Source organism: Streptomyces sp. CB02058 (assembly GCF_001905505.1).
GTDB lineage: Bacteria > Actinomycetota > Actinomycetes > Streptomycetales > Streptomycetaceae > Streptomyces.
In genome coordinates this window covers 860,740-971,624 of record NZ_LIPG01000002.1, presented here as the reverse complement: position 1 = coordinate 971,624, position 110,885 = coordinate 860,740, and the positions used below count along the sequence as shown (strand labels likewise).

Below are 110,885 nucleotides of genomic sequence, written 5' to 3'. Positions count from 1 at the left end.
CTCCCGCGAGGTCGTCGTCATGACGATGGCGACCCGCAACGACTGCCACGTGTGCGTGGAGACGCATACCGCGAAACTCGTCTCGCTCGGCGCCGCACCGGAGCTCGTCACGGCGTTGCGAACCCCTGGGGAGCAGCCCCTGCCGGACGAACGGCTCGAAGGAGTACGCCGGTTCACGCTCGCGGCCCTGGAGACCTCGGGCGCGGTCGGGCACGACGCGCTCCGGGCCTTCCTGGCTCTGGGCCACACCGAGCGCAACGCCCTCGAGGTCGTGCTCGGCATCGGCGCCTACACCCTCTCGACCCTGGCCAACCGGATGACGGGAGCACCGATGGAGACCGTGCCGGCGTAGTCCGTGTCCAGGAATTCCGCGGCGGTCTGAACGGGTGGGGCCTCCGGTCCGTATGGGACGTCACGCTTCCGATTCGGAGCACTCGAAGCGGACTCGAAGCGGAGGAGTTCCATGGGACGCACATCGCGCAAGAAACGTTCGACTCTGGCCAACCGGGCGATCGTCGCCTCGGCCGCGCTGATCCTGGGGGGAGGTGGGCTGGTCGCCGTCAATGTGTACGCGAGTGCCGGAGAGGGCACGTCCGGCCCGCCTCGCGGGGAGTTCCAGGCCGCGGGCCGCCAGATGTCCACCATCGACTGCCCCGACGCGGGGATCGCCCTGCCCGGGATACCGGAAGGGGCGCGGCCGGAGGTCGACCGTGAGCTGGCCGCCATGGACACGCAGATCACCGAGGCCTACCGGCAGTTCGCGGACCGCAGGGAGCGGATCGCCCGGGACCCGGCCCTCGCGACGAACGCCGTCCTGGGCCCGCTGAGGAACAAGCGGGCCGCCAGCCTCGACCGGATCGGGATCGCGGTCGAACGGGTCTCGGGCGAGCGGCCTCAGGGCCTGGACGGGCTCGCGGGCTGCAGCCTGCGGGCGGACGACGAGGCGGCCCCGCCGGAAGACGGTCAGGCGGGAGACGGTCAGGCCGAGGAGGGCCAGGGGAACGGCCAGGGAGACGGTCAGGGCGAGGAGCCCGGCCAGGCCGCCGACCAGGGGCAGGGCGGGGACCAGGGCGAGGGCGACGACCAGGGCGGGCAGGGCAACGGTCCCGAGGCCTCCGACTTCGTCGACATCGAGTCCGTCCAGCCGAACGCCGACCGCCCCCGCAATCGCCGCGGCGCCTCCCGGGGCACCTTCCGCACCGACTGCGGCCGCAACGAGAACGGCAAGTTCAACCCGGACAACGTCATCGCCGCCCCCGGCGTGAGCAACGGCGCGCACCACATGCACGACTACATCGGCAACCAGGCGACCGACGCCTTCTCCGGCGACGACGAGCTGGCCGCGGGAGCGACCACATGCCGGAACCAGGGCGACAGGTCCACGTACTACTGGCCGGTGCTGCGCCTGCAGAACGGCCAGGACGAGAACGACGTGGACGCGGACGGCGGCGGGAAGGACCAGAACACCGGGGAGATCCAGACGCCTTCCCAGGTCACCCTGAAGTTCGTCGGCTCCCCCACCGGGAAGGTCACGGCGATGCCCCGCTTCCTGCGGATCATCACCGGGGACGCCAAGGCGTTCACCAACGGCGACGCCAACGCCAACGCGTCCTGGAGCTGCACCGGATTCGAGAACAGGCAGCTGAAGGACAAGTACCCGATCTGCCCCGAGGGCAGCCAGGTGGTGCGCACCTTCGCCTTCCAGAGCTGCTGGGACGGGCGGAACACCGACAGCGCGAACCACCGCACCCATGTGGCCTTCGCCCAGGACGACGGGCGGTGCCCGCAGGGCTTCAGGGCCATTCCGCAGCTGGTGCAGCGCATCGTGTACGACGTCCCGCCGGGCCCCGGTTTCGCCGTCGACTCCTTCCCGGAGCAGCTGCACAAGCCCGGCACGGATCACGGTGACTTCATCAACGTCTTCGACGACCGGCTGATGAGAAAAATGGTGAGCTGCATCAACGGCGGTCGCTCCTGCCGCTGAGCCGGCGGCCCCGGCGGCGGTGTCCGCCTCACGAACCTGCGCGGTCAGCTCCCGTGGTGACCGGAGTGCCCTTCCTCGCTCCCCCCACCCGCACCGTTCCCGGTGTGGTGCGGCGAGGCGGTCTCCACCGTCCCCCCGAGCCGGCCGCGCAGCGCCGCGACCACGTCCGCGTCGCCGACGGCGACCCACTTCCGGCCGACCAGATACGAGCCGCCGTAGTCGTTGGCCTCGTTGAGCCACTCCCGCTGGCCCCGGTCGGTCGCGAAGGTGGCGAGCACATAACGCCCGTCCTTCGTCGTGCAGTTGGCCTGCCTGAGCTCCTCGGCGTCGGTCTGCACATTCGGCTCGCAGTCCGCCTTCGACGCGAGCTGCTCCAGGGTCCCGCTCGCGGTCGTCGGCACGGCGGGCCTGTCGTCGCCGTCCGCTCCTCCGCCGCACCCGGTGAGCAGGGCAAGCCCCGCCAGTACGGCCGCGGACGCCCGGCGGGCCCGTGCTCCTCGCCACTCCAGCTGCTCCACCATCCGGCCATGGTGCCCCCGTCCGCCCTCGGCGCGCGGGCGAATACGGGAACCTCCTCGGCGCGCGGGCGGACGCGAGAACGTCTCGCCCCGCCCCGGGGCGCGCACGCCGGAGTGACCATCGCACCATTCGCTCGTTCTGCTGAACATGCCCCCACTGCGAGCAGTACCGCCTCCCGCCGGCCGCCCGTTCGCGGAGCAGCTCGCCGGGGAGCGGGCCGAGAGCGAGCCCGCCGAGCACTACGCGCGGCTGGTCCGGATCGCGTATCTCGTGCTGGCGCCCTCCCGGGGCCGCAACCGCCGGGTGCTGTCCGCCCACTGGCTGGCCCAGCGGGCGCTGGCCGGGGGCCAGGGGCCCGAGCCGGGGCGGGCGTACGCCCATGTGCGGCTCCAGGTGGTGCGTTCCGCGCTGGAGGCGGGGCTGCCGCTGTTCCGGCTCGCCCGGCCCCGGCGGGCGCAGTTCCCGCCGCTGGTGCCGCAGGTGTGGGGGCTGCGGCTGTTCCCGCACTCCTGCGGTGCGGACGAACTGGCCCTGGAGCAGGCGCTGGCCGGGGTGTCGGGGGCCTGCCGGGCCGCCCATGTGCTGCGGGGGCTCGAAGGGCTCGACGACGCCGAGGTGTGCCGGGTGCTCGACGCGGCGGGTGTCGCCGATCCCCGGGCGGCGCTGCTGGAGGCGGACGTGCTCACGGCGCCCCACGCGCTGCTGGCCTCGCCGGAGTTCGACCCGTGCTCCTTGCAGGTCCGGCCGGCCGACCCGGTCCGGCGCCGGCGGTGCGGGCGCACCCTGCTGGCCGCGTCCGCCGCGCTGCTGGTCTGCGGGACGCTGCTGCTGATGCCCGGGGACGGCCTCGGAGGGCCCGACGCGGTGTCCGGGCCGCCCTACTCCCGCCACCGCAGTGCCGAACAGGCACTGGATCCGGGCGAGTTGCGCCGGGTACCGGAGAACCTGTGGCGGGGCTCGGCCCGGATGGACTTCACGGTCTGGCCCACGCGCGGCGACCGGACGGCGGACTCCGGGCTGCTGCGCCGCGCTCTCGCCGCCTGGGCGCGGCCCGGGCAGGCGGTGGTCTCGTCGGCGACGCCCGGGACGCCCGACGGCCCGCCGATGGGCCCGCCGCAGCTGCTGTACGCGGGCGAGGTCGGCCCGGCTGCCGTGGTGCTCTTCCACGACGGGCTGCGCGTCGTGCGCTACGCCGAGGCGCGCAACGCCGATCCGTCCCGGGGCGCGGTGCTGGACTTCGCCCGGGTGGACGGCGCGGACGCGGTCACGGCGAGCGCGCTGGTGGTGCAGCGCCGCGAGGGGCGGGTCCGCTATCTGACGGCGCCCTGGGTGCGGGAGGTCGCCGTACGGGATCTGCTGGCACCGCGCGGGGCGGCGCTGCCGCTGCGCCGGGACGGTGCCGGGGTGACGGACCCGCTGGCCGGGCCGGTGCCGGCCCAGGGCGGTAGGGACGACGGTGCGCGGGACTGCCGTTCCTGGCCGGCGCTGGAGGTGCGGGACGGCTCGGCGGCCCGGCTGATGACGGATCTGGGCGAGCTCACTCCCGTACGCCTGACCTCGGGCGCGCCGTCCGCCCCGCACGACGTGGCGGGCGCCGCGGAGCGGGAGAGCTGGGCGCGCACCGCCTGCCTGCTCCCGGCGGTGCGGTCCAACGGCGTGCGTACGGTGAACTCCTGGCCGTACGCGAAGCAGCGGCTGCCCGAGGGCGAGGGGGACGCCCGGTGGTTCTGCACCAGGGCGGACACCTGGCGGGGCACGGGGAGCAGGGTGCTGGCGCAGTTCCAGGCGCCCCCAGAGGTGTCGGGCGGTGACGGGGCGCCGGGTGCGGTCGCGGCCCGCGCCGAGGACTCCCCGGACTGCGGGATACGCAGGCCCCGGGTGCTGGCGGGCGTGCTGTGGAAGTCGGACGGCGGCCGGTGGTACGTACTGGCGGCGGGCTCACGGCAGTTCGCGTCCCTGACGGCGACGGGCGGGGTGCGGGGCCGGGCCGACGGGCGGCTGCTGGCGCTGCCCGCCGGGGAGGGTGACCGGGCGCGGCTCGACGGGCTGCTGGAGGACGGCAGCCGGGTGGGCGCGCTGCACTGAACGCCTGGGGCCTTTCGTTCGGATCAGGGCGGAGCCCGCCAGGATCCGGACGAGAGGCCCTTGGCGCAAGCGGGGAACTGCCTGGTGGGAGTGCGCCTGACGGCCTCGGTCCCACCCCGGTTAGGCTGTCCGGCATGACGACCGGTGTGCGGCGCAGGATGGGCGTCGAAGAGCGCAGAGCACAGTTGATCGGCGTCGCGCTGGAGTTGTTCAGTCACCGTTCGCCCGACGATGTGTCGATCGACGAGATCGCGGCGGCGGCGGGCATCTCGCGTCCGCTCGTCTATCACTACTTCCCGGGGAAGCGCAGCCTGTACGAGGCCGCGCTGAAGCGGGCCGCCGACGAGCTGGCCGCCCGCTTCCTGGAGGCGCACGAAGGGCCCCTGGGGGCCCGGCTGATCCGCGTGATGCGCAGGTTCTTCGACTTCGTCGAGGAGCACGGGCCGGGCTTCGCCGCGCTGATGCGGGGCGGCCCGTCGGGCGGTTCCTCCACGGCGAACGCCCTGGTCGACGGGGTGCGGCAGGCGGCGTACACGCAGATCATCGCGCACCTGGGTGTCCCGCACCCGCCCGCGCGGCTGGAGCTCGTGGTGCGGTCCTGGGTGTCGCTGGCGGAGTCGACGGCCCTGCTGTGGCTGGACGGCAGGCGCATCCCGCGCGCCGAGCTGGAGTTGCAGCTCGTGCACGACTTCGCGGCGCTGGCGTCGGTGAGCGCGGCGTACGACCAGGAGATGGCCGGGATCATGCTGCGGGTCTTCGCCCAGGAGCCGGCGGACGGGCCGTTCGACGAGTTGCTGACGCGGCTCGCCGTGCTGGCGCCCGCCGCGCCGGGTGTCCCGGCGCAGCGCCGGCCCGCTCAGCCCTTGCGGTAGGAGGCGTCCAGGTCCCGGATCTCCGCCGAGGCGTGCACGCTGAGGCCGTCGACGGGCTTGAGGTGCCCAGCGAGCAGCTCGATGACGGCCTCCGTGAGCTGCGCCTTGATCTCGGGGGTGCGTCCGGGCAGCATCGCGATCGCGACGTTCACGACGGCGTCGCCCGCCGCCGCGTCACCGGCGACGAAGTCCTCGGCGCGGCGGAACCGGGTCTTGCAGGCGGCGATCTTCGTGGACACGGTCTCGGCGACGAGCGGGTGGAGGGCCAGGGCGAAGCCACGGCGGTCGAAGCTGTCGTCGAGCTCGGCCGAGTAGTCGACGGTGATCTGTGGCATCGAGCGCTCCTGATGGCGAATGCGGTACGGGTACGTATACGTGTACGGCGTGCATGCACGTGTACGGCTTCAGCTTCGCGTGATCGCGCCGTCCGCACAAGGGAGCCCCGCCGCGGGGAGCACGCACGGGGAGCCCCGCCGCGCGGCCCGTCCGGCGGAACGGGGCCGGCCCCGGCCCGCCCCCTCTCGGGGTGCGGGGCCGGGGCCGGCCGGGGTGCGGGGTCTCAGCGCAGGCTGTAGACGGCGACCGTGCGGCCCGGGACGGTGAAGCTGCCCGAACCGGTCTCGTACGACGCCTTCTTGACCGTCGCGTCGGAGCCCGATGCCTGGACCGGGTGCAGGGCGTACGCCTTGCCGGCCAGCTCGGGGACCTTCTGGCTCTGCGTCGCCGGGGTGGCGTTCATGACGACGACCAGGGAACCCAGCCGCATCGTGATCACCCCGGGGGTCTCCTCCTTGCCGGACAGCGGGAAGGACAGGGCGTCCTGCACCTGTGCGGTGGTGGAGAGGCCGAAGTCCTTCTCCGTGGTGCGGATCGTGAGCAGGTCCTGGTACGCGGCGGACGCGCCCGTGATCTGCGCGCACCCGGGGGTGAGCGCGGCGGAGGTCAGCAGCGGCTTGCCGTAGGACCACTTGTCCTTGTTGTCGGCGGACGGGGGCAGTCCCCGTCCGAAGCCGTTGCCCTTGCGGCAGTCCCAGTGCAGGGCGTTGAACCAGTCGCCGCTGTCGTAGGAGTTGCGGTCCAGCGACTTGGAGCGCAGCAGGTCGGTGCCCGCCTGGGAGAGCGAGGGCCCCTGGGAGAGCGCGGCCGTGGCCATCGCCAGCACCTGCATGCGGGCCCGTTCGGCGGCCGTGGTGTCCACCGGGAGCTTGAAGGCGAGGGCGTCGTAGAGGGTCTCGTTGTCGTGGGCGTCCGCGTAGGCGAGGGCGTCGCCGGGTGCGGCCGCGTATCCGGCGGGCGCCCCGTTGTAGTCGACGGCCGAGCCCTTGACCGTGCGGCCCTGGGTGTCGGTGAAGGTGTAGTCGGCGAGGTTGCCGGTGAGGCCGACCTTGATCAGGTCCTGGTAGTGGAGCAGCCGGGCCTTCTGTTCGGCCTCGGTGCCGTTGGCCGCCGAGGTGTTGGGGTCGGTGTAGAGGCCGGAGGCGAAGCCCTGGACGCGCGGGTCCTCGTCGAAGGGGCCGCCGCCGCGCACGGCGTCGCGGGCCCGGTCGGAGAAGGTCGCGATGCCGGTGCCGGCCATGTTCTTCTGGGTGGCCTGCACGAAGCGGGCGTCGTCGGCGATCTCGCCGAAGTTCCAGCCCTCGCCGTAGAGGATGATCTTCTTGCCGTCGACGCCGTCCTTGGCGACGGTGAGCTCGTCGAGGGCCTTGCGGACCGCGAGGATGTTGGCCTTGGGGTGGTGTCCCATCAGGTCGAAGCGGAAGCCGTCGACCTTGTACTCCTTGGCCCAGGTGACGATCGAGTCCACGACGAGCTTGCCCATCATGGTGTTCTCGGGCGCGGTGTTGGCGCAGCAGGTCGAGGTGGCGACGGTGCCGTCCTCCAGGAGCCGCTGGTAGTAGCCGGGCACGATCCTGTCGAGGACCGACTTGTCGTCCTGGCCGGAGGCCACGGTGTGGTTGTAGACGACGTCCATGACGGTCCGCAGTCCGGCCTTGTTGAGCCCCTGGACCATCTGACGGAACTCGGTGGTGCGCTTCGTGCCGTCGGGGTCGGAGGCGTAGGAGCCCTCGGGGACGGTGTAGTGCAGCGGGTCGTAGCCCCAGTTGAAGGCGTCCTTGGCGGCGGCCTTCGTCACGCAGGCCTGCTGCTCCTCGGAGTCGGGGGCGTAGACGGAGAGGTCGCAGGCGGGCTTCTGCTGGTCCGACTTCTTCTCGGGGATCGTCCCGATGTCGAAGGCGGGCAGCAGGTGCACGTAGCTGGTGCCGGAGTCCGCGAGCTCCTTGAGGTGCTTCATCCCGTCGGAGCCGGTGTCGGTGAAGGCGAGGTACTCACCGGGGTGCTTCGAGGTCGTGTCGGTGACCGAGAAGTCACGGACGTGCAGTTCCTGGATCTGCGCGTCCCGCAGCGGGACGGCCGCGGGCTTCTTCAGCGCGGACCAGCCGCTCGGCGCGAGCTTCGGGTCCTCCAGGTCGACGACGAGGCTGCGGGCCGAGTCGGCGGTGAGCGCGGTGGAGTAGGGGTCGGTGACCTTGTTGGTGACGGTCCTCTGGACGCTCGGCGCCCAGACGTCCACGGCGTAGCGGTAGGGCTTGCCGGTCCAGCTCTTCGGGCCGGTGGCCGACCAGACGCCGGTGCGGTCGTCGCGGCGCATCGGGACGGTCTTCCCGTCGAGTTCGAGGGAGACGGTCCGGGCGGTGGGCGCCCAGACGGAGAGCGTGGGGCTGCCCTTGCGGAAGACCGGGCCGAGGGAGGCGCCGCTCGCGGCCTTCCCGTACAGCTCGTCCAGCACACCCGCCGTCTGTACGCCGGTGGCGGCGAGCAGGGCGCCGTTGGCGGCGCGCTGGGTGGCGATCAGCTGGCCGCGGAGGGATTCACGGACGCGGTCCCGGTCCCGGGTGTCGACGGTGAAGGCCGGATAGTCCTTGAGGTGCGGGTACTTGGCCTTCTGCGCGTCGGTGAGCGCGGTGGCGCCGAGCCGCAGCCACTGCCCCTCGTCGGAGAGGGCGCCGTCGATGACGGAGATCCCGCCGTTCTTCGCGTAGACGAGCTGCTGGCTGGTGGCGTCGGTCGCCTTGACCTTCCAGACGACGGTGTTCGCGTCGATCCACTGGGCCTCGGCCTTGGTCAGGTCGGGCGTGGGCACGCCGCCGGCCTGGGGCAGGAGGTAGCCGGGCTTTCCTCCGAGCATCCAGACCTCGTGGCCGTACGAGGCGATGTCCAGGGACTGGTCGCTCGGGAGGTCCTTCTCGTCGCCCTTGTGGAGGATGTAGCTGAGCGAGGTGGCGCCGTCGGTGAGCGGAACCTCGAAGGTCACCCCGTACGCGTCGGTCTTCACGGGCTGCAGGGGCTTGGCCCAGTCCGTGGGCGAGGCCGCGCCGGTCCAGGTGTGCAGTCCCCAGCCGTCGTAGTTCCCGTCGGCGCGGTGGTAGTGCAGGACGGCCTTGGTGGTGTCCTGCGGCTCGGTCGCGGGAGCCTCGGTCGCCTGTCCGTCCTTGCCCTGCTCGACCCAGACCTGCCCGGTCCTCGCGAGGTCGACGGTGCGCTCGGGCCCGTCGGCGGTGCCGTCCTTCTCGACGGTGTACGGGACGGAGGAGGCGCCCTCGTCGAGGTCGATCCAGGCGAAGGCTCCGTAGGCGTCGCGGCCGATGAAGTCGGCGCTCTTGCCACCGGACTTCAGCTGCCAGCCCTCGTAGTCGCCGTCGGCCCGCTTGTAGTGGACGACGGCCTGGTCGCGGTCGACGGCGACGGGCTTCTGCGCGGGCGGGGCCTGGCCCGCGGTCGTGGAGGCGAGGGCGCTCGCGGTGCGTCCGGCGCGGTCGACGACGACGGCCTTGTAGCGCAGCGGGGTCCCGGCCTTCACCGAGTTGTCGATGTGCTGGGTGACCTTGTACGGGGCGTGGTCGGCGGAGCCGAGGGTGGTCCACTTCCCGTCGCCGGTCTGCGCGGCGAACACGACGCGGTTCAGGTCGCCGCCGTCCACACCGGCGCTGATCTCGACGGTGCCGGTGGCTCCGGCGGCCGGTGCCTTCAGCGTGACCGACGGCTTGGTGGCGGGGCTGCCGAGCTGCTTGTCGGCGCGGAGCACGACGCTGGACAGGGCGGGCACGGTGACCTTGACGGTCTTGTCCGCACCGCTGCGAACGGTGCCGGAACCGCCGTACAGGGTGCGGAAGTTCATGCCGGCGGACTCGGTGGTGAGCTCGACGGTCCTCGTCTCGGTGCCGTTGTTGGTGGCGACGAGGTATTCGTACGGGCGCTTGGTGTCCGTGCGCGAGAAGGCGTAGACCGAGTCCTTGGCGTAGCGCTCGGTCTGGGTGCCGTCGCGCAGGGCCGGGTGCTCACGGGTGAGCTTCGACAGGGCCGCTATGGAGCGGTAGAGCGGGTGCGTGGTGTCGTACGCGTCGGAGGCGTGCGTACGGTCGGTGCCGATCTGGTCGTCGTCGAGGTAGTCGGCGGTCTTCGAGGCGAAGAGTGTCTGGCGGGCGTCCTTGTCGCCGCCCGCTCCGGTGTAGCCCTGCTCGTCGCCGTAGTAGATCACCGGGTTGCCCCGGCCGAGGAACATCAGCTCGTTGGCGAGGCGGGCCCGGTCCAGGAGCTCGGCGTCGCCGGCCTTCGGGTTGTCCTGCTTCAGGAAGGTGCCGATCCGGCCCATGTCGTGGTTGCCGAGGAAGGTCACCTGCTCGTAGGCGTTGGCCTTGTCGGTGGTGTAGCGGTAGTCGTCACCGTAGACCGCGGCGAGCTTCGAGGCCGGGGCGCCCTGGGAGGCGTACTGGCGGGCGGCCTCCTGGAAGGGGAAGTCGAGCGTCGCGTCGAGCCTGCCCCGGGTCACGTAGGGCGAGGTGATCGCGGTGTCGGCGGAGTAGACCTCGCCGAACATGAAGAAGTCGTCCCGGCCGTGCTTCGCGGCGTAGCCGTCGAGCGCGGTGGCCCACTGGGTCCAGAAGTCGAGGTCGACGTGCTTGACGGTGTCGATGCGGAAGCCGTCGATGTCGAAGTCGCGGACCCACTTCTCGTAGATCTTCTCCATGCCGGAGACGACCTCGGGACGCTCGGTCCACAGGTCGTCGAGGCCGGAGAAGTCTCCGTACTCGGTGGACTCGCCGGCGTAGGTCGAGTCGCCCCTGTTGTGGTACATCGTGGTGTCGTTGAGCCAGGCCGGGACCTTCTTGCCCGTGTTCTCCGGGGTGTACGGGAAGGAGTCCTCGTCCACCTCCTCGACGCCCTGGGTGTCGTCGAAGGGCCTGCCCTCCTCGTCGAGGTACGGGAAGGCGCCCTTGGGCTTGTAGCCGTACTTCTTCTCGGCGTAGTCGACGGTGTCGGCGGTGTGGTTGGTGATGACGTCGAAGAAGACCTTCATGCCCTTGCCATGGGCCTTGTCGATCAGCTTCGTGAGGTCGGCGTTGGTCCCGAAGTGCGGGTCGACCTGGGTGAAGTCGGTGATCCAGTAGCCGTGGTAGCCGGCCGAGGCGTTGTCACCCGTTCCCTGCACGGGGCGGTTCTTGAAGATCGGGGCGAGCCAGATCGCCGTGGTGCCGAGGCCCTTGATGTAGTCGAGCCGCTGGGTGAGGCCCTTGAGGTCCCCGCCCTGGTAGAACCCCTTGTCCGTGGGGTCGAAGCCGGTCTCCAGCCGCGAGCCGGTCAGACCGCCCCGGTCGTTGGAGGTGTCGCCGTTGGCGAAACGATCCGGCAGCACGAAGTAGAACTGCTCACGGGTCAGGTCGTGCCTGGCCGGTTCCTTCGCGAGCTTCGCGTCCGACGGCGGGGCGGGGGGTCTGGGCGCGGCGGACGCGGTGGCCGCCGGGACGACGGGCAGCAGCGCAGCGCACAGTGCGGCTACGGCCCCCCGCCGGAGGGTGGTTCGGGACACGGGAGGGTTCTCCTCGGCTTTCGGGGATCGGGCGGTGGAGCGGTGCGGGCCGGGGACGCTCACCCTCGCGTCCCCGGCCCTGGTGGTGTGTGCGGTCAGCTGCGCCAGACGTCGGCGGTCAGCGTGACCTTGCCGGAGGCCGGCACGGTGGCGGTGCGGTTGGCGCCGCTCTCCCAGGTGACGTTTCCGCTCGCGTCCTTGCGGATGTACTTGTACTCGAAGGACGTGCCCGCGGGCAGGGCGACATCGAGCTTCCAGACGGGGTACGTCGCCGGGTCGAGCTTCAGCGCGCTTCCGGGGGCCCAGTTGCCGAGCGCGGCCTGGTTGCCGGTCACGTAGATGTTCTGGCCGAGCTGGGTGGTGGCGTTGACACCGAAGGAGGCGCCGGACTGACCGGTGCCGGGGTCCGGGTCGGGGGTGGTGCCGCCTCCGGTGCAGGTGCGGGCGTTCACGTGCAGCGCGACGGCGGTGTTGGAACCGAGCGTGGCGGTGAACTGGCCGGAGCCGTTGACGGTGACGCCCTTGCCGGACTGCACGTCGCAGTAGTCACCGGCGGGCAGCGACGTCTGGAAGGTGCGGGTCAGCGAGGAGCCCTCGTGGTTGATGGCGACGTACGCCTTGGAGCCACGGCCGAAGGCGATCTGGTCGCCGCCGTTGTCCCACCAGTTCGAGAGGGCCTGGCCTCGGGCGGCGTTGCGGAAGCCGACCATGGAGGAGATCTCGCGCCAGGCGTGCTGGCACTTCCAGCCGTCGCTGTAGCAGGCGTTCACCTGGCCGCCGTTGGGCGGGCCGGCGTCCTTGTCCGACCACTCGTAGCCGGAGTGGACGTCCGGGGAGCCGTAGGGGTAGGCCAGCATGAAGACGCTCGCGAGGGTGTAGTTCGCGCCGTCCTTGTAGTTCAGGGTGTCGCCGCCGCGCTCGGTGTCGTGGTTGTCGACGAAGACGGCGGACTTGCCGGATTCCATGAAGCCCCAGCCCTCGCCGAAGTTCTTCAGGTTGGCGAGGTTCTCGTTGTTGAAGACCTGCTTGAGGCTGCGGCCGTAGCGGAACTCCTGGACGTCGCCGCTGCCGAGGTACTCGGAGGGCGAGACGGCCTCCCCGGCTCCGTATATCGCCTCGTGCTTCCAGTACACACCGGTGTTGCTCAGCCTCGACTTGATGTTGGCGAGGTCGGCGGCCGGCATGTGCTTGGCGGCGTCGATGCGGAAGCCGTCCACGCCCAGGGAGAGAAGGTCGTTGAGGTATCCGGCGATCTTGCCCCGGACGTAGTCCTCGCCCGTGTCCAGGTCGGCGAGACCCACGAGCTCGCAGTTCTGGACGTTGCCCCGGTCGCCGTAGTTGCTGATCTGCGACTGGCAGTCGTTCATGTCGTTGACCGAGTAGAGGCCCGGGTAGTCGTACTTGGTGTACGAGGAACCGCCGGTGCCGGTGCCGGACCCGGCCGACATGTGGTTGATGACCGAGTCCGCGATGACCTTGACGCCCGCGGAGTGGCAGGTGTTCACCATGTTCGCGAAGGCCGTACGGTCGCCGAGGCGCCCGGCGATCTTGTAGCTGACCGGCTGGTAGGAGGTCCACCACTGGCCGCCCTGGATGTGCTCCTGGGGCGGGGAGACCTGGACGAAGCCGTAACCGGCGGGGCCGAGACTGTCCGTGCATGCCTGGGCCACGGAGCTGAACTTCCACTCGAACATCACCGCGGTGACGTCCTTCTCACCGGGCGGCGCGGCCTGTGCCGTTCCGGCGGCGCCGAGCCCGGCGGGGAGGGCGAGGACTGCGGCGCCCATGGTGAGGGCGAGCGCGCCAGACAAGGGTCTGCGTGCCATGACTTTCCTCCTGCGGTGGGGGAAGTGCGGGGATGGCGGAGCAGCCTCACATGGCAACGCGCCGTGCCCTCAAGGCTCATGAAGCTTCTTGCAGCAAGGATGCAAAAGCCCGTGCGCAGCAGACCGTACGAGCCTGGCCTGCCCTGGTCAACCCCCTGGACACGACGCGATTACGTCCCGCTCACATCCTCGAAATACTGGAGATTTCTTCCTGCAAGGACTTACGCAAGATATTGCGGGCCTGTTAAGTTCTTAGCGACTCCGGCCCGGTCGGCCGGGGGTCCGGTCCACCGGATCCCACGCGCCCGGCCGACCGGGCCGGTCACGCCAAGGAGAGGCCCCGACGTCGCTTCCCCGCCGGCCCAATCCTGGGCCGACCGACGGGCCTCTCCTGCGCGTTGCCCGGCTATGCTCACCGTCCCATGAGCACCGGACGCCCCCTGCGCACCCGCGAACGGGTCCTTGTACGCATAGCCGTCGTCTTCGTCCTGCTCGTCGCACTCGGCGGCGGAGCGGGCCTGGCGGCCGAGGGGCTCGAAGGCCGCGCCGCCCTGCGGGACGGCCCTGTCGGCGCCCTGGCTCCCACCGACCGCCAGTGCGGCAAGGAGTCCTGCACCTGGATCGGCACGTTCACCAGCGCCGACGGCAGGGTCACCGAACGGGACGTCGACCTGAGGGACGACGTCGAGGTCAGCCGTGGCGAGGCCATGCCGGGCACGATCGACGGCGTGCGGCTCGCGGAGGACTCGGAGACCGCCTACACCACCGACTACGGCTGGCGCGCCCCGCTCGCGAAGGGCGCCGCGATGGCCGCCGTGGGCCTGGCGATCGCGGCGGGTCTGATCCTGATGCTGCGCAGCCGCGGAAGGGCGGCCGTGTCACCCTGAGGCAGCCTCCAGGCGCCCTTCAGCCTCGGGCCCCGTCAGCCCTGAAGCGGCGCCGGTACTCGGTCGGTGTGGTGTCGAGTCTGCGGCGGAACGCCCTGACGAGGGTGTCGACGGTGCCGAATCCGCATGCGGACGCGACGCGTTCGAGGGTGGCGTCGGTGGTTTCGAGCCGGTTCCGTGCCACCTCGACACGGGCCGATTCGACATAGGCGTGCGGAGTCGTGCCGAGTTCGGTCTTGAAGATCCGGGTGAGCTGCCGGTCGCTGACGTGGGCGTGTCCGGCGAGGTCCGCGACGGTGAGCGGCTCGGCGATGTTGCGCATGATGTGGTGACGGAGGTCCTCGATGCGCCGCGTCATGGAGACCTGTTCCAGGGGAACGCTGAACTGGCTCTGCCCGCTCGGCCGCTTCAGGTACATCACGAGTTGGCGTGCGACGCTCAACGCGACGGCCTCGCCGAGGTCGTCGGCGACGAGGGCGAGCGAGAGATCGAGGCAGGCGCTGATTCCCGCGCCGGTCCACACGTCGCCCTCGCGGATGAAGATCGGATCGGCGTCGACCTCGACGGCCGGATGGTCGTCGGCCAGTTGTTGCGCGGTCGACCAGTGGGTGGTGGCGCGTCTGCCGTCGAGGAGTCCGGCGGCGGCCAGGATGTGCGCTCCGACGCAGACGGAGGTGATCCGCCTGCTGCGCACGGCGAGTTCCTTCACCCGTGCCACCACGCTGGGATCGGTGAGCGGGTGCACGCGACGACGGCTGTCGATCTCGACCGCGCCGGGCACGATCAGGGTGTCGATGCGCTCCGTGGACAGGGCGTCGAAGGTGACGTCCGGGAGAACGCGTACCCCGGCGCCGGTGGTGACCGGGTCCATGGTCTCGGCGGCGAGGACCACGTCGTAGCCCGCCGCCTCGTCCGACTCGCGTCGCGCGAGGGAGAACACCTCCGGGGGTCCTGTGACATCGAGCAGGTCGACGCCGTCGAAGAGGACGATGACGATCAGTCGTCGGACGGTGCTCATGGGACTCCCGGGCCGGTGCAGTCGATGTCGGTTTCTGCAGGTTAGATGACATTGCCGACACACGGTGGTGGCCCTAGCGTCATAGGCGCAGGTCATCGCACCGGTGAGCTGCCCTCCGACACTCGATCCCCAGGTGGTTCCCCATGCCCAGAACGACGCTGCGCCGGCTCAACGGTCTCGACGACACCCCCGCGAAGCTCGCCGCATCGACCCTGGTCCTCGTCGACTACCAGAACACCTACACGACCGGCGTGATGGAACTGGACGGCTGGCAGGCGGCACTGGAGGCCGCGGCCGAGCTGCTGGCACAGGCGCGCCGCGAGGCCGCGAAGGTCATCCATGTCATCAACGACGGCGGCGAGGGCACCCCGTACGACATCCGGGCCGAGATCGGCCGGATCCACGCCGCTGTCGCACCGGCCGACGGTGAGCCGGTGATCGTGAAGAAGGCGCCGGACGCCTTCGTCGGTACGGACCTGGGCCGGCATGTCGACGACGCGGGCAACAGCGATCTGGTCATCGCCGGGTTCATGACGCACATGTGCGTGGCCTTCACCGCCCAGGGCGCCTTCCTGCGCGGCAACCGCCCCACGGTCGTGGCGGACGCCTGCGCCACCCGGGCGCTTCCGGTCCTCGAGGCCGAACTTCCTGCCGATCAGGTTCACTTCGGCGCGCTCGCCACCATCGCCGACCTGTACGGGGTCGTCGTCCCGTCCCTGAAGGAGCTCGCCTGAGGAGTGCCCGCCCCTTGCCCGCCGGACGCCCCTGACGCACGGCGGCCCGGCTCAGTAGGTGTGGCCGGGGCCAGTGCGGGTCCTCCCAGCGTGCGGGGCCGGACAGACCGAGCAGCCGTACGCAGTGGAGCAGTTCCGGCGAAGCGCCCTGGGAGCGGAGGCGCGCGGGTGCGTGGACGGCCAGCCAGGCACTCAGCTCACCTGTCCGCTTCTCGTCGGGCACCGGCCCCCTCGACCGGGCCTGAGAACGGTGAGCCCGGGCCGGGCACCCTAGCGCCAGGGATCGAGCGCGAGCTTGCCCCGGGTGCGGCCCGCTTCGAGTTCCTCCAGCACCGTCGGCCCTTCGGCGAGGGGAAGCACCTGAGGAGTACCGGGCGGGTACACACCAAGGGCGATGAGCGCCTCGATCTCGTCGAGCAACGACCGGTACAAGGACGGGGCCGCGACCGCCAGCGCACCGATGTGCAGGCCCTTGATCTGTACCGGATGGGTGAAGATCAGATCATGGGTGGTCAGCGTGACATCGCCGGAGGCGGCGCCGAACACGACGACTCGCCCGGTGAAGGGTCTGGTGACCGACAGGCTCGCCTCGAACGTGGCCTGTCCCACCGATTCCAGAACGAGATCGACACCGCTGGTGAGGCGGGTGATCTCCTCGGCCAGATCGGGGCTTCGACCGTCCAGGACCTCGTCCGCGCCGAGCGCCCTGACGGTGTCGTGCTTCGCCGGGGACGCCGTGGCGATCACCCGCGCACCGTAGTGGCGGGCGAGACGCACGGCAGCCTGTCCCACTCCTCCCGCCGCAGCGTGGACGAGCACCACCTCACCCGCTTCGATCTCGCCCAGCGGTTTCAGTGCCGCCAGCGCGGTGGCCCAGTTCAGGACCATGCCGAGCGCTTCGGCGTCGCTCCATCCGGTCGGTACGGGAAGGGCCCCTGCGGCCGGGAGCGTCATGTACTGCGCGAAGGCCCCCGGGCCGGCACCGACGACGTGGGTGCCAGGGCGCAGCGGGTCGGCGACATCCGGGCCGGCACCCACGATCTCGCCGGCGGCTTCGAAGCCCGCCACGTAGGGGGCCTCCGGACCTCCTCCGTAACTCCCTCGGGTCTGCATGACATCCGCGAAGTTGACCCCGGCGGCACCGACTCGGATGAGGTACTCGCCGGGACCCGGGACGGGGCGGGGATGATTCGTGGTGAGGGTCAGGTCCCTGGGCCCCCGGTGCGACTGCTGGACGAGTGCTCGTACGGTCCGATCGGCGGTGTGCTGCTCTTCGTCGGTCTCCATACGCCGACCGTAGGCACCTGACACTTGTGTCAAGGTCAAGCGACGGTCAGAGATCCGTACGGCGGGCCTCTCGGAGATAGGCGTCGAGTGCCGCGTGCTGATCACTGAGGACGGCGATGCGAGCGGCGAGCCGGTCGCGATGGCTCCGTACCTCGTCCAGGAACTCCGCGCACACCACGTCGGTTCCGGCATCGGATTCGCCGGTAAGGCCGGGCAGGGCATCCCTGATCAGCCGCACGGGCAGCCCGGACTCCAGCAGCGAGCGGATGACGAGCACCCGGTCGATGGTGGAACGGCAGTAGTCGCGGAACCTGTTGCTGAACCGGCCGGGGACGATCAAGCCTTCGTCCTCGTAGTGCCGTAACGATCGCGCACTGACGCCGCTGGCCCTGGAAGCTTCACCGATCTTCATACCTGTGACCAACGTCCGGGCGCACGGCGCTCTTCCCGCCCTCGCTGCGGTCCTTGCGGGCGCGATCGACGACGTACGGCCGGCGGAGGACGCCGGGACCGCTTACACCGCCGACTACGGCTGGCGCACACCGATCGCGAAGGGCGCCGCCCAGGCCGTCGTGGGCCTGGCGGTTGCGATCTGCCTGTATCTGGTCCTTCGCCCGGCAAGGGCGGCCGGGGTGCCGCGCTGAGGCACGCCCCCGGGCACCTTCACTGCATGGGGCTCCGCCTCGCCACGTACCGGCCGAGGGGCTGCTCACTGAAGATGGCTTCGGCGGTGGTGACACGGGCGGAGCGGAGCAGCCACCGGCGCAGGAGTTCCGGGTCGCGGCAGGCGGTGATCTTCTCCCGGGTGGTGTGGGCGACGTCGAGACCCCGCACTCGTAGAACGATCAGGATGTCTTCGGCGTAGCCCTCGGCGCGACCTTGGGCGCGGCCCTCTTCCCTGATCTCCTCGGAGAGGGGCGAGACGTAGAAGGAGAGATCGGCCACCAGGTTCCTCCACTGTGATGCCGACGGGCCGATGCCGGTACGCCGCGCAAGGCAACCGGCATCGGAGGACGCGACGTTACCGATCGGTGAGGGCTTCCTCGTCGAAGATCTGGTCGGACGTGGTGACGACCGCTGCGTTCGCCAGCCACCGACGGAGGAGCTCCGGGTCATCGCAGGTGGTGACCTTGTCCCGGGTGGTGTCTGTGATCTCGATGCCCCGGACACCCAGGATGAGCAGGATATTCTCGGCGCAATTCTCGACGCGGCCTTCTAGGCGCCCTTCGACGCGGCCCTCGACGCGGCCCTCGACGCGGCCTTCGTCACGGATTTCCTCGGAGAGCGGCGAGGTGTAGAAGGAGAGATCCACGGCCACCAGGTTCCTCCACTGTTGTGCAGCCGGGCGGTTGCCCAGGCCTTGTGCGATGAATTCGACGACGGGTCCAGCGATCGCTTCCGGTGTGTCGCGCAGGGCGACGGACATCGTCTTCAGTATCGCATCGACGTCCGGATTGTCAGCGTGTGTGATAGCAGCGAGTGTGGCGAGAGGCAGGTCCTTGCGGGCTTCGGCCACGTTCGTGATGACGGGCATGTTGTGCGGCCCCGCCACGAGGGGGCGGGCGGTCACGGTCGGGCACTGGGGCAGGCCGATGGTGATGGGCAGGGCCGCCCACGCGGCGGTCGCGTGGTCCTGGCAGATCACGAGGAGCAGGACGGGGAGCCGGTACTTGTTGTGGAGATACGTGACGTAGTACGGCCAACTGGCCTTCTTGCCGGGGTCCTTCTTCCCCTGGGCTTCGACGACGAGGAGGAAGGGACCGTCGCCCTCGGTCTCGATGCGCAGGAGCGTGTCCACGCGCCGTTCGAGCGGTTCGGACTCGGTGAGGTCGACGGTCAGCGGCTCTGCCGACACCAGCGGCGGCAGAGCCAGCCCGAGAACGTCGGAGAGCTGGGAGATGAGGCCGGGGTATTCCTGAAAGATGCGGTGCATCGCTTCGTGCGGTGCGCTGACCATAGGTTTCCGTTCGGGATCAGGCGGCTGTGGGCAGGTCGGTGCGGCAGTCGCGGCAGTGGCCGGGGTGGCGCGAGCGGAAGGCCCGGTCGCAGCGGTCACAGTTCTGGAGCGGGATGACGATCGCTCCGGGGCGTACGGGGGCCAGCTCGTGGGTGCCGGGGAGCGGAGGCGGCAGGAGCGCCGTGATCCGGTGCCGCAGGAGCTTGGCCGGGTGCTTGAGCGGGACCGGCAGGTCGTGGGTCAGGGCGCGGCGGACGGTCTCCGGGTCGGCGTCCCGCTCCAGCCAGGTGGCGACGCCTGGCGCGAGCATCTCGATGTCCCTTTCGGAGAGCACCAGTTGCGGCGCGTGGCGACGCAGGTCGGCGAGAATCGCGGCGGCCGTCCGCTGAAGCTCCGGGGTGAGCGCCTGCGGCTGCGGAAGCGGCGGGAGCGGCACCGTACGGGCCGTCGGGGACGGCACGGGGACGACCTCCGGCTGGTGTTCCGGCGCGGCTGGTGCGCACTGCGTCTGCGGCGCGGGCATGCGGGCGGGAACCGGCTCGGGCGCCGCCGTACTGCGTGCGGCCCGGGGCCGAGGGGCAACGGGGGCAGCAGCGGTCTCCGCGCCCGGCTGGTTGTACGAGACCGTGCGCGTCACGATGCGGCCGTCGGCAAGGCGTACACGGCTGCGATGCAGATAGCCCACCGCCTCCAACTCCCGCAGAGCGGCGGCGATCCGGGTCTCGCTCTCGGGGAACCGCCCGGCCAGATGCTTGATGCCGACCTTCGCTCCGGCGGGGAGCGACTGGATGTGCACGGCCAGGCCGATCGCCACGAGGGAGAGACCCCGGTGCTGTGCCAGGTGGTTGCCGATGACGGCGAAGCCCGCGCTGTGCCGGACGTTGCGGTGGATCACGCCGGACGTGACCGGCTGCGCACACGGGGGCGCGGTAATCTGCTGGGTACCCATCAGGAAGCGCTTCTTCCTCGGTGGTCAGGCCCTCGACCGGGATGCCAGTCCCGTCGGGGGCCGTCGCATGTCTGCGGTGGTCGGGGCGAGCATATGCCCGACAACACCTGCCAAATCCAGCTCAGTTGTCTTATGTCACCCGAGCGAGTGACGAAGCGTGCATGGGGGCGGGTTGGGTGGGGAAGGGTCATTTCCCTGGTTCTTCAAAGGCTTTAGACATCGCGAGGCACCGCGTCACGGCCCACCGGGTCGCGGGCACCCGCGACCCGGTGCCGGTGGTCACGGCGCTAGATCGACTTCCGCCCAGACCGTCTTGCGCGGAGTGGGCCCGACATCGACGCCCCAGCGGTCCGCGAGCGCCCCGACGATCAGCAGGCCCCGCCCCGTCTCCGCGTCACCGGCGGGCACGGCGAGGGCTCCGGGCGCGGGAGGCAGCCGGTCACCCCGGGTATCGGTCACCTCGATACGGAGCAGCGCCTCCCGGCGGACCGCGAGGCTCAGCCGGAAGTCCCGCCCCTGCACACGCCCGTGCACGGCCGCGTTGGCCGCCAGCTCGGCCACGATGTGCGCGGCAGGCTCATCGGGCAGCCCCCAGTCCCCCAGGTGCGCCGCGGCGAGCAGGCGGGCGAGCCTGGCGCCTCGACGCGTGGGAGAGAGCAGCACGGTGAACTGCCGCGTGGGAGCGGAATGTTCGGTTCGGGTGATTTCTTGGGTCACGTCACTCAGCGTGGCCCTTTTTGCTTACCGTGAAGAGGGACAAGCCGGTTACGTACGGTGATTGTCCAGTCCTTGTCCAGCGCTGTCCCGGCTGTCCCGGGTGACTTGCTGGGGACGACGGATGTTGTTCGGGAACGGCAGGGCGCGTCGGAAGTGGGGCACGGATGAGCGTGGATGAGGTCGGTACGCGGCACGAGAACGGCGGCACGGACGAGCCCGGCTGGGACGTCGATCCGGAGGACGAGTCGGGAGCGGCTCTGGTCTCGTTCGTGGGCCGACAGATCAAGGCATGGCGGGAGACGGCGGGCATGCGGGCCGGGGAGTTCGGGGCCGCGATCGGATACGGGGAGGACTTGGTCTTCAAGGTCGAGGGAGGTCGGCGCATTCCCCGACCGGAGTTCCTGGAGAAGGCGGACGAGGTGCTGCGGGCGGGCGGCAAACTCGCGATGTTCGGCAAGGAGATGGCGGAGGTCCGGTACCCGAAGAAGGTGCGGGACCTGGCGCGCATGGAAGCCCGTGCCGTCGAGGTCAGCGTCTACTCCAGTCACGCCGTCCACGGTCTTCTCCAGACGGAGCAACACGCTCGCGTGCTGCTGGAGGCGCGTCAGCCCGCCTACTCACGGGATGAGGTCGAGCGAGGCGTGTCCGCGCGTATCGCACGACGTTCCATCTTCGAACGAGAGCCGACGCCTTCTCTGAGTTTCGTCCAGGAAGAAGCCTCGCTACGGCGCCCCATCGGCGGGAGGATGGCGTTGCGGCTCCAGCTGGAACGCCTGTTGGAACTGGGCTCGTTGCGCAACGTCTCGTTGCAGGTGATGCCGCTGGACTGTGAAACTCATCCAGGCATGGGTGGTGACATCGAGATCCTCAAGTTCGGTGACGGCACAGCCGTCGGACGCTCCGCAGGAGCCTTCAACGGCCGTCCTGTGTCCGACCCGAAGCAGCTCAGAATCCTTGAGCTCCGTTATGGGATGATCCGATCCCAGGCACTCACGCCACGGGAATCGCTCGCCTTCATCGAGCAAGTGCTGGGAGAGACATGATCGACAAGCCCGCCGCCGAAGACTCCCGCGAGTTGGACTGGTTCAAGAGCAGTTACAGCGACAGCAGCAGCGGCAACGACTGCGTCGAGGTGGCGGCCTCGCCTGCCGCCGTGCACGTCCGCGACTCCAAGAACACCCCCGGCCCCCGCCTCGGCTTCACCCCCGCCACCTGGACGGCCTTCCTGACGTACGCCTCCCGACGCTGACCTCTCCGTGGCTGTTCGCGGGGGCTACTTCCAGACGACGGCCACGACTGCTGCGGCGGCCGTGAACGATGCCACGGCGAAGAAGGCCCACGGCCGCTTGTTGCGCATGCCGACCAGCGCGGTGACCGCCACCAGGACGTCCAGGGCCAGTTTCACCCCCATCTTCGCGTTGTCCACCGGCAGGTCCTGGGATATCCGGGTCCAGATGAGCCCCGCACCGGTGACCAGCTGGACGACCGCGCTGCTCACCATGTAGCCGCCGGTCACCGGGTCCTTCCCTCTCAGCTGGTAGAAGACGCCGCCCAGGAGCGCGGCGAACCCGAAGAGGTGGAAGACGAGGAACACATAGCGAAGGATCTCCATGCCAATGATCTCTTTCTGGATTCGGACGAGTTGATGTTTCTCCGGGCCGGCACGAGGTCCACTGCCGCGCCCGATTTCCCGCGCCGCAGATCGACTACGGGTGATTCACCGCAGGGTGAGCGGTGTCTCGGACGCGATGCGGGACAGCTTCTCCGGGTTGCGGACGACGTAGAGGCCGACGATGCGGCCGTCTTCCACGTGGACCGCGAGGATGCTGTCCAGCTCACCGTCCAGGTGGAGCGCGAGCGCCGGGCTGCCGTTGACCATGGTGGGGCCGAAGGTGACCGGGATCGTGTTCCTGCTGAGGCCGCCGGCCAGGAGGCGGGCCACCTTGTCGGCGCCGACGATCGGCCGTAGCGCGGCGTGCTTCACGCCGCCGCCGTCGCCCATGTAGACGACGTCCGGTGCGAGGACGTCGAGCAGTTCCTGAAGGCCCCCGCCCTCCAGTGCCCGTACGAACGACTCCACAGCCGCCCGCGTCTGGCGCTGGGTCACCACTGTGCGTGGGCGCCGGGCGTCCACGTGACGGCGGGCACGGTGCGCGATCTGGCGGACCGCTGCCGGGGTCTTGTCTATCGCCGCCGCGATCTCGTCGTAGCCGACGTCGAAGACCTCGCGCAGCACGAAGACGGCCCGCTCGGTCGGTGACAGCGTCTCCAGGACCAGCATCACCGCCATCGACACGCTCTCGGCGAGTTCGACGTCCTGGGCCACGTCCGGGGTGGTCAGCAGCGGCTCCGGCAGCCAGGGGCCCACGTACGACTCCTTGCGCCGGGACATCGTGCGCAGCCGGTTGAGCGCCTGCCGGGTCGTGATCCGGACCAGGTACGCCCGCTGGTCGCGCACCTGGTCGAGGTCGACCTCGACCCACCGCAGCCAGGTCTCCTGGAGGACGTCTTCGGCGTCGACCGCCGAGCCGAGCATCTCGTACGCGACGGTGAAGAGCAGATTGCGCTGGGCGACGAAGGTCTCGGTCGCCCGGTCGACGACGGGATCAGCACTCATGTGTGGATCATCTCCCCTTCGGCCGGCCCGGACCTAGGAAATCCGTTCGATGGCCGGTGCCTCGGCGCGTACGGCCTCCAGCGCCTCGCGGCGTCCGGCGCCCCCCTTCATGCGGTGCAGGCTGTACCCACCGGGCTTGTGCGCCTCGTCGGCCAGGTGCTTCACGATGCCCTTGCACACGGTCTCCTTCATCTTCGCGCCGAGGCGACCGTCGATGTGGAACCACACCGCGACGTCGGACCTGTTGCCGAACTGGAAGATGCCGGTGCCCCGGCCCAGGCTGATGCACTGGGCTCCGAACGACTGGTTGAGGGTCTCGGGCTGTTCGCCCGCCAGCCGGCTGAGGACCGTGTCTGCGGCCCGTGCGCCCAGCGGCATCGCCGTCTGACAGCTCATCCGCAGCGGCAGGCCCGACGGCGCCGCCGAGTCCCCGGCCGCGACGATGCGGTCGTCGTCCACGCTCCTCAGCGTCTCGTCCGTGAGCAGGCGGCCCAGGGCATCGGTGCTCAGCGCACTGCGGACGGCCAGGTCCGGCACGCCGAAGCCCACGGTCCAGATGGTCACCGCGCTGGGCAGCTCCCGGCCGTCGGCGAGCCGCACCGCGTCAGGCGTCACCGCCGTCACTTTCGTGTCGGCACCCTCCACGACCGTCACCCCGAGCGCCGCCAGCCGCCCGGCCACCGACCGCCGCCCCCGCCGGTGCAGGTACGGGCCGAGCACCCCACCGCAGACCAGGGTCACGACGCGGCCCTGTTCCGCCAGTTCGGCGGCGGTCTCGATGCCTGTCGGACCGGCTCCGACGACCGTCACCGGGGCCGGTGCGGGCGCGGCGTCGAGGACCGGCAGCAGCCGCTGCGCCTCCTCCAGGCCGGCGATCGGGTAGGCGAACTCGGCCGCACCGGGCACCTGCGGGTCGGCGCTGCCGCTGCCCACCGCGTAGACCAGGTAGTCGTAGCCCACCGCACCACCGCTCGCCAGCTCCACTTCGCGCCCGGCCGCGTCGATCCGCGTCACGCTGTCGACCACCAGCCGCACCCCCTGCGCCAGCACGTCCTGGTAGTCGACGACAGCGGTGTCGGTACCGCCCACCATCTGGTGCAGTCGGACCCGGTGGACGAAGGCGGGGCGCGGGTTGACCAGCGTCACGGTGACGTCGTCGCGCTGCGTCAGGCGATTGGCCGCCATGACGCCGGCGTACCCGCCGCCCACCACGACCACGTCGGTGTTCTTCACCATGATGGTGTCTCCCTCGTTTCGAGCGGTTCGAGCTGTTCGAGCTCAAGACACCACCTGCGCGGACCCTGTGACAGCCTGTGACCCAGTTCACTCGGACCGCCTCCCCCGCGCCTCCGGAAGGAACGCGGGTGCGCGAAAGGCCGGGTCCCCCCTCCGGACCCGGCCTCACCCGTTCATGCGCGCCCTCAGGCGCCCCGCACCGCCGCGGTTGATCCCCGTACGACCAACTCCGGCTGGAACACGTACTCCGTACGCTGCACGGGGCTGCCCCCTATCTCCTCCAGCAGGGCGCCCACCGCCGCCGCGGCCATCGCCTGCACCGGCTGGCGCACGGTGGTCAGCGGCGGGTCGGTGAAGGCGATCAGCTGCGAGTCGTCGAAGCCGACGACGGAGACGTCGCGCGGGACGTCGAACCCCCTGCCCCGGGCGGCCCTGACGACGCCGAGCGCCATCAGGTCGCTGCCGCAGACGATGCCGGTGCAGCCCGCGTCGAGCAGCGCGCCCGCGGCGACCTGGCCGCCCTCGACGCTGAACAGCGTGGAGCAGACCAGCAGTTCGGCCTCGTCGCGGTCCATGTCCAGCAGCGAGACCGCCGCGTCCACGAAGCCGTCGCGCTTGCGCCTGGAGGGCACATAGCGCTGCGGCCCGATCGCCAGGCCGATCCGCCGGTGGCCGAGCTCCGCGAGGTGGCTGACGGCCATGCGTACGGCGGCCTGGTCGTCGGGCGAGACGAACGGAGCGCTGATGCGCTCGTTGTAACCGTTGATCAGGACGAACGGCACGCCGCGCTCGGTGAGCGCGGCGTAGCGCGCGGGGTCCGCCGAGGTGTCGGCGTGCAGCCCGGACAGGAAGACGATCCCGCCGACGCCACGCTCGACGAGCTGTTCGACCAGCTCGTCCTCGGTGGCGCCGCCGGGCAGCTGGGTGCAGAGCACGGGCGTGTAGCCGTGCCCTGCGAGCACCTGCTCCACGGACTGCGCGAACGCCGGGAAGATCGGGTTGGTGAGCTCGGGCGTCACCAGTCCGATCAGCCCGGCACTGCGCTGCCGCAGCCGTACGGGGCGTTCGTAGCCGAGGATGTCGAGCGCCGCGAGCACCCGCTGACGCGTGGTGTCCGCGACGCCCGGCTTGCCGTTGAGCACCCGGCTGACGGTGGCCTCGCTGACCGCGGCCTGACCGGCGATGTCGGAGAGCCGCAGCGCCGGTCCGGTCCTGGGTGCGGGGACGGTCACACCGTCCACCACACCGTGGTGTCGGCGGGCAGCTCGACGGTGGCGCCGTCGACGGTCACCGGGGCGCTGGCGAGCAGCAGGGTGCCGGGGACGTCGACGCGTACCGGTGCGCCCGTCGTGTTGACGGTGCAGACGAAGCCGTCGCGGCCCAGGGCGAGCACGCCCTCGGGGGCGTCCAGCCACCGCACGTCCGTGCCGGCGCCGAGGCCCGGGTGCTCGCGCCGGGCGGCGATCGCGGCGCGGTACAGCTCCAGCGTGGAGCCCTCCACACCGGCCTGCGCCTCGACGGAGAGCGCGCCCCAGCTGTCGGGCTGCGGCAGCCAGCTGCCGCCGGCACCGAAGCCGTACGAGCTGCCCTCGCGGGTCCACGGGATCGGCACCCGGCAGCCGTCGCGGAAGCCGTCCTGGCCGTCGGCGCGGAAGTACGACGGGTCCTGGCGGGCCTCGTCGGGCAGGTCGGTGACGTCCGGGAGGCCGAGCTCCTCGCCCTGGTAGACGTAGGCGGAGCCGGGCAGCGCCAGCATCAGCAGGGTCGCCGCGCGGGCCCTGCGCAGACCGAGCTCCGGGTCGCCGGGGGTACGGATCTGGGTGCCCAGGCCCGGCGGGTTGGCGAAGCGGGTGGTGTGCCGGGTGACGTCGTGGTTGGAGAGCACCCAGGTGGTGGGGGCGCCCACCGGGCGCATCGCGTCGAGCGAGGTGTCGATGACGGCGCGCAGCGCGGCGGCGTCCCAGGCGGTCGACAGGTACTGGAAGTTGAACGCCTGGTGCATCTCGTCGGGGCGCACGTAGTTGGCGGTGCGCTCGACGGTGGGGGTCCACGCCTCGGCGACGAGGATCCGCCCGCCCGTCGCCCACCGCCGCCCTTCTGACGAAGGCCCTTCGGGCCCCTTGTTCTCGGGGTACTCGTCGAGGATGGTGCGCCAGCTGCGGTAGATCGCGTGCACACCGTCCTGGTCGAAGAACGGCATGACATCGTTGCCCAGGAGCTTGAGCTGTTCGTGCGAGCCGAGGTCGGGCAGACCCTCCGCCTTGACGAGGCCGTGGGCGACGTCGACGCGGAAGCCGTCGACGCCCATGTCGAGCCAGAAGCGCAGGATCGAGCGGAACTCGTCGGCGACCGCCGGGTGCTCCCAGTTGAAGTCGGGCTGCTCGGGCGCGAAGAGGTGCAGGTACCACTCACCGGGGGTGCCGTCCGGGTCGGTGCTGCGGGTCCACGCGGGCCCGCCGAAGATGGACTCCCAGTCGTTGGGCGGGAGTTCGCCGTCGGTGCCCTTGCCGGGGCGGAAGTGGTAGCGCTCGCGCAGGGCGGAGCCGGGGCCCTCGGCGAGGGCGCGCTTGAACCACTCGTGCTGGTCGGACGAGTGGTTGGGCACCAGGTCGACGATGATGCGCAGGCCCAGCCCGTGGGCCTCGCGGATCAGCCCGTCGGCGTCGAGGAGCGTGCCGAACATCGGGTCGATGGCCCGGTAGTCGGCGACGTCGTACCCCGCGTCGGCCTGCGGCGAGGCGTAGAAGGGGCTGAGCCAGACGGCGTCGACACCGAGGTCCCGGAGGTAGGGGAGCCGCGCGGTGACGCCCGCGAGGTCGCCCATGCCGTCGCCGTTGCCGTCGGCGAAGCTCCGTGGATAGACCTGGTAGATCACCGCGTCCTGCCACCAGCCGGTGCGGTGGCCCGGGGCGTCGTCGGACGTGCCGGTGGAGGGGGCAGCGAGGTGCTGGGTCATGTCGTCCCTGGGGTGTCTGGGTGGGGAGCGGCGCCGGGACCGGGTCGGGGATCCGGCGCCGCCGTGACGTTTGCGTACGGTCGTGCGGGACTGGTGCGTCAGCCCTTGACGGCTCCGGCGGACATGCCGGTGACCAGGTGCTTCTGCGCGAAGAGGAAGACCAGTGCGGCCGGGATGGCGATGAGCACGGACGCCGCGGTCATCGGGCCCCACTGGGCCCCGTACTGGTTGACGAACTTCTGCAGTCCGCCGGCGAGGGTGAGGTTCTCGTCGCCGACCATGAAGGCGGAGGCGTACGCCACTTCGCCCCAGGCGGTGATGAAGGAGTAGAAGGCGGTGACGGCGAGGCCGGGCTTGGCGAGCGGCAGGATGAGCCGCCAGAAGGTGCCGAACGGGGTGAGTCCGTCGACCTGTCCCGACTCGTCGATCTCCTGCGGGATCGTGTCGAAGAAGCCCTTCATCATCCAGGCGCAGAACGGCACCGAGATGGTGAGGTAGGTGATGACGAGGCCGGCCGGCTGATTGAGCAGGCCGATGTTCGACATGATGTTGTAGATCGGCACGATGAGGACGGCGACCGGGAACATCTGGGTGATCAGCAGCGTCCACATCAGGCCGCGCTTGCCGGGGAAGCGGAATCGGCTGACGGCGTAGCCGGTGGTGGCGGAGACGAAGACACCGATGACGGTGGAGAGCCCCGCGATGACCACGGAGTTGCCGAACCAGGTCAGGAACTCGGTGTCCTTGATCAGGTTCGTGTAGTTCTCGAACGTCGTCTCTTTGAAGAAGTCCGTCGTCGTCGCGAACTTGGCGGGCTTCAGCGAGGTCAGCAGGACCCAGAGCACCGGGAAGACCGCGATCACCGAGGCGACGATCAGGGTGAGGTGCAGGGCCACGGACGCGGCCGGCGAGCGGTCGCCGCGGAGCCGGGGCTTGGGGGCGCCGTGCCGGGCGGTGGTTGCGGTGGTCACCAGTTGTCTCCCTGCGTGCGGAGCACTCGCCGGTAGACCACGGCGAAGAGCATCAGGAGTACGAGGATCAGCACGCCCCACGTGGAGGACTGCGCGAAGTCGCGCGGGCTGATCTCGAAGGAGAATTTGTACGCCTGGGTGACCAGGATCTGGGTGGCCTCACCGGGTCCGCCGCGGGTCAGCAGGAAGATCACCGGGAACATGTTGAAGGTCCAGATGGTGGAGAGCAGGATCACCGTGGTGGACACCGGGCGCAGTCCGGGCAGCGTGATGTGGCGGAAGCGCTGCCAGGCGGTGGCGCCGTCCATCTCGGCGGCCTCGTACTGCTCCGAGGGGATCGACTGGAGTCCGCCGAGCAGGGCGACCATCATGAACGGGATGCCGAGCCAGACGTTGACGGCGATGACGGAGAACTTGGCCCAGGTGGGGTCGTTCAGCCACGGTATGCCGTCGATTCCGGCGCCGCCGAGGATCTTGTTGAGCAGCCCGCGGTCCTCGTTGTAGAGGAAGCGCCAGGCGAAGACCGAGACGAAGCCGGGGATGGCCCAGGGAAGGATCAGGGCCATGCGGTAGAAGGAGCGGCCGGCGATGCGCCGGTTGAGGATGTTGGCGAGAGCCATGCCCAGGCAGAACGTGATGCCCACGCAGGCGACCGTCCACACCAGTGTCCAGCCGAGCGTGCCGAGGAACTGACTGCCGGTCAGCGCGTCGACGTAGTTGTCCACGCCCACGAACTCGTAGGTGGCGGGCAGTTCGTTGACGCCGATGGACCGTGCGACGTTGCGCTCGTTGGCGTCGGTCATCGACAGCCAGATACCGCGGACCAGCGGGTAGCCGATGATCACGCCGATCACGATCACGACCGGGGCGACCATGGTCCAGGCGTACCAGTGGACCGACAGGGCGCGCCGGAGCCTGCTCGGTGGTGGGGGGTTACCAGTACCGCGGCTCCGGCCGCGGGCGACGTCGTCGCCCGCGGCCTTCGCCACCGACTGGCTGGTGTGGACAGCCATCAGTCGGCCTGCCTTCCTGAGTTACTTCCAGCCCTTGAGGAGCTTGCGGTAGGAGTCACCGGTCGCCTTGGCGGCCTTCTCCGGAGTGGTCTGGCCGGTGAGGACCTTGGTGTACTCGATGTTCAGCGGGGCGAAGAGGCTGCCGGTCTCGGGGATCCAGGGACGCTCGACGGCGGTCTCGACGACCGGCTTGAAGAACTGGACGATCTCGCTGTCCACGGCCTGGGCCTTGGAGTAGGCCGAGGTGCGGGTCGGCAGCAGGTTCAGGTCACCGGCGGTCTGGGCCTGGGCCTCGACCGAGGTCATGTACTCGACGAACGCGTAGGAGGCGTCGAGGTTCTTGGAGCCCGCGTAGACGCCGAGGTTGTGGCCACCCTGCGGGGCGCCCTGCGCGGCGGAGCCGGCCGGCACCGTGGAGATGCCGAGGTTCGCCTTGTCGGTGAACTCCTTGCCGGTGAGGGTGTCGGCCACGGCCCAGGGACCGTTGATCATCATGGCGACGTCGCCGTTCTTGAACGACTGCATCATGTTCTCCCAGCCGTCCGTGGCGTCGGTCTTCGCCGTACCGGAGTCGACGAGGTCCTTCACGACGTTGAACGCCTTGACGCCTTCGGCGCCGTCCACGGTGACGGTCTTGGAGTCCGCGTCGACCAGGTCACCGCCCTCGCCGTAGAGGAAGGAGAGGAAGTAGTACGAGTCGTCGCCGCGCAGGTAGAGGCCGGTCTTGCCGGTCTTGTCCTTGATCTTCTTGGCGACGGTCTTCAGGTCGGCGATCGTCGCGGGCGGCTCGACGCCGGCGTCCGCGAACATCTTCTTGTTGTAGAAGATGCCCATGGAGTCGATCACCTGCGGGACGGCGTACGTCTTGCCCTTGTACTTGGTCGACGCGGCGGCCTGGTCCAGGAAGTCGTCCTGGTCCTTGAGGGCCGCGGTGCCGTCCAGCGGGGCGAGGTAGCCGAGGTCGGCGAACTCGGGGGTCCAGGCCACCTCGGAGCGGATGACGTCGGGGGCTCCCGCACCGGCCTGCGCCGCGTTCTTGAACTTGTTCTGCGCCTCGCCGAAGGGCACGTTGACGTACTTGACGTCGACCTTCGGGTGCTCCTTCTCGAAGCCCTCGGCGAGCTTCTTGAAGACCTTGTCCTCGGTGCCGACGCTCGAGGTGTCCCACCAGGTCACCGTGCCGGAGAGCTCGCCCGAGCTCTTGCTGCCGCCGGTCTCGTCATCGCTGCCGCAGGCGGTCGCCGCGAGCGCCAGGGCCGCGACCAGGGCGGTGGCCGTTATGCCACGTCGCATCTGAACTCCTTCAACTGCCGTACCGCTCCGTCGCGGCGCCGGGTCGACGTGAACGTAACAAGGATGAAAGGCGACCGAAAGACTTTGCGGAAGATTTCTGCAAGCACCGCTGATCGTTACATTGGCGTGTCCTCAAGGTTGCCGTCAAGACTCTTGACGGAACCCCTTTCTCCCTGCCAATGCCAGGCCAGGCCCCTTCCCGGGCCGGTCGGGCGCCCTGTCGGGGGTATGCGGGCGGCACCCGCAAGGGCTTGCAAGATGTTGCCGCGTACGAGGTGGGGGGCGGCCACGGCGGGAGCGGGGTGCCCGGATTTCGCGCATGGTGGGCAATCCGACACGCGCCCGGTACAGTCCATTGCCATGACCGCACGGCTTGCCGATATCGCAACTCAGGCGGGGGTCAGCGAAGCTACGGTCAGCCGCGTACTGAACGGCAAGCCCGGTGTTGCAGCGGCCACCCGTGAATCCGTCCTCGCGGCGCTCGACGTCCTCGGCTACGAGCGTCCCGTGCGGCTGCGCAGGCGCAGCGCCGGCCTCGTCGGCCTGATCACGCCCGAGCTGGAGAACCCGATCTTCCCGGCGCTGGCCCAGGTCATCGGGCAGGCGCTGACCAGGCAGGGCTACACACCGGTGCTGGCGACGCAGACGCCGGGCGGGTCCACCGAGGACGAGCTCACGGAGATGCTCGTCGACCGGGGGGTCTCGGGCATCATCTTCGTCTCGGGTCTGCACGCCGACACCTCCGCCGACATGCAGCGCTACGAGCAACTGAGGGCCCAGGGCGTTCCCTTCGTCCTGGTCAACGGCTTCTCCCCCAAGGTGCAGGCGCCGTTCATCTCCCCCGACGACCGGGCGGCGATGCGGCTCGCGGTGACGCATCTGGTGGCGCTGGGGCACCAGCGCATCGGGCTGGCGGTCGGCCCCAAGCGCTTCGTTCCGGTGCTCCGCAAGATCGAGGGCTTCCACGCCACGATGCAGGAGCAGCTCGGTCTCACCGCGGACGCCGTGGAGGAACTGATCCAGCACTCCCTGTACACGCTGGAGGGCGGCCAGGCGGCCGCCTCGGCGCTGATGGAGCGCGGCTGCACGGCGGTGGTGTGCGCGAGCGACATGATGGCGCTCGGCGCGATCAGGGCGGCCCGGCGGCTGTCGGTGGAGGTGCCGAGGGACCTCTCGGTGGTGGGGTACGACGACTCGCCCCTCATAGCGTTCACCGATCCGCCGCTGACCACGATCAGGCAGCCGGTGACGGCGATGGGCCAGGCCGCGGTGCGCACGCTGCTGGAGGAGATCGGCGGCACGCCCGCTCCGCACAGCGAGTTCGTGTTCATGCCCGAACTGGTCGTACGTGGTTCAACCGCATCGGGTCCGGGCCCCTCTTCCGGGCCCAGGACGCGTGGGTAAAGTACCCGATGTGCGACCGGAACCCGACCGGAGGATCATCGGGCAGAGGGGGACGTATCTGGCAGACTCTGCGCCTATGGGTGAATCGCACGTGACCACACAGGAAGACCGCACGGCGGCCACCCCGTCACCCGTCGCGGATACGGCGACGGTGTCCGGTTCCACCCGGGCGGTCCCCCCGACGCGGAGCCCCCTGCGAGGACTGCGCGCGCTGCGTGTCCCCCGTCGGCCGCGCCTCTGGTTCGAAATCCTGCTCATCGCGGTCAGTTACTGGCTCTACTCGCTGGTGCGCAACGCGGTTCCCGAGCAGAAGGCCGCGGCACTGCGCAACGCCGACTGGATCTGGTCCCTCGAACACACGCTGGGGCTGGCCTTCGAGGAGGCGGTCAACCAGGCCGTCAATTCGGTGACATGGCTGATCGTGTCGATGAACTACTACTACGCGACGCTGCACTTCGTCGTCACCATCGCCGTGCTCGTCTGGCTGTTCCGCCGTCATCCGGGCCGTTACGCCGCCACCCGTCTGATCCTCTTCGCCACCACGGCGGTGGCGCTGCTGGGTTACTACCTCTTCCCGCTGGCCCCGCCCCGGCTGATGAACGGCGGCGCCTTCATCGACACGGTGATGCTGCACCAGACCTGGGGTTCGATGGCCTCGGGCAACTTCAAGCACATGTCCAACCAGTACGCGGCGATGCCGTCCATGCACATCGGCTGGTCCCTGTGGTGCGGCCTGACCATCTGCGCCCTGGCCAGTGCCCCCTGGGCGCGCATCCTGGGCCTGCTCTACCCCGTGGCGACGCTGGTCGTGATCGTCGCGACGGCGAACCACTTCTGGCTGGACGCGGTGGGCGGCATGGTGTGCCTGGCCTTCGGCATCGCGCTCTCGTACGCCTGGTACGGGTCGCTGCCCCACCGCCTGCCGAAGCGGGTGCCGTCCCTGGACAGGGCCCGCGCCCGGCTGCGCCTGCGCCGGCCGAGCAAGGCGGCCCCCGCGCCCGCGGGGGCTTCCGCGCGGGTGTCCGAGCCCAGGGCCCAGACTCCGCAGGCCCGGGCGGCGGCCGAGGAGTCCTGAGGCGGGGCGCCCGGACCGCGTCCCTCAGCCGGCCGCCCCGTAGAACCGCTCCTCCACCACCGCGCGGGCCCGCCGGGTGATCCGCCGGTAGTCGTCCAGCATGTCCCCCACGTGCCCGGGCTCGTAGCCGAGGTAGCGCCCCACGGCCGTCAGTTCGCGCGGGTTCGAGGGGAACGTGTCGCCGGGCCGCCCCCGCACCAGCATCACCGCGTTGCGCACCCGCGAGGCCAGCACCCACGCCTCGTCCAGCGTCTGCGCCTCCTCGGCCGGGATCAGCCCCGCCGCGCACGCCGCCGCCAGCGCCTCACGCGTGCGCGGGGTCCGCAGCCCGGGTTCGGACCAGCCGTGCTGCATCTGCATCAGCTGCACCGTCCACTCGACGTCGCTCAGCCCGCCGCGCCCCAGCTTGGTGTGGAGCGTCGGATCGGCGCCGCGCGGCATGCGTTCCGACTCCATCCGCGCCTTGAGCCGCCGGATCTCCCGCACCGCGTCGTCCCCCAGCCCCTCCACGGGGTACCGCAGCGGGTCGATCAGCTCGACGAAGGCGCGTCCGAGCGCCTCGTCCCCGGCCATCGGATCGGCGCGCAGCAGGGCCTGGCTCTCCCAGACCAGCGACCAGCGCCGGTAGTACGCCTCGTACGACTTCAGGGTCCTCACCAGCGGCCCGGTCTTGCCCTCGGGCCGCAGGTCCACGTCGATGAGCAGGGGCGGGTCCGCGGTCGGCAGCTCCAGGAGCCTGCGCATCTCCGTGACGACGGTGTTGGCGGCACGGGTCGCCTCCTCGTCGCTGACCCCCTCGCGGGGCTCGTGCACGAACAGGACGTCCGCGTCGGAGCCGTATCCCAGCTCGTGCCCGCCGAAGCGGCCCATGCCGATGACGGCGAACCTCGTCGGCAGGGTGTCGCCCCACCGCTCGCGTACGGCGGCGCGCAGGGCGCCGGAGAGCGTGGCGGCGTTCAGATCGGTGACGGCGGAGCCGACCCGGTCCACGAGTGCGCCGGGATCCGTCTCCGCCGGGCTGTCCTCGGTGCCGTACGAGCCGATGATGTCGGCCGCGGTCGTGCGGAACAGCTCCCGGCGCCGCACCCCGCGCGCCACCGCGACGGCGGCCTCGGCGCCCGGGGCCCGGCCGACGGCGGCCAGCACCTCCTGCTCCAGGTGCTCCCGGCCGCGTGGCTTCAGCCCCTCGGGGTCGCCGAGGATGGCGACGGCCTCGGGGGCGCGCATCAGCAGGTCGGGGGCGAGCCGTCCGGCGGACAGGACCCGGGCGAGGTTCTCGGCCGCGGCCCCCTCGTCGCGCAGGAGCCGCAGATACCACGGGGTCTTGCCGAGGGCGTCCGACACCTGCCGGAAGCCGAGGAGCCCCGCGTCGGGGTCGGCGGAGTCCGCGAACCAGCCGAGCAGCACCGGCAGCAGGGTGCGCTGGATGGCGGCCTTGCGGGAGACACCCGAGGACAGGGCCTCCAGGTGCCGCAGCGCGGCAGCGGGGTCGGCGTAACCGAGGGCCTCCAGCCGGACGCCGGCGGCCTTGGCGCTGAGCCTGCTCTCGCCGGGCGCGAGCTGGGCGACGGCGTCCAGGAGCGGCCGGTAGAACAGCTTCTCGTGCAGCCGCCGCACCACGGAGGCGTGCCGCCGCCAGGCCCGGTTGAGCTCGGCGACCGGGTCCGTGCGCAGCCCGAGGGAGCGCCCGAGCCTCCGGAGGTCGGCCTCGTCCTCGGGGACCAGATGGGTGCGGCGCAGGCGGTAGAGCTGGATGCGGTGCTCCATGGCCCGCAGGAAGCGGTAGGCCTCGTCCAGCTGCGCGGCGTCCGCCCTCCCGACGTACCCGCCGTCGGCGAGCGCCCGCAGGGCCTCCAGCGTGGAGCCGGAGTGCAGGGTGCTGTCGCTGCGGCCGTGGACGAGCTGGAGGAGCTGTACGGCGAACTCGACGTCCCGGAGCCCGCCGGGGCCGAGCTTGAGCTCCCGGTCGACGCGGTCGACGGGGATGTTGTCGACGACGCGGCGGCGCATCTTCTGCACGTCGCCGACGAAGTTCTCCCGCTCGGCCGCCTGCCACACCAGGGGCGACACGGCGTCGACGTACTCCGCGCCGAGTTCGGGGTCGCCCGCGACGGGTGTGGCCTTGAGCAGCGCCTGGAACTCCCAGGTCTTCGCCCAGCGCTGGTAGTAGGCGAGGTGCGAGGACAGGGTCCGCACCAGGGGGCCGTTGCGGCCCTCGGGGCGGAGGTTGGCGTCCACGGGCCAGATGGTGCCCTCGACGGTGGTGTCGGAGCAGATCCGCATCAGATGGGCGGCGAGCCGGGTCGCGGCCTGCATGGCGCCGTTCTCCTCCGCGCCGTCGAGGGGCTCGCCCACGAAGATCACGTCCACGTCGGAGACGTAGTTCAGCTCGTGCCCGCCGCACTTGCCCATCGCGATGACGGCGAGCCGGCACTGTGCGGCGTCGGAAGGGGCCGCGGCGCGGGCGATGGCGAGCGCGGCCCGCAGGGTGGCCGTGGCGAGGTCGGCGAGCTCCGCGGCGACCTGGGCGACGTCGGTCGTCCCGCACACGTCGCGGGCCGCTATGGACAGCAGGGACCTGCGGTAGGCGACCCGCAGCGAGTCCGGGTCGACGGCGTCGCCGAGCATGTGCTCGAACTCGCGCACCCCGGGGTGCAGATCGGTGGCCTCGTAGGTGACGAGCACGTGCCAGTCGCGCGGGTGCCTGGCCAGGTGGTCCCCGAGCGCCTCGGACGCTCCGAGGGCCCCCAGGAGCCGGTCCCGGAGCGGCTTGGCCGTGACGAGGGTGTCCAGCAGGACCCGCCGCTCCTCGGGCTCCTCGGCCTCGACGAGCCGTACGAGGCTGTGCAGGGCCAGATCAGGGTCGGCGGTGGCCCCGAGGGCGTCGAACAGCACGGGATCGGCCCGTACGGAGGAGAGCTCGGGCAGATCCAGCAGCCGTTCGGCGGCAGAGGGGTCGGTGAAACCGTGCCGCAGCAGTCGGGTGAACGTACTGCTCCTGCGTCCCGGCACCGTCGTCATCCCGTGTCTCCTGCCCGCCGATCACACATATCCGCCCTTCGAGCCTAGCCCGCGCCGATGAAATCCGAGCGGGCGCGGAGTCCCCACCTCGGAGCACGATCGTCGAAAAGCCCACGCGCACCGCCGTAACGAACCTGGAGCCCGTCATGCCGGAGAAGAACACCGCTGTTCCCGAGACCGTCCTGGACCCGCACTACAGCGGGGAGGACGCCGCCGCCCGCCCCTGGGCGGAGGCGGTCGCGCTGCTGGAGGGCGCGGAGCTGTACTGGCTCTCCACGGTCCGCCCCGACGGCCGCCCGCACGTGACCCCGCTGATCGGCATCTGGTCGGACGGCGCACTGCACTTCTGCACGGGGCCTTCGGAACGCAAGGCGCTCAACCTGGCAGAGAACCCGGAGGTCGTCCTGACCACCGGCGCCAACACGCTGAACGAGGGCCTGGACGTGGTGGTCGAGGGCCCGGCGGCCCGGGTGACGGACGAGGAGCGGCTGATCGGGCTGGCCGAGGCCTGGGAGGCGAAGTACGGCGCGGACTGGCACTTCGGCGTCACGGACGGGATGTTCTCCAACGGCGCGGGCGGCCGTGCGCTGGTCTTCTCGGTGACCCCGCGCACGGCCTTCGGCTTCGCGAAGGGCGAGCCGTACGGGCAGACCCGCTGGCGCTTCGCCTGAGGCGCCCGGGGGCCCGGGAGGCCGGCACCCGGGCCCGGGGCGGGTCGCCCGGCCGCTCGGGGCGGGTCCCCGGCCGCTCGGGGCGGGTCCCCGGCCGCCCGGGGCGGGTCCCCGGCCGCCCGGGGCGGGTCCCCGGCCGCCCGGGGCGGGTCCCCGGCCGCCCGGGGCGGGTCCCCGGGCCGGGTACCGGCCAGGGGCCTGGCCGGCACTCATCGGCCCGGGTTGCGGCGACGACCCCGGCGTGATGTCTCAGGCCCGGGTCGCGGCCCGCGACCTCGGCATGGGGCCTCAGGCCCGGGTTGCGGCAGCGACCCCTGCGTGGTGCCTCAGGCCCGGGTGCCGATCACGACGGTGGCGTACAGCTCCTCGGAGGCGACGACGCGGGGGATCAGTCCGCTGCCGCCCACCGTCTCCTCGGCGCGCGCCGCCTGCCGTTCGCTCGTCTCGACCAGCAGGCTGCCTCCCGGGGCCAGCCAGTCGGTCGCCTCCGCGACCACGCGGCGCATCACGTCGAGTCCGTCGCCCCCTCCGTCGAGCGCCACGCGCGGCTCGTGGACGCGCGCCTCGGCGGGCAGCAGCTCGACGTCATCGGTCGGTACGTACGGCACGTTGGCGAGCAGGATGTCCACGCGTCCGCGCAGCGAGCCGGGCAGCGGCGCGAAGAGATCGCCCTCGTAGACGGTTCCGAGGCCGCCCACATTGCGCCGGGCGCAGCGCACGGCGGCGGGTTCGACGTCCGCGGCGTGCAGTTCGACGTCCGCGAGCGACGAGGCCAGTGCCGTGCCCAGCGCCCCGGAGCCGCAGCAGAGGTCGACGACGACCGGCGCACCCGGAGCGAGGGCCGCTGCCTGGCGTACGAGGAACTCCGTACGCCGCCGTGGCACGAAGACGCCCGGGTCCACCGCGATGCGCAGCCCGCAGAACTCGGCCCAGCCCAGCACGTGTTCGAGCGGCAGCCCGGCGGCGCGGCGCTCGGCCATGGCGGCGAGTTCGGCGGGGTCGGCCGCCGCGGAGAGGAGGAGCTCCGCCTCGTCCTCGGCGAAGACACAGCCGGCGGCACGGAGCACGGTGACGAGGGAGGAGAAGGTGAGCGGTGGGGCGAATTCCTGCATGGTGCGGAGCCTTTCGGGATGAACCGATGGGCGCTCCGCGATCGCTCAGGCCTGGTCGGCCCTACGACGGCGAGGGGTGAGCGCCCAGCCTGCTGAAGCGGTAATGGGTCTCACCTCCTGGGTCGGTCCCGGTCTCGGGACGCGTCACACTACCGGACTCCGGCCGTGCGGACACGACTCCGCCCCCGTCACGTCCGTGGCGGGGGCGGAGTCGTGTCGTCGGCGCTCAGCCGGACCCGCGGCTCACAGGTCCACGCTGTCGCGCAGCTTCGTCGGCGTCAGGAAGAGCGACGCGACGACACCGATCACCGCGATACCGGCGGAGATCAGGAAGATGTGTCCGGTCGCGTCGCCGTAGGCCGCACGCACCACTTCCTGGATCTGCGGCGGCATGGCGGCCACGTTGAGCGTGGAGCCGCCCGACGCGGAGGCGGCGGGGTCGATGCCCAGCTTCGCGAGCCCTTCGGCGATCTTCACGGCGACCTGGTTGGCGAGCACGGCGCCCAGCACGGAGACGCCGATGGTGCCGCCGAGCGACCGGAAGAAGGTGATCGCCCCGCTGGCCGCGCCGAGTTCGGAGAGCGGCACGGTGTTCTGGAGGACGAGCACGAGGTTCTGCATCGACATGCCGACACCGATGCCGACCGCGAGCATCCCCAGCGACACGATGACCAGCGAGGTCTCGTGGTCGATGGTGGACAGTCCGAGGAAGCCGAGGGCCAGCACGACGACGCCGGTGACGATGTACGGCTTGACCTTGCCCGTCCTGGAGACGAGCCGTCCCGCGACGGTGGACGAGACGAGCACGCCGAGCATCAGCGGGATGGTGAGCAGCCCGGCCTCGGTCGGTGAATTGCCCCGGCCGATCTGGAAGTACTGGCCGAGGAAGACCGCGCCGCCGAACATCGCCATGCCCACCGCGAGGCTCGCGACGATGGCGAGGGCGGGGTCCCGCCGGCGTACGACGTGGAGCGGTACGACGGGCTCCTTGACCCGCGCCTCCACCATGACCGCCGCGCCCAGGATCACGACGCTGCCGCCGACCATGGCGAGCGTCTGCCAGGAGATCCAGGCGAAGTCGTTGTCGACGAAGGTGACCCAGAGCAGCAGCAGGCTGACACCCGCGGCGATGAGAGTGGCGCCGAGGTAGTCCACCTTCGCCTCTCCGCGGCGCACCTCGGGAAGGTGCAGGGTGCGGGTCAGGAGCACGAAGGCGACGAGAGTGATCGGTACGGCGATGAAGAAGCACCAGCGCCAGCCGAGCCAGGAGGTGTCGGTGATGAACCCGCCGAGCAGCGGCCCTCCGACGGTGGCGACGGCCATGACCCCGCCGAGGTAACCGTTGTAGCGGCCCCGCTCCTTGGGGCTGATCATCGCGGCGATGATCACCTGGACGAGCACCTGGAGCGCGCCCATGCCCAGGCCCTGGATGACACGGAAGCCGATCAGCTGTCCGGTGGACTGGGCGAATCCACAGGCGATCGACGAGATGACGAAGAGGCCGATGGCTATCTGGAGCAGCAGCTTCTTGCTGAACAGGTCGGCGAGCTTGCCCCAGATGGGCGTCGAGGCCGTGGAGGCCAGCAGCGTCGCGGTGACCACCCAGGTGTACTGCGACTGCGTGCCGTTGAGCGAGCCGATGATCTGCGGGAGGGCGACCGAGACGACCGTACTGCTGATCATCGCCACGAACAGCACGATGAGCAGCCCGCTCAGCGCCCGCAGCACATGACGGTGATCCATCGGCGCGACGCCGGTCGGCGCTGCCGTATCTGCGCTCACGCGCAACCTCCGGAAGATTCGAGAGCCAGGGAGAGCCTTCATCATACATGCACATTGGGCAATTTTGCTCACTGTGCAAGTTTTCCTCGGCCGTAGATAATGGCCCCATGGAGAGCCCTGTGGGACTGCGGGAACGCAAGAAGGCCGCCACCAGGCAGGCCGTGCACGAAGCGACGATGCGGCTGACGGTCGAGCTCGGTTTCGACCATGTGACGGTCGAGGCGGTCGCCGACGCGGCCGGGATCTCCCGCAGAACCTTCTCCAACTACTTCACGAACAAGGAGGACGCCCTCCTCTACGGCGAGGAGCAGATGATCGGCTCGCTGGTCCGGAACGTACGGAACCGCCCGGCGGACGAACCGGCCTGGACGGCGCTCAGGGCGGCGGTGGCCGAGTTCTCGGCGGACGCCGCGCCGCCCGAGCGGGAGTGGGCGGTCCGCACGAGGCTGGCCCTGCGCCACCCCTCGCTCCTGGCCCGCCAGCTCGCCAACCACGCGGCGCTGGAGCGGGATCTGGCCGACGCCGTGGCGCTGCGCGAGCCCCCAGGGAGCGGCCCGGTGCGCCCGGTGGTCCTGGCCGCCGCGTTCCTCTCCTCGGTGCGGACCGCGATGCGCACCTGGATCGAAGAGGACCTGACGCGGGGGCCGGGCGAGGTCATCGACGAGATCCTCGACGAGATGGGCCGGGCCTTCGACTGAGGGCCCGCCCTCGGCGCGGTGACCGACGGCGGATACGCCCCGCACGGAGGCCGCTTCCTCTCCCGCACCCAGGAGTGTACGTTCGTACATACATAACCCGGGGCGAGCTCCGCCCTCCCGCGTACTCGTGAAAGACACGTGCCTGATGGACCTGGCCACCCGCCGCCGCAGAACGGCGTTGTTCCTCTTCTTCCTCGTGCCCGGCTTGTCGATATCCTCCTGGGTCACGCGGACGCCGGACATCAGGGACCAACTGGGCGCCTCCACCGCGCAGATGGGGCTGGTCCTGTTCGGCCTGTCCGTCGGCTCCATGCTCGGCATCCTCAGCTCCGGGGCGCTGGTGGCGCGGTTCGGGACCAGGCCGGTCATGGGCGTGGGGACGACGACCGTCATCCTCGGCCTGGCGGTCATCGGCACCGGGGCCATGCTCTCCTCCGCCCCGGCCGTCACGGCCGGGCTGTTCCTCTTCGGAGCCGGCATGGGAGGCTCGGAAGTCGCGGTCAACATCGACGGCGCCGAGGTCGAGCAGCTCGCCGGCCGGACGGTGCTGCCCACCCTGCACGGCTTCTTCAGCCTCGGCACCGTCGTGGGAGCGAGCCTCGGCATCCTGTGCACGGCCGTCGAGTTCCCCGTGCAGTGGCACCTGGGCGCCATGGCCGTCGTCACCGCCGGCATGTTCGTGTACGCCTTCCGCGCCATCCCCTCCGGGGTCGGCAGGACCAGGGGCGCCCGGTCCGCCGACGGCGGCGCGGCACCGGCGCGGGCGGCGGTCTGGAAGGACCGGCGTCTGCTGCTGATCGGCGGCATCATCCTCGCCATGGCACTGGCCGAGGGCGCCGCCAACGACTGGCTGCCGCTGCTCATGGTCGACGGCCACGGCGTGGACCCGGCCCTGGGATCGGCGGTCTACGCGGGCTTCGCCGCCGCCATGACCCTCGGCCGCTTCGGCGGCGGCTTCTTCATCGACCGCTTCGGCCGCGCCCCCGTCGTCCGGGCCAGCGCGCTGTCCGCGGCCCTCGGACTCGCGCTCGTCATCTTCGCCGACTCCCCCGTCCTCGCCGGTGCCGCCGTGCTCTTCTGGGGTCTGGGGGCCTCGCTCGGCTTCCCCGTCGCCCTCTCCGCGGCCGGCGACTCCGGCCCCGACTCGGCGGCCCGCGTCAGCCTGGTGGCGATGATCGGCTACATCGCCTTCCTCGTCGGGCCCCCCGGCCTCGGCTTCCTGGGCGACCACTACGGCCTGCGCTCGGCCATGATCGTCGTGCTGGCCTTCGTCGCCGTCGCGGTCTTCCTCGCCCCGGCCATCGGCGCCTCCCGCACCACGCGCTCCGAGGCCCACCCCGCGCGGGCACCCGAGCCCGACGCGGCACCGGACGTCCCGCAGACCGCCAAGGGCGAGTGAGCACGCCCGTTCGTGTGCCCGGGCGGTGTGGCACCGCCGCCGTTCCCGCTCCGTGACGTGCCATGGGGAAGGTGACGGAGAAGCGTGGCATCGGACGGCTGCGCCGGATCGCGCGTCGGCGTTCCGGGAAGGAGCCTCGTCAGCCCCGGAACGGGCGACGGCCCCGGCCGGACGGGAACGGACCGGGGAAGTCCCGCAGCCGGGCGGAATGGATGGGGCTGGTGGCGGTCAGCCTGCCGGGACTGGCAGCGCTGGCCGCACTGCTGTTCACCTGGATGCAGGTGGGACAGGCGAACAAGGAACTGCGGATCAGCGAGCAGGGGCAGATCACCAACCGGTTCAACGCGGCCATCACCAATCTGGGATCGGACTCCCTGGACGTGCGCCTCGGGGGGATCTACGCCCTGGAGCGCATCATGCAGGACTCCACCCGCGACCGCGCCACGATCGTCTCCGTCCTGACGGCCTATGTGCGCCGGCACGCACCGCTTCCGGAGAAGGGCAGCGAGAAGCAGCCGTCCCCTTCTCCCGATGCCACGCCTGCGACAGACATCGAAGCGGTGATGCACGTCCTGGCCGAACGGCCGCCGGCCGGCGACGAGCTCGTACTCGATCTGAGCCGCACGGATCTGCGCGGGCTGACGCCGGGTACGGGCAGAAGCGAGTTCGCGGACGCCGATTTCCGCGAATCGGACCTGAGCGGCGCCGATCTGAGCCATGCGAACCTGGCCGGCGCGGATCTGGACGGCGCGGTCCTGCGCACCACGGACCTGTCCGACGCGTCCCTGCTCGCAGCGGGGCTGGCGGGGGCGGTCCTGTCCGATGCCCTTCTGACCGCGGCGAATCTGACCTCCGCGGACCTCGAATCCGCGCGTCTGGGCGGTGCGGATCTGAGCGGCACCTACCTGAACAGCACGGTCCTGGAGAAGGCGGTCCTCCAGGACGCGAATCTGACCGGCGCCTACCTGAGGAGTGCGGACCTGGAGGACGCGGACCTGTCCGGTGCCCGCCTGAACTCCGCGGAACTGACCCTGGCGGACCTGACGGGCGCCGATCTGACCGGAGCGGACCTGACGGGAGCGGATCTCACGGGGGCGATCCTGACCGACGCCCGCCTCGAGGGCGCGAAGCTGGACGGGGTCCGCGGGCTGTCGCCGTCGCAACGCTGAGTGTGCCGGTGAGGGGCGTTCAGTCCTCGGGCACGTAACGCACGCAGGTGGTGAACGGGTCCCTGAGCACGCATTCCATGAGCTCGTGCCACTCCGAGCTCTCCTGGCGGGCACCCGCGGCGAGGGGCGCGGCGCAGGAGCGGTCGGAAAGACCCCAGAGAGAACCGTCCGCCCAGCCGACCTGTCGCGTCCGGTCCTCTATCGCGTCGGAGCAGCTCGCCGACGGCTTGTAGCGCTTGATCTCCTTCACCAGCTCCAGGTAGAGGGCGTTCCTGAGCGCTTCGGTCCGCTCCTCCAGCTTCTTCTTCGCCTCTTCCCGCTCCTCCGGCGACGCCTCGGGGTCCTCGTACACCTTCAGCGCGTCGCAGGTCTCCTCGACGATCTGCTGGATCCGCTTCCTGTCCTTCGGATCCGTCGGTGTCGTACGCGGATCAGCGAGCCCCGACACCGCCTGGGAGACGTCTGCGAGAGGCTTTGACGGCACCAGGGTCTGCGGCGCGCTCGACGACCTGGAGACCGACAACGACGAGGCCGAGGTGGAGATCTTCCCCGCGATCCTCGTGTTCGTGGCCCGGTCCTCGGGCGTCGCGCGGGGATCCTCGACCATCTTCAGCGCCGCGGTGATCCCCGCCACGATGCTCACGTACGCGGCCCGGTCCTCGGGCGTCGTGCGCGGGTCGTCGATGAGGGACAGCATCTTCGTCACCGCCTTCTCGACGTCCTCCTTGACCTCCTCCGGCGCCTTCGCCACCCGGGCCTGGGCCTCCTGCTTCAGCTCCTCGGGCTTCTGCGACTCCGCTGTGTCGGGCGCGTCCGACGGCGGCGGGGTGTCCGGAGGCTCCGACGTGTCCTCGGGCGGCGGTGTGTCCTCAGGTGGGGGCGTGTCCTCGGGCGGCGGTGTTTCCTCGGGCGGAGGCGTGTCCTCGGGCTCCGGGGTCGGCGGGGGCGGCGGGGACGTGCCGTGCGGTGCGGGCGCGAGGTGAGCGGCGGCAGGGGCCGCCGCCGCGGTGCCGAGGCCCGGCACCGCGATCATCACGGCCAGGCATGAGGCGCAGGCCGTGCGGGAGAAGTGACGTCGGGACGTTCCGGCCATGTCAGCTCCAGGTGCACTCGCGACATGCGGCTCCGCCCTTGTGGGCCCGGCCCTTGCGACGCCCCACGGTGGCCGGAGATCCATGGCTCAACGGCGCACAGGCGTTACAACCCACTGTGACCCCGTCGCCGCGTCCCGCAACTCGGGTCCGCGTGCCCTTCCCGGCGCACGGGCACCACCGTCCGCGCGGCGCCCGGGAACGGCCTCGGGCCGGCGGTGCGCACACCACCGGCCCGAGGCCGTCTGCGTACAGGGGTGCTTACAGCACCGGCAGCAGGTTCTTCAGCTCGAAGGCCGTGACCTCGCTGCGGTACTCCTCCCACTCCTGCTTCTTGTTGCGCAGGAAGAAGTCGAAGACGTGCTCGCCCAGGGTCTCGGCGACCAGTTCGCTCTTCTCCATCAGCGAGATCGCCTCACCCAGGTTCTGCGGGAGCGGCTCGATGCCCATCGCGCGGCGCTCCGAGTCGGAGAGGGCCCAGACGTCGTCGTCGGCGCCGGCCGGGAGTTCGTAGCCCTCCTCGATGCCCTTGAGGCCCGCGGCGAGCAGGACGGCGTACGTGAGGTACGGGTTGGCGCCGGAGTCGATGGAGCGGACCTCGACGCGCGCCGAGCCCGTCTTGCCGGGCTTGTACATCGGGACGCGGATCAGCGCGGAGCGGTTGTTGTGGCCCCAGCAGATGTACGAGGGGGCCTCGCCGCCGGCGCCCGCGGAGCGGCTGGAGCCGCCCCAGATGCGCTTGTACGAGTTGACCCACTGGTTCGTCACGGCGGAGATCTCCGCGGCGTGCTTCAGCAGGCCCGCGATGAAGGAGCGGCCGACCTTCGACAGCTGGTACTCGGCGCCCGACTCGTAGAAGGCGTTGCGGTCGCCCTCGAAGAGGGAGAGGTGGGTGTGCATGCCCGAGCCCGGGTACTCCGAGAACGGCTTCGGCATGAAGGTGGCCTGCACGCCCTGCTCCAGCGCGACCTGCTTCATGACCAGGCGGAAGGTCATGATGTTGTCGGCGGTGGAGAGCGCGTCCGCGTAACGGAGGTCGATCTCCTGCTGGCCGGGGGCGCCCTCGTGGTGGCTGAACTCGACCGAGATGCCCATCGATTCGAGCATGGTGATCGCCTGGCGGCGGAAGTCCATGCCGACGTTCTGCGGGGTGTGGTCGAAGTAGCCGGAGCTGTCGGCCGGGGTGGGGCGGGAGCCGTCGACCGGCTTGTTCTTCAGCAGGAAGAACTCGATCTCCGGGTGGGTGTAGAAGGTGAAGCCCAGGTCCGAGGTCTTCGCGAGGATGCGCTTGAGGACGAAGCGGGGGTCCGCGAAGGAGGGCGAACCGTCCGGCATCAGGATGTCGCAGAACATCCGCGCCGTTCCGGGAGCCTCCGCGCGCCACGGGAGGATCTGGAACGTGCCGGGGTCCGGCTTGGCGATCATGTCCGATTCGTATACACGGGCGAAGCCCTCGATCGCGGAGCCATCGAAGCCGATGCCCTCGTCAAAGGCCTGTTCGAGCTCGGCCGGGGCCACGGCGACGGACTTGAGGTAACCGAGAACATCGGTGAACCACAGCCGTACGAAGCGGATGTCGCGCTCCTCAAGGGTCCTGAGGACGAATTCCTGCTGCTTGTCCATAGCCACATCCTTGCAGTTCAGACGGTCCGTGCACCACCGCCCGGGGTAGGGGAGACACCTCAGTATCACGACCCGGGATTTCACCCAGATTACGCACACGGTGTGAGAGAGAGCACGCGGCCACCCACTACGATCGGCGCCCATGGTGTGCAGGGGGCACGAGGGCTCCTCCGCGGCCCCGCGCGCCCAGGCTTTTCCCGCTCCGCTCCCGTCTCTCCCGACCCCCTGGCAGAAGGACCCGACGACATGAGCTTCGACCGCAGGACCCGGATAGAGCAGATGCGCAACGCCGACCGCGCGCGGGACCGCCGCAACCGGGTCGTCGCCATAGGCGTGAGTGCCGTCGTGGTCGCCGGGCTGCTGGGATTCGGCTCGTACATGCTTCTGGAGAAGTCCGAGGCCAAGGAGAAGAAGGAGGAGAGCCAGGCCCAGGACGCCAAGCAGACGGAGGAGGAGAAGAAGGACCTCGCGGCCGAGCCGATCGCGGACGAGAAGTCGTGGGACGCGAAGAAGCTGACCCGCAACCACGTCACCACCGACGTGAAGTACCCCATGGAGCCGCCCGTCGGCGGTGACCACGCCCCGGCCTGGCTGAACTGCGACGGGGTCGTATACGAAAAGGCCGTTCCGAACGTCAACGCGGTGCACGCCCTGGAGCACGGCGCGGTCTGGGTGACCCACAACGGGAAGGCCTCCGGGGACGACGTCTCCAAGCTCGCGTCCCGCGTCGAGAGCACGCCCTTCTCGCTGATGTCCCCGTACGAGGGGCAGGCCGGGGCGATCATGCTCAGCGCCTGGGGCAAGCAGGTCACGGTGGACAGCGCGGACGATCCCCGGGTGGCGCGGTTCTTCGCGAAGTACGTCCAGGGCGCGCAGACGCCCGAGCCGGGCGCGCCCTGCACCGGCGGGGTCGACGGGTGACCCCGGCGAGCACCCGGCGTACGCGGTGGGTGGCGGGCTCCGCCGTCGCCCTCGCCCTGCTGTTCGCCGGCGCGGCGACCGTCGCGTCCGCGCGGGTCGACGGGAGCGCGCCCGCCCCGCTTACGCCCTCGGCCGCGTCCGCCGACGCGGGCTTCGCGCGCGACATGGCCGTCCACCACCAGCAGGCCGTGGAGATGTCCTTCCTCGTCCGTGACATGACCGAGGACGAGGACGTACGGCGGCTCGCCTACGACATCGCCAACACCCAGGCCAATCAGCGGGGGATGCTGCTCGGCTGGCTGGACCTGTGGGAGCTGCCGAAGACGGCGCCCGACGGGCAGGGGCCGATGTCCTGGATGCCGGACGGGCACGGCGGCCACGACATGCACGGCATGGAGAACATGGCAGGCATGGAGAGCTCGGGTGGGGACGGGGCGCTGATGCCCGGTATGGCGACCAGGGCCGAGCTCGCCCGGCTCCGGGAGGCACGGGGCGAGAAGGCCGAGGTCCTCTACCTCCAGCTGATGACCGACCACCACAAGGGCGGCGTCACCATGGCCCGCGCCTGCGCCTCCCGGTGCACCGTGCCCGTGGAGAAGCGACTCGCCCGGGGCATGGTCGAGGCCCAGCAGTCCGAGCTCGACCTGATGGCGGACATGCTCGCGGCGCGCGGTGCCGCGCCCCGCTCCTGAGCGGCCCACCCGCTCGGCGTACACCCGGACGGGTGACAGCGTTCGCGTGCGCCGGGCGGGCCGGGGACCATGGGAGTTCTCGGGGCCGTCGAGCAGTGCCCGCAGGCACGCAGGAGGCAACCTCATGACCACGGCCAAGGACATCATGCATCCCGGGGCCCACTGGATCCCCGCCCACGAGACCCTCGACCGCGCCGCACAGATGATGCGGAACCACAAGGTGGGGGCACTTCCCGTGTCGGCCAACGGCGAGCAGGACCGGATGGTCGGGATCATCACCGACCGCGACATCGTGATCAAGTGCGTGGCGGCGGGGCACGATCCGTCGAAGGTCACGGCGGGCGAGCTCTGCGACGGAACGCCGCGCTGGATCGAGTCGACGGCGGATGTGAACGCCGTGCTGGACGAGATGCAGAACCACCGCATCCGCCGGCTTCCCGTCATCGAGAAGAAGAAGCTGATCGGCATGATCAGCGAGGCGGACCTGGCGATGCACCTCTCGGACGAGCAGGTCGCCGGCTGGGCGGAGAAGGTCTACTCCCGCGCCTGACCGCTCACGCCCCTCCCCCGCCCGTCGCCCGTACCACGACGGCCTGGTGACCCTCGCGCACAGCGCGAGGGACGCCGGGCCGTCGCGCGCGTGGGGGCGCCGTCGCGCGCGGGGGCCGTCGGCCATGTGAGGCCGCGCGCCTGGGGGCCGCCGCGTGTGGGCACTGCCGGGGCCTCGGGCGGCGGGCCGCCGGGTGTCGGGCCCTCCGGCTCATACCCGCCCGGGATACGGTGCGCAATATGTCTGAAATGCCCACTCGTCGTGCCGCGCTCGGTCTCGGTGTCGCCCTGGCGGGGACAGCAGGCCTCGCCTCCGCCGCCCACGCCTCGCCCTTCCGCCCCCGCTCCCCCGCGCGAGCCGCGGACCAGTACGTCGCCCCCGACGGGCCGGAGGTCGTCGACGCCGAGACCCGCCGGGGCGCCGGCCCGGTGCGGAAGGTCTCGCTCACCGCCACCGCGTCCCGTCTCGACCTGGGCGACGGCCTCACCGTCCCCAGCTGGTCCTACGGGGACCGCCTGCCCGGCGAAGCGATCCGGGTCACGGCGGGCGACACCCTGGAACTCGCCCTGGCCAACCATCTGCCACAGGCGACCACGATGCACTGGCACGGCCTGGCCCTGCGCAACGACATGGACGGGGTGCCCGGCCTGACCCAGCGTCCCGTCGAGCCGGGCGCCGCCTTCACCTACCGCTTCGCGGTCACGAATCCGGGGACGTACTGGATCCATCCGCACTCCGGTGTCCAGCTCGACCGGGGGCTGTACGCGCCGCTGATCGTCGACGACCCGAAGGAACCGCTCTCGTACGACAAGGAGTGGGTCGTCGTCCTCGACGACTGGCTCGACGGGGTGGACGGCTCCACCCCGGACGCGGTCCTCGGCGAACTCACCAAGGGCCGCGCCGCCGCTCACGGAACGGCAGGTCACGGCGCGGCCTCTCACGCCAGGGCGGCCGACGACGGTGCCCCCTCCCGGCTGCTCGCGGACTCCAGCAGCGACCTCCTCGGCGGCCACGCGGGCGATGTCGCCTATCCGCACCATCTGGTCAACGGCCGCAGGGCGCAGGACCCTTCGGTCTTCGAGGCGCGCCCCGGCGACCGCATCCGGCTGCGCGTCATCAACGCGGGCGGGGACACCGCGTTCCGGCTGGCGCTGGGCGGCCACCGGATGACGGTGACGCACACCGACGGCTTCCCGGTGCGGCACACCGAGACCGATGCCCTGCTGCTGGGCATGGGCGAGCGGTACGACGTGCTGGTGACGGCCGGGGACGGGGTGTTCCCGCTGACCGCCCTCGCCGAGGGCAAGGGCGCCTCGGCGCTGGCCGTGCTGCGGACGAGCACCGGGGCGCTGCCTCCGGCCGACGTCCGGCCCGGGGAACTGGACGGCGAGGTACTCACGGCCGACCGGCTGTCCGCGGACGAGTCGGTCGCACTCCCGGCCCGGACGGCCGACCGGACCGTACGGATCGCGCTCACTGGCTCCATGGAGGCGTACGACTGGGCCTTCGACGGCAAGCCCTACGACCCCGCGGCGCGGCGGCCCGTCCGGGCCGGGGAGCGGGTGCGGCTGGTCTTCACCAACCGCACCCGGATGTGGCACCCCGTCCATCTGCACGGCCACACGTTCGCGCTGGCCGGGGCGGGCGGACCGGAAGCGCCCGGGGCCCGCAAGGACACCGCCGCCGTCCTGCCGGGGCGCTCGCTCACCGTCGACTTCGACGCGGACAACCCGGGGCTGTGGATGCTGCACTGCCACAACGTCTACCACTCGGAATCCGGGATGATGACGGTCCTCGGCTATCTGCGCTGAGCCTCCGCGCGGCCCCGTCCGGGGGCGGTCCGCCCCCTCCGGACGGGGATACGCCAGGACATCGCGTCAGTAAGACGATTACACTGGTCCCGTGCCTCAACTACGTCTCGCACTCAATCAGATCGACGCGACCGTCGGAGACCTCGCCGGCAACTCCGAGTCGATCGTCCACTGGACCCGGCACGCCGCCGAGCAGGGCGCCCACCTGGTGGCGTTCCCCGAGATGGTGCTGACCGGATACCCCGTCGAGGACCTGGCCCTGCGCTCGTCCTTCGTCGAGGCCTCGCGCCGGGCGCTGCGGGCGCTCGCCGTCCGCCTCGCCGACGAGGGCTTCGGGGAACTCCCCGTCGTCGTCGGCTACCTGGACCGCTCCGAGCACGCCGCCGCGCGCTACGGACAGCCGGCGGGCTCTCCGCGCAACGCCGCCGCGGTGCTGCACCGCGGGACGGTCGCGCTGAACTTCGCCAAGCACCACCTGCCCAACTACGGCGTCTTCGACGAGTTCCGGTACTTCGTGCCCGGCGACTCGATGCCCGTCGTGCGGGTTCACGGCATCGACGTGGCGCTCGCGATCTGCGAGGACCTCTGGCAGGACGGCGGCCGGGTCCCGGCCGCGCGGGCGGCGGGGGCAGGGCTGCTGCTGTCCATCAACGCGTCCCCGTACGAGCGGGACAAGGACGACACCCGGCTGGAGCTGGTCCGCAAGCGCGCCCAGGAGGCCGGGTGCACGACGGCGTACCTGGCCATGATCGGCGGCCAGGACGAGCTGGTCTTCGACGGGGACTCGATCGTCGTCGACAAGGACGGCGAAGTCGTCGCCCGCGCACCCCAGTTCTCCGAGGGCAGCGTGATCCTCGACCTGGACCTCCCGGCCGCTGCGGCCGAGGCGCCGTCGGGCGTCGTCAACGACGGTCTGCGGATCGACCACGTGGTCCTGGGCGAGGAGCCGCTCCCGGCCTACGAGCCCGAGCTGACCGGCGGTTACGCCGAGCGGCTCGACGACGACGAGGAGCTGTACTCGGCGCTGGTCGTGGGGCTGCGCGCGTACGCTGCGAAGAACGGTTTCAGCAGTGTCCTGATCGGGCTCTCCGGCGGTATCGACTCGGCGCTCGTCGCGGCCATCGCCTGTGACGCGCTGGGCGCCCGGCACGTGTACGGCATCTCGATGCCGTCGAAGTACTCGTCGGACCACTCCAAGGGCGACGCGGCCGAACTCGCCCGGCGCACGGGGCTGAACTTCCGCACCGTACCGATCGAGCCGATGTTCGACGCGTACATGGGGTCGCTGGGGCTCACCGGGCTGGCCGAGGAGAACCTCCAGTCGCGGCTGCGCGGCACGATGCTGATGGCCGTCTCCAACCAGGAGGGCCAGATCGTGCTCGCGCCGGGCAACAAGTCCGAGCTGGCGGTGGGCTATTCGACCCTCTACGGGGACTCCGTCGGCGCGTACGGGCCGATCAAGGACGTGTACAAGACGTCGGTCTTCCGCCTCGCGAAGTGGCGCAACCGTGCCGCCGAGGAGCGCGGTCAGACCCCGCCCATCCCGGAGGCGTCCATCACCAAGCCGCCGAGCGCCGAGCTCCGCCCCGGCCAGGTGGACACGGATTCGCTGCCGGACTACGACGTGCTGGACCGGATCCTGGAGATGTACGTCGACCGGGACCAGGGCCGCGACGCGATCGTGGCGGCGGGCTTCGACGACGCCCTGGTGAGGAAAACGCTGCGGATGGTGGACACGGCGGAGTACAAGCGCAGGCAGTACCCGCCGGGCACGAAGATCTCCCCGAAGGGCTTCGGCAAGGACCGCCGGCTGCCCATCACGAACCAGTGGCGCGAGTCGAGCTGACGCGCGGGACCGGCCTCGTCGCGAGGCGTGTGCGAGACGCGGGGCCTGTCCGACCACGCGGGGCCGGTCCGGCGCGCGGGGCCTGTCCGGCGGGGCCCTCAGCGGGACAGGCCCAGCTCGCCCGCACGCATGCCGGCCTGGAAGCGGGAGTCCGCCTCCAGCGCGGCCATCAGTCCGGCCACACGCCGCCGGTAGGTCCGGAGCGAGACGCCGAGGCGGCGGGCCGCCGACGCGTCGGTGAGCCCCGAGCCGAGGGCCTGGAGGACCGCGCGGTCCTCGGCGTCCAGACGGGGCATGTCGCCGCGCAGACAGTCGTCGAGGTCGGCGGACTCGTCCCAGACCGCCTGGACGAGCGAATCGACGCCCTCGACCAGGTTCCGCGACGTCGTGACGGTGTACTCACGGCCCGAGGGGGTCTCGCGGCCCGCGAGGATCATGACCCGCCGGTCGATGATGATCGTCTCGTGAGGCAGTGGTGAGCCGCTGATCCGGACCAGGGCCCCCTTGCCCCGCACCAGCCGCAGGTGCGCGCGGGCCTCCTCCTCGACGAGCGCGAGCGGGCTCAGCAGTTTGCGTACGGTGATGCCCGGCGGGTCCGGTGCCCGCATCCGGCGCAGGACCGCCGCCCTGGCCACCGGCTGGGACCAGGTCGCGAGGTCCCGGGCGGCGCACAGGAAGTCGCAGGACACGGACTCGAAGAGATGACCGGCACGCGCGATCAGCTCCGCGTCGCCCTGGACCGAGAACACCTCTTCGTTCCTCACACCGCCAGTCTGGCAGCCGGCCCGCCGGTCTGGCAGCAAGCTGCCACGAGCTCGCCGGGCCTCGGGGAGGCGGACACCATGGTCCCCATGACGACCAGGACGTTCGCGCTCGGCGGCGAACAGACCATCAACCGGCTCGGCTTCGGCGCGATGCGCCTTGCGGCGGGCACCTTCGACGGCCCGCCGCGCGACCCGGAGACCGGCATCGCCGTGCTCCGGCGGGCCGTGGAACTGGGCGTGAACCACATCGACACGGCCGGCTTCTACAGCAGAGGTGCGGTACAGGCCAACGAGCTGATCCGCGAGGCACTGACCCCCTACCGCGAGGACCTGGTCGTCGCGACGAAGGTGGGACCGCTGCGCGGCCCGACCGGCCCGCCGAGCGGGGAGGCGGCCCCGGACCAGCTGCGCGGGCTGGTCGAGGCGGATCTGCGCGCGCTGGGGCTGGACCGGCTCGACCTCGTGTACCTGCGGGTGGGCGGGATGACCGGGCCGGGCGGCGCGTCGATCGCGGAACGGTTCGCGGTGCTGGCCGGACTCCGCGAGGAGGGGCTGATCCGTCACCTGGGCGTCAGCAACGTCGACGCCGCCCAGCTCGCGGAGGCCAGGCGGATCGCGCCCGTCGCGGCGGTGCAGAACAAGCACCCCGATGCCCCTGGGCTGCTCACGGAGTGCGAGAGGGCGGGGATCGCGTTCGTGCCGTACTTCCCGCTCGGCGGAGGAGTGGACCCCGCCCCACTGGGCGGCGAGCGGCTCGGCAAGGTCGCGGCACGCCTCGGCGCGACCCCGGCGCAGGTCGCGCTCGCCGCGCTGCTGGCGTCGTCCCCCGCGGTGCTGGCGATTCCGGGCACCGGCTCCCTCGCTCATCTGGAGGAGAACCTCGCGGCGGGCACGCTCGTCCTCGGCGACGCGGACCTGGCCACCCTGCGCGGCTGACCGGCCGCCCGCGAGGCTCCGGGCCCGGATAGGGCATCTGCCCGATGCCGCCGCCCCGCCTCAGTCGTCAGCATGGGCCGCCGGAGCGCCCGGCCGGGGCGCGGGTGGTGGACGGCGGGGGCACGGGATGGCGTTGGGCGCGGTGGTACGGGACCGGACGGCTCTGCTCTGCCTCACCGGGCTGCTCGTGTCCGGCTTCGGTACGTCCGCGATGTGGCTGACCGCCGGGATCTGGGTCAAGTCGGCGACCGGGTCGGACAGTCTGGCCGCCCTGACGGTGTGCGCGATGTGGGCGCCGGTCCTGGCGGGCCCCGCCATCGGAGCGGTCGCCGACCGGGTGCCGCGCAGGCTCCTGCTGGTCGTGGTGAACCTGGTGATGGCGGGCCTGGTGGGCTCGCTGCTCCTCGTCGGCCCGGGCCACCGGATCAGCGCGCTCTTCGCCGTCCTCGTCGTGTACGGCGCGAGCGGTGTCCTCCTGGACGCGGCGGAGGCGGCCCTGGTCGCACAGGCGGTCGACGCCCGGCTGCTGGGGGACTTCAACGGGCTGCGTACGACGGCGAACGAGGGCATGAAACTGCTCGCGCCCCTGGCGGGCGCCGGCCTGTTCACCCGGTACGGCGCGGGCCCGGTGGTGGCGCTGGACGCGGCGACGTTCGCCTTGGCCGCCCTGGTCTTCGCCCGTCTGCGGGTACGGGAGCCGGCCCGGGACAGGGGGACGGCACGGCGGGGCGGCACGGCGGCGGGGATACGCCTGCTGCGCGGCTCGCCGGTCCTGAGGCCGCTGGTGTACGCCGGAGCGCTGACGATGCTGCTCGCGGGGGTCAACGGGGCTGCCGTGTACGCCGTCGTGGACGAGACCCTGGACCGTCCACCGGCGTACGCCGGGGTGTTGTACGCCTTCCAGGGCGCCGGCTCCGTGGCGGTCGGGCTGCTGGCGGGCCCCCTGCTGCGGCGGATGCCGGAACGCGCGTTCGCGGCGGCGGGGACCACGGTGTTCGCCCTGGCGGTGGGGGCACGGGGGCTGGGCGGGGACCTGGTGGCGCTCGCGGCAAGCACGGCCATCGGCGCGGGCCTGCCGTGCGTGCTCATCGCCGCGATGACCGCGGTGCAGCGGGAGACCCCGGCCGCGGTGCTCGGCCGCACCGCGGCGGCGGCCAACTCGCTGATGACGGCGCCCAACGCGATGGCGCTGGCGGGCGGCGCGGGACTGGTCGCCGTGGTGGACGTCCGGCTGCTGCTGCCCGCCGCGGCACTGGTGGGACTGGCCACGGCGGCCTGGCTGCGCCCGCGTCGCCGGGAGCCGCACGAGGCCGGGCCGGCGGGGACGTGACGGCCTCCACGGAGCCGCCGGACCGGGGGCGCGGCACGAAGGCGAACCGGCGGGAGCAGCGCGAGGCCGGGCCGGCGGGAGCATGCGTGCTCTCCGCCGGCCCGGCCTCGTGGCGCGTCAGCCCTCGTACGAGCGGGCCGCGACCGGTTCGCGCGTCTCGGCCTTGGTGCCGGACGCCACGACGCGCGAGGCGCCGGGGGTCCGGTCCAGGAAGCCCGCCGTGACCGCCACGGCGAGACCGGCGACGGCCAGGACCGCGCCGACCAGGGCCGGTGAGGTCCAGCCCCAGCCCGCCGAGATGGCGACCCCGCCGAGCCAGGCCCCGCCCGCGTTGGCGAGGTTGAAGGCGGAGTGGTTGGAGGCGGAGGCGAGCGTCGGGGCGTCCTTCGCCTTGTTCATCACGAGCATCTGGAGCGGGGTGGTGGTCATGAAGCCGATGCCGCCGAGCAGCACCACCATGACCAGCGCCGCCCACTGCACATGCACGGTGAAGGGGAAGACGACCAGGACGACGGCCAGGGCCCCCAGCGAACCGTAGAGCGTGGGCCGCAGCGCGCGGTCGGTCAGCGGTCCCGCCGCCAGGGCGCCGAGTGTCATCCCGATGCCGAAGAGCGCGAGGACGAGCGTCACGGAGGACTCGCCGAAGCCCATCGCCTCGGTCGTCATGGACGAGAGGTAGGAGTAGACGGCGAAGACACCCGCGAAGCCGAGGACGGCGGTGAGCAGGCCGAGCACGACCTGACGGTTGCCGAGCGCGCTCAGTTCGCGGCGTACGTTCTGGTGCGCCTCGACGGGGATCTGCGGCACCAGACGGGCGAGCGCGGCCATCGCGCCGAGCCCGATCACCGCGACCACCATGAAGGTGGCGCGCCAGCCGAGGTGCTGTCCGAGCAGGGTGGCCGCCGGTACGCCGACGATGTTGGCCACGGTCAGGCCGAGGAACATCGTGGCGACGGCCCGGGCCTGGCGGCCGTCCGGCACGAGGCGGGCGGCGACGACCGCGCCGACGCCGAAGAAGGCGCCGTGCGGGAGCCCGGCCAGGACGCGGCCCGCGAGCAGCCAGCCGAAGTCGGGGGCGAACGCGGAGGCGAGGTTGCCGATGGTGAAGACGGCCATCAGCAGCAGGAGCATCCGCTTGCGCGGGATCCTGGAGCCGAGGCCGGTGAGCAGCGGGGCACCGAGGACGACGCCGATCGCGTACGCCGAGACGAGATAACCGGCGGTGGGTACGGACGTTCCCAGATCGTCCGCGACATTGGGCAGCAGGCCCATCATCACGAACTCGGTGGTGCCGATGCCGAAGGCGCTCACAGCGAGGGCGAGCAGGGCCAGGGGCATGGAAGTGACCTTTCGGGCAGGGGGCCGCCCGGGCCGTGGAGGCCGGGTGGCAGCGGTGTGTGTGCGGGAGCGTCGGCTTCTTTGCCGGGACGGGTTATGTATCCCGTCGGAACAAAGTCTCTCAGACGTTTTATGCCCGGACGTGAACAAGCCGTTGCGGCGGGGTGTGATGTGGGCATCACTCGGCCGCTCCGCCGCCTCCCGGGACCGGTTCGCCGTCACCGCTCCGGCACCGGGAGGCGGGGAGTACCCGCCGCGGCGGGCACCGCCGCGAGCACCCCCGCACCCGCGAGGGCCAGGCACATCAGCAGGGCGCTCACCCAGACCGGTGCGCGGAAGCCGAGACCCGCGCCGAGGGCCAGGCCGCCCAGCCAAGGGCCCGCCGCCGCACCCACGTTGAAGGCGGCCGTCGCGAAGGAACCGGCCATCGTGGGCGCGTCGGGGGCCAGTTGGAAGACCCTGGTGATCAACGCCGTTCCCGTACCGAAGGCGAGCGCCCCCTGGAGCAGCACGAGGACGAGGGCGGCCACCGGGTGGGCCGCGGCCAGCGCGAGCGCCGCCCAGCCCGCCGTCAGTGCCGCCATGCCGCATCCGACGACCACGCCCGGCCGGGTGTCGGCCAGGCGTCCCGCCAGCGTGACGCCCACGAACGAGCCGACGCCGAACAGCGCGAGGACCACCGGCACCCAGCCCGCGCCGAAGCCGGTGACCCGGGTGACCAGGGGCTCCAGATAGGAGAAGGCGCAGAAGGTCGCCCCCTGCACGAGCGCCATCACCAGCAGGGTCAGCACCAGCCGCGGCCGGGCCAGGGCGGCCAGTTCGCTTCGCGCGCTCACCCGCCGCGCGTCCTCGGGGCGGCCTCCCGGGACGGCGACGAGCAGGGCGACGGCGGCCGGTACGGAGACGAGGGCCACGGCCCAGAACGCCGAGCGCCAGCCCCAGAGTTCGCCGAGCACCGCCCCGGCGGGGACGCCCACCACGCAGGCGACGGTGACCCCGCCGACGACCACGGCGGTGGCCCGGGCCCGCCGCTCGGGGCCCGCCAGGGCCAGTGCGGTGACCAGCGCCACCGCCCAGAAGCCCGCGTTGGCCAGCGCCCCGGCGACCCGGGTGGCGAGCAGCACGGTATAGCTGGAGGTCAGCGCGCCGGCGACATGGACGGCGACGAAGACCCCGAGGAAGAACAGCAGCGCCCGGCGCCGGGGCCAGGTGCGGCCCGCCAGGGCGGTGAGCGGCGCGCCGACCACCATCCCGACGGCGAAGGCCGAGGTCAACAGGCCCGCGGCGCCCAGCGAGACGTCCAGGTCACCGGCGATGCCGGAGAGCAGGCCGGACAGCATGAATTCCGATGTGCCCTGGGCGAAGACCGCCAGCCCGAGCACGTACACGGCGAATGGCATGAGAGAAGGAACCCCTTGTACGGAACCGTCGGAGGAACGAGCGGTGTACGGGGATGCGGGCCGCGCCCGTCGTCACGCGCCTGGGCGCGGGGACGGCAACGCGGTGGAATGTCCGGTGTCCGCACGGGACACGAGAGTCGGCCCGCACCGCCGGCAACGGTCCCGCGGTGACGGACGGCGCGACGGGGGAAGCCCGGTGACCACGGGGGTCAGAGGCTTGCGGCGTCGGTGACCGGCCACCGGCGAACCGGCGGCCGGAGTCTGTCGGACTCGGGGCTGGACATGGGAGGGAGCGTACCCGCTCGCTCAGAGCTCCACGCGGGCGGCGATCGGAAGGTGGTCGCTGTCCGTGGCGGGGAGGGTCCAGGAGGCGAGGGGTTCGACGCCGCGCACCATGATCTGGTCGATCCGGGCCATGGGGAAGGACGCCGGCCAGCTGAAGCCGAAGCCGTCGCCCGCCGCGCCCTGGGTGGAGCGCATCTGGGCGGTGACGGCGTTCAGCGAGCGGTCGTTCATCGTGCCGTTCAGATCGCCGAGCAGGACCACCCGCTCCAGCGGTTCGTCGGCGATGGCCTCGCCGAGCGCGTCCGCGCTGTCGTCGCGCTGGTTGGCCGTGAAGCCCGCGTTCAGCTTGACCCGCACGGAGGGGAGGTGCGCGACGTACACCTTGACCCGGCCCTCGGGGGTGGTGACCGTGGCGCGCATGGCCCGGGTCCAGCCCAGCTTGATGTCGACGGGCTTGGAGTCGGTCACCGGGTACTTGCTCCAGAGACCGACGGTGCCCTGGACGGAGTGGTACGGATAGCGGTCGGCGAGCGCGTCCTCGTACGCCGCGACCTTGCCGCCGGGCAGTTCCTGGAGGGCCACGACGTCCGCGCCGGAACCGGCCACCTGCTGGGCGGTGCCCGCGGGGTCGGGGTTGCCCGCGTTGACGTTGTGCGTGGCGACGGTGAGGTCGCCCCCGCTGCCCGACTTGTCGGCGAAGAGGAGGCCGCCGAAGAGGTTGAGCCAGACCGCGACCGGCAGGATCAGGGCGATCACCGCGGTGGCGGAGCGCCGGAGCAGGCCCAGGACCAGCAGCACGGGCACGAGCAGGCCGAACCACGGCAGGAAGGTCTCGATGAGGCTGCCCAGGTTGCCGATGGCGTTCGGGATGTCCGCGTGGAGGACCATCACGAGCGTCAGCAGGACGGAGCAGAGCGCCAGGACGATGCCCCGCCGCCAGATACCCCGGTCGGAGGCCAGTCTGCGGCGCAGGGCCTGGAGGCGTGAGTCCGGCTGCGGACCCGCGCCGGCGTTCTCGGTGTCCGCCCTGTACGCCTGCACCATTGCGCTCGTCCTCACTGCCTTGCCGTACACATCACCGCGCCTCACGACCCTAGGCGATGGGTGGCGCCATTCCCGCCGTCGACGACGGCCGTACTGCCATCAGGACGACACAGGCACCGCGCCGGGTTCCGGCGGAACGGGTGGTTGTGAGGCTTGTGACAGAACGATCACACAGGGGCGGTCGTCGGTTCCCCGGCTGTGACCTGCGGTTTCGCCGGCCGTGGCGCGAGACCCTGGAGAAGGGTGGCGATGATGCGGTCGGCGAGGTCCTCCGGAAGCGCGGCATCGGGGCGGTGGACGGTGCGTACGAGCATGGGCCCCAGGAAGAGGTCGTTCATGAGCTCCACGTCGAGGTCGTCACGGAGTTCCCCCGCGTCCACGGCCCGCTGCACGGCGGCCAGCATGGCGGCGCGGCGCGGGCCCAGGACGGTGCTCTGGTACTCGGTCCAGAGCCTCGGGTGCTTCTTCATCTGCACGAACACGTTGTGCAGGACGGCGGAGGAACGCTGGGCGAGACTGCGCGTACGCATGGACTCCAGCATGATGCGCAGATCGTCCAGGCCGGCGGTGCCGGAGACGGTGGGGTCGGGCGGCTCGATGTCGCGCAGGACGTCGACGAAGAGCTCCTCCTTGCCGCTCCAGCGGCGGTAGATCGTGGCCTTGCCGACCCCGGCGGTGCGGGCGATGCGCTCGATGGACAGGCCGTCCAGGGTCTCCCCCGTCTCCAGCAGCTGGACGACCGCGTCCAGGATCGCCCGCTCCACGGCCGCGCTGCGGGGGCGGCCCCTGCGGGGCTCCGGCTCCTGGCAGGGCGGCTCCGCGCCCTCGCCGGGGTCCTCAGCCTGGACCCCGGCCGGGTCCCGCGCCGGGTTCTGTGCCGCCTGCCGCACCTGGGCCGCCTCTCGCTGCGCCGTCCGCGTTCACTGCTCGCCGTCCCCACCGATTCTCGCCGACCGGCGGGGGCCGGGGCGAACGGCGGGCGGGTTCAGGACCGGTGCGCGGGCTCCCCCGCCGCCGGAACCTGCTCGGGCGGGCGGGTTCCGGCCGGAGACTCCCCCGGGGCGGGCTGCCGGCCCGGCAGGAACGCGGCGACCACCGCGGCGCCGACCAGGGCGACCGCTGCCGAGCCGAGCGCGGTGACGTGCATCGCGCCGATGAAGGCGTCGTTCGCCGCCGCGACCAGCGGCCTGCCCGCCGCGCCCAGCTTCTCCGCGACGCCGAGGGTCGCCTCGATGGACTCCCCCGCGACGTCCCGCGCACCGGCGGGCACGTCGCCGAGGTGGTCCTCGATGTCACCCCGGTAGACCGTGGAGAGCACCGAGCCCAGTACGGCGATGCCGAGCGCCCCGCCGACCTGGCGGAAGGTGTTGTTGATCGCGGAGCCCGAGCCGGCCCGCTCCCGGGGCAGGGCCTGCATCACGGCGACGGTGACCGGCGGCATGATGTGCGCCATGCCGGTGCCCTGGACGAAGAAGACCAGGCAGAGCACCCAGAGGGGCGTGTCCGCGTCGAACAGCGCGAAGGCCGCGAGGCCTCCTGCGACGAGCAGCATGCCCACCGTGCAGACCACGCGGGCGCCGAAGCGGTCCACGACCAGCCGGGCGCGCGGCGAGAAGACCATCTGCGCGACGGCGAGCGGCAGGATCAGCAGCCCGGACTCCAGCGCGGTGTAGCCGCGCACGCTCTGGAGGTAGAAGGCGGAGAAGAAGGTGACCCCCATCAGCGCGAAGAAGACCAGCGCGATGGCGGCGACGGCGGCCGAGAAGGCCGGCTTCCTGAAGTACGAGATGTCGATGGACGGATGGCTGCTGCGCTTCTCGTGCCACACGAAGCCCGCCAGCACCAGCAGCCCGCCGATCACCGGCGCGAGGACGGTGATGTCGGTGAAGGAGGCCAGCTCGCCGCCGCGGATGATGCCGTAGACCAGCAGGACCAGGCCGACGATGGACAGGACGACGCCGAGCGGGTCGACGCGGCCCGGGTCGGGGTCGCGGGAGTCGGGGACGAGAACGGCCATGGCGATGAGCGCGATGACCACCACGGGCACGTTGACCAGGAAGATCGAGCCCCACCAGAAGTGCTCCAGGAGCGCCCCGCCGGTGATCGGGCCGATCGCGATGCCGAGGCCGACGCTGCCGGCCCAGATGCCGATGGCCTTGGGCTGCTCGTCGCGCTCGAAGACGTTCATCAGGACGGCGAGGGTGGCGGGCATCACGAACGCCGCGCCGAGGCCCATCAGCGCGCGCCAGGTGATGAGTTCGCCGGGCGAGGTGGAGAGGGCGGCCAGCGCCGAGCCGATGCCGAAGACGAGGATGCCCGCGAGCAGGACCTTCTTGCGGCCGATGCGGTCGCCCAGCAGTCCGGCGGTGAAGAGCAGCCCGGCGAAGACGAGCGTGTAGGAGTTGATCGCCCACTCCAGCTCGCTCTGGGTGGCGCCGATGCCGGTGGGCGCGGGGCTGGCGATCGTCTTGACCGCGACGTTCAGGATCGAGTTGTCCAGAACGACGATGAGCAGGCTGAACATGAGGACGCCGAGGATGACCCAGCGGCGGCGGTGGACCGCCTCCGGGACACGGGGCGCGGCGGCGGGGACGCCGGACGGTATGGACATGGCGACGACTCTAATGGCATTCCAATACGGAACCGTCTCGTATTGGAAAGACTTTACCCGGGCGCCGCGCACCGTTCACCGGACACCGCGTTCACCCCCGCCCGGTGGGCCCACTTCACGGGAACCGCCGAGGGATGCCACCATGGAAGGGATCCGGGGACGCCGTCAGGGCGCCTCGAGATGACGAAGGAGCCGTTGGCCATGTCGCTTCAGGCTGCGCAGAATCAGTCCACACCCCCCGCGGGCCCCACTCCCGGTACCGGCAAGGCCCTGTACGGGGGCAAGAGCACCCGCCGTATCAGCGTCCACGACATCGCCGCCGCCACCGAGCGCGGCGAGAAGTGGCCCATGCTCACCGCCTACGACGCGATGACCGCGTCCGTCTTCGACGAGGCCGGCATCCCGGTCATGCTCGTCGGCGACTCCATGGGCAACTGCCACCTCGGCTACGAGACCACCGTCCCGGTCACCATGGACGAGATGGCCATCCTCTCGGCCGCCGTCGTGCGGGGCACCAAGCGCGCCCTCATCGTGGCCGACCTGCCCTTCGGGGCGTACCAGGAGGGCCCGGTCCAGGCCCTGCGCAACGCCACCCGGCTGATCAAGGACGCCGGCGTCGGCGCGGTCAAGCTGGAGGGCGGCGAGCGCTCGCACGAGCAGATCAGGCTGCTGGTCGAGGCCGGTATCCCGGTCATGGGCCACATCGGCCTGACCCCGCAGTCGGTCAACGCGATGGGTTACCGGGTCCAGGGCCGGGGCGAGGAGGCGGCCCAGCAGCTGCTGCGCGACGCGAAGGCGGTGCAGGACGCGGGCGCGTTCGCCGTCGTCCTGGAGCTCGTGCCGTCCGAGCTGGCCGCCGAGGTGACCCGCACCCTGCACATCCCGACCGTCGGCATCGGCGCCGGGCCCGAGACGGACGCCCAGGTGCTGGTCTGGACCGACATGGCCGGACTGACCGGCGGCAAGGTGCCGCGCTTCACCAAGCAGTACGCCAACCTGCGTCAGGTGATGACCGACGCCGCCAGGGAGTACGCCGAAGAGGTCGTCGGCGGCACGTTCCCCGCGGCGGAGCACACCTTCCACTGACGCCCAGCCGACCACTGCCGCACCACCGACAGCCCGCCGACTTCCCCCATCGGCGGGCTGTCGCCCGTCCTGGGCCGGCTGTCACCGACATGTCGGTGACTTGTCGGTGGCGGCTGGTCTGATGGTGTCCATGACGCGAAACGACAAGAACCTCAGGGGCGGTACGAACGCCGTCGAGGTACGGGGGCTGGTCAAGCACTACGGCGAGACCAAGGCGCTGGACGGTGTGGACCTCGATGTGCGCGAGGGCACCGTCCTCGGTGTGCTCGGACCCAACGGCGCCGGCAAGACCACCCTCGTACGCTGCCTCTCCACCCTGATCCAGCCCGACGCCGGGCACGCGGTCGTGGCCGGCTACGACGTGGTGAAGCAGCCCCGGCAGCTGCGCCGCACCATCGGCCTGACCGGGCAGTACGCCTCGGTCGACGAGAAGCTCTCCGGCTGGGAGAACCTCTACATGATCGGGCGGCTGCTCGACCTGCCGCGCAAGAAGGCCAGGTCCCGCGCCGACGAGCTGCTGGAGCGCTTCTCGCTCACCGACGCGGCGAAGAAGGCCGCCATGGACTACTCCGGCGGTATGCGCCGGCGGCTCGACCTGGCCGCCTCCATGATCGGCAGCCCCGCCGTCCTCTATCTGGACGAGCCGACGACGGGCCTCGACCCCCGTACCCGCAACGAGGTCTGGGACGAGGTGCAGAGGATGGTCGCGGAGGGGGCGACCGTGCTGCTCACCACCCAGTACATGGAAGAGGCCGAACAGCTCGCCAGCGAGCTCACCGTCATCGACCACGGCAGGATCATCGCCCGGGGCGGTGTCGACGAGCTCAAGGCCAAGGTCGGCGGCCGGACCCTGCAGATCCGGCCCTCCGACCCGGCCGAACTGGCCGCCATGGCACAGGCGCTGCGGGAGACCGGTCTCGACGGTGTCGCGGGCGCCCAGGCGGTCCCGGACGAGGGCCTGCTGTACGTACCGATCCTCAGCGACCAGCAGCTGACCGCCGTCATCGGCCTCCTCGGCACCCGGGGCTTCTCCCTGGCCCATGTGTCCACCGCGCTGCCCAGCCTGGACGAGGTGTTCCTCGCCATCACGGGCGACAAAGCCACCGTCACCGACACGACTCCCCAGGAGGTCGCGGCATGAGCACGACGACTCTGACGCCCACGCCCACCGACGCGACCGCGTCCGCCCCGGCCAGGAAGCTCCACGACGAGGGCCGGATCGGACTCCGGAACAACCTGCGCCACATCGGGGCGCTGGTGCGGCGCAATCTGCTCCAGATCAAGAAGGATCCGGAGTCGATGTTCGACGCGCTCCTGATGCCAGTCATCTTCACGCTGCTGTTCGTGTACGTCTTCGGCGGCTCGGTCGGCGGCAGCATGGGCGGCGGCCGGCAGGAGTACCTCAACTACCTGATCCCCGGCCTGATGGCGATGATGGGCATGAACATCGCCATGGCGGTCGGTTCCGGTGTCAACGACGACTTCCGCAAGGGGGTCATGGACCGGTTCCGCACGATGCCGATCGCCCGCTCCTCGGTGCTCATCGCCAAGATCGTGGTCGAGCTCGGCAGGATGATGGTCGCCACGCTGATCCTGCTGGCCATGGGCTTCGCGCTCGGCATGGAGCTCCAGGAGTCCGTGCTCGGGCTGATAGGGGCGATCGCCCTGTCGGCCGCGTTCGGCGCCGCCATCATGTGGATCTTCATCCTGCTCGGACTGACCATGAAGACGGCACAGGCCGTCCAGGGAATGGGGATGCTCGTGCTGATGCCGCTCCAGTTCGGTTCGTCCATCTTCGCGCCGACCCAGACCATGCCGGGCTGGCTCCAGACGTTCACCGACTACAACCCGCTGTCCAACCTGGCCGACGCCGCCCGCGCCCTGATGATGGGAGGCCCGCTCGCCCACTCCGTCTGGGTGACGCTGGGCTGGACCGTCGTCATCACCGCGGTGATGGCCCCCCTCGCGGTGGCCAAGTTCCGCAAGAAGTCCTGACGGGGCGGTAGTTCAGTCCCGGTACGCCGCGACGAGGGCGGTGGCCTCCTCCAGGGAGAGGCCACCGCCCTCGGCGTACGCGGCCTCGTAGGCGTCCCCGAGGACGCCCCGGGCCAGCTCCTCGGCGGCGGCGTAGTTGGACCGCTCCAGCCGTGTCAGCACATGCCCCGCCGGCAGCAGCAGCCGGCCGGCGGCCAGCAGCCGCGCCGCGAACGCGGCCCGGCGCTCTCCGCCGAGCCCGGCCAGCGCCCGCGCCACGGTGGCCAGATAGACCACGTGCATCTGCGGCGCCACCATCTGCGACAAGGGGTCGTCGGCCCGCGCCAGCGCCTCCCGGCTCCGGGTCAGGGCGTCCTCGTACAGGCCCTCCTCGTTGTCCAGCCAGGCCACGCCGCCCAGGACGAACGCCTCGAAGACTCCCGAGGTCGCGTCCGCGAAGTCCCTGTTCAGCACGTCGAGCTGCTCGCGCGCCTCGGCGGTACGGCCCGACATGCCCAGGGACAGGGCCAGGAAGAAACGGGCGAACGCCGTCGCCTCGTGCCCCGCGTGCCGTCCTTCGGCGAGCACCTCCCTGAAGATCGCCTCGCCCTCGGCGGCCCGGCCGATCTCGGTCAGCGCGGCAGCGTAGCGGGTGCGGAGCACCAGCACCTGGGCCCTGGCGCCGAGCTTCTCCGCGTAACCGATCGCGGCCTGGTAGTCCTCTGCCGCGCGGACGTAGTCGCCCTCCTTCTCGTTGGCCTCGCCGCGCGAGGAGAGCGCCTCCGCGGTGCCCCAGTCGTCACCGAGCCCGCTGAAGATCTCCAGGCTCTCGTCGGCGTCGGCATGGGCGTCCGCGGCCCAGTCGGGGCGGTTGGCCAGCACATTGGCACGCATCTGGAGCATGCCGGCCAGCTCCCAGCCGTCACCGAGCTCCCGTGAGGCCCGGACGGTCTCGTCCAGCAGTCCGCGCATCTGGGAGATGTCCCCGGTGAGCATGACGGCGAAGAACCAGAGCGACCCCGGGCTCCGGCAGGTCTGCGGCTGGCCGGCCCGGTAGGTGGCGGACACGACCCGCAGGCGTGCCAGGCCGGCCTCGTTGGCCCAGACGTCCATCGCGTGGTCGAGGGAGGCCATCCGGAGCAGCGCCACCTGACGTCGCGCCTCCTGGAGCAGTTCGGGGCCCATCGGCGGCGGCGCGTCGGTACACCGCTCGACGATGGAGGGCGCGGGGACGGCGGGCCCGGCGAACGGATCGGGGCCGAGCGCGGACGCGGCCCCGGCCCAGTGCAGGGCGTCGACGCGCAGATCACGCATCTGCCAGTACCAGCAGAGCGAGAGCACCATGCACAGCGCCTCCTGCTCGTCGCGGGCGGCGACCACGCGCCGCAGGGCGGTGCGCAGGTTCTCGTACTCGCGCTGGAACAGCCCCAGCGCCGCGAGCTGTCCCGCGCCCCTGAGTTCAGGGTCGGTCGTGCGGGCCAGCTCCCGGAAGAACACGAGGTGCCGGCGTTCGACGGCGTCCCGCTCGCCCGCCTCGTCGAGCCGCTCGGCGGCGTACTCACCGACGGTCTCCAGGAGGCGGTAGCGCATCCGGCCGTCCTCCGCGGGCGCGGCGACGACGAGGGACTTGTCGACGAGCGAGCCGAGCAGCCCCGCGACGTCCTGCGTGTCCCGCGCCCCGTCCGCGCAGACCGCCTCGGCCGCGGGGAGGGTGCAGCCGCCGGAGAAGACCGACAGCCGTCGCAGGGTGACGCGTTCGTCCTCGTCCAGGAGGTCCCAGGACCAGTCGACGACCGCCCGCAGCGTCTGCTGGCGCGGCAGCACGGTGCGGCTGCCGCCGGTGAGCAGGCGGAAGCGGTCGTCCAGGCGGTCGGCGATCTGGCGCGGGGTGAGCATGCGGAGCCGGGCCGCGGCGAGTTCGATCGCGAGCGGCAGTCCGTCCAGGCGGCGGCAGATCTCGGCGGCGGCCTCCGCCGTCCGCTCGTCCGCGTCGGCCCGGAAGCCGGAGAGCGCGGCGGCGCCCCGCTCGGCGAACAGGCGCAGCGCCATCGGACCGGGCAGCGGGTCGACCGGCCGGACGAACTCCCCCGGTACGCCGAGCGGTTCGCGGCTGGTCGCGAGGATCGTGAGCCCGGGGCAGGCGGCCAGCAGATGGTCGGCGAGTGCCGCGGCGGCCTCCACTACGTGCTCGCAGTTGTCCAGGAGCAGCAGCATGCGGCGCCCGTAGCAGTGTTCGGTGAGCCGGGTGAGGGGGTCGCCCGCGCCCCGTTCGGCCGCCCTGAGCTCCTCGGCGCCCGCCCCGCGCAGCACGGTCTCGCGTCCGCCGAGCGCGGTGAGGACGGCCTCGGGAACCGCCCCGGGATCGTCAACGGGGGCGAGCTCGGCGAGCCAGACGCCGTCCGGCCAGGCGGCGGGACCGACGGACTCGGCCGCCTCCTGGGAGAGCCTGGTCTTGCCCGCGCCGCCGGGGCCCAGCAGGGTGACCAGCCGGGCCTGGGCCAGATCCTCGCGCAGCTCCGCGATGTCCGTGTCGCGTCCCACGAAGCTGGTGAGCCTGGCCCGCAGATTGCCCGGCCGCCCGGCAGGGGGTACGGGGGCCGGCGCGGGCCCGTCCTGGCGCAGCAGTTCCTCGTGCAGCGCGCGCAGCGCGGGGCCGGGGTCCGCGCCGAGCCGGTCGGCCAGCAGGGTGCGCACCTCGTCGTACGCCGCGAGCGCCTGCGCGGTGCGTCCGGCGTCCCGCAACGCCCTGATGCGCAGAGCCTGCAGGGGTTCGTCGAGCGGGTGGTCCGCGCAGAGCCCGGCGAGCTCGGGCAGGGCGTCGTCGGCGTGCCCCTGCGCGAGCACGGCCTCGATCCTCGTCCTGCGCGCGTCCAGGCGCAGGGCCTCCCAGCGGGCCGCGGCCACGGCACGGTCCGGCAGATCCGCGAGGGCGGGGCCGTGCCAGAGGGCGAGCGCGTCGTCGAGGACGGTGACGGCCTTCACCGCGTCGCCCTCGGCCAGCGCCCGGGCGCCCTCCCCCGCGAGCCGCTCGAAGCGGTACAGGTCCACACCGTCGGGGTCGGCGGTGAGGCGGTAGCCGTTCTCGTCGGACGCGACGGCGTCCCGGCCCAGCGCGCGCCTGAGCCGGCCCACGAGCGCCTGCAGTGCTCCCGGGGCGTCGGCGGGCGGGTCGCCGTCCCACACCTCGTCGACGAGCATCCCGACCGGGACCGTGCGGCCGGCGCGCAGGGCGAGCACGGTGAGCAGGGCACGCAGCCGCGCCCCGCCGAGGGCGACGGCCGAGCCGTCGGCGCGCAGCGCGCGGGTGGTACCGAGGATGCTGTAGTGCACGGGCCCATTGTCCGCGACGGCCCAGGCCCGTGTGGAACCACCACCCGGTTGTGGGACGTTCTCGCCGTGCCACCCGTACTGTCGGGGGCTCGTCGTATGCCGCAAGCCGCCGTCCAGCCCCTGGAGTGCCGCCGATGACCACCGCGTTCCGCCGCCGCAGCGACCGGCGGATCAGTCCGATCTTCCTCGGGATCGTCGCCGTCATGGCCGTGTCCGGGTGGGCGGTGTGGACGGACTTCGCCGAGCAGACCGGCTTCGCGGTCTTCCTCTTCGTCACGGCCGCCTGGATCGTCTCGCTCTGCCTCCACGAGTACGCGCACGCGCGCACCGCGCTGCACAGCGGCGACATCTCGATCGGCGCGAAGGGCTATCTGACCCTCAATCCGCTCAAGTACACCCACGCGCTGCTGAGCATCGTGCTGCCCGTGCTCTTCGTGATCATGGGCGGCATCGGCCTGCCGGGCGGCGCGGTCTACATCGAGCGGGGCCGGATCAGCGGGCGCTGGAAGCACAGCCTGATCTCGGCGGCGGGCCCCCTGACGAACGTGCTGTTCGCGGTCGTCTGCACGGCACCGTTCTGGCTGGACGCGCTGGACGGGGTGCCTCTGCCCTTCCGGCTCGCGCTGGCGTTCCTGGCGCTGCTCCAGGTGACGGCGGCGATCCTGAACTTCCTGCCGGTCCCGGGGCTCGACGGCTACGGCGTGATCGAGCCGTGGCTCTCGTACAGGATCCGGCGCCAGGTCGAGCCGTTCGCGCCCTTCGGGCTGATCGCGGTCTTCGGACTCCTGTGGGTCCCGGAGGTCAACGGCTTCTTCTTCGACGCGGTGGACGCGCTGCTGCGCGGCCTGGGCGTCAGCGAGGTCGAGACCTACTGCGGGCTCGACACCTACCGCTTCTGGCAGGAGTGGTTCGGAGACCAGGACCCGGGGTGCGCGCTGATCCGCTGAGGCCCCTCGTCCGGATCGGGGCACGCGAGCCCGCCAAGATGCGAACGAGAGACCTCAGGTGGACGGTGTCAGGCCGCTTCGGCGCGGGACTCCGCCTTGTGCTTGCGCACGTAGAACCACGCCATGTTCGAGGAGAGGCCGACCAGCAGCACCCAGACGACGCCGAGCAGGATGCTGCCCTGGACGAAGGAGACCACGGCCGCGGCGACGGCGAGGACGCAGACGAGGATGGCGTAGAGAGCGAGGCGGGGCATGAGGGCTGGTGCTCCTGTCCGGGGATGGTGCGCGGTCCCGTCCAGTGTCCCTCATGCCCGATTCGGCTCCGGGCACGGGCTCACACGTCGGTGGTGCGCAGCCCCGCGTGTGCCTTGTAGCGGCGGTTGACGGAGATCAGGTTCGCCACCAGGGACTCGACCTGGTGCGCGTTGCGCAGCCGGCCGGCGAAGACGCCGCGCATGCCGGGGATACGGCCGGCGAGCGCCTGCACGGTGTCGGTGTCGGCGCGGGCCTCGCCCAGCACCAGCACATCGGTGTCGATCTCCTCGATCGACTCGTCCTGGAGCAGCACCGCCGAGAGGTGGTGGAAGGCGGCGGTCACCCGGGAGTCGGGGAGCAGGGCGGCGGCCTGCTCGGCGGCGCTGCCCTCCTCGGGCTTCAGGGCGTAGGCGCCCTTCTTGTCGAAGCCGAGCGGGTTGACGCAGTCGATGACGAGCTTGCCCGCGAGCTCCTCGCGCAGCGACTCCAGCGTCTTGGCGTGGCCGTCCCACGGCACGGCCACGATCACGACGTCGCTGCGGCGGGCGCACTCGGCGTTGTCCGCGCCCTCGACACCGTGGCCCAGCTCGGCCGCGGCGGCCTCGGCGCGGTCGGCGGCGCGGGAGCCGATGACGACCTTCTGCCCGGCGCGGGCGAAGCGGTAGGCGAGACCCCGGCCCTGGGGGCCGGTTCCGCCGAGGACGCCGACGGTGAGACCGGACACGTCGGGGAGGTCCCAGGGGTCCTTGGCGGGGGGCTTGGGGGCGCTGCCACTGTCATTCGTAGTCATGGCGCCGACCCTACTGCCAGGTAAAGAGAGGGACTCGAATCGTGGTCGCGCTGCGACGAGCGTCACGGCTCGAGCCCCGCCGCACTCCCTCCCGTTCGGGTGGAATACGGCCATAGGGCAGTCACGGGGACGCCGCCGGGGGCATGATGCCGGGCCATGGATGCCGTACGTGTCGCCCTGCTGCGTGAGGTCCTCTCGGGGACGGAGTGGCCCGCCGCGGCCCGCGGCTTCGCCCGGACCCTGCGGTCCTCGGTCGTGCCGCAGGGCGGCGGGCTGCTGCTGGTGGGGACCGAGGTCTACGAGCCGTGGCACATGGCGGCGCATCTGGTGGACGAGTCCACCTGGTCGGGACTGCCGCAGCTGCGCCCCACGCTCGTACGCCACCGGGTGGAGCCGGACGACCCGGTGCACCTGGCGGTCGGCCTGGGCCGGATCGAGGCGGCCGGGCGCGGCGAGACGCTGCTGGTGGTGGCACCCGGCCGGGCGGACGGCGGGCTGCTGGAGCGGGTGCACGACGCGCGGCGCGCGGGGGCGACGGTGCTCTCGCTGGACGGCGGGGACCCCGAGGTGCGGGGGCTGGCCCATGAGGCGCTGAGCGTGACCGGCGACGACGAGGTGGACCTGGACACGGTGCAGCACCTGGTCAGCGCGGCGGCCGGGGAGAACGGCACCCCGTCCACCCGTGGCCGGCGCACGTTCCGCGACCGCCTCTCACGGCTGGCCGACCAGCTGACGGCCCCGCCGCCGGCCCGCTGGTGAGGCGCCCTGCCCCTGCCTCGGCGGGCGGGGACAGGACCGGCGCGCCGCAGGGCTCAGTCGGACCGGTCCGGAGTCCCGTCCGTCCGGTCGTGCCACTTGGGGTCGTTCTCCCACTCCAGGTTCCGCTCACGCGCCGTGTCCATCGCGCGCTGCGCCTCCCCCGGGGTGGCGTACGGACCGAAGCGGTCCTTCCCGGGGCACTCGGGGCCCTCCTCCACCTTCTTGTGCTCCAGGCAGTAGTACCATTCGCCCGGTTTGCCCACCGTGCGCTTCTTGAACAGAGCCATCGCGGGATCCTTTCCTCTCCGCCATGGTGCCCCGCGCACGCTGGTTAGACTCGCTGACATGTCTGGCCAGTCGCTGCTCGTACCAGGGGAGATCACTCCCGTCCGTTCCGTTCCGGGAAACATCCGGCGCCCCGAGTACGTGGGAAAGCCCGCCCCCACGCCGTACACCGGGCCGGAGATCCAGGACTCCGACACCGTGGAGCGCATGCGGATCGCGGGCCGCATCGCGGCGCAGGCGATGGAGGAGGCCGCCAAGCACATCGCACCCGGCGTCACCACCGATGAACTCGACCGGGTCGCCCACGACTTCATGGTGGACCACGGGGCGTACCCCTCGACCCTCGGCTACCGGGGCTTCCCCAAGTCGCTCTGCACCTCGCTCAACGAGGTCATCTGCCACGGCATCCCCGACTCCACGGTGCTGCGGGACGGCGACATCGTGAACCTCGACGTCACGGCGTACATCAACGGGGTGCACGGCGACAACAACGCCACCTACTTCTGCGGCGACGTCGACGAGGAGTCGCGGCTCCTGGTGGAGCGCACCCGGGAGTCCCTGAACCGCGCGATCAAGGCGGTGCGGCCCGGACGGCAGATCAATGTGATCGGGCGCGTCATCGAGTCGTACGCCAAGCGGTTCGGCTACGGCGTGGTGAGGGACTTCACCGGGCACGGGATCAACTCCTCGTTCCACTCCGGCCTGATCATCCCGCACTACGACAGCCCGCACGCGACGACCGTGATGCAGCCCGGGATGACGTTCACCATCGAGCCGATGCTGACGCTCGGGAGCCACGACTACGACATGTGGGACGACGGCTGGACCGTGGTCACGAAGGACCGGAAGCGGACCGCGCAGTTCGAGCACACACTGGTGGTGACCGAGACGGGGGCGGACATCCTGACCCTTCCGTAGCACGCGTCGCGCTGCGGCGGTCTTGCCGACAGGGAGTCGGGAAGCTGTTGACTTAGGTAAGCCTAAGTAGGAGGATCGGCACATCGGTGCGCGGCAGCGCGTACGCCTGACACCGGTATGTACGTTTCTGTCCGGACTTCCCCGTCCCCTGGTCCCCGGAGGCCCGCCTTGGACGCAACCGCCACCACCACGCCGTTCTCCACGCTCATCCGCACCGCCTCGCACGAGCAGCACACGGAGGCCGAGTCCTCGACCTTCATGAGCGACATGCTCGGCGGGCGGCTCGGTGTGGACGCGTACACGCGGTACACCGAGCAGCTGTGGTTCGTCTACCGTGCGCTGGAGGACGGCGCGGAGGCCCTGCGCGAGGACCCGGTCGCCGGACCCTTCATCCAGCCGGAGCTGATGCGCCGCGCCGAGCTGGAGCGCGATCTCGCGCATCTGCGGGGCGAGGGGTGGCGCGAGGGGCTGGAGCCGCTGCCCGCGACCGCCGCGTACGCCGAGCGGGTCGCCGAGTGCGCCCGTGAGTGGCCGGCCGGCTACATAGCGCACCACTACACCCGGTACCTCGGGGACCTCTCGGGCGGCCAGATCATCCGCGGCACCGCGGAGAAGACCTGGGGCTTCGAGCGCAAGGGCGACGGGGTGCGCTTCTACGTCTTCGAGCAGATCTCCAACCCGGCCGCCTTCAAGCGGGAGTACCGGGAGCTGCTGGACGCGGTGAACGCGGACGACCTGGAGAAGCAGCGCATCGTCGACGAGTGCAAGCGCGCCTTCGCGCTGAACACCGCCGTCTTCCGCGAGCTCGGCGAGGTCTTCCCGCTCAGCGCCTGATCACACCGTCACGGACTCAGGACGCGACCACCAGGAGGACGCGGCCCCCGACCTCGATCGTGCCGTCCGGAGCGGGCGCGGTGAGGAGCTGGGAGCCGCGTCCTTGTGTGATGTTCAGGGCGCGGCCGAGCTCGGCGCTCAGCAGGATGGCCGCCGCGCCCGTCGCCTCGTCCTCGTCGATGCCGTCGTCGCGGCGCGGGAAGGCCCGCGCCCGTACGCGCCCCGCGGCCTCGTCCTCCCAGGCCCAGACGTAGACCCAGCCCTCGCCGGGCGGCGGCCCCGTCAGCGCCTCGACCTCCGCGACGGAGTCGTAGCGCTCCAGCGTCCTCGGCGGAGCCCACTCGGGGCGCGCGGTGATCCACGTGAACTCGCCGTCCTGGCGTGCCGTCACATCGCCGACGGGCAGCTCCAGGAGGTCCAGGTCGAGCAGCCAGGCCGTGCCGACCAGCGGATGCCCGGCGAAGGGCAGCCGCAGCCCCGGTGTGCGGATGTCGACGGTCCCGCGCTCCGGGTCGTCCACGAACACCGTCTCGCTGAAGCCGAGCTTGCGGGCGAGCGCCTGCCGGGAGTCGTCGTCGGGGTAGGCGGTCCCGTCGCGTACGACACCGAGCGGATTGCCGTGGCGGCCGTCCGGGCCGCAGAACACGCGCAGTACGTCGATGCCGTCGGGTACGTCGAAGTCGTTCACGTGCGCATTCAAGCATCGTGCGGGGCCCCGTGACGCCACCGGGCCGCACCGGAGTCGAAACTGCCGGTGCGGCCCGGGGACGGGGCGGAGGGGTCGAACGGATCAGGCGGTACGCCGGCGGCGCGCCGCGATCACCACTCCGGCGCCTGCGGCGACGACCACGCCGGAGGCCGCGATCAGCGCTCCGGCCGGGAGGCCGGCACCGGTGGAGGCGAGGGAGGCCGAGCCGCCCACGGTCCCGCCGACGGTGGCGCCGGTGGAGCCGCTGCCGCCGGTCGTGGAGCCCGTGGAGCCGGAACCGCCGGTGCCACCAGTGGCGCCCGGGAGTTCGGCGTCCTCGTCGAGGGCCACGGAGACGGTCAGCGCGTCGAGCGCGGTGCCCTTGGTGTACATGCCGCCGAACGCCTTCGTGCCGTCGGCGGTCAGCGTGGCCGGTACGCCGGAGAGGGTCACCACACCGTCCTTCGCGGCGAGTTCACCACCGGGGAGCTTCAGGTCGGCGAGGGCGAGGTCGGTGTAGGTGGTGACCTTCTTGGTCTCGCGGTCCTTGCTGGAGACGTCGGCGACCAGGGTGCCCGCACCGTCCTCCACCCGGACCTCGAGCCCGGTCAGGGAGAGGTCGAGCGTGTAGGCGTCGCCCTCCTTGTGGCCCAGGAAGCGGACCGTGCCCTCGAACTCGGCGTCCAGCGTCTGCTCGTCGGCGTCGAAGCTGCCGGTCGCGTCGGGGAAGCGGTAGCCCGCGTCCGACGCGGTGGCACCGCCCGTCGTCTCGACCTTGCCGTTCGCGATCGGGCCGGTGACGTACGTGCGGAAGGAATCCTTGACGCCCCAGTCCAGGGTGCCGTCGACGAGCTCGCCCTGCGCGGCGGCCGGGGTGGTGGCCGAGGCGGAGGGGCTCGGGGAGGCGGGCGTGGTGGGCTGCTCCGTCGGGGTGGCCGTCGGCTCCTCGGTGGGCTCCTTGGTCGGCTCCTTCGTCGGCTCCTCGGTGGGCTCCTTGGTCGGCTCCTTCGTCGGCTCCTCGGTCGGGGGCGTCGTGACCGCCTTGACCGACAGGGTGGCCGGGTCGAGCGCCTCGCCCTCCGCGTACATCCCGTTGAAGGCCGCCGATCCGGCCTTCGTCAGCTTCGAGGGGATGTCCTTGAAGACCATGGCGCCGCCGTCGCCCTGGCCGGGCCGGACGCCCGACAGGTCGAGCTCGGCGAACTCGACGTCGTCCTCGGTCCCCTGCGGGGTCTTCAGGTCGACGGTGATGGCACCGGTGGTGCCGCTCGTGGAGACCTTGATGTCGGAGAGGGTGATGTCGAGGACACCGCCGTGGGCGTTGAAGTTGACGCTGCCGTCGAAGGCGGTGTCGGTGCCGTGCGTGGTGGTGTCGTAGGTGCCCTTGCCGTTGCCGAAGGTGAAGACGCCGTTGCCGGCCGCCTGGGTGGCACCGTCCTTGACGGTGATCGTCCCCGCACCGCCGATGTATCTGCGGAAGGACTCCTTGAAGCCCCAGTCGAGCGTGCCGTCCGTCAGCTCCATGGTGGAGGCCGGGGCCGCGGCGGTCGTGCCGTCGGCCGCGAACGCGGGAAGGGCGAGGGTCGCGCCGAGAGCGGCCGCGGTGGCGACGGCTGCGGCAAGGGCTATGGGGCGGCGGGTGGCTGCCATGGCAATGACTCCTGGTGCGCGTAAGTGATGGGAGGGAGAGGGGGGTCAGGTGTTGCGTGTCCCGCGGCGCCTGCGGGCCGCGTGGAGCACGGCGGCGCAGGCCGCGATCAGCGCGGCCACGCCCCCGACGGCGTACGGGGTGAGGGAGCCGGATTCCGCCGCCGGCCGGGCGGCGGGGGTCGCGGCGGCCGGCGTCGCGGGCGCGGCGGACGGCTGGGCCTCGCTGCCCAGGTCGGGCAGCGCGGGGAGTTCCGCCTTCGCGTCGACGGCGACGGCGAGGGAGACGGGGTCCATCGCGGTCCCCGCCTTGTAGAGGGAGCCGAAGGCCTTGGCGCCGTCGGCGGTCAGGGTCGCGGGGGCCTCGGTGAGGACGGCGAGACCGTCCTCGGGGGTGAAGTCCTTGGCGGCGAAGGTGACGAGCGGGACGCCCTCGTCGGTGGTGCCGCCACTGGTGACGTCCGCCAGGAGCGTGCCCTTGCCGGAGGCCACCCGCGCGGCGAACCCCGCGAGTTCCAGGTCGAGACCGTCGGCCCCGGTGAAGCGCACGCTGCCCGCGAAGGAGGCGTCCAGCTTCTTCTTCCCGGCGTCGTACGTGCCCTTCCCCTGCGGGAAGCGGAAGAGGGCTCCGCCGTCCTGGGCTCCGCCGGACAGAGTCCACTTCCCCCGGCCGATGGAGCCGGTGACGTACTCCCGGAAGGTGCGGCGCACTCCCCAGTCGACGACGGCGTCCTCGAAGCGTCCCGCGCTCTCCCTCTTCTTCGTGGCGGAGGGCGAGGGGGAGGGCTCGGCGGACCTGGACGGCTGCTTCGCGGCGGCAGGAGCCTCGGTGTCCACGGAGAGGCTGACCGGGTCCAGGGGTGTCCCGGCCGCGTAGTAGCCGGCGAAGGCGCTCGCGCCCTGCGACGTCAGCGTCGCCGGGATGTTGGTGAGGGCGACGGGCGTGGAGCCGCCCCTCATGTCGATCCCGGAGAGGCCGAGGGTGGCCAGGGGCACCTGGGACGACTTGGTGACCCGGCCGCTGCCCCGCTCCTTGCTGACCATGTCGGCGTAGAGGGTCCCGGCGCCGCCGGAGATCCGGACGGTGGGGCGGCTGATGGTCAGGTCGAGCTGATTGCTCCCGTCGTCCTGCCGGTGGCCGACGAAGTGGACCCCGCCCGAGAACCCGGCCGTGAAGGCGCCGTTCGCCGGGTCGTAGGAGCCGGTGGCGGAGTGGAAGCGGAACTGGCTCCCGCCGACCGTCGCGGCTCCTCCGTTCAGGCTCCAACTGCCCTGCGCGATGGACCCGGTGACATAGCTCTGGAAGGAGGACTTGATGCCCCAGTCCAGCCTGCCGCCCTGCACCGTGCGGCCCGCCGCCTGCGCGGCGGTGGCCGGGAGCAGCGCTCCGAGCAGCACCGCGAACAGCGCGACACAGAGCGCGCGGGCGGATACGGACGACTGCATGGGGGCCCTCCAGGGCTAGAAAGTGAGGTAAGGCTAACCTAATATCATTCCAGCGTCTGCCGGAACCCCTCCGTCACTCCGCCCCCGCAACACCTCAGGACGGTGCACCCGTGCGTTTGCCCCAGTACTCCGCCGCGGCGGGCCGAAGAGCCGCCCGACGGCGCACCGGCCGGTTCGGCACCCTGACCGCGGTCGTGGTGCTGGCCGCGGCCCTCACCGGCTGCGGCGGTACGGGAACCCCCGGCGCGGGCACGCCCGTTGCGGCCGGGTCCGCCTCTCCCGCGGCCGACGCCGTCGAGCCCCTGGCCACCGTGCCCGCGCCGGAGCTGCCCGTCACCGTGGACTCGGCCGACGGCACGGAGGTCACCGTCACCTCCGCGGACCGGATCGTTCCGCTCACCGGATCGCTCAGCGAGATCGTGTTCACGCTCGGGCTCGGCGAGCAGGTGGTGGCCCGCGACATCACGGCCACCTTCGAACAGGCCGAGAAGCTCCCCGTGGTGACCCGCGCTCATGACGTCTCGGCCGAGGGCGTGCTCTCGCTGCGGCCGACGGTCGTCCTCGCGGACACCACGACGGGGCCCGCCGAGGCGATCGGCCAGATCCGTGACGCGGGCATCCCGCTCGTCGTCGTCGAACCGGCCAAGGAGCTCGCCGACGTGGGCCGCAGGATCGCCACGGTGGCGGCAGCACTCGGCGTGAAGCCGGCGGGCGACGAGCTCGTGGCGCGCACGGACGACCGGATCGCCGCCGTACGGAAGACGATTCCCGCGCGCGGCGAGGACGGCGGACCCCGTGTCGCGTTCCTCTATCTGCGCGGCACGGCCTCCGTCTATCTGCTGGGCGGCCGGGAGTCCGGGGCGAGTTCCCTGCTCGAAGCGGCGGGCGCCGTCGACGCGGGCAAGGCGTCCGGGCTGACGAAGGACTTCACCGCCATCACCAGCGAGGCACTCGCCGAGGCGGCACCCGACGCGATCCTCGTGATGACGAAGGGCCTCGAATCGGTGGGCGGTGTCGACGGCCTGGTGAAGATCCCCGGTGTCGCCGAGACGCCCGCCGGGATGGACCGCCGGGTCGTCTCCGTCGACGACGGGGTGCTCCTGAACTACGGGCCCCGCACCGACCGGGTGCTGGCCGAACTCGTGGAGCAGCTCTACCCGGAAGGCGAGGGCGGAAAGTGACGACCGCCTCGTACGAGGACTCCGCCGCCAAGCAGACGGAGCAGACGGAGCAGACGGAGCAGACCGAGCAGGCGGAGCCGGAAAGGAAGGCGGAGGCGGGGAAGCCCCCGGCCCGGCGCGGCAGGCCGTTCGTCCTCACCGTAGCCCTGTCCGCCGCGCTGCTCGTGGGCTGTCTGCTCTCCGCGGGGCTCGGCGCGTACAGCATTCCGCTCGGCGACGTCCTCTCCTCCGTCCAGCACCGCCTCGGCCTCGGCGGGCAGTCGCTGGACCGGGTCGCCGAGAGCGTCCTGTGGAACGTACGGCTGCCGAGGGTCGTCCTCGCGCTGCTCGTCGGGGCCTCCCTCGGCTGCGCGGGGGCCCTGATGCAGGGCGTGTTCGGCAATCCGCTGGCCGAGCCCGGGGTCATCGGGATCTCCTCGGGCGCGGCGGTCGGCGCGGTCGCCTCGATCGCGCTCGGGCTGACCTTCCTCGGCAACTGGACGATCACCGTCTGCGCGTTCGTCTCCGGCCTCTTCACGGTCCTGGTGGTGTACGCGCTCTCGCGTTCGGGCGGGCGGACCGAGGTGGTGACGCTGATCCTCACCGGTATCGCCGTCAACGCCTTCGCGGGCGCCCTCATCGGCCTGTTCATCTTCTTCGCCGACAACGCGCAGATCACCCAGATCACCTTCTGGCAGCTGGGTTCGCTCTCCCAGGCGACCTGGCCGAAGGTGCTCGCCGTGCTGCCGTGCGCGGTGCTCGGACTGCTCGTCGCCCCCTTCTACGCCAAGAAGCTGGACCTGCTCGCGCTCGGCGAGCGGTCCGCCCGGCATCTGGGCGTCGACGTCGAGCGGCTGCGGATCGTGCTCGTCCTGGTCGTGGCGCTGCTGACCGCCGCGGCGGTGGCCGTCGCCGGGATCATCTCCTTCGTGGGACTGCTGGTCCCGCATCTGCTGCGGATGGCGAACGGCCCGGGGCACCGCTTCCTCGTCCCGGGCAGCGCGCTCGGCGGTGCGCTGGTGCTGGTGGCGGGCGATCTGGCCGCCCGCACCGTCGCCGATCCCGCCGAGCTCCCGCTCGGGGTGCTGACCGCCCTGTTCGGCAGCCCCTTCTTCTTCTGGCTGCTGCGCAGGACCCGTCGTAGGCAAGGTGGTTGGGCATGAACCCGTTCAAGGCACTGCTCGCGTCGCGGGGCCGGGAGCTACCCTCCCCCGTGGCCGCCGGCTCCCCGGCCGCGGAGGCGGCCGGGCTCGGCGTCCGGCTCGGCGGGCGGCCAGTGCTGGACTCCGTCGAACTGACCGTCCGGGCGGGCGAGGTGCTGGCCCTCGTCGGGCCGAACGGTGCCGGGAAGTCGACCCTGCTGGCGGCGCTGGCCGCGGACCAGCCCGCCGACAGCGGCGAGGTGCGCATCGACGGCCGCCCGGCCACCGGCTGGTCCGCCGCCGAACTGGCCCTGCGCCGGGCGGTGCTGCCGCAGTCCGCCGCGCTCGCCTTCCCCTTCCCCGTCGAGGAGGTCGTACGCATGGGCCGCGCGCCCTGGGCGGGAACGGCCCGGCAGGACGAGGACGACGACGCGGTCGCGGCGGCGATGGCGGCGACGGAGGTCACCGGGTTCGCCGCCCGCCCGTTCTCCGCGCTGTCCGGCGGCGAACGCGCCAGGGTCGCCCTGGCCCGGGTGCTGGCGCAGCGCGCCCCGCTGCTGCTCCTGGACGAGCCGACGGCCGCGCTGGACCTGCGCCATCAGGAACTGGTCCTGCGGATCTGCCGCGAACGGGCCGCGGCCGGGGACGCGGTGGTCGTGGTGCTGCACGATCTGGGGCTGGCGGCGGCGTACGCGGACCGCGCCGTCGTGCTGCACGGGGGCAGGGTCGCGGTCGCCGGGCCGCCCGCCGAGGTGTTCACGGACGCGCTGCTCGGCGAGGTGTACAGGCAACCCGTCGAGGTGTTCCCGCACCCCCGGACCGGGGTGCCGCTGGTCGTGCCGCACCGCGCCTCCTGAGCCGGCGCCGGCGCCGGACTGCCGTTGCCCGCGTCACGGTTGGGGGCCGTATCCCGGCCCCGCGCTCACCGTCGGCCCCGCCCCGGTAGGGTTCAGGCGGTCAGTGCGGATGACGGATCTACGGGCGCAGAAGGCAACGGATGAGAAGGCTGGGTCGACTGGCGGCGGGGCTCGCGACGGCGACGGTAATGAGCGTGACGGCGAGCGGCTGCGTGACGGTGCACGGCGAACTGGAAGTCGTGCCGGGAGCGACGAAGTCCGAGGCCGCGCAGGCCCTCGCGGACTTCACCGCCGCCTACAACAAGGCGGACAAGGCGTACGATCCGGCGCTGGACGCGGACCGGGTGACCGGTGCGCTCGGCGCGATCAACCAGGCCGGTCTTGCCGCTCGGCAGAAGACCAGCCCGGAGGGCAACGCGGCGCACAAGCCGCTGGAGCTGACCGACGCCTCGTACGCCATACCCCGGAAGGCGGGCTGGCCCCGCTGGTTCCTGGCGGACACGGACTCCAATCGCGACCAGGACGGCGGGAAGCAGGACACCCGCTGGCTGCTGGCGTTCGTGCGCACCGGGCCGGACGCGCCGTGGAAGGCCGCCTATCTGGCGGTCGTGGCCCCTTCCGACGTACCGAAGTTCCGCAAGGAAACGGACGGTTCGGCGCAGCCCGTGCCGTCGGCGGACACGGACGCCGCGCTGGCCACCCCTCCGGCGGAGCTGAGCAAGACGTACACCGCCTATCTGAAGGAGGGCACGCCGGACGTCTTCGCCCCCGGGGCGACGACATCGGGCTGGCGGGACGCGCGGAAGAACACCCGCAGGGCCGGCTTCTCCTACCAGTTCGACGACCAGGCGCTGGACTCCGGGACGTTCGCGCCGCTGGGCCTGACGACGGAGGACGGCGGGGCGCTGGTGTTCTTCAGCAGCAGGCACTTCGAGCGGCAGACGGCGGCGCAGGGGCTGCGGCCCACGGTCACGGCGGACGTACGGGCGCTGCTCACCGGCGAGGTGAAGAGCACCCTCACCAAGGAGCGGGTCTCCAGCCAGCTGGTCTACGTGCCCAAGAAGGGCGCGGGGGACGCGGACGGCAAGGCGCGCGTCCTGAACCGGCTGCCCGGTCTGGTGGCGGCGCAGGGGTCCTGACCCCGGCGGTCCGCTTCAGCGGCTGAGCGGCCAGGCCACCGAGTCGTGGTGGAGGTCGCTCTCGTCGGCCGTGTCGGCGTACTGCGCGCAGGCGTCGGTGAGGGTCTCCAGCAGGGTCAGCGGGTCGGGCAGCGGGTGCTCGGGGCCGCGGATCCAGTGCACGTCCAGCTCACCGGGGAGCCGTGAGGGCGGCAGGAGGACATAGCTGCCCCGGCAGTGCCAGCGCATCCCGGGATGCTCGTCCATGGTCTCGGGGTGGCAGTCCAGCTCGCACGGCCACCACTCGTCCTCGTCGTCGGGGGTGCCGCGGGTGGCGGTGAAGAAGAGCATCCGGTCGCTGCCGGACTGCGCCACGGGGCCCACGTCGACGCCGGCGGCGATGAGCCGCTCCAGGGCCGCCTGCCCGGCGGCGAGGGGGACGTCGAGGACGTCGTGGACCATGCCCGTGGCGGTGATGAAGTTGGCCAGCGGCTGGCCGGCCGCCCAGCGCTCGATCTGGGCGCGGTCCGTCGTGGACTGCGTCTGCCAGGCGAAGGAGACGGGGTGCCGGGCGGGAGTGGGGCATCCGATGCGTTCGCACGAACATCGGTATCCGGAGGGGTGCGCGGCAGGCGAGATCGGCATTCCTGCCTCGGCGACGGCCAGGAGCAGCGCCAGCCGGGCCGCGTCGTCGGCCTCCGGCTGCGGTTTGGGCCGCCTGCGCAGCCACTGGGAAATCCTGCCCTCTGTGCCGCGATAGCGGCCGGAATCGGCGCCCATCTATCCCCTCACCTCAGCGGTTTCCTCTCCATGGTCCCACCATCCTGCTCCTCGGGTGGCCAGAGTTCCCAAGCGGGGTGCCCGGGCGGTTGCGCAGAGGTCGTCACGGACGTACGGAATGTCATGAAATCGGCCTTCGCTCTCAGGGCCGGGGCAGCAGTCCGCGCAGGGCGTGATCGACGACGGTGTCCGCGTACGCGTGGGTCAGCGGAAGCGTTCTCAGCAGCCAGCGGTGGGCGAGCGGGGCGATCAGGAGCTCCAGCGCGATGCGCGGATCGATGTCCGCACGGACCTCTCCGGCCTCCTGCGCGGCACGCAGCCGTGTGACATACAACTGAAGCTGCGGTTCGAGCAGATTTTCCACGAATTGCGCCCCGAGTGCCGGATCGATGATGCCTTCGGCGGTCAGTGCCCGGGTGGGCGCCTCGATCGCGGGGTCGTTCAGCTCGTCGACCGTGGCGCGCAGGACCAGCCTGAGGTCGGCGGCCAGATCACCGGTGTCGGGAATCGCGTACGCCGCCTCTCCCCCGCCCCCGGCGGCCTCCGCCGCCTCCGCCGCCTGCCTGGCGCTCATGTCGGTGAACGCCTCCATGAGCACGGCCGCCTTCGAGGGCCACCAGCGGTAGATCGTCTGCTTGCCGACCCCCGCCCGGGCGGCGATACCCTCGATCGTCGTCCGCGCGTAGCCCACCTCACCGACGAGTGCGAGCGCGGCGTCGTGGATCGCGCGGCGGGACCTGTCGCTGCGGCGGCTGGAGTCGGGAGCCTTGTGAGGTGCCATCCGGCCACCCTAGAGGGTCACGGTCCGATACGTATCGTCTTGTCGGCGTCCCCTTCGTGCCGCCGGAACCACCCGAACGGATCACAGCGCAACCGCCCGGCGCGGCGCACCATGAACACACGCACACACCCCGTGCGCATCCCACCGTGCCGCGGCCCAGGCCGCCGTTCGCGAGGAGCCTGCATTGACCCGTGACGCCACCCCTCGTCGCTACCTGATGTGCGCCCCGGCCCACTTCCAGGTCACGTACTCCATCAACCCGTGGATGGACCCGTCCAAGCCCGTGGACCTGCCGCTCGCCACCACCCAGTGGGAGGACCTCCGCGACCGCTACCGCTCGCTCGGCCACACCGTGGAGCTCCTCACCCCCCGCCCGGACCTGCCCGACATGGTGTTCGCCGCCAACGGGGCCACCGTGATCGACGGCCGGGTGCTCGGCGCTCTCTTCGCCTACCGGGAGAGGTACGCGGAGGCCGAGGCGCACCGGGAGTGGTTCCGGGACCACGGCTACACCGAGATCCACGAGCCGGCCCATGTCAACGAGGGCGAGGGCGACTTCGCCGTGACCGCCTCGTACCTCCTGGCCGGGCGCGGCTTCCGGTCCAGCCCGCTCTCCCACGGCGAGGCGCAGGAGTTCTTCGGGCGCCCGGTGATCGGCCTCGACCTGGTGGACCCGCGCTACTACCACCTGGACACGGCGCTGTGCGTGCTCGACGACGCGGCCGACGAGATCATGTACTACCCCGGGGCCTTCTCCCCCGGCAGCCGCTCCGTGCTGGCCCGGCTCTTCCCCGACGCGCTGCTGGCCGAGGAGGCGGACGCCGCCCGGCTGGGGCTCAACGCGGTCAGCGACGGGCGCCATGTGGTGCTCCCGCAGGCCGCCACGGGGCTCTTCGATCCGCTGCGGGACCGGGGCTTCGAGCCGGTCCCGATGGACCTGGGCGAACTGCTCAAGGGCGGCGGCAGCGTGAAGTGCTGCACCCAGGAGCTGCGGGCCTGATCAGTCGCGGCCGGGCCAGACGGGGCCCTGGTCGGTCCAGACGACTCCCTTGTTGCGGCACAGGCAGAAGGGGTGGCCGACCGGGTCCGTGTAGATCCGCCAGCCGTAGCCGTTCGGGCCGATGAAGTCCTGCCGCAGCGTCGCGCCCAGGCCGAGGACGCGGCGCTGCTCGGGTTCGATCTCGTCCACCTCGAAGTCGAGGTGGAACTGCTTGGGGTGCTCGGTGTCGGGCCACTGCGGGGCGCGGTGGTCGTCCACCCGGATGAAGGCCAGCTCGATCTCGCCGAACGTGATGCCGGCCCAGTCCTCGGTGCTGCCTTCCTTCACCGGCCGGCCCGTCAGCTCCGCGTAGAAGGCCGCGAGCTTCATCGTGTCCGGGCAGTCGATGATGAAATCGGTGAGTCGCAGCATCCCGCGATCCTGCCACACGCCCGCACCGGGGCTTCGGGACGAGCGGCACGCGGGACGCCTCAGCTCTGCCCGGGAGGCCAGGCGTCGCCCCACGCGATGTCCCGGGCGGCACGGTACAGCTCGCCGTGCCGCTTGGTGACCGTGGCGCGCTCCAGTCCGTCGTCGCGGGTGCAGAGCTCCAGCAGCACCTGGCCCTTGCGGATCTGCGGCCTGCGGACGACCCTGGCGGCGGCCGGCAGGACCGGGAAGCGGGTCGCCACGACGTAGCTGAACTTCTCGTCCTCGTGACTGAGCGAGCCGCCCTTGACCTGGCGGTGCAGGGACGAGCGGCTGACCCGGGCCGAGAAGTGGCACCAGTCCTTGCCGCGTTCGATGGGGCAGGCGCCGTCGTGCGGGCAGGGTGCCGCGACGCTCAGCCCGGCGGCGATCAGCCGGTCACGGGCCTCGATGACGCGCTCGTAGCCGTCGGGGGTTCCGGGTTCCACGATCACCACGGCCTGCCCGGCGGCCGCGGCGGCGTCCACCAGCGCCCCCCGGTCCTCGGGCCTGAGCTCCTTGAGGACGTACGACACGGTCACCAGGTCCGTGGGCGCGAGCTCCAGCTCCTTGCCGATCCGCGCCCGTTCCCAGGCGGCGGCCCGCAGCCCGGGGCTGCCGGAGGCCGCGGCCAGTTCACGGCCGAGGGCGAGGGCGGGTTCGGCCCAGTCCAGGACGGTGGTGCGCGGCCCCTCCCAGGCCCCGGCGACCGCCCAGCTCGCCGCGCCCGTGCCGCCCCCGACGTCGGTGTGCGTGGCGGGCGTCCAGTCCGGCGCGGCCTCGCGGAGTGCGGCGAGGCAGGAGCGTACGGCCTCGAACGTGGCGGGCATCCGGTACGCGGCGTACGCGGCGACGTCCGAGCGGTCCCGCAGGACCGGGGCGTCGGTGGGGGTGGTCCCGCGGTAGCTGGCGATCAGCCGCTCGACGGCCTGCGCGGCCTGCTTCGGGGGCAGCCCGTCGAGCAGGTCGGCCAGCGCCGCGCGCAGGGCTTCCGCGGTGGGGAGGGTGGCGTTCACCGCCGAATTGTAGGCGCAGCGGGAGCCCGCTCCGCAGTCCGGTGGTCCGGCACACAATCGGGACGGAACGGGTACGGAACCGAACTGCTCTTCGTCCCGGGCCCGTTGCTACGCTGATCGCCGCCGCGTCGGGGGACGGCCCGGGGACCGGTTCATCGGGGGGACCATGAGACAGAGGATCGTGCGCCTGACCCTCGTGGGCGGAGTGCTCGTCCTGGCCCTGCTCCTGCTGCTGGCGACCTGCGGGGGTGGTGGCGGCTCCGAGGACGACGAGCCGGCGAAGAAGCCCGCGAAGAAGAGCACCGGTCCCGCGACGCAGCTGTCGGTCCCGCCCGCCTACACGACGAAGCGCGGCTGGGAGATCGTCGGCGCCGGACCCGACTACGCCCTCTCGAACACGACGGGCCGGCTGGCCTATCTGGTGCGGGCGCCCGACGACCGGTACCGCCTGCGGACCCTCGACACGGAGACCGGCCGGGCCGACTGGAGCGGTGACGCCTGGCGGCCGGCGGACCCGGAGCGCTTCCCGAAACTGCTCACAGTCGCCAAGGACGGCCAGGAGTTCTTCGTGACCTGGTCCTACGGGAAGGCGGGTGACGGGCTCGACCCCTCCCACACCTTCGTCTCGCTCGACGTGTACGACACGGTGGACGGCGAGCGGCGGCGCGTCGAGGTGCCGTGGACCGGCGCGCCGGCCGTCACGGCGACCGGGCCGGGCATCCTGATCAGCGGCGGCCGGGCGGACAGCGCGGTCGTGGACCCGGTCAGCGGCGAGGTCTCGGAGATCGCCGCGTCCTCGGTCGCGTACCCGAAGGGCTGCGGTGCCTGCAAGCAGCTCACCGAGGTCCGCGGCCAGACGGCGAAGGGGCTGCTGCTCAGCGGGGTACGCGAGTTCTGGGTGCGGGGCGGCTGGTTCAGCAGGCAGAACGCCCCGAAGGGCGCCGATCCCCTCTCGGGTGTACCGACGTCCGTGGCACCCGGGCTGGTCCTGGCGAAGTGGCAGCCGGCCAAGGGCACGAAGCGGGCCGCCACCCACCAGCTGTGGACGGTCCACGACTCGGCGAGCGGGAAGCCGGTCGTCTCGGTGGAGTGCCACACCCCGGCCATAGAGCCCGGGCGCTATCCGCAGGCCGTCGTCTCCCCGTCGGGCGGATATCTGGTGGCGGGGAACCTGGCCTTCGACCTGGAGGCGAAGAAGGGGTTCTGCTTCGAGGACGAGGGCGGCTCGGCACTGCTGACCCTCGCCTCGGTGACCGACGGGGGCACGGCGTACGGCGCGACGACCGCGCGGGACGCGGCGGAGGCGCTGGACGGCGGGGTCGGCCCCGTCTCGATGAGCTTCACGACCTGGAGCGTCGACGCGCTGCCGCCGAACACCCGGCTGCCGGAGGCGGAGACGTCCGGCATCGGCGTCTTCCGCTGGACGGACCGCAAGGACCGTCTGCACCTGCTGGGCTATCCGCGCGTGGGCTGACCCCCCGCCGGGGCCGGGGGCCCTGCGCTCAGCCGGTGAGCAGGGCCCGGAGCCAGCGTTCCTCGCGCTGCTCGACGTATTCGGCGTCGCTCCGCCAGGCGTCCCCGTGTCCCTCCGCCCAGTGCCTCGCCCAGGGCTGGTTGTTCCGGGCGGCCTGATCGCGGAGGAAGTCGTGCATGGCGCGCGTACGGCGGCCGAGCAGGGGCACCAGCGCGCGCCTCCCGGTCTCGTCGAGGCCGTACGCGTCGACGAAGAGGCGAAGCCGTTCCGGGGCGTCGGGGCGCTGCCAGTGGGGGTGCGCGGACAGCGGTACGAAGCCCCGTGCCGCGTAGGCGAGGTCCCACAGGCGGGTGCCCGGGGCGGCGTTGTCCCAGTCGATGAAGGCCAGGCCCTCGTCGCCGTCCGCGACGAGGTTCCACGGCGCCAGGTCGTGGTGGGCGATGATCTCGGCTCCGTCCGCCGGGATCAGCGCGTTCCACCGGGCGTCCGGTGGAGGCGTGAAACCGGCCACGGCGTCGTGGAAGTCCCGGACCAGCCGCGCGACACGCGCCAGCGCGGCCGAGGGGTCCACCAGGGCGAACCGGTCCGGCCAGATCGTCCCGCCCGGCACGAAGGTCAGGACCTCCCTGCCCCGGTCGTCGATGCCGAGCGGGCGGGGAGCGGCCCGGAAGCCGGTCTCGTGGAGATGGGTGAGCAGCGCGTGCACCGCCGGTGTCCAGGGCCCGGCGGGGCGGCGGACGGTGTCTCCGACGCGGACGATGCCTTCGCTGACGTTCCCGCCGGTCAACGGCAGTTCCTCTTCGGCGCGCATCGCCCGAGTCTGGCCGGTGGACGGCGCGGCGTGCAACAGGGTTGCGGACCCGCGCGGCACGGCCCGCGGGGGACGGAGCCGGGCCGGAGGGCCGTGTGCGCACGGCCCGGCCCGGCCGGTGAGTCCCTCAGTCCGCGACCGGCTGCCGCTTCCCGCCCGTACTCCGCCACGGCCTGCACAGCAGCAGGAAGCACGCCACCGACGCGAGGGCGCAGACGACCTGCACCACGGCCATCGGGACGGCGGTCTTCTCGCCGGCGATCCCGACCAGCGGCGAGGCGATGGCGCCGATCAGGAACTGGGACGTACCGAGCAGCGCGGAGGCGGAGCCCGCCGCGTGCCTCGTGCGCATCAGGGCCTGGGTGTTGGTGTTGGGCATCGCCAGGCCCATGGCGGACATGAGCACGAACAGGCCGGCGGCGACCGGCAGCAGGCCGACCTCGCCGAAGACCCCGGAGGTCATCAGCAGCAGGGCGATCGCGGCGACGGAGATGACGGCCAGTCCGAAGCCGAGCGCCTTGTCCAGGCTGACCCGGCCGACGAGCAGCTTGCCGTTGATCTGGCCGACGGCGATCAGCCCGACGGAGTTGATCCCGAAGAGCAGGCTGAAGGTCTGCGGCGAGGCGCCGTAGATCTCCTGGACGACGAACGGGGACGCGCTCACATAGGCGAAGAGCGCGGCGAAGGCGAGGCTGCCCGCGATCATGTAGCCGGTGAACACCCGGTCGGCCAGCAGCCCGCGCATGGTGCGCAGCGCGTCGCCGATGCCGCCGGTGTGCCGCTGGGAGACGGGCAGCGTCTCGTGGAGCCACTTCCAGACGACGAGCGTCAGCAGTATCCCGATGACGGTCAGGACGACGAAGATGCCGCGCCAGTCGGTGAACTGGAGCACCTGGCCGCCGATCACGGGCGCGATGACGGGGGCGACCCCCGAGATCAGCATCAGGGTGGAGAAGAAGCGCGCCATCTCGTCGCCGTCGTACAGATCGCGGACGACGGCCCGGGAGATCACGATGCCGGCCGCGCCGGCCAGGCCCTGGAGGAGGCGGAAGCCGATGAGGAGTTCCGCGGTCGGGGCGACGGCGCAGATCGCGGTGGCGATCACGTAGACGATCATGCCGAGGAGCAGCGGCGTGCGCCGGCCCCACCGGTCGCTCATGGGTCCGACGACGAGCTGGCCGAGCGCCATGCCGGTGAGGCAGGCGGTCAGCGTGAGCTGGACGGTGGACGCCGGTGCGTGCAGGGAGTCGGTGACCTCCGGAAGCGCCGGGAGGTACATGTCCATCGAGAGGGGCGGCAGTGCGGTGAGCCCGCCCAGCACCAGGGTGACGAGAATTCCGGCCCGCCGTGCGGTGGCGGTGGCCGGGAGGCCCGGTGCGGTGGTCATGGAGGCGGCCTGCGCACCCGCTGTGGTGGGGGTGACGCCTGGCGCGGTGGTCATGGAGGCGGCCGGGGCACCCACTGCGGTGGGGGTGGCGGTGGCCGGGGCGCCGGATGCGGCGCTCCTGCTGCTCGTCGGTATGTGCTCGTGCTCTTGCTGGGCCCGGCTCGCGCCGTTGTCCGGCATCCTCTTCTCCGCTTCGTTGAATCCGCATCTATGCTCTCAGGTCAGTCGTAGTGGTCGATACCTTTTTCTGTGGAAGCGGGCGGGCATGAGCGGGACTGTGCGTTGGGGTGTACTGGCGACGGGCGGCATAGCCGCGACGTTCACGGCGGATCTGCTGGCGATGAAGGAATCCGGGGCCGAGGTCGTCGCGGTCGCCTCCCGCACCGAGGCGTCGGCCAAGGCGTTCGCCGAGCGGTTCGGGATCGAGCGGGCGTACGGCAGCTGGGCGGAGCTCGTCGCCGACGACACCGTCGACGTCGTGTACATCGCCACCCCGCACTCCGCGCACCGCGAGGCGGCCGGGCTCGCGCTGGAGGCCGGCAAGCACGTGCTGTGCGAGAAGGCGTTCACCATCAACGCGCGCGAGGCACGGGAGCTGGTGGACCTCGCCCGTGAGCGCGGGCTGTTCCTGATGGAAGCCATGTGGACGTACTGCAACCCGCTCATCCGCCGGATGACGGAGCTGGTGCGGGACGGCGCGATCGGCGAGATCCGCACGGTGCAGGCCGACTTCGGCTTCGCGGGCACCTTCGGGGCCGACCACCGGCTGCGTGACCCCGCGCTGGGCGGCGGCGCGCTGCTGGACCTCGGGGTCTACCCGGTGTCGTTCGCGCAGCTTCTGCTGGGCGAGCCGGACCGGGTGCAGGCGGAGGCGCTGCTCTCCCCCGAGGGCGCGGACCTGAACACGGGCATCCTGCTCGGCTGGGACTCCGGCGCCACCGCCCTGCTGGCCTGCTCCATCGTCGGGAACCTGCAGACCAGCGCCTCGGTCACCGGCACGGCCGGGCGGATCGACTTCCCGCAGGGCTTCTTCTACCCGGAGCACTTCGTCCTGCACCGGCATGACCACGAGCCCGAGACGATCACCACGGGCTCCGGTCCGCAGGGCCTTTCGGGCATGCAGTACGAGGCCGCCGAGGTGAACCGCGCGATCCTGGCGGGTGAGAAGGAGTCCCCGCTGGTGCCGCTGGAGGGTTCCCTCGCCGTGATGCGGACGCTCGACGCGGTACGGGACCGCATCGGCGTCCGCTATCCGGCGGACGACCGGGCCTGACTCGGGGCAGGCCGGGGCCGGGCTACGCGGGGGTCAGTCCCGGGTTCCCGGCCTCGGTCACGAAGGAGCCGGCCGTGGAGACGGGGGCACCGGGTGTGGTGACCGCCGGGACCGTGCGGAAGTCGGCGCGCGCCTGCTCGGTGCCGAGCGTGACGAGGGCGTAGCCGCGGCGGCCGTTGTAGAACTTCATGTGCGGGTTGGCCTGCATCTGGTTGTTCCAGCTGGCCGGCTTGTCGGAGCCGTCCTTGCCGCTGGCGATAGAGGTGGCCACGATCTCGGTGCCGACGGTCCGTGAGGCCGGGTCGTCGAAGTCCTTCTTCAGGTCGAAGCCGTAGCCCACGTGCACGTCCCCGGTGAGGACCATCAGGTTCTCGATCCCGGCGGCCTCCGCGCCGTCCATGATCCGCTGCCGGGAGGCGGGGTAGCCGTCCCACGAGTCCATGGACAGCTTGTAGGCATCGGTCGGCACGTCGCGCCGCTGGGCGAAGGTGACCTGCTGCGGCACGACGTTCCAGCGGGCGGACGACGCCTTCCAGCCGTCGAGCAGCCAGCGCTCCTGGGCGGCGCCCGTCATGGTGCGCGCCGGGTCCTCGGACTCCGGTCCGGGGACCTTCCAGCCGTCGCCGTACGCCTGGTTGCTGCGGTACTGGCGGGTGTCGAGGATGTCGAACTGCGCGAGCCGGCCGAACCGCAGCCGCCGGTAGAGGCGCATGTCGGGTCCGGTGGGGCGCTGCGGGGTGCGCAGCGGCTGGTTCTCCCAGTACGCCCGGTAGGCGGCGGCCCTGCGGAGCAGGAACTCCTCCGGCGGGACGCTGTTCTCCGGGGTGTCGCCCGCGTAGTTGTTCTCCGTCTCGTGGTCGTCCCAGGTGACGACGAAGGGGTGCGCGGCGTGGGCGGCGCGCAGGTCGGGGTCGGACTTGTAGAGGCCGTACCGCATGCGGTAGTCCTCCAGCGTGAGCGTCTCCTTGTTGAAGTGGTCCGGCAGGACGCGGTCGGTGTAGGCGCGGGCGCCGCCGACGGCGGTGACCGCGTACTCGTAGAGGTAGTCGCCGAGGTGGAAGACCACGTCGACGTCCTCGGCCGCGAGGTGCCGGTAGGCGGTGAAGTACCCGTCGTGGTACGCCTGGCAGGAGACGGCGGCCAGGGTCAGGGAGCTGTTGCGCGCGGCGGGGACGGGCGCCGTGCGGGTGCGGCCGGCGGGGCTGATCCAGCTGCCCGCGCGGAAGCGGTAGTAGAAGGTCCGGTCGGGGGCGAGGCCGTCCACGTCCACGTGGACGCTGTGGCCGAACTCCGGGTGCGCGGTCGCGGAACCGCGCCGGACGATCCGCCGGAAGCCTTCGTCGCGGGCGATCTCCCAGCGGACCTGGACCCGCTCGGCGGGCAGCCCGCCGTCGGCCTCGTACGGGCGGGGCGCGAGTCTCGTCCACAGCAGCACGGAGTCCGGCAGGGGGTCGCCGGAGGCCACCCCGAGGGTGAAGGGGTCCTCGGTGATCTTCCGCGCGTCGAGCTCGGCGGCGGCGGCCGTGCCCGCGCCGGGCAGGTTGACGGCGAAGGCCAGGGCCGCGGCCGCACCGGTGACGGTGAGGAAGCGGCGGCGCCCGACCCCGGAGCCGAGCTCCCGGGCCGCGCTGCGCAGCTCCGGTGCGTGGCCGCCCTGGCCGGGCGTGCTGATCTGTGCGGGTGTCATATGCCCCTCCCCTGCCGGATGTTGTCAGAGGCATTGGAGTGCCGGGCGACGACCTACCGTTGGCGGGTACACAACATCCTTATGGCGGTGCGGTGAGCACCGGGTGCCGGCCGCCGCGAAACCTCCCGTACGCTGCCGGGCCATGAACGCTGAGCAGAGAATCGCCGTCGTCACGGGTGCGGGATCGGGCATCGGCCGGGCCGTCGCACTCACCCTTTCGAGTGCGGGCTGGACGGTGGCCCTGGCGGGACGGCGCGCCGACGCGCTGGAGGAGACGGCCGCGGGGGCCGGGCCGGGCGCGACGGTGTGCCTGCCCACCGATGTGGGCGACCCGGACGGGGTGGCCACGCTCTTCGGGGCCGTACGGGACCGGTTCGGCAGGCTCGACCTGCTCTTCAACAACGCGGGGACGTTCGGCCCCCGTTCGGTACCGGTCGAGGACCTCGCGTACGAGGACTGGCGGACGGTGGTGGACGTCAATCTGACGGGCACGTTCCTGTGCGCGCAGGCGGCGTACCGCCTGATGAAGGAGCAGGACCCACAGGGCGGCCGGATCATCAACAACGGCTCGGTCTCCGCACACGCGCCGCGCCCGCACTCGATCGCCTACACGGCGACGAAGCACGCGGTGACGGGCCTGACGAAGTCGCTGTCGCTGGACGGACGGCCGTACCGGATCGCCTGCGGGCAGATCGACATCGGCAACGCGGCGACGGACATGACCGAGCGGATGAGCGCGGGAATCCTCCAGGCGAACGGCGAGGTGGCCGCGGAGCCGGTGATGGCGGCGGCGGACGTGGCCCGGACGGTGCTGCACATGGCGGAGCTGCCGTTGGAGGCCAATGTGCAGTTCGCGACGGTGATGGCGACGAACATGCCGTACGTGGGCCGAGGCTGACGCCTTTCACACCCTCACGTGCCCGGAACTGACCCTGGAATGACAGATTTTGTCGATTTCCCGGGTTGGGTCCGGGCACGCGCATGGTGCCCGTATGCTTCTGACCTTCACCGGATGCACACAGAAGGACCACACAGCATGCGCATACGCACCGCCGCGCCCCTCGCCCTGGCCGCCGCCACCGCTCTGGCCGGCTCGCTCCTCGCCACGGCTCCGGCTTCGGCGGCCTCCCATCAGGGCGGGCTGCACCTCGGCAAGATCCAGTACGACAGCCCCGGCAAGGACACCCGGACGAACACGTCCCTGGTCGCCGAGTACGTGGACATCCACAACAACGGGAAGTCCAAGCTGCAGCTCAAGGGCTACAAGCTGAAGGACAACACCGGCTACACGTACACCTTCCCGAGCTTCACCGTCGCGGCGGGCAAGACGGTCCGTGTCCACACCGGCAAGGGCAAGAACTCCGCGGCGCACGTCTACTGGAACCGCGGCTCGTACGTCTGGAACAACACCGGCGACAAGGCCCGGCTGATCAAGCCGAGCGGCTCGCTCCTGGACTCCTGCTCCTGGGGCAAGGGCACCGGCGTCAAGGTCTGCCACTGACCGAGAGGTCTGCCACGTGACCCCGAGGCCGTCCACCGGCCACGAGGTCGTCCACCGACCGCAGTGAACGGGCCGCCGCGGCCAGGGGGGTACGCGGGCCGGCCCAGGGTGCTCCGTCCGGATCAGGCCGGCACGATCCGAGCGAGAGGACCGAGGGCGTGGTCCGGGGAGTCAGGACCCCGGACCACGCCTGCGGACGCCGTCGGGAATACGGCCTCCCGTCCCCCGGTTCACCTGCGGCATGAGCCCACTTCCCAGCACCGAGGTCCTGCGTTACACGGCGTTCTCCGCCGACCCGGCCGGCGGCAACCCCGCGGGCGTCGTCCTGGACGCCTCCGGGCTCGACGACACGGCGATGCTCGCCGTCGCCGCGGAGCTCGGGTACAGCGAGTCGGCCTTCCTCACCGCGTCGGACGGCCGGGGCGGACACACCGTCCGCTACTTCAGCCCGAAGGCCGAGGTGCCCTTCTGCGGACACGCCACGGTCGCCACCGCCATCGCGCTCGCCGAGCGGGACGGCCCGGGCGACCTGCTGTTCACCACCGCCGCCGGGCCGGTCCCCGTCACGGTGACCCGGGAGGGCGACGAACTCCGCGCCACCCTCACCAGCGTCGAGCCGCACACCGAGGACATCGCCGCCGGCGACCTGGCGGAGGCCCTGGCCGCGCTGGACTGGCCGGCCGCCGACCTGGACCCGGCCGTGCCGCCCGGCATCGCCTACGCGGGCGCCCGCCATCTGGTGCTGGCCGCCGCGAGCCGGGAACGCCTCGCGGATCTCTCGTACGACTTCGCCCGCCTGGAAGCGCTCATGCACCGGCTGGAGCTGACGACCGTTCAGCTGGTGTGGCGGGAGTCCCCGGCCGTCTTCCACGTCCGTGACCCGTTCCCGGTCGGCGGGGTGGTCGAGGACCCTGCGACGGGCGCCGCGGCAGCCGCGTTCGGTGCGTACGCCCGCGAGCTCGGCCTCGTCCCGGACGACGCCGTCCTCACCCTGCACCAGGGTGAGGACATGGGCCGCCCCGGCACCCTCACCGTCGCACTTCACCCGGGTGACGCACGGATCAGGGTGAGCGGGACGGGAACCCGCATCGGCTGACCCGCCGCGCCCCGGGCCGCCCGCACCCCTTCCCCCGGAGGTCCGGCGCCCCGGCCGGCCGAGGCGCTCCCGACTACGCGAGGAGGTCCGCGATCTCCTTCAGATGGCCGGGGCCCAGCGGCCCGTGGTCGAGGGCACCCGCGTTCTCCTCGACCTGGGCGACCGTCCGGAAGCCGGGGATCGGCACCGTCCTGCCGCTCCGCGCCCAGAGCCAGCCGATGGCCCCCTGGGCGAGCGTCCGGCCGTCCGACGTCAGCACCTCGCGGACCGCCTCGACCCGCGCCGCCCACTCGGCCGAGGGCACCCCGCCCGCCTCGAACCAGTGCAGCCACGCGGGCGGGGCGGACCGGATGTCCCCGGCCCGTCCCCGCCCGCCCGCACCGCGCGGGCCGGCGAGGAGGCCCATCGCCAGCGGGCTCCGGATGATGCCGAGCAGCCCCCGCTCCTCGCTGAGGCTCAGCATCCCGGGAGCGTCCTCCAGCACATTGCAGCCGTACTGGACGGCCGCGCAGTGCTCACCGTCGGCGAACAGCGCCGCCCGCTCCGGGTCGTCGGTGCTCCACCCGTAGGCGCGGATCAGCCCCTCGGCCACGAACCCCTCGCAGGCCTCGCGCAGTTCGGCCGCCTCGTCGAGCGGGACGTCGCCCAGATGCAGCTGGAAGAGGTCGATCCGGTCGGTCCCCAGCCTGCGCAGGGAGGCGATGAGCGCCTCGCGGGCGTAGCCCGGCGAGCGGTCGGCCCCGTCCATCGTCCGGGTCCGCTCGTCGAAGAGATTGCCCCACTTGGTGGCGATGACGGCCTCGTCCCGTCTGCCCGCGAGCGCCTTGCCGAGCACGCGTTCGCTGTGCCCCGCCCCGTACACGTCCGCCGTGTCGAAGAAGCGCACGCCCAGTTCGAGCGCCCGGCGGACGGCGGCCACCGATTCCTCGTCGTCGACCCTGCCCCAGCCGAGCGGGCTGCCGTCCGGCGTCGACCACTCACCGCCGATCGCCCAGCACCCGAGGCCGAGCGCCCCGGTCCCGATCCCGCTGCGACCCAATACCCTCGTCCGTCCGTCCATGTCTGTCCGCATGGACGGAGAAGCTACGAGTTGGAGTGCATGCGAGGTCAAGCGCTCCGGTCCGGCGCCCTCATCGGGTCACGTACGCGCCCGCCCTCGCCGCCACCGCCGCCGCCTCGGCCGCACGGTCCGCGACCGCCTCGTCCAGGGGGTCGCCGCTGGCCAGCAGGCGGTAGTAGAGGGGGGCCGACACCGCCCGGACCACCTCCCGGGGGTCGGTGCCCGGCGGCAGCTCGCCCCGCTCGGCGGCGGCGGTGACACAGCCGGCCCACTCCTCGATGCGTACGGCGTAGAAGCGGTGCAGGGCCTCGGCCGTACGGGCGTCGCAGGTGGCCGCCGCGATCACGGCCGCGAAGAGGGGGCCCTGCCGGGGGTCGGTCAGCGTGCGCAGGACCAGCCGCGCGTTGGCCTTCAGGTCCTCGTCCAGCGAGCCCGTATCCGTACGCGGCACGGACTGCTCCGCCATGTCGTTGAGCAGATCGGCGACCAGCCCCGCCGTGGTGGACCAGCGCCGGTAGACCGTCGTCTTGCCGACCTCGGCGCGGCGGGCGACATCGGCCAGGTCGAGCCGGTCGAAGCCCTGCTCGACCAGTGCGTCACCGGCGGCACGCAGCACGGCCTCACGCACCCGGGCGGTGCGCCCACCGGGCCGGACGGTGCCCGGCTCCACTTCCTCAGCAGCCATAACGGGTCTCCAGTTCCATTAGTCGACCATTCCCTGCTACGGTGATGCCCATCTTAACGGAACCGCAGATCCGTTAAGACTCGTGGGACTCCAGGAAAGGGCACCTCATGTCCACATCCAGCAGCACGGCACCCGTCGCCGCGCCCCCTCGGGCGCCCGTCGTCCGTATGACCGGCCGGCAGAAGCTCGTCCTCGTCCTCCTCCTCGGCGCACAGTTCATGATCGCCGTGGACTTCTCCATCCTGAACGTCGCCCTGCCCGCCGTCGGCGAGGGCCTCGGGTTCACCCTGGCCCACCTCCAGTGGATCGCCACGTCCTTCGCGCTCGCGGCGGCCGGGTTCACGCTGCTGTTCGGGCGCGTCGCCGATCTCGTGGGCCGTAAGCGCCTGTTCATGGGCGGAATGGTCCTCCTGGGCCTCTCCTCCGTGCTCGGCGGGCTCGCCACCTCGCCCGAGGTCCTGCTCACCGCGCGGGTGCTCCAGGGCCTGGCGACAGCGGCCGTCACCCCGGCCGGACTGGCCCTGCTGACCACGGCGTTCAAGGAGGGCCCGCTGCGCGAACGCGCGCTCGGCCTCAACGGCGCCCTGATGTCCGCCGGTTTCACCGCGGGCGCGATCCTCGGCGGGCTGCTGACCGACCTGCTCTCCTGGCGCTGGGCCTTCTTCGTCAACGTCCCCGTCGCCGCGCTCGTCGTCGCCCTCGCACCGTCCGTGATCAGCGACTCGCGGCCCACCGAGCGCCCGAAGCTCGACGTGCCGGGCGCCGCGACCGTCACCGGCGGCCTGCTCCTGCTCGTGTACGGGCTGACGCAGGCGGGCGAGTCCGGCTGGACCACGCCCACCACACTGACGGCGCTCCTGGCCGGCGCGGCGCTGCTGGTCGGCTTCTGGTTCGTCGAGAAGCGGGCGGCCGCGCCGCTGGTACCCGTACACATCCTCGGGCGCCGCAGCGTCGTCTGGGGCAACACCACCGGGCTGATCGCCTTCGTCACCGAGACCTCCCTGGTCTTCCTGCTGACGCTCTACCTCCAGGAGGTGCTGGGCTACTCCCCCCTCGCGACCGGCCTCGCCTTCGGCGTCCTCGGGATCGGCACCGTGGCCGGCGGCATGCTCGGCGGCCGGGCGGTCGGCCGGTTCGGCAACCGCCGCACCATCGCCGTCGGCGGCATCACCCAGGCCGTCGCCACCCTCTCCCTGGTGGCGCTCGGCACCTCGGGCGGCTGGATCGCGCTGCTGCTGGCCGCGACGTTCGTCGGCGGCGTCGGCAACATGCTGATGATCGTGGGCTTCATGGTCACCGCCACCTCGGGCCTCCCCGACGAGGAGCAGGGGCTCGCGACCGGGCTGGCCACGATGACCCAGCAGGTCGGCATCACGATGGGCATCCCGGTGATGAGCGCGATCGTCACCGCCCGGATGGGCACGGCGACCGGGCCCGACGCGGTGCTGTCGGGCGTGTCGGCGGCCGTCCTCGTCAACTCGGCACTGGTGCTGGCGGGCGCTCTGCTGGCCGGGGTGTTCCTCGCCAGGCCGGGCGAGCGGGCGTCCGCCGGGTGAGTCGGGCGCGGGTGCGGGAGGGGACGGGCGGCAGGATGACGCCCATGGCACAAGCGCTGACCGTCCCCAGCATGACCGCCGGAGCCGATTTCGTCCTGCGCCCCTGGGAGATGAGCGACCTGCCGCTCCTGCGCGAGGCGGCGAAGGACGACTACATCCCTCTGATCACCACCGTCCCCTCGCCGTACTCCGACGAGGGGGCGCAGGCCTATGTCCGGCGCCAGTGGGACCGGGCCGCGACCGGCGCCGGATACCCGTTCACCATCGCCCGCACCCGCGACCGGCGCCCGGTCGGCTCCATCGGCCTCTGGCTCAGGGACGCGGACGAGGGCAGGGCCTCGCTCGGCTACTGGATGACCGGAACCGCCCGCCGCCAGGGAGTCGCGGGAGCGGCCCTGCGCACGGTCACCACCTGGGCCCTGCACGAACTGCGCATCCCCCGGGTCCAGCTCCTCGTCGAACCGTGGAACACGGCCTCGCTCCGGACCGCCGAGAGCGCGGGCTACGAACGCGAGGGCCTGCTGCGCGGCTGGCAGGAGATCGGGGGCCGCCGCCGGGACATACTGATGTACGCCCGCCTGGACGACGCCCGGCCTCCGGATGACCGGGCGCCCACGGGCGACTGAACACCAGGGGCTCACGATCGCGGGCACCGCGGCGCCCGCAGCCGCCCGGCCCCCGGGAGAGCCGAGGCGGCCCGCGGAAGCCGGTGCGCCGGCGCACGGTGTGGCGGATGACGCGCCTGGGCCGCCCGCCGGTCATCCGGCCGCGGGGCCCGCCCCGCCGCTCCACCGGTAGAGCACGTCCGGCTCGTTCTCCTCGTTGCGGCTGCCGTCGTCGTACGCCACGGCGACGAAGCCGTGCCGCTCGTAGAAGGCGCGCGCCGCGGTGTTCCGGCGGAAGGTGTACAGCCCGAGCTCCCCGCGCGAGGTCTCCTTCACGCGCGCCAGGAGCAGCGTCCCGATGCCGCGCCGCAGTGCGCCGGGGTGCACGTAGAGCTGGTCGAGCTCGTCCCCGTCCAGCGACGCGAAGCCGAGCAGCTCCCCGGCCTCCCCCTCGGCCACCCACACCCGGCTGCCGGGCAGCACGACATGCGTGATCCAGGCGAGGGTGTCCGCGTCGCTGTGCACCCGTGGCAGACAGGGCAGCGCGGCGGCCCGCGAGGCGAGGAAGATCCCGGTGATCGCCCCCGCGTCGCCGGCCGCCGCCGCCCGCAGCCGTACGGGCAGTTCCCGAGCCATCGTCCCGCTCCCCTCCGTCGGTGAAAGCCCAGGTATACCAAGGACGTCCACCGGTCCGGCGCCCGGGAACGGACGGACCCGGCAGGCGTGTGACTCCACCGCCGATCCGGGGCAAGCGTTGCATAATGCGCCTTCGAGGCATCGTCCCCCGATCACCCGAGGAGTCCGCCATGGCTTTGACCCGCACCGAGCGTGAACTGTTCCTGGCCGAACCGCACATCGGCGCCCTGGCCGTGGACGCGAACGAGGAGGACCGGGCGCCGCTCACCGTGCCCATCTGGTACCAGTACGCACCCGGCGGCGACCTGTGGATCATGACGGGGCGCGACTCCCGCAAGGGGCGGGCCATCGCCGCCGCGGGCCGCTTCAGCATCATGGCGGAACGCCTCACGCCGACCATCCGCTACGTCTCCGTCGAGGGCCCGGTCATCGCCACCCTGCCCGCCACCCGTGAGCAGCTGGTGGAGATGTCCTCCCGCTACCTCCCCGCCGAGAAGGTGGAGGGCTACGTCGACTTCGCCTGGAGCAACCACGGCGAGCAGGTGGTCGTCCACATGCGCCCCCAGCGCTGGCTCAGCTCGGATCTGGGCCGGATCTGACCCCGCTGCACCACGGCGTGGAGGCGGCGGTTCCGGAAGATCTTCTTCGAGGCGATCTTGCTGCATAGATCGTTTAGTGTCTGGGCAGCATGAGGGCGCGCATGATGGGCCATCAATTTGTGGCTCAAAACGCGCACTTCAAGTCAATGGGCATCAATTTCGATCGCCCGGTCACGGGGGCGGGGGCCTGTGAATCGTCTCAAGAGAGGATGCCAATGCCGCAGGACGTCACATTCGACCTCCCCTTCGACACCCCGGTGAGCGAGCACCTGGCCCGCGCACGGGAGCAGCACCTCCGCTGGGTCTGGGAGATGGGCCTGGTGCGCAGCCAGGCGGGGTTCGAGGAGTATCAGTCCTGGGACCTGCCCCAGGCGGCGGCGCGGACGTACCCGTACGCCTCGGCCGATGACATGGTCGTCCTGATGAACTGGTTCTCCCTGGCCTTCCTGTTCGACGACCAGTTCGACTCCGGGAGCCCCGACCGCGCGGACCGCATAGCCGAGGTCGCGCGGGAACTGATAGCCACACCGCTGCGCCCCGCCGGAACGCCGCCCCGCGTGGTCTGCCCCATCACCACCGCGTGGGCCGAGGTGTGGGCCCACCTCTCGGACGGCATGTCCCTGACGTGGCGCACCCGGTTCGCCGCGTCCTGGGGGCGCTTCCTCGTGGCGCACACCGAGGAGGTCGACCTCGCGGCCAAGGGCAGGGCGGGAACGCTGGGCATCGAGGAGTACGCGGAGTTCCGCCGCCGCACGGTCGGCATCCACCACAGCATCGACGCGGGTGAGCGCAGCCGCGGTTTCGAGGTGCCGGCCCAGGTGCAGGCGCACGGGCTGATGGTGCGGATGCGCGATCTGGCCGCGGACACCATCGGGTTCATGAACGACATCCACTCCTTCGAGCGCGAGAAGCGCCGGGGCGACGGCCACAACCTCATCGCCGTGCTGCACCGGGAGCGCGGGTGCAGCTGGGAGGAGGCCGCCGACGAGGCGTACCGGATGACCACCGAGTGCCTCGACGAGTACCTCGAACTGGAGGCGCTCGTCCCGGGGATGTGCGAGGAGCTCGGTCTCGGAACCGAGCAGCGGGACCAGGTCCGGATGGGTGTGGAAGCCATCCAGCACTGGATCAACGGCAACTACGAGTGGGCGCTGACCTCGGGCCGCTACTCCGCCGCGAAGGAGGGCCCGGCGGCGACCGCCGAGCTGGCCGGACGGGGATCGCTGGACGATCTGCTCGCCGTCTGACGCCGGGAGCCCGGCCCGCCGGAGCGGGCCGGGCGGGCCGGACGACAGCCGCGGCGCGAGACGCGCTCAGGCCCCGGCGCCCTGCGCGGTGAACTCGACCGGCAGGCTGTCCAGACGCGCCTCCCAGGTGGAGGCGGTCGAGGTGAGGTCGTCCGCGGGGACGGCCAGGCGGAGTCCGGGCAGCCGGTGCAGCAGGACGTCGACCGCCGTCTCGATGATGGCCTGGCCGATGCCCTGGCCGGGGCACTCGTGAGGACCGCCGCTGAACGCCAGGTGCGACTGGTTGCCGTGCACGGAGACCCCCGAGTCCGGCCGGATGTCCGGGTCGAGGTTGCCGGCGGCGAGCCCGAGCACCAGCAGGTCGCCCTCCTTGATCTGCGTACCGCCGAGTTCGAGGTCGGAGGTCGCGAAACGGCCCGGGAGGACCGCCAGCGGCGGGGTGCTCCACAGCGCCTCCTCGACGACCTCGGAGACGGCCCGCTGGCCGCTGACGAGTCCCGCGAGGCGGGAGGAGTCGGTGAAGACCAGCTCGAGCACCCGGGCCAGCAGGTTGCTGGTGGTGGTGTGCGCGGTGATCAGCACCAGACGCAGATGGCTGAGGATCTCGCCCTCGTCGAGGCCCGCGGTGTGGGCGAGCAGCCCGGTGGTGAAGTCGGGGCCCGGCTCCTGGCGCTTGCGCTCGGCGAGTTCCCCGAGGATCTCCATGATCCGGTCGTTGTGGGCCATGGCGTCCGGCCCGCCCTTGATGACCTGGGCGCAGGAGACCGCGAGGCTGCGGCCCTCGGCGGCCGGGAGTCCGAACAGCCGGGTCAGCACGAGCATCGGCAGGTACTCGGCGTAGTCACCCACCAGGTCGGCCCTGCCCTCGCCGGCGAACGCGTCGATCTGCTTGTTCGCGAAGTGCGTGACATGGCGCCGGATACCGCGCCCCGCCAGGGTGTCCAGGTTGTCGGTGACCGCCCTGCGCAGCCTGCGGTGCGGCTCGCCGTCCTGGGACACGCAGTCGGGACGCCAGCCGAGCATCTGGATCAGCGGCGAGTCCTCCTCGACGCCTCCGTCGTTCCAGTCCCGCCAGATGCGCGAGTCCCGGCTGAACTGGAGGGGGTTGTCGAGCACGCGCCGGCTCTCGCGGTAGCCGAGGACCAGCCAGGCGCGGACGTCGCCCTCCAGGAGGACCGGCGCCACGGCGCCGTACTCCTTGCGGAGCCGTCCGTAGATGCCCTGCGGGTCGAGCGCCGCGTCCGGCCCGTACAGCCGGGTGAGCGCGTCCCCGCCGCCGTGCGCGACGGGGCAGCCGCGGGGAGCACCCGCGTCGTTCTCCTGGCGATCGGTCATCGGGGCTCCAGAGCGACGGCGGAGCGCGCCTTGAGATGGCGGATCAGCGCGATCAGCACATCGCGGCTCGAGGTCCGGTCACGGGCGTCGCAGGTCACGACGGGGGTGTGCTCGGGTATGTCCAGGGCGTCGCGGATCTCTTCGATCGGGTGGTCCTTGGAGTCGGGGAAGACGTTGAGGGCGATGACGAAGGGCACGTCCTGCCGCTCCATCTCCTCGATCGCCCGGAAGCTGGACGCCAGCCGCCGGGTGTCCACCAGGACCACGGCCCCGAGGGCGCCCTTGAACAGGCCGTTCCACAGGAACCAGAAGCGCTCCTGGCCCGGTGTCCCGAACAGGTACAGCACCAGCTCCTCGTTGATGCCGATCTTCCCGAAGTCGAGGCTGACGGTGGTCTCCTGCTTGTCCGCCACCCCGATCAGGTCGTCGACGTCCACGCTGGCCTGGGTCAGCGTCTCCTCGGTGGTGAGCGGCTTGATGTCGCTGACCGAGCGCACCAGGGTGGTTTTCCCGGTACCGAAACCGCCGGCGATCATCACCTTCACCGAGCGGGTGCCGCCTCCGGCCGCCTGGTCGGGGCGGTCAAAGCCTTTGAAGTCCACTGAGTACCTCCTCAAGGAGCGCGAGGTCGGGCCCGCGGCCGGCTCCTGACGCCGGGATGGGATCGCGGGCCTCGACGCGTCCTGCGTCCAGCAGATCGGCGAGGAGCACCGCGAGAATGTTGAAGGGCAATCCGAGATGGGCGCCGAGTTCGGCCACCGACAGCGGATCGCGGCAGCGCCGGAGTATCTCCTCGTGCTCGTGCTGCAGGCCGGGCACGGCTGCGGCACGGGAGATGATGAGGGTCGCCACGTCCAGGGTCGACGCCGAACCACCCGGTCCGCTGCGCCCCCCGGTGAGGACGTAGTAGCGCTCGAGACCGGGCGGGTCCGTGGGCCGGCGGGGACCACTCATCCAGAGTGCTCCTCCAGGCGCGGGCTGGTGCCGAGAAGCTCACCCATCCTTCGCGCCAGGTCCCTCATCTGGTGACCGAGCAGGCCCTGGTCGAGCCCCTCCCTCGCGAGGACTCCGAGGTACGTCTCCACGCCGGCCCGTACGACGAAGAGGTGACCGCCGTCGACCTCGATCATCGCGAGACGGAGCTGCCCGGCGTACTTGGGGAATTGCTCGGCGACCGGCTGCGCGAGCGCCTGGAGTCCCGCGACCACGGCGGCGAAGCGGTCCACGTCGTCGGGGTCGTCCGCCCCGTAGGAGGTGATGGCCTTGCCGTCGCTGGAGGCCACGAGGGCGAAGCGGATCTCCCGGATGCTCTCCGTCAGATCGCGGAGCGCCCAGCTCACGTCGGTTCCCTGTTGCGTCATGTGGACTAGTCGCTCTCTTCCGTGCGGTTGGACTCGCGTCCGGCAGTCGTCTCGCGAACGCCCGGGCCGGCGTCCTCGGTCGTCACCTGGGGCGGGGCGCTCTCACGTCCGGCCGTGGCGAAGGCGGCGAGGCCGGCGAACGACGCGTCCGGCGGCACTGCGGTCACGGACTCCACGGTCCGGTCGGCGGCGGCGCTCGGCCTGGCCGTCGGTGTGTCGCTCCGCCTGCTCCTGCGCCGCGGCAGGCCGCCGGGCGTGGTGTCCGTGATCTCGGGGGTCCCGGCGCTCACCGCGCTCGGGGCACCGTCCGCGGGCAGGCCGGCCGCGAGGGCCTCCCGGACGGGCTCGGCCTGTTCCGCGACGGGCCGGACCGGCTCGACCACGGGGGCCGAGAGGTGGCTGAAGTACTTGTGCGGAACCACCACGACCACCGAGGTGCCGAGCCACGGGGAGTCCGCGAAGGTGACCCGGATGCCGTAACGGCGTGCCAGGGCGCCCACGACGCGCAGACCCAGGTTCGCGTCCTCCGAGATCCCGCCGAGGCCGGGGCCCTTCGCGGTGCCCGCGATGGACTGCTCCGCCTCGCGCTTGCGCTCCTCGCTCAGGCCCTTGCCGGCGTCCTGGATCTCGATGCCGACCCCGTTGGGGACCTCCTTGCCGGAGACGACCACGGGCTCGCTGGGCGGCGAGTAGCGCGCGGCGTTGTCCAGGAGGTGGGCGAAGATCAGCGTGAGGTGGTCCACCAGACCGCCGTCGACGCCGAGTTCGGGGAGGTGGCGGACCTGGATGCGGTTGAAGTCCTTGATGCGGCCGATGCCGCCCCGGACCACGCTGAGCAGTCGCTGCGGCTCCTGCCACTGGCGTCCGGGCCGGTCGGAACCGCCCAGTACGCCGATGCTGGCGGCGAGGCAGTCGGCGGGGCCGATCTCCTGGTCCAGCTCCATGAGTCCCTGGGCCACGGCGGGCAGCCGCCCGTGTTCGCCCTGCATCTCGTGCAGCCGGCCGCGCAGCCGTCCCGTCAGCACGTGGATGCGGCTGCCGATGCCGACCACGGCCTGTTCGGCCGAAGTGGAACGGTTCAACTCCTCCTCCACACCGAGCAGCGCGGTCCGCATGACCTTGCGCAGCGCGGCGCGCGTCTCCGGGCTCGCGTCGGCCTCCTGGCCGACCTCCGCCAGGATGTCGTCGATGGCCTCACCCTCACGCAGGCGCTTGATCGCCTCGGGGAGATGGCTGTCGCCGAGCCTGACGACGACGTCCCGCTGGAGTGCGATCCGCTCCTCCGTCGTGCGGGTCCATTCGGCGATCCCGGCCTCGTAGGCCTGGGTGTGCTCGGCAAGCCTGGCGTCGAAGGCCGTGGCCTGCTCGCCCAGCCGGGCCTCCAGCGCGGATCTCTCGGCCTCGAAGCGCTGCTCCCGGGACCGCACATCCGCGTATCTCTGCTGGGAGTGCTCGGTCTGGGCGGCGCGGAAGGCTTCGTCGGCGCGGCGCAGCTGGGTTCTGGTACGTACGAGGAGCCGCACGCAGACCGCGCCCGCAGCCGTGACAGCGGCACCGGCGAACGTCGCGGGTATCTGGACCTGGTCGGGCCCCGCCACCGCTGTGACGAGGGTTCCGGCTCCTAAGGCCAGCGGCATCAGCCACCAGCCGTACCAGGCGACCGGTGCTCGTGCCGCCGGGGGTGGAGTGGCAAGTTCCATCTACATCCTTCGAGAGCAACACTTTCGAACTGGGGGGTGGCGCAGACGTCGCCTGTGGGGAGCGCGCAGCACCGCAGCGGCCGAGTGACATCACGTCAACTCGCCGCGCCGCAGAGGAGCCTATCGGGTTCCAGATCGAATTGATCAACCGTCCTCCGCATACCGGGAGGTATTCGATCATGCTCTGGCCGGAACCTTCCGGCGCCCCGGGGGCACGGCCCCGGCAGGGCACGGGCGGCCGGTGATTCCGGCGCTCGCGGGCCGGGCGGCCCCTGGCCGGATAGTGCGGACGAGGAACGTCCGCGCGCCCCGCGGCTCCCCCGTGACTCCCCGCCCCTTCCCGTCAGTCGCCGTCCGGCCCGGGGACGAGGCCGTCGGCGACCAGGCCGGCGAGCACCGCCTCGCCCAGGGCGTGCACCGCGGACTGCGGGCGGACCATGACGGTGAACTCCTTGATCCGGCCCGCCTCGTCGAAGTGGAGCAGGTCGATGCCGTGGATCTGCTTGCCGCCCACGGTCGCGCGGAAGACGAGGACCGCCGACGGCGCCTCGTCGCCCTCGGCGCCCGCCTCGGCCGCGCCGTCGAGGTGGCCGACGTAACGGAAGTCCTCGAAGGTGCGGAGCAGCACCCCGAAGAGCCCCGACACCATGGGCCGGCCCTCGAAGGGAGTGAACTTCACCGGGCTGTTGAGGCGGATGTCCTCGGTGAACAGGTCGTTCAGCGCGGCGAGATCGCGCTTCTCCACGGCGGTGCGAAAGAGATCGGTGGTGTCCATGCCCGCTCCTCATACTCATCAATGTGACTAGTCAGTTTCTTGAGTATGATGAGGCGGCGGACGAGAAAAGGGAAGGGGCCTCTGCGATGGCCTTGCGACATGCCGTTCTGGCGGCACTGCTCGACGGCGAGTACAGCGGATACCAGCTGGCCAAGGCGTTCGACATCGGTGTCGCGAACTTCTGGCACGCCCTGCCCCAGCAGCTCTACGCCGAACTGGCCAAGCTGGAGAAGGACGGACTGGTCGCGGGCCGGCAGGTGGTCCAGGAGACCCGGCCCAACAAGCGGCTGTTCCGGGTCACCGGCGCGGGCCTCGACGAGCTGGAGAGGTTCGCCGCCGCCGCGTCGAAGCCCTCCTTCATCCGCGACGACCTGCTCGTGAAGGTGCAGGCCGCCGACCACATCGACGGCGCGCCGGTGATCGGGCAGCTGGAGGAGCGGGCGTCCGCCTCCGAGGCGAGGATCGAGCTCTTCGGCAAGCTGCTGCGGCACATGCGCGGCGACATGGACGAGGAGGAGTTCCTCCTCCGGGGCGAGCGGATCGGGCCGTATCTGACCTGTATGCGCGGCCTGGCGTTCGAGCGGGACACCCGCGACTGGTGCCTGCGGATCTCAGCGGTTCTCCAGGAGAGGCGGAACGTCCGTGCACAGCGGTGAGTACCTGCGTTACGTCGCCCTCGGCGACAGCCAGACCGAGGGCGTCGGCGACGGCGACGACACCACGGGCCTGCGGGGCTGGGCCGACCGGTTCGCCGAGCACGTCGCGGCCGTCAGCCCGTCCCTGGAGTACGCCAATCTGGCGGTACGGGGACGTGTCGCCCACCAGGTCCGCGCGGAACAGCTGGGCCCCGCCCTGGCCATGCGCCCCGATCTGGCCACGGTCGTCGCCGGGGTCAACGACCTGCTGCGGCCCCGGTTCGACGCGGCGGAGGTGGCCGGTCACCTGGAGGAGATGTTCGTCGCCCTCACGGCCGCCGGGGCCCATGTGGTGACGCTCACCTTCCCCGACATCGGGAAGATCGCGCCGATCGCCCGGCCGGTCAGGTCCCGCGTGTTCGAGCTCAACGCCCGTATCCGCACCGCCGCCGCCCGGCACGGGGTCACGGTGGCCGAGACCGCGGAGCACGCCGTCGCCGCCGACCCGCGCATGTGGAGCACGGACCGGCTCCACGCGAGCCCGCTGGGCCACGAGCGGATCGCGGCGGCCGTCGCCCACGCCGTACGGCTGCCCGGGAGCGACGACACCTGGACCCTTCCACTGCCGCCTCGGCCGGCCTCGACCGCCCGGCAGGCGGCGGTGGCCGAACTCCGGTGGGCAGCCGGGTTCCTGGGCCCCTGGCTCGCCCGCCGGGTGCGCGGCCGTTCCTCCGGCGACGGCCGCGCCGCGAAGCGCCCGCTGCTGCTGCCGCTGGGTGCCGTACCGCCTTCCCCGGCGGACTCGGGCACACCGGAACCGGTGTAGGGACGTCGGAGGCGGTGCGGTCCGCCGCTGTTCGCCGTACGTCAGGAACGGCCCGACGGCACCCCGGCCGCGCGGTCTCCGGCCTCCGGGACCGTGCCGCCTCCCGTTCCCGGAACAGCGGCGAGGACCAGTGCCGCGAGGGCGACGAGGGCGGTGCCCTGCCAGCCGAGGGCGTGGAGCAGGGGTGCGGCGAGCGCGGTGCCGACGGCGCCGACCGTGAAGTACAGCACGAGGTAGACGCTGCTGAGGCTGCCGGAGCGTTCGGGGTCCAGGGCGATGACGCGGCTCTGGTTGGCGGCCTGGGCGGCGAAGCACCCGGCGTCGAAGAGGGCGAGCCCGAGCACGGTGACCGGCGGGGAGCCGAGGCCGGTGGCCAGGAGGGCCACCCCCGCGACGGCCGTGAGCAGACCGGCGGCGATCAGGGTGCGCGGGGTGTACCGGTCGGCGATGCGGCCGGTGAGCGGGAGCACGGCGAAGCCGAGGAGTCCGGCCAGGCTGTAGAGGCCGATGGAGGCCGGTCCGAGCACGTGGGGCGGCTGGGCGAGGGCGAGCGCGAGCGCGACCCAGACGAGGTTGAAGGCGAAGTACCAGAGCCCGCCCGCGGCCACCGCGCGGCGCAGCTGAGGCTGACCGCGCAGGAGCGGGGGCAGCGAGGCGAGGGTGGCGAGGTAGCCGCGCGAGGAGTGTGGCCGCTGCCGCGGCAGGAGCGTGGCGGCGGCGAGCGCGCCGAGCAGGGCGAGGCCGGCGAAGACGAGCAGCATCCGCCGCCACCCGATGGCGTCGGTGAGCGCCCCTCCGACCATGCGGCTGAGCAGGATGCCGGCCGACATCCCGGCGGCCACGGTGGCGACGCCTCTCCCCCGGCGCCCGGGCGGAGCGTGGCGCCCCGCGATGTTCCCGGCCTGGGCCGCGACACCGGCCGCCGCGCCGATGAGCAGATAGGCGGCCAGGAGCACGGCCGCCCCGGTCGCGGAGGCCGCGAGGGTGAGGGCTGCGGCGAGGGCGGTGAGCTGCGCGGCGACCAGACGGTGCGGGGCGATGTGGTCGGTGAGGGGAAGCAGGAGGGCGAAGCCGGCCATGCAGCCGGCGAGCGCGGTGGTCGGCACGAGGCCGATCACGGACAGGGGGACGCCCAGGTCGGCGGCGACGGCGGTGAGCGCGGGCTGGATCGCGTAGTTGTTCGCGATCGCCGTCCCCGCGACACAGGCGAGGAGGAAGGTTACACCCCGGGGAAGCGGACGGGTCACGGCTGGGCGCCGCGGGTGAGGACGACGGCGTAACGGCACTCGGTGCCGGTGGTGTTGGCGAAGACGCGCGGGGTGGGCTCGCCCAGCTCGATGGCGTCTCCCGCGTCCAGCTCATGGACCGTGTCGCCGTCGTGGAAGGTCAGCCGGCCGTCGAGGACCCAGACGACCTGGCGCACGAAGGCGAAGGCGGCGGCCGGATAGGGCACACGGGCACCCGCGGGCAGCCGGATCTCGGCGATCTCCGCGGGGAAGCGGGAGCCGGTGATCTGGCGGCGCCGGTAGCCGGTCTCCGGGTCGCGCCACTCGGCGGCGTCGGCCCGTCGGCGCACTCCCTCGGCTCCCGTGGCGTCTTCCTCCCGCGCCCCTTCGGGGGTGAGCAGGGAGGCGAGGCTGAGCCGGAAGGCGGCGGACAGCTTGCCGAGGACGACGGCGGTGGGGCTGCTCTCCCCGCGCTCGATCCGGCTGATCATCGCCTGGGAGACACCGGACTCCTCCGCGAGCCGAGCCAGTGTCCACCGCCGGCCCTCCCGCTCGTCCCGGACGCGGGCAGCGATCTGCTCCACCAGAGGATTTACTATATGAGACATGAATCCAATATACGAGACTAGGCAGGCCGTCACCGTGCGCCCGGCGCACTCGGGCGACGGGGAGGCCATCCGCGCGATCCGCAACCACGCGATCGAGCACTCGACGGCCCTGTGGACGCAGACCCGGCAGTCCCCCGCCGAGGCGGCCGTCTGGCTCGCCGCCCACCTGGAGCGCGGCTCGGCGCTCGTGGCCGAGGTGGACGGGGAGATGGCGGGCTTCGCGGTCTACGGCCAGTGGCGCGCACTGGAGGGCTTCCGCCACACGGTGGAGGACTCCGTCTACGTCCGCGAGGGCCGGCACGGGCTCGGCATCGGCTCCGCGCTGCTGGCGGCCCTCATCGTCTCCGCGCGCGAGGCGGGCCACCATGTGGTGATCGCCGGGATCGAGGCCGAGAACGCCGCGTCGGTCCGGCTGCACGAACGCTTCGGCTTCGAGCACGTCGGCACGGTGCCGGAGGTCGGCACCAAGTTCGGCCGGTGGCTCGACCTGACCCTCATGCGGCTGGCCCTGAACTGACCTCTCCCGGAACGCCCGGGGCCGCGATCACGGCGGCGCGGTGCTCGGTGCGGCGAGGCACCGGCGCCCGCCCGCGGTCCGAGGCCGAACGCCTCACCGGCGTCTCCGCTCCCACCCACTGACGCCCCGGCCCTCAGACGGAATCAAGCGCGGCCAGATGCAGCCGGACCGCGGCGGTCACCCGGGGCTCGTCGTCCGTGGCGAGCAGATCGAGCAGGGCCCCGCGCAGGATCGCCAGGGTCAGGGTGCGGCGGAGCACCCCGTGCTCACCGTCCCTCTCGGCCCGCGGCTGGCAGGCGGCGAGGACGTCGAGCCAGTCGTCGACGGTGGCCTTCGCGAACCCGGCCCAGGCACCGTCCGGTTCGACGAGGGACCGGGCGTAGGCCTCGGCCCACAGCCGCAGCAGCCCGCGGTGCTCCGGTGCGGCGAGCCATGCCCACACCTGACCGGCCGCGATGCCGAGCCCCACGGGGCGGTCGGCGCGGCGGAGACCGGCCAGGAGTTCCAGCTCGTCGGCGCGGGCCCGCTGCAGCAGGGCCTCGACCAGCCCGTCCTTGTTGCCGAACAGGAACATCAGCACGCGGGTGCTGGAGCCGACGGCTTCGGCCAGCGGGCGCAGGGACAGCGAGGCGAGCCCATGGGTGAGTGCGTACCGGTAGGCGGCTTCGAGGAGCTCGGTCCGGCGGGCGGAGGGGTTTGCGGTGTCGGCGGGCATGGATCTAGCCTAGGGCTACTGACACACTCGTGTCAGTAGCCCTGAGTCATTACTGGTACCGGAGAGTGCGTGATGCCGCAAGGAGCCGACGACCGGCGGGAGGTCGTGATCCGCAGTGCCGAACGGCCGGGTGACCTGGGCTGGATGGTGATGACCCATGGCGAGATCTACGCCGGGCAGTTCGGCTGGGACGCCGACTTCGAGGCCCTGGTCGCGGGCGTCGTCGCCGACTACGCGGCGGGGCACTCCCCGGCGACGGAGGCCGGATGGATCGCCGAGGTCGACGGCGAACGCGCGGGCTGCGTGCTCCTCGTCGCCGGCGAGGAACCGCAGGTGGCCAAGTTGCGGATCCTGCTCGTCACCCCGGCCGCCCGGGGCCTCGGCCTGGGCACCCGCCTCGTCGCCGAGGCCCTGGCCTTCGCCCGCACGGCCGGATACGACGGGGTGACACTGTGGACCACCGGCAATCTGGTGTCCGCACGCAGGATCTACGAGCACTTCGGCTTCACCCTCGCCGACGAGGAACCCACCCGCGGCTTCGGGCATGACCTCATCAGCCAGACCTGGACCCTGGACCTCGAGAGCGCCACCACCGGGATCTGACCGCCGGGCCGCACGCCGCTGACGCCCCGGGATACGCGCCCGGCAGCGACCGCTCGCGTCGCCGCCACGGGCTGGAACCGGCGATCTTCCGTCAGCGTGTCTCGACGAAGCACGTGACCACCGGATCGGCTCCGACGCCCCACCTGGTCTCGCCCGGCCAGGTGTACCAGAAGCGGTCCTTCTCGGCCGCCTCCCCCGTCCATGCCTCGGGAGCCGACCGGTACGCGTCCTGGCACCTCTCCGCGGCCATCCGCCTGGCCTTCTTGTGGCCCGGGTACGTCGGGTCGAACCGTGCGTGGGCGTAGACGCGGGCTTCGTGCGGCTGCTCGCAGGGGACGGACACCGCC

103 protein-coding genes and 3 pseudogenes (3 of these 106 cut by a window edge) are annotated in these 110,885 nt (G+C 71.9%); 48 read left to right on the top strand and 58 right to left on the bottom strand.

Translation table 11 applies throughout. The features are described 5' to 3' along the window. Window positions 1-21, bottom strand: the 5' portion of a protein-coding gene (locus AMK10_RS11585; protein WP_073747586.1) for a MarR family winged helix-turn-helix transcriptional regulator. The gene continues 438 nt to the left of window position 1, outside the view; the window shows 21 of its 459 coding nt (coding positions 1-21); the start codon lies at window positions 19-21; the stop codon falls past the left edge of the window. On the opposite strand from AMK10_RS11585, the pseudogene AMK10_RS11580 reads away from it, so the two are divergent. Together AMK10_RS11580 and AMK10_RS11575 are read left to right on the top strand one after the other, a co-directional pair. After that, window positions 1-352: pseudogene (locus AMK10_RS11580) on the top strand (carboxymuconolactone decarboxylase family protein) (its annotated part extends 11 nt beyond the left edge of the window); the annotation flags it as partial. The gene AMK10_RS11585 and the pseudogene AMK10_RS11580 overlap by 32 nt on opposite strands. Before the next feature lie 111 nt (window positions 353-463). Beyond that, window positions 464-1,984, top strand: coding sequence for a DUF1996 domain-containing protein (locus tag AMK10_RS11575; RefSeq protein ID WP_073747585.1), 1,521 nt, complete (start codon window positions 464-466; stop codon window positions 1,982-1,984). Between the two features lie 44 nt (window positions 1,985-2,028). On the opposite strand, the gene AMK10_RS11570 is transcribed toward AMK10_RS11575, so the two are convergent. Continuing rightward, complete coding sequence (locus tag AMK10_RS11570) at window positions 2,029-2,505, bottom strand: hypothetical protein (RefSeq protein WP_073747584.1); 477 nt, start codon at window positions 2,503-2,505, stop codon at window positions 2,029-2,031. Between the two features lie 145 nt (window positions 2,506-2,650). Here AMK10_RS11570 and AMK10_RS37975 point away from each other — a divergent pair, with 145 nt between their 5' ends. Together AMK10_RS37975 and AMK10_RS11560 are read left to right on the top strand one after the other, a co-directional pair. Further along, the gene (locus tag AMK10_RS37975; RefSeq protein ID WP_073747583.1) at window positions 2,651-4,588 is read left to right on the top strand and encodes a hypothetical protein; all 1,938 of its coding nucleotides are present in this window, start codon (window positions 2,651-2,653) and stop codon (window positions 4,586-4,588) included. A gap of 134 nt (window positions 4,589-4,722) precedes the next feature. After that, on the top strand, window positions 4,723-5,460 hold the full coding sequence (locus AMK10_RS11560) for a TetR/AcrR family transcriptional regulator (protein WP_073747582.1): 738 nt from the start codon (window positions 4,723-4,725) through the stop codon (window positions 5,458-5,460). On the opposite strand, the gene AMK10_RS11555 is transcribed toward AMK10_RS11560, so the two are convergent. The 3 genes from AMK10_RS11555 to AMK10_RS11545 all read right to left on the bottom strand — a co-directional run bounded on the left by AMK10_RS11555 (window position 5,445) and on the right by AMK10_RS11545 (window position 13,152). Continuing rightward, entirely contained in the window at window positions 5,445-5,795 is a 351-nt protein-coding gene (locus AMK10_RS11555; RefSeq protein ID WP_073747581.1) for a 5-carboxymethyl-2-hydroxymuconate Delta-isomerase, read from the bottom strand. The genes AMK10_RS11560 and AMK10_RS11555 overlap by 16 nt on opposite strands. A gap of 224 nt (window positions 5,796-6,019) precedes the next feature. Continuing rightward, on the bottom strand, window positions 6,020-11,326 hold the full coding sequence (gene pulA, locus AMK10_RS11550) for a pullulanase-type alpha-1,6-glucosidase (protein ID WP_073747580.1): 5,307 nt from the start codon (window positions 11,324-11,326) through the stop codon (window positions 6,020-6,022). A 95-nt stretch (window positions 11,327-11,421) separates the two neighbouring features. Continuing rightward, complete coding sequence (locus AMK10_RS11545; RefSeq protein WP_073747579.1) at window positions 11,422-13,152, bottom strand: carbohydrate-binding module family 20 domain-containing protein; 1,731 nt, start codon at window positions 13,150-13,152, stop codon at window positions 11,422-11,424. A 422-nt stretch (window positions 13,153-13,574) separates the two neighbouring features. Here AMK10_RS11545 and AMK10_RS11540 point away from each other — a divergent pair, with 422 nt between their 5' ends. Beyond that, window positions 13,575-14,039, top strand: a complete 465-nt coding sequence (locus AMK10_RS11540) for a hypothetical protein (RefSeq protein ID WP_073747578.1) — start codon at window positions 13,575-13,577, stop codon at window positions 14,037-14,039. Between the two features lie 19 nt (window positions 14,040-14,058). Here AMK10_RS11540 and AMK10_RS11535 read toward each other — a convergent pair whose 3' ends face one another. After that, window positions 14,059-15,057: a GlxA family transcriptional regulator gene (locus AMK10_RS11535; protein WP_073747577.1), complete on the bottom strand. Its 999-nt coding sequence runs from the start codon at window positions 15,055-15,057 to the stop codon at window positions 14,059-14,061. Between the two features lie 143 nt (window positions 15,058-15,200). On the opposite strand from AMK10_RS11535, the gene AMK10_RS11530 reads away from it, so the two are divergent. Then, on the top strand, window positions 15,201-15,791 hold the full coding sequence (locus AMK10_RS11530; protein ID WP_073747576.1) for an isochorismatase family protein: 591 nt from the start codon (window positions 15,201-15,203) through the stop codon (window positions 15,789-15,791). Between the two features lie 270 nt (window positions 15,792-16,061). Here AMK10_RS11530 and AMK10_RS11525 read toward each other — a convergent pair whose 3' ends face one another. Continuing rightward, window positions 16,062-17,078 (bottom strand): NADPH:quinone oxidoreductase family protein, encoded by a 1,017-nt coding sequence (locus AMK10_RS11525; RefSeq protein ID WP_073747575.1) that lies wholly within the window; start codon window positions 17,076-17,078, stop codon window positions 16,062-16,064. Window positions 17,079-17,124: 46 nt separating this feature from the next. After that, window positions 17,125-17,490, bottom strand: coding sequence for a MerR family transcriptional regulator (locus AMK10_RS11520; protein ID WP_073747574.1), 366 nt, complete (start codon window positions 17,488-17,490; stop codon window positions 17,125-17,127). A gap of 4 nt (window positions 17,491-17,494) precedes the next feature. Between AMK10_RS11520 and AMK10_RS37420 the strand changes: the two genes are divergently transcribed. Then, window positions 17,495-17,722 carry a hypothetical protein gene (locus AMK10_RS37420; RefSeq protein WP_073747573.1) on the top strand — a complete coding sequence of 76 codons (228 nt, stop codon included), beginning with the start codon at window positions 17,495-17,497 and terminating at the stop codon, window positions 17,720-17,722. A 19-nt stretch (window positions 17,723-17,741) separates the two neighbouring features. Here the strand turns inward: AMK10_RS37420 and AMK10_RS11510 are convergent, their stop codons facing one another. From AMK10_RS11510 to AMK10_RS11495, 4 genes are all read right to left on the bottom strand, one after another. Continuing rightward, on the bottom strand, window positions 17,742-18,023 hold the full coding sequence (locus AMK10_RS11510; protein WP_073747572.1) for a hypothetical protein: 282 nt from the start codon (window positions 18,021-18,023) through the stop codon (window positions 17,742-17,744). Between the two features lie 76 nt (window positions 18,024-18,099). Continuing rightward, window positions 18,100-19,035 carry a hypothetical protein gene (locus AMK10_RS11505; protein ID WP_073747571.1) on the bottom strand — a complete coding sequence of 312 codons (936 nt, stop codon included), beginning with the start codon at window positions 19,033-19,035 and terminating at the stop codon, window positions 18,100-18,102. Between the two features lie 16 nt (window positions 19,036-19,051). Next, window positions 19,052-19,984 (bottom strand): DNA-binding protein, encoded by a 933-nt coding sequence (locus tag AMK10_RS11500; protein ID WP_073747570.1) that lies wholly within the window; start codon window positions 19,982-19,984, stop codon window positions 19,052-19,054. Window positions 19,985-20,263: 279 nt separating this feature from the next. Next, window positions 20,264-20,701: an ATP-binding protein gene (locus tag AMK10_RS11495; protein WP_073747569.1), complete on the bottom strand. Its 438-nt coding sequence runs from the start codon at window positions 20,699-20,701 to the stop codon at window positions 20,264-20,266. A gap of 164 nt (window positions 20,702-20,865) precedes the next feature. Between AMK10_RS11495 and AMK10_RS11490 the strand changes: the two genes are divergently transcribed. After that, complete coding sequence (locus AMK10_RS11490; protein ID WP_073747568.1) at window positions 20,866-21,744, top strand: helix-turn-helix domain-containing protein; 879 nt, start codon at window positions 20,866-20,868, stop codon at window positions 21,742-21,744. Then, the gene (locus AMK10_RS11485; protein WP_073747567.1) at window positions 21,741-21,950 is read left to right on the top strand and encodes a DUF397 domain-containing protein; all 210 of its coding nucleotides are present in this window, start codon (window positions 21,741-21,743) and stop codon (window positions 21,948-21,950) included. Before AMK10_RS11490 ends, AMK10_RS11485 begins: the two co-directional genes overlap by 4 nt. A 24-nt stretch (window positions 21,951-21,974) precedes the next feature. Here AMK10_RS11485 and AMK10_RS11480 read toward each other — a convergent pair whose 3' ends face one another. The 8 genes from AMK10_RS11480 to AMK10_RS11445 form a co-directional block, all read right to left on the bottom strand. Further along, on the bottom strand, window positions 21,975-22,313 hold the full coding sequence (locus AMK10_RS11480; RefSeq protein ID WP_073747566.1) for a hypothetical protein: 339 nt from the start codon (window positions 22,311-22,313) through the stop codon (window positions 21,975-21,977). A gap of 105 nt (window positions 22,314-22,418) precedes the next feature. Further along, window positions 22,419-23,318, bottom strand: coding sequence for an RNA polymerase sigma-70 factor (locus tag AMK10_RS11475; RefSeq protein WP_073747565.1), 900 nt, complete (start codon window positions 23,316-23,318; stop codon window positions 22,419-22,421). A 33-nt stretch (window positions 23,319-23,351) separates the two neighbouring features. Beyond that, window positions 23,352-24,554 (bottom strand): NAD(P)/FAD-dependent oxidoreductase, encoded by a 1,203-nt coding sequence (locus AMK10_RS11470; protein WP_073747564.1) that lies wholly within the window; start codon window positions 24,552-24,554, stop codon window positions 23,352-23,354. Between the two features lie 185 nt (window positions 24,555-24,739). After that, window positions 24,740-25,798 (bottom strand): LacI family DNA-binding transcriptional regulator, encoded by a 1,059-nt coding sequence (locus AMK10_RS11465; protein ID WP_073747563.1) that lies wholly within the window; start codon window positions 25,796-25,798, stop codon window positions 24,740-24,742. Beyond that, a complete protein-coding gene (locus AMK10_RS11460) occupies window positions 25,783-27,510 on the bottom strand; it encodes a glycoside hydrolase family 13 protein (RefSeq protein ID WP_073747562.1) in 1,728 nt (575 codons plus the stop codon). The genes AMK10_RS11465 and AMK10_RS11460 overlap by 16 nt, the downstream gene beginning before the upstream one ends. Window positions 27,511-27,608: 98 nt before the next feature. Further along, the gene (locus tag AMK10_RS11455) at window positions 27,609-28,484 is read right to left on the bottom strand and encodes a sugar ABC transporter permease (RefSeq protein WP_073748035.1); all 876 of its coding nucleotides are present in this window, start codon (window positions 28,482-28,484) and stop codon (window positions 27,609-27,611) included. Beyond that, entirely contained in the window at window positions 28,478-29,494 is a 1,017-nt protein-coding gene (locus tag AMK10_RS11450; protein WP_073747561.1) for a carbohydrate ABC transporter permease, read from the bottom strand. The genes AMK10_RS11455 and AMK10_RS11450 overlap by 7 nt, the downstream gene beginning before the upstream one ends. A 21-nt stretch (window positions 29,495-29,515) precedes the next feature. Further along, on the bottom strand, window positions 29,516-30,787 hold the full coding sequence (locus AMK10_RS11445) for an extracellular solute-binding protein (RefSeq protein ID WP_073747560.1): 1,272 nt from the start codon (window positions 30,785-30,787) through the stop codon (window positions 29,516-29,518). Between the two features lie 360 nt (window positions 30,788-31,147). Between AMK10_RS11445 and AMK10_RS11440 the strand changes: the two genes are divergently transcribed. After that, window positions 31,148-32,191, top strand: coding sequence for a LacI family DNA-binding transcriptional regulator (locus AMK10_RS11440; RefSeq protein WP_073747559.1), 1,044 nt, complete (start codon window positions 31,148-31,150; stop codon window positions 32,189-32,191). A gap of 91 nt (window positions 32,192-32,282) precedes the next feature. Next, window positions 32,283-33,266 (top strand): phosphatase PAP2 family protein, encoded by a 984-nt coding sequence (locus AMK10_RS11435; RefSeq protein WP_382567755.1) that lies wholly within the window; start codon window positions 32,283-32,285, stop codon window positions 33,264-33,266. A 24-nt stretch (window positions 33,267-33,290) separates the two neighbouring features. Here the strand turns inward: AMK10_RS11435 and AMK10_RS11430 are convergent, their stop codons facing one another. After that, on the bottom strand, window positions 33,291-36,287 hold the full coding sequence (locus AMK10_RS11430) for a bifunctional [glutamine synthetase] adenylyltransferase/[glutamine synthetase]-adenylyl-L-tyrosine phosphorylase (protein WP_073747557.1): 2,997 nt from the start codon (window positions 36,285-36,287) through the stop codon (window positions 33,291-33,293). A 146-nt stretch (window positions 36,288-36,433) separates the two neighbouring features. Here AMK10_RS11430 and AMK10_RS11425 point away from each other — a divergent pair, with 146 nt between their 5' ends. Further along, the gene (locus AMK10_RS11425; RefSeq protein ID WP_073747556.1) at window positions 36,434-36,958 is read left to right on the top strand and encodes a pyridoxamine 5'-phosphate oxidase family protein; all 525 of its coding nucleotides are present in this window, start codon (window positions 36,434-36,436) and stop codon (window positions 36,956-36,958) included. Window positions 36,959-37,284: 326 nt separating this feature from the next. Here the strand turns inward: AMK10_RS11425 and AMK10_RS11420 are convergent, their stop codons facing one another. After that, entirely contained in the window at window positions 37,285-38,070 is a 786-nt protein-coding gene (locus AMK10_RS11420; RefSeq protein WP_073747555.1) for a putative protein N(5)-glutamine methyltransferase, read from the bottom strand. Between the two features lie 243 nt (window positions 38,071-38,313). Then, window positions 38,314-39,813 carry an MDR family MFS transporter gene (locus AMK10_RS11415; protein WP_198959696.1) on the bottom strand — a complete coding sequence of 500 codons (1,500 nt, stop codon included), beginning with the start codon at window positions 39,811-39,813 and terminating at the stop codon, window positions 38,314-38,316. A 146-nt stretch (window positions 39,814-39,959) separates the two neighbouring features. Between AMK10_RS11415 and AMK10_RS11410 the strand changes: the two genes are divergently transcribed. The 3 genes from AMK10_RS11410 to AMK10_RS11400 all read left to right on the top strand — a co-directional run bounded on the left by AMK10_RS11410 (window position 39,960) and on the right by AMK10_RS11400 (window position 43,118). Further along, window positions 39,960-40,550, top strand: a complete 591-nt coding sequence (locus AMK10_RS11410) for an acyl-CoA-like ligand-binding transcription factor (RefSeq protein ID WP_073747553.1) — start codon at window positions 39,960-39,962, stop codon at window positions 40,548-40,550. Window positions 40,551-40,695: 145 nt separating this feature from the next. Continuing rightward, window positions 40,696-41,949 (top strand): MFS transporter, encoded by a 1,254-nt coding sequence (locus AMK10_RS11405; protein ID WP_073747552.1) that lies wholly within the window; start codon window positions 40,696-40,698, stop codon window positions 41,947-41,949. Window positions 41,950-42,170: 221 nt separating this feature from the next. Continuing rightward, window positions 42,171-43,118, top strand: a complete 948-nt coding sequence (locus tag AMK10_RS11400; protein ID WP_158070871.1) for a pentapeptide repeat-containing protein — start codon at window positions 42,171-42,173, stop codon at window positions 43,116-43,118. 19 nt (window positions 43,119-43,137) lie between these two features. On the opposite strand, the gene AMK10_RS11395 is transcribed toward AMK10_RS11400, so the two are convergent. Together AMK10_RS11395 and glnA are read right to left on the bottom strand one after the other, a co-directional pair. Continuing rightward, window positions 43,138-44,211: a hypothetical protein gene (locus AMK10_RS11395; RefSeq protein WP_073747550.1), complete on the bottom strand. Its 1,074-nt coding sequence runs from the start codon at window positions 44,209-44,211 to the stop codon at window positions 43,138-43,140. 259 nt (window positions 44,212-44,470) lie between these two features. After that, a complete protein-coding gene (gene glnA / locus AMK10_RS11390) occupies window positions 44,471-45,832 on the bottom strand; it encodes a type I glutamate--ammonia ligase (protein WP_014156604.1) in 1,362 nt (453 codons plus the stop codon). A 246-nt stretch (window positions 45,833-46,078) separates the two neighbouring features. On the opposite strand from glnA, the gene AMK10_RS11385 reads away from it, so the two are divergent. The 5 genes from AMK10_RS11385 to AMK10_RS11365 all read left to right on the top strand — a co-directional run bounded on the left by AMK10_RS11385 (window position 46,079) and on the right by AMK10_RS11365 (window position 51,652). Then, window positions 46,079-46,753, top strand: coding sequence for a DUF3105 domain-containing protein (locus AMK10_RS11385; protein WP_073747549.1), 675 nt, complete (start codon window positions 46,079-46,081; stop codon window positions 46,751-46,753). Further along, on the top strand, window positions 46,750-47,445 hold the full coding sequence (locus tag AMK10_RS11380) for a DUF305 domain-containing protein (protein ID WP_073747548.1): 696 nt from the start codon (window positions 46,750-46,752) through the stop codon (window positions 47,443-47,445). Before AMK10_RS11385 ends, AMK10_RS11380 begins: the two co-directional genes overlap by 4 nt. A gap of 124 nt (window positions 47,446-47,569) precedes the next feature. Beyond that, a complete protein-coding gene (locus tag AMK10_RS11375; RefSeq protein ID WP_073747547.1) occupies window positions 47,570-47,995 on the top strand; it encodes a CBS domain-containing protein in 426 nt (141 codons plus the stop codon). A 239-nt stretch (window positions 47,996-48,234) separates the two neighbouring features. After that, window positions 48,235-49,806: a multicopper oxidase family protein gene (locus tag AMK10_RS11370; protein ID WP_073747546.1), complete on the top strand. Its 1,572-nt coding sequence runs from the start codon at window positions 48,235-48,237 to the stop codon at window positions 49,804-49,806. 91 nt (window positions 49,807-49,897) lie between these two features. Continuing rightward, window positions 49,898-51,652, top strand: a complete 1,755-nt coding sequence (locus AMK10_RS11365) for an NAD+ synthase (RefSeq protein WP_073747545.1) — start codon at window positions 49,898-49,900, stop codon at window positions 51,650-51,652. 98 nt (window positions 51,653-51,750) lie between these two features. Here AMK10_RS11365 and AMK10_RS11360 read toward each other — a convergent pair whose 3' ends face one another. Then, complete coding sequence (locus AMK10_RS11360) at window positions 51,751-52,416, bottom strand: helix-turn-helix transcriptional regulator (protein ID WP_073747544.1); 666 nt, start codon at window positions 52,414-52,416, stop codon at window positions 51,751-51,753. A gap of 87 nt (window positions 52,417-52,503) precedes the next feature. Between AMK10_RS11360 and AMK10_RS11355 the strand changes: the two genes are divergently transcribed. After that, entirely contained in the window at window positions 52,504-53,352 is an 849-nt protein-coding gene (locus AMK10_RS11355; RefSeq protein ID WP_073748034.1) for an oxidoreductase, read from the top strand. 127 nt (window positions 53,353-53,479) lie between these two features. Then, a complete protein-coding gene (locus AMK10_RS11350; RefSeq protein WP_073747543.1) occupies window positions 53,480-54,682 on the top strand; it encodes an MFS transporter in 1,203 nt (400 codons plus the stop codon). Between the two features lie 117 nt (window positions 54,683-54,799). Here the strand turns inward: AMK10_RS11350 and AMK10_RS11345 are convergent, their stop codons facing one another. The 5 genes from AMK10_RS11345 to AMK10_RS11325 form a co-directional block, all read right to left on the bottom strand. Next, window positions 54,800-56,020, bottom strand: a complete 1,221-nt coding sequence (locus tag AMK10_RS11345) for an MFS transporter (protein WP_073747542.1) — start codon at window positions 56,018-56,020, stop codon at window positions 54,800-54,802. A gap of 218 nt (window positions 56,021-56,238) precedes the next feature. Further along, window positions 56,239-57,420 (bottom strand): Cmx/CmrA family chloramphenicol efflux MFS transporter, encoded by a 1,182-nt coding sequence (locus tag AMK10_RS11340; RefSeq protein ID WP_073747541.1) that lies wholly within the window; start codon window positions 57,418-57,420, stop codon window positions 56,239-56,241. 306 nt (window positions 57,421-57,726) lie between these two features. Continuing rightward, window positions 57,727-58,677: an endonuclease/exonuclease/phosphatase family protein gene (locus AMK10_RS11335; RefSeq protein WP_073748033.1), complete on the bottom strand. Its 951-nt coding sequence runs from the start codon at window positions 58,675-58,677 to the stop codon at window positions 57,727-57,729. Window positions 58,678-58,916: 239 nt separating this feature from the next. Then, the gene (locus tag AMK10_RS11330) at window positions 58,917-59,639 is read right to left on the bottom strand and encodes a TetR/AcrR family transcriptional regulator (RefSeq protein ID WP_073747540.1); all 723 of its coding nucleotides are present in this window, start codon (window positions 59,637-59,639) and stop codon (window positions 58,917-58,919) included. Window positions 59,640-59,734: 95 nt separating this feature from the next. After that, window positions 59,735-61,360, bottom strand: coding sequence for an MFS transporter (locus AMK10_RS11325; protein WP_073747539.1), 1,626 nt, complete (start codon window positions 61,358-61,360; stop codon window positions 59,735-59,737). A 201-nt stretch (window positions 61,361-61,561) separates the two neighbouring features. Here AMK10_RS11325 and panB point away from each other — a divergent pair, with 201 nt between their 5' ends. The 3 genes from panB to AMK10_RS11310 all read left to right on the top strand — a co-directional run bounded on the left by panB (window position 61,562) and on the right by AMK10_RS11310 (window position 64,441). Further along, window positions 61,562-62,446 (top strand): 3-methyl-2-oxobutanoate hydroxymethyltransferase, encoded by an 885-nt coding sequence (gene panB / locus AMK10_RS11320; protein WP_073747538.1) that lies wholly within the window; start codon window positions 61,562-61,564, stop codon window positions 62,444-62,446. Between the two features lie 121 nt (window positions 62,447-62,567). After that, a complete protein-coding gene (locus AMK10_RS11315; protein WP_107428400.1) occupies window positions 62,568-63,587 on the top strand; it encodes an ATP-binding cassette domain-containing protein in 1,020 nt (339 codons plus the stop codon). Further along, window positions 63,584-64,441, top strand: a complete 858-nt coding sequence (locus AMK10_RS11310) for an ABC transporter permease (RefSeq protein ID WP_073747536.1) — start codon at window positions 63,584-63,586, stop codon at window positions 64,439-64,441. The genes AMK10_RS11315 and AMK10_RS11310 overlap by 4 nt, the downstream gene beginning before the upstream one ends. A gap of 12 nt (window positions 64,442-64,453) precedes the next feature. Here AMK10_RS11310 and AMK10_RS11305 read toward each other — a convergent pair whose 3' ends face one another. Beyond that, the gene (locus AMK10_RS11305; RefSeq protein ID WP_073747535.1) at window positions 64,454-67,750 is read right to left on the bottom strand and encodes a BTAD domain-containing putative transcriptional regulator; all 3,297 of its coding nucleotides are present in this window, start codon (window positions 67,748-67,750) and stop codon (window positions 64,454-64,456) included. Between the two features lie 134 nt (window positions 67,751-67,884). Here AMK10_RS11305 and AMK10_RS11300 point away from each other — a divergent pair, with 134 nt between their 5' ends. Then, entirely contained in the window at window positions 67,885-68,697 is an 813-nt protein-coding gene (locus AMK10_RS11300) for a site-2 protease family protein (protein WP_073747534.1), read from the top strand. 68 nt (window positions 68,698-68,765) lie between these two features. Here AMK10_RS11300 and AMK10_RS11295 read toward each other — a convergent pair whose 3' ends face one another. Further along, window positions 68,766-68,951, bottom strand: coding sequence for a hypothetical protein (locus AMK10_RS11295; RefSeq protein WP_073747533.1), 186 nt, complete (start codon window positions 68,949-68,951; stop codon window positions 68,766-68,768). A gap of 80 nt (window positions 68,952-69,031) precedes the next feature. After that, window positions 69,032-69,742 (bottom strand): NADPH-dependent F420 reductase, encoded by a 711-nt coding sequence (gene npdG / locus AMK10_RS11290; protein WP_073747532.1) that lies wholly within the window; start codon window positions 69,740-69,742, stop codon window positions 69,032-69,034. 156 nt (window positions 69,743-69,898) lie between these two features. On the opposite strand from npdG, the gene AMK10_RS11285 reads away from it, so the two are divergent. After that, window positions 69,899-70,501 carry a hypothetical protein gene (locus AMK10_RS11285; protein ID WP_073747531.1) on the top strand — a complete coding sequence of 201 codons (603 nt, stop codon included), beginning with the start codon at window positions 69,899-69,901 and terminating at the stop codon, window positions 70,499-70,501. Window positions 70,502-70,554: 53 nt separating this feature from the next. Here AMK10_RS11285 and AMK10_RS11280 read toward each other — a convergent pair whose 3' ends face one another. Continuing rightward, window positions 70,555-70,788, bottom strand: a complete 234-nt coding sequence (locus AMK10_RS11280; RefSeq protein WP_073747530.1) for a hypothetical protein — start codon at window positions 70,786-70,788, stop codon at window positions 70,555-70,557. 58 nt (window positions 70,789-70,846) lie between these two features. Here AMK10_RS11280 and map point away from each other — a divergent pair, with 58 nt between their 5' ends. Together map and AMK10_RS11270 are read left to right on the top strand one after the other, a co-directional pair. Then, window positions 70,847-71,704 (top strand): type I methionyl aminopeptidase, encoded by an 858-nt coding sequence (gene map, locus AMK10_RS11275; RefSeq protein ID WP_073747529.1) that lies wholly within the window; start codon window positions 70,847-70,849, stop codon window positions 71,702-71,704. A 168-nt stretch (window positions 71,705-71,872) separates the two neighbouring features. Then, window positions 71,873-72,538: a biliverdin-producing heme oxygenase gene (locus AMK10_RS11270; protein WP_073747528.1), complete on the top strand. Its 666-nt coding sequence runs from the start codon at window positions 71,873-71,875 to the stop codon at window positions 72,536-72,538. Between the two features lie 16 nt (window positions 72,539-72,554). Here the strand turns inward: AMK10_RS11270 and AMK10_RS11265 are convergent, their stop codons facing one another. From AMK10_RS11265 to AMK10_RS11255, 3 genes are all read right to left on the bottom strand, one after another. Next, entirely contained in the window at window positions 72,555-73,226 is a 672-nt protein-coding gene (locus AMK10_RS11265; RefSeq protein WP_073747527.1) for a PhzF family phenazine biosynthesis protein, read from the bottom strand. A 102-nt stretch (window positions 73,227-73,328) separates the two neighbouring features. Further along, window positions 73,329-74,876 (bottom strand): HtaA domain-containing protein, encoded by a 1,548-nt coding sequence (locus tag AMK10_RS11260; RefSeq protein WP_073747526.1) that lies wholly within the window; start codon window positions 74,874-74,876, stop codon window positions 73,329-73,331. A gap of 45 nt (window positions 74,877-74,921) precedes the next feature. Then, on the bottom strand, window positions 74,922-76,319 hold the full coding sequence (locus AMK10_RS11255; protein ID WP_073747525.1) for an HtaA domain-containing protein: 1,398 nt from the start codon (window positions 76,317-76,319) through the stop codon (window positions 74,922-74,924). 110 nt (window positions 76,320-76,429) lie between these two features. On the opposite strand from AMK10_RS11255, the gene AMK10_RS11250 reads away from it, so the two are divergent. The 4 genes from AMK10_RS11250 to AMK10_RS11230 all read left to right on the top strand — a co-directional run bounded on the left by AMK10_RS11250 (window position 76,430) and on the right by AMK10_RS11230 (window position 80,617). After that, on the top strand, window positions 76,430-77,500 hold the full coding sequence (locus AMK10_RS11250) for a heme/hemin ABC transporter substrate-binding protein (protein ID WP_073747524.1): 1,071 nt from the start codon (window positions 76,430-76,432) through the stop codon (window positions 77,498-77,500). After that, window positions 77,497-78,642, top strand: a complete 1,146-nt coding sequence (locus AMK10_RS11245) for a FecCD family ABC transporter permease (RefSeq protein ID WP_073747523.1) — start codon at window positions 77,497-77,499, stop codon at window positions 78,640-78,642. The genes AMK10_RS11250 and AMK10_RS11245 overlap by 4 nt, the downstream gene beginning before the upstream one ends. After that, a complete protein-coding gene (locus AMK10_RS11240; protein ID WP_073747522.1) occupies window positions 78,639-79,478 on the top strand; it encodes a heme ABC transporter ATP-binding protein in 840 nt (279 codons plus the stop codon). The genes AMK10_RS11245 and AMK10_RS11240 overlap by 4 nt, the downstream gene beginning before the upstream one ends. 140 nt (window positions 79,479-79,618) lie before the next feature. Next, window positions 79,619-80,617 (top strand): hypothetical protein, encoded by a 999-nt coding sequence (locus AMK10_RS11230; protein ID WP_198959677.1) that lies wholly within the window; start codon window positions 79,619-79,621, stop codon window positions 80,615-80,617. A 15-nt stretch (window positions 80,618-80,632) separates the two neighbouring features. Here AMK10_RS11230 and AMK10_RS11225 read toward each other — a convergent pair whose 3' ends face one another. Continuing rightward, complete coding sequence (locus AMK10_RS11225; RefSeq protein WP_073747520.1) at window positions 80,633-81,376, bottom strand: bifunctional DNA primase/polymerase; 744 nt, start codon at window positions 81,374-81,376, stop codon at window positions 80,633-80,635. Window positions 81,377-81,518: 142 nt separating this feature from the next. Next, window positions 81,519-82,157 carry a TetR/AcrR family transcriptional regulator gene (locus tag AMK10_RS11220; RefSeq protein ID WP_073747519.1) on the bottom strand — a complete coding sequence of 213 codons (639 nt, stop codon included), beginning with the start codon at window positions 82,155-82,157 and terminating at the stop codon, window positions 81,519-81,521. Window positions 82,158-82,320: 163 nt separating this feature from the next. Between AMK10_RS11220 and ddaH the strand changes: the two are divergent. Then, window positions 82,321-83,157 (top strand): annotated as a pseudogene (gene ddaH, locus AMK10_RS11215) (dimethylargininase); the annotation flags it as partial. Here ddaH and AMK10_RS11210 read toward each other — a convergent pair. Next, a complete protein-coding gene (locus tag AMK10_RS11210) occupies window positions 83,158-83,568 on the bottom strand; it encodes a VOC family protein (RefSeq protein WP_073747518.1) in 411 nt (136 codons plus the stop codon). It abuts the pseudogene before it with no gap. A 59-nt stretch (window positions 83,569-83,627) separates the two neighbouring features. Then, window positions 83,628-84,620: a small ribosomal subunit Rsm22 family protein gene (locus AMK10_RS11205; RefSeq protein ID WP_073747516.1), complete on the bottom strand. Its 993-nt coding sequence runs from the start codon at window positions 84,618-84,620 to the stop codon at window positions 83,628-83,630. 166 nt (window positions 84,621-84,786) lie between these two features. Between AMK10_RS11205 and AMK10_RS11200 the strand changes: the two genes are divergently transcribed. Continuing rightward, a complete protein-coding gene (locus AMK10_RS11200; protein ID WP_073747514.1) occupies window positions 84,787-86,094 on the top strand; it encodes a hypothetical protein in 1,308 nt (435 codons plus the stop codon). Between the two features lie 28 nt (window positions 86,095-86,122). On the opposite strand, the gene AMK10_RS11195 is transcribed toward AMK10_RS11200, so the two are convergent. Together AMK10_RS11195 and AMK10_RS11190 are read right to left on the bottom strand one after the other, a co-directional pair. Beyond that, window positions 86,123-86,905, bottom strand: a complete 783-nt coding sequence (locus AMK10_RS11195) for a phosphotransferase enzyme family protein (RefSeq protein ID WP_073747512.1) — start codon at window positions 86,903-86,905, stop codon at window positions 86,123-86,125. A gap of 127 nt (window positions 86,906-87,032) precedes the next feature. Continuing rightward, window positions 87,033-88,472, bottom strand: a complete 1,440-nt coding sequence (locus tag AMK10_RS11190) for a Bcr/CflA family multidrug efflux MFS transporter (protein ID WP_073747510.1) — start codon at window positions 88,470-88,472, stop codon at window positions 87,033-87,035. Between the two features lie 85 nt (window positions 88,473-88,557). Here AMK10_RS11190 and AMK10_RS11185 point away from each other — a divergent pair, with 85 nt between their 5' ends. Next, a complete protein-coding gene (locus AMK10_RS11185) occupies window positions 88,558-89,565 on the top strand; it encodes a Gfo/Idh/MocA family protein (protein ID WP_073747508.1) in 1,008 nt (335 codons plus the stop codon). Window positions 89,566-89,587: 22 nt separating this feature from the next. Here AMK10_RS11185 and AMK10_RS11180 read toward each other — a convergent pair whose 3' ends face one another. Further along, a complete protein-coding gene (locus AMK10_RS11180; protein ID WP_073747506.1) occupies window positions 89,588-91,252 on the bottom strand; it encodes an alkaline phosphatase D family protein in 1,665 nt (554 codons plus the stop codon). 142 nt (window positions 91,253-91,394) lie between these two features. On the opposite strand from AMK10_RS11180, the gene AMK10_RS11175 reads away from it, so the two are divergent. From AMK10_RS11175 to AMK10_RS11165, 3 genes are all read left to right on the top strand, one after another. After that, window positions 91,395-92,150: an SDR family oxidoreductase gene (locus tag AMK10_RS11175; RefSeq protein WP_073747504.1), complete on the top strand. Its 756-nt coding sequence runs from the start codon at window positions 91,395-91,397 to the stop codon at window positions 92,148-92,150. 138 nt (window positions 92,151-92,288) lie between these two features. Beyond that, the gene (locus AMK10_RS11170; RefSeq protein WP_073747502.1) at window positions 92,289-92,753 is read left to right on the top strand and encodes a lamin tail domain-containing protein; all 465 of its coding nucleotides are present in this window, start codon (window positions 92,289-92,291) and stop codon (window positions 92,751-92,753) included. 241 nt (window positions 92,754-92,994) lie between these two features. Beyond that, entirely contained in the window at window positions 92,995-93,849 is an 855-nt protein-coding gene (locus AMK10_RS11165; protein WP_073747500.1) for a PhzF family phenazine biosynthesis protein, read from the top strand. Window positions 93,850-93,922: 73 nt separating this feature from the next. On the opposite strand, the gene AMK10_RS11160 is transcribed toward AMK10_RS11165, so the two are convergent. After that, complete coding sequence (locus tag AMK10_RS11160; protein ID WP_382564180.1) at window positions 93,923-94,909, bottom strand: aldo/keto reductase; 987 nt, start codon at window positions 94,907-94,909, stop codon at window positions 93,923-93,925. Window positions 94,910-94,979: 70 nt separating this feature from the next. After that, window positions 94,980-95,594: a TetR/AcrR family transcriptional regulator gene (locus tag AMK10_RS11155; RefSeq protein ID WP_073747496.1), complete on the bottom strand. Its 615-nt coding sequence runs from the start codon at window positions 95,592-95,594 to the stop codon at window positions 94,980-94,982. Window positions 95,595-95,701: 107 nt separating this feature from the next. Here AMK10_RS11155 and AMK10_RS11150 point away from each other — a divergent pair, with 107 nt between their 5' ends. From AMK10_RS11150 to AMK10_RS38670, 3 genes and pseudogenes are all read left to right on the top strand, one after another. After that, window positions 95,702-97,150, top strand: a complete 1,449-nt coding sequence (locus AMK10_RS11150; protein ID WP_073747494.1) for an MFS transporter — start codon at window positions 95,702-95,704, stop codon at window positions 97,148-97,150. 44 nt (window positions 97,151-97,194) lie between these two features. After that, window positions 97,195-97,776 (top strand): GNAT family N-acetyltransferase, encoded by a 582-nt coding sequence (locus AMK10_RS11145; protein WP_073747492.1) that lies wholly within the window; start codon window positions 97,195-97,197, stop codon window positions 97,774-97,776. Window positions 97,777-97,805: 29 nt separating this feature from the next. Continuing rightward, a pseudogene (locus AMK10_RS38670) lies at window positions 97,806-97,913 on the top strand (glycosyltransferase family 2 protein); the annotation flags it as partial. Here the strand turns inward: AMK10_RS38670 and AMK10_RS11140 are convergent. Further along, window positions 97,909-98,391, bottom strand: coding sequence for a GNAT family N-acetyltransferase (locus AMK10_RS11140; RefSeq protein WP_073747490.1), 483 nt, complete (start codon window positions 98,389-98,391; stop codon window positions 97,909-97,911). The pseudogene AMK10_RS38670 and the gene AMK10_RS11140 overlap by 5 nt on opposite strands. A gap of 170 nt (window positions 98,392-98,561) precedes the next feature. Between AMK10_RS11140 and AMK10_RS11135 the strand changes: the two genes are divergently transcribed. Next, window positions 98,562-98,990, top strand: a complete 429-nt coding sequence (locus tag AMK10_RS11135; protein WP_073747488.1) for a pyridoxamine 5'-phosphate oxidase family protein — start codon at window positions 98,562-98,564, stop codon at window positions 98,988-98,990. Between the two features lie 215 nt (window positions 98,991-99,205). After that, window positions 99,206-100,237 (top strand): 7-epi-alpha-eudesmol synthase, encoded by a 1,032-nt coding sequence (locus tag AMK10_RS11130; RefSeq protein ID WP_073747486.1) that lies wholly within the window; start codon window positions 99,206-99,208, stop codon window positions 100,235-100,237. Between the two features lie 66 nt (window positions 100,238-100,303). Here the strand turns inward: AMK10_RS11130 and AMK10_RS11125 are convergent, their stop codons facing one another. From AMK10_RS11125 to AMK10_RS11100, 6 genes are all read right to left on the bottom strand, one after another. Continuing rightward, window positions 100,304-101,572, bottom strand: a complete 1,269-nt coding sequence (locus AMK10_RS11125) for a cytochrome P450 (RefSeq protein WP_073747484.1) — start codon at window positions 101,570-101,572, stop codon at window positions 100,304-100,306. Next, window positions 101,569-102,174: a GTP-binding protein gene (locus AMK10_RS11120; RefSeq protein ID WP_073747482.1), complete on the bottom strand. Its 606-nt coding sequence runs from the start codon at window positions 102,172-102,174 to the stop codon at window positions 101,569-101,571. The genes AMK10_RS11125 and AMK10_RS11120 overlap by 4 nt, the downstream gene beginning before the upstream one ends. Further along, the gene (locus AMK10_RS11115) at window positions 102,155-102,526 is read right to left on the bottom strand and encodes a DUF742 domain-containing protein (protein ID WP_073747480.1); all 372 of its coding nucleotides are present in this window, start codon (window positions 102,524-102,526) and stop codon (window positions 102,155-102,157) included. Before AMK10_RS11115 ends, AMK10_RS11120 begins: the two co-directional genes overlap by 20 nt. After that, entirely contained in the window at window positions 102,523-102,933 is a 411-nt protein-coding gene (locus tag AMK10_RS11110) for a roadblock/LC7 domain-containing protein (RefSeq protein ID WP_073747478.1), read from the bottom strand. Before AMK10_RS11110 ends, AMK10_RS11115 begins: the two co-directional genes overlap by 4 nt. A gap of 5 nt (window positions 102,934-102,938) precedes the next feature. Beyond that, entirely contained in the window at window positions 102,939-104,633 is a 1,695-nt protein-coding gene (locus tag AMK10_RS11105; protein WP_073747476.1) for a sensor histidine kinase, read from the bottom strand. A gap of 343 nt (window positions 104,634-104,976) precedes the next feature. Further along, window positions 104,977-105,408 carry a nuclear transport factor 2 family protein gene (locus AMK10_RS11100; protein ID WP_073747474.1) on the bottom strand — a complete coding sequence of 144 codons (432 nt, stop codon included), beginning with the start codon at window positions 105,406-105,408 and terminating at the stop codon, window positions 104,977-104,979. An 86-nt stretch (window positions 105,409-105,494) separates the two neighbouring features. Here AMK10_RS11100 and AMK10_RS11095 point away from each other — a divergent pair, with 86 nt between their 5' ends. Both AMK10_RS11095 and AMK10_RS11090 read left to right on the top strand, forming a co-directional pair. Then, on the top strand, window positions 105,495-106,064 hold the full coding sequence (locus AMK10_RS11095) for a PadR family transcriptional regulator (protein ID WP_073747472.1): 570 nt from the start codon (window positions 105,495-105,497) through the stop codon (window positions 106,062-106,064). Next, entirely contained in the window at window positions 106,051-106,869 is an 819-nt protein-coding gene (locus AMK10_RS11090) for an SGNH/GDSL hydrolase family protein (protein ID WP_073747470.1), read from the top strand. Before AMK10_RS11095 ends, AMK10_RS11090 begins: the two co-directional genes overlap by 14 nt. Window positions 106,870-106,910: 41 nt before the next feature. On the opposite strand, the gene AMK10_RS11085 is transcribed toward AMK10_RS11090, so the two are convergent. Both AMK10_RS11085 and AMK10_RS11080 read right to left on the bottom strand, forming a co-directional pair. Continuing rightward, window positions 106,911-108,116, bottom strand: coding sequence for an MFS transporter (locus AMK10_RS11085; RefSeq protein WP_073747468.1), 1,206 nt, complete (start codon window positions 108,114-108,116; stop codon window positions 106,911-106,913). Beyond that, window positions 108,113-108,703 (bottom strand): helix-turn-helix domain-containing protein, encoded by a 591-nt coding sequence (locus tag AMK10_RS11080; RefSeq protein ID WP_073747466.1) that lies wholly within the window; start codon window positions 108,701-108,703, stop codon window positions 108,113-108,115. Before AMK10_RS11080 ends, AMK10_RS11085 begins: the two co-directional genes overlap by 4 nt. Here AMK10_RS11080 and AMK10_RS11075 point away from each other — a divergent pair. Further along, a complete protein-coding gene (locus AMK10_RS11075; RefSeq protein WP_073747464.1) occupies window positions 108,702-109,220 on the top strand; it encodes a GNAT family N-acetyltransferase in 519 nt (172 codons plus the stop codon). The genes AMK10_RS11080 and AMK10_RS11075 overlap by 2 nt on opposite strands. A 133-nt stretch (window positions 109,221-109,353) precedes the next feature. Here AMK10_RS11075 and AMK10_RS11070 read toward each other — a convergent pair whose 3' ends face one another. Further along, a complete protein-coding gene (locus AMK10_RS11070; protein WP_073747462.1) occupies window positions 109,354-109,935 on the bottom strand; it encodes a TetR family transcriptional regulator in 582 nt (193 codons plus the stop codon). A gap of 72 nt (window positions 109,936-110,007) precedes the next feature. On the opposite strand from AMK10_RS11070, the gene AMK10_RS11065 reads away from it, so the two are divergent. Further along, a complete protein-coding gene (locus AMK10_RS11065; protein WP_073747460.1) occupies window positions 110,008-110,538 on the top strand; it encodes a GNAT family N-acetyltransferase in 531 nt (176 codons plus the stop codon). 91 nt (window positions 110,539-110,629) lie between these two features. Here the strand turns inward: AMK10_RS11065 and AMK10_RS11060 are convergent, their stop codons facing one another. Next, window positions 110,630-110,885: the end of a hypothetical protein gene (locus tag AMK10_RS11060; RefSeq protein ID WP_073747458.1), read on the bottom strand. It continues 947 nt past the right edge of the window; 256 of the gene's 1,203 nt are visible here — the last part of the coding sequence; the start codon falls outside the window, past its right edge; its stop codon occupies window positions 110,630-110,632.

Excerpts from the sequence above, each read along its gene's own strand:
- AMK10_RS11575 (WP_073747585.1), top strand. The coding sequence starts at position 464 with ATGGGACGCACATCGCGCAAGAAACGTTCGACTCTGGCCAACCGGGCG.
- AMK10_RS11570 (WP_073747584.1), bottom strand. The coding sequence starts at position 2,505 with ATGGTGGAGCAGCTGGAGTGGCGAGGAGCACGGGCCCGCCGGGCGTCC.
- AMK10_RS37975 (WP_073747583.1), top strand. The coding sequence starts at position 2,651 with ATGCCCCCACTGCGAGCAGTACCGCCTCCCGCCGGCCGCCCGTTCGCG.
- AMK10_RS11560 (WP_073747582.1), top strand. The coding sequence starts at position 4,723 with ATGACGACCGGTGTGCGGCGCAGGATGGGCGTCGAAGAGCGCAGAGCA.
- AMK10_RS11555 (WP_073747581.1), bottom strand. The coding sequence starts at position 5,795 with ATGCCACAGATCACCGTCGACTACTCGGCCGAGCTCGACGACAGCTTC.
- AMK10_RS11545 (WP_073747579.1), bottom strand. The coding sequence starts at position 13,152 with ATGGCACGCAGACCCTTGTCTGGCGCGCTCGCCCTCACCATGGGCGCC.
- AMK10_RS11540 (WP_073747578.1), top strand. The coding sequence starts at position 13,575 with ATGAGCACCGGACGCCCCCTGCGCACCCGCGAACGGGTCCTTGTACGC.
- AMK10_RS11535 (WP_073747577.1), bottom strand. The coding sequence starts at position 15,057 with ATGAGCACCGTCCGACGACTGATCGTCATCGTCCTCTTCGACGGCGTC.
- AMK10_RS11530 (WP_073747576.1), top strand. The coding sequence starts at position 15,201 with ATGCCCAGAACGACGCTGCGCCGGCTCAACGGTCTCGACGACACCCCC.
- AMK10_RS11525 (WP_073747575.1), bottom strand. The coding sequence starts at position 17,078 with ATGGAGACCGACGAAGAGCAGCACACCGCCGATCGGACCGTACGAGCA.
- AMK10_RS11520 (WP_073747574.1), bottom strand. The coding sequence starts at position 17,490 with ATGAAGATCGGTGAAGCTTCCAGGGCCAGCGGCGTCAGTGCGCGATCG.
- AMK10_RS11505 (WP_073747571.1), bottom strand. The coding sequence starts at position 19,035 with ATGGTCAGCGCACCGCACGAAGCGATGCACCGCATCTTTCAGGAATAC.
- AMK10_RS11500 (WP_073747570.1), bottom strand. The coding sequence starts at position 19,984 with ATGGGTACCCAGCAGATTACCGCGCCCCCGTGTGCGCAGCCGGTCACG.
- AMK10_RS11490 (WP_073747568.1), top strand. The coding sequence starts at position 20,866 with ATGAGCGTGGATGAGGTCGGTACGCGGCACGAGAACGGCGGCACGGAC.
- AMK10_RS11485 (WP_073747567.1), top strand. The coding sequence starts at position 21,741 with ATGATCGACAAGCCCGCCGCCGAAGACTCCCGCGAGTTGGACTGGTTC.
- AMK10_RS11480 (WP_073747566.1), bottom strand. The coding sequence starts at position 22,313 with ATGGAGATCCTTCGCTATGTGTTCCTCGTCTTCCACCTCTTCGGGTTC.
- AMK10_RS11475 (WP_073747565.1), bottom strand. The coding sequence starts at position 23,318 with ATGAGTGCTGATCCCGTCGTCGACCGGGCGACCGAGACCTTCGTCGCC.
- AMK10_RS11470 (WP_073747564.1), bottom strand. The coding sequence starts at position 24,554 with ATGGTGAAGAACACCGACGTGGTCGTGGTGGGCGGCGGGTACGCCGGC.
- AMK10_RS11460 (WP_073747562.1), bottom strand. The coding sequence starts at position 27,510 with ATGACCCAGCACCTCGCTGCCCCCTCCACCGGCACGTCCGACGACGCC.
- AMK10_RS11450 (WP_073747561.1), bottom strand. The coding sequence starts at position 29,494 with ATGGCTGTCCACACCAGCCAGTCGGTGGCGAAGGCCGCGGGCGACGAC.
- AMK10_RS11445 (WP_073747560.1), bottom strand. The coding sequence starts at position 30,787 with ATGCGACGTGGCATAACGGCCACCGCCCTGGTCGCGGCCCTGGCGCTC.
- AMK10_RS11440 (WP_073747559.1), top strand. The coding sequence starts at position 31,148 with ATGACCGCACGGCTTGCCGATATCGCAACTCAGGCGGGGGTCAGCGAA.
- AMK10_RS11430 (WP_073747557.1), bottom strand. The coding sequence starts at position 36,287 with ATGACGACGGTGCCGGGACGCAGGAGCAGTACGTTCACCCGACTGCTG.
- AMK10_RS11425 (WP_073747556.1), top strand. The coding sequence starts at position 36,434 with ATGCCGGAGAAGAACACCGCTGTTCCCGAGACCGTCCTGGACCCGCAC.
- AMK10_RS11420 (WP_073747555.1), bottom strand. The coding sequence starts at position 38,070 with ATGCAGGAATTCGCCCCACCGCTCACCTTCTCCTCCCTCGTCACCGTG.
- AMK10_RS11415 (WP_198959696.1), bottom strand. The coding sequence starts at position 39,813 with ATGGATCACCGTCATGTGCTGCGGGCGCTGAGCGGGCTGCTCATCGTG.
- AMK10_RS11410 (WP_073747553.1), top strand. The coding sequence starts at position 39,960 with ATGGAGAGCCCTGTGGGACTGCGGGAACGCAAGAAGGCCGCCACCAGG.
- AMK10_RS11405 (WP_073747552.1), top strand. The coding sequence starts at position 40,696 with ATGGACCTGGCCACCCGCCGCCGCAGAACGGCGTTGTTCCTCTTCTTC.
- AMK10_RS11395 (WP_073747550.1), bottom strand. The coding sequence starts at position 44,211 with ATGGCCGGAACGTCCCGACGTCACTTCTCCCGCACGGCCTGCGCCTCA.
- glnA (WP_014156604.1), bottom strand. The coding sequence starts at position 45,832 with ATGGACAAGCAGCAGGAATTCGTCCTCAGGACCCTTGAGGAGCGCGAC.
- AMK10_RS11385 (WP_073747549.1), top strand. The coding sequence starts at position 46,079 with ATGAGCTTCGACCGCAGGACCCGGATAGAGCAGATGCGCAACGCCGAC.
- AMK10_RS11375 (WP_073747547.1), top strand. The coding sequence starts at position 47,570 with ATGACCACGGCCAAGGACATCATGCATCCCGGGGCCCACTGGATCCCC.
- AMK10_RS11370 (WP_073747546.1), top strand. The coding sequence starts at position 48,235 with ATGTCTGAAATGCCCACTCGTCGTGCCGCGCTCGGTCTCGGTGTCGCC.
- AMK10_RS11355 (WP_073748034.1), top strand. The coding sequence starts at position 52,504 with ATGACGACCAGGACGTTCGCGCTCGGCGGCGAACAGACCATCAACCGG.
- AMK10_RS11350 (WP_073747543.1), top strand. The coding sequence starts at position 53,480 with ATGGCGTTGGGCGCGGTGGTACGGGACCGGACGGCTCTGCTCTGCCTC.
- AMK10_RS11345 (WP_073747542.1), bottom strand. The coding sequence starts at position 56,020 with ATGCCCCTGGCCCTGCTCGCCCTCGCTGTGAGCGCCTTCGGCATCGGC.
- AMK10_RS11340 (WP_073747541.1), bottom strand. The coding sequence starts at position 57,420 with ATGCCATTCGCCGTGTACGTGCTCGGGCTGGCGGTCTTCGCCCAGGGC.
- AMK10_RS11325 (WP_073747539.1), bottom strand. The coding sequence starts at position 61,360 with ATGTCCATACCGTCCGGCGTCCCCGCCGCCGCGCCCCGTGTCCCGGAG.
- panB (WP_073747538.1), top strand. The coding sequence starts at position 61,562 with ATGTCGCTTCAGGCTGCGCAGAATCAGTCCACACCCCCCGCGGGCCCC.
- AMK10_RS11315 (WP_107428400.1), top strand. The coding sequence starts at position 62,568 with ATGGTGTCCATGACGCGAAACGACAAGAACCTCAGGGGCGGTACGAAC.
- AMK10_RS11310 (WP_073747536.1), top strand. The coding sequence starts at position 63,584 with ATGAGCACGACGACTCTGACGCCCACGCCCACCGACGCGACCGCGTCC.
- AMK10_RS11300 (WP_073747534.1), top strand. The coding sequence starts at position 67,885 with ATGACCACCGCGTTCCGCCGCCGCAGCGACCGGCGGATCAGTCCGATC.
- AMK10_RS11295 (WP_073747533.1), bottom strand. The coding sequence starts at position 68,951 with ATGCCCCGCCTCGCTCTCTACGCCATCCTCGTCTGCGTCCTCGCCGTC.
- npdG (WP_073747532.1), bottom strand. The coding sequence starts at position 69,742 with ATGACTACGAATGACAGTGGCAGCGCCCCCAAGCCCCCCGCCAAGGAC.
- AMK10_RS11285 (WP_073747531.1), top strand. The coding sequence starts at position 69,899 with ATGGATGCCGTACGTGTCGCCCTGCTGCGTGAGGTCCTCTCGGGGACG.
- AMK10_RS11280 (WP_073747530.1), bottom strand. The coding sequence starts at position 70,788 with ATGGCTCTGTTCAAGAAGCGCACGGTGGGCAAACCGGGCGAATGGTAC.
- map (WP_073747529.1), top strand. The coding sequence starts at position 70,847 with ATGTCTGGCCAGTCGCTGCTCGTACCAGGGGAGATCACTCCCGTCCGT.
- AMK10_RS11260 (WP_073747526.1), bottom strand. The coding sequence starts at position 74,876 with ATGGCAGCCACCCGCCGCCCCATAGCCCTTGCCGCAGCCGTCGCCACC.
- AMK10_RS11255 (WP_073747525.1), bottom strand. The coding sequence starts at position 76,319 with ATGCAGTCGTCCGTATCCGCCCGCGCGCTCTGTGTCGCGCTGTTCGCG.
- AMK10_RS11240 (WP_073747522.1), top strand. The coding sequence starts at position 78,639 with ATGAACCCGTTCAAGGCACTGCTCGCGTCGCGGGGCCGGGAGCTACCC.
- AMK10_RS11230 (WP_198959677.1), top strand. The coding sequence starts at position 79,619 with ATGAGAAGGCTGGGTCGACTGGCGGCGGGGCTCGCGACGGCGACGGTA.
- AMK10_RS11225 (WP_073747520.1), bottom strand. The coding sequence starts at position 81,376 with ATGGGCGCCGATTCCGGCCGCTATCGCGGCACAGAGGGCAGGATTTCC.
- AMK10_RS11220 (WP_073747519.1), bottom strand. The coding sequence starts at position 82,157 with ATGGCACCTCACAAGGCTCCCGACTCCAGCCGCCGCAGCGACAGGTCC.
- AMK10_RS11210 (WP_073747518.1), bottom strand. The coding sequence starts at position 83,568 with ATGCTGCGACTCACCGATTTCATCATCGACTGCCCGGACACGATGAAG.
- AMK10_RS11200 (WP_073747514.1), top strand. The coding sequence starts at position 84,787 with ATGAGACAGAGGATCGTGCGCCTGACCCTCGTGGGCGGAGTGCTCGTC.
- AMK10_RS11195 (WP_073747512.1), bottom strand. The coding sequence starts at position 86,905 with ATGCGCGCCGAAGAGGAACTGCCGTTGACCGGCGGGAACGTCAGCGAA.
- AMK10_RS11190 (WP_073747510.1), bottom strand. The coding sequence starts at position 88,472 with ATGCCGGACAACGGCGCGAGCCGGGCCCAGCAAGAGCACGAGCACATA.
- AMK10_RS11185 (WP_073747508.1), top strand. The coding sequence starts at position 88,558 with ATGAGCGGGACTGTGCGTTGGGGTGTACTGGCGACGGGCGGCATAGCC.
- AMK10_RS11180 (WP_073747506.1), bottom strand. The coding sequence starts at position 91,252 with ATGACACCCGCACAGATCAGCACGCCCGGCCAGGGCGGCCACGCACCG.
- AMK10_RS11175 (WP_073747504.1), top strand. The coding sequence starts at position 91,395 with ATGAACGCTGAGCAGAGAATCGCCGTCGTCACGGGTGCGGGATCGGGC.
- AMK10_RS11170 (WP_073747502.1), top strand. The coding sequence starts at position 92,289 with ATGCGCATACGCACCGCCGCGCCCCTCGCCCTGGCCGCCGCCACCGCT.
- AMK10_RS11165 (WP_073747500.1), top strand. The coding sequence starts at position 92,995 with ATGAGCCCACTTCCCAGCACCGAGGTCCTGCGTTACACGGCGTTCTCC.
- AMK10_RS11160 (WP_382564180.1), bottom strand. The coding sequence starts at position 94,909 with ATGGACGGACGGACGAGGGTATTGGGTCGCAGCGGGATCGGGACCGGG.
- AMK10_RS11155 (WP_073747496.1), bottom strand. The coding sequence starts at position 95,594 with ATGGCTGCTGAGGAAGTGGAGCCGGGCACCGTCCGGCCCGGTGGGCGC.
- AMK10_RS11150 (WP_073747494.1), top strand. The coding sequence starts at position 95,702 with ATGTCCACATCCAGCAGCACGGCACCCGTCGCCGCGCCCCCTCGGGCG.
- AMK10_RS11145 (WP_073747492.1), top strand. The coding sequence starts at position 97,195 with ATGGCACAAGCGCTGACCGTCCCCAGCATGACCGCCGGAGCCGATTTC.
- AMK10_RS11140 (WP_073747490.1), bottom strand. The coding sequence starts at position 98,391 with ATGGCTCGGGAACTGCCCGTACGGCTGCGGGCGGCGGCGGCCGGCGAC.
- AMK10_RS11135 (WP_073747488.1), top strand. The coding sequence starts at position 98,562 with ATGGCTTTGACCCGCACCGAGCGTGAACTGTTCCTGGCCGAACCGCAC.
- AMK10_RS11130 (WP_073747486.1), top strand. The coding sequence starts at position 99,206 with ATGCCGCAGGACGTCACATTCGACCTCCCCTTCGACACCCCGGTGAGC.
- AMK10_RS11125 (WP_073747484.1), bottom strand. The coding sequence starts at position 101,572 with ATGACCGATCGCCAGGAGAACGACGCGGGTGCTCCCCGCGGCTGCCCC.
- AMK10_RS11115 (WP_073747480.1), bottom strand. The coding sequence starts at position 102,526 with ATGAGTGGTCCCCGCCGGCCCACGGACCCGCCCGGTCTCGAGCGCTAC.
- AMK10_RS11110 (WP_073747478.1), bottom strand. The coding sequence starts at position 102,933 with ATGACGCAACAGGGAACCGACGTGAGCTGGGCGCTCCGCGATCTGACG.
- AMK10_RS11105 (WP_073747476.1), bottom strand. The coding sequence starts at position 104,633 with ATGGAACTTGCCACTCCACCCCCGGCGGCACGAGCACCGGTCGCCTGG.
- AMK10_RS11100 (WP_073747474.1), bottom strand. The coding sequence starts at position 105,408 with ATGGACACCACCGATCTCTTTCGCACCGCCGTGGAGAAGCGCGATCTC.
- AMK10_RS11095 (WP_073747472.1), top strand. The coding sequence starts at position 105,495 with ATGGCCTTGCGACATGCCGTTCTGGCGGCACTGCTCGACGGCGAGTAC.
- AMK10_RS11075 (WP_073747464.1), top strand. The coding sequence starts at position 108,702 with ATGAATCCAATATACGAGACTAGGCAGGCCGTCACCGTGCGCCCGGCG.
- AMK10_RS11080 (WP_073747466.1), bottom strand. The coding sequence starts at position 108,703 with ATGTCTCATATAGTAAATCCTCTGGTGGAGCAGATCGCTGCCCGCGTC.
- AMK10_RS11070 (WP_073747462.1), bottom strand. The coding sequence starts at position 109,935 with ATGCCCGCCGACACCGCAAACCCCTCCGCCCGCCGGACCGAGCTCCTC.
- AMK10_RS11065 (WP_073747460.1), top strand. The coding sequence starts at position 110,008 with ATGCCGCAAGGAGCCGACGACCGGCGGGAGGTCGTGATCCGCAGTGCC.